Origin of the sequence: Polaromonas sp. (assembly GCF_012927485.1) — a bacterium.
Classification (GTDB): Bacteria; Pseudomonadota; Gammaproteobacteria; order Burkholderiales; family Burkholderiaceae_C; genus Polaromonas.
Genome location: NZ_JABBPC010000029.1, coordinates 1 through 112332, shown reverse-complemented (window position 1 = coordinate 112332; position 112332 = coordinate 1). Strand labels below are relative to the sequence as shown.

110 protein-coding genes, 4 tRNA genes and 6 pseudogenes (1 of these 120 only partly in view) are annotated in these 112332 nt (G+C 56.8%); 47 read left to right on the top strand and 73 right to left on the bottom strand.

Annotation, left to right across the window (positions count from 1 at the left end; all coding sequences use genetic code 11):
- The 5 genes from HHJ16_RS11385 to HHJ16_RS11365 form a co-directional block, all read left to right on the top strand.
- Position 1: a 1-nt sliver of an efflux RND transporter periplasmic adaptor subunit gene (locus HHJ16_RS11385; protein WP_296900611.1), read on the top strand. Its footprint begins 1124 nt before the window's first position; a 1-nt sliver of its 1125-nt coding sequence is all that appears in the window; the start codon falls outside the window, past its left edge; only part of the stop codon is in view: it crosses the left edge, with 1 base visible at position 1.
- Between the two features lie 37 nt (positions 2-38).
- Positions 39-1313: an FAD/NAD(P)-binding oxidoreductase gene (locus tag HHJ16_RS11380; RefSeq protein ID WP_296900609.1), complete on the top strand. Its 1275-nt coding sequence runs from the start codon at positions 39-41 to the stop codon at positions 1311-1313.
- Between the two features lie 4 nt (positions 1314-1317).
- The gene (locus tag HHJ16_RS11375) at positions 1318-4524 is read left to right on the top strand and encodes an efflux RND transporter permease subunit (RefSeq protein ID WP_296900607.1); all 3207 of its coding nucleotides are present in this window, start codon (positions 1318-1320) and stop codon (positions 4522-4524) included.
- A 28-nt stretch (positions 4525-4552) separates the two neighbouring features.
- The gene (locus HHJ16_RS11370) at positions 4553-4759 is read left to right on the top strand and encodes a DUF2892 domain-containing protein (protein WP_296900605.1); all 207 of its coding nucleotides are present in this window, start codon (positions 4553-4555) and stop codon (positions 4757-4759) included.
- A 61-nt stretch (positions 4760-4820) separates the two neighbouring features.
- On the top strand, positions 4821-5279 hold the full coding sequence (locus HHJ16_RS11365) for an OsmC family protein (RefSeq protein WP_296900603.1): 459 nt from the start codon (positions 4821-4823) through the stop codon (positions 5277-5279).
- Positions 5280-5439: 160 nt separating this feature from the next.
- Here the strand turns inward: HHJ16_RS11365 and HHJ16_RS11360 are convergent, their stop codons facing one another.
- The 3 genes from HHJ16_RS11360 to HHJ16_RS11350 form a co-directional block, all read right to left on the bottom strand.
- The gene (locus tag HHJ16_RS11360) at positions 5440-5862 is read right to left on the bottom strand and encodes a response regulator transcription factor (RefSeq protein ID WP_296900601.1); all 423 of its coding nucleotides are present in this window, start codon (positions 5860-5862) and stop codon (positions 5440-5442) included.
- Positions 5863-5873: 11 nt separating this feature from the next.
- Positions 5874-6737 (bottom strand): sensor histidine kinase, encoded by an 864-nt coding sequence (locus HHJ16_RS11355; protein WP_296900599.1) that lies wholly within the window; start codon positions 6735-6737, stop codon positions 5874-5876.
- Between the two features lie 372 nt (positions 6738-7109).
- Positions 7110-7304 (bottom strand): hypothetical protein, encoded by a 195-nt coding sequence (locus HHJ16_RS11350; RefSeq protein WP_296900597.1) that lies wholly within the window; start codon positions 7302-7304, stop codon positions 7110-7112.
- Between HHJ16_RS11350 and HHJ16_RS11345 the strand changes: the two genes are divergently transcribed.
- Positions 7303-7746 carry a universal stress protein gene (locus HHJ16_RS11345; RefSeq protein ID WP_296900595.1) on the top strand — a complete coding sequence of 148 codons (444 nt, stop codon included), beginning with the start codon at positions 7303-7305 and terminating at the stop codon, positions 7744-7746. The genes HHJ16_RS11350 and HHJ16_RS11345 overlap by 2 nt on opposite strands.
- Before the next feature lie 702 nt (positions 7747-8448).
- Here HHJ16_RS11345 and HHJ16_RS11340 read toward each other — a convergent pair.
- Genes HHJ16_RS11340 through HHJ16_RS11330 form a run of 3 tightly spaced genes read right to left on the bottom strand, consistent with a single transcriptional unit; the run spans position 8449 to position 10425 of the window.
- Positions 8449-8697: a type II toxin-antitoxin system MqsA family antitoxin gene (locus tag HHJ16_RS11340; protein ID WP_296900594.1), complete on the bottom strand. Its 249-nt coding sequence runs from the start codon at positions 8695-8697 to the stop codon at positions 8449-8451.
- Entirely contained in the window at positions 8694-9062 is a 369-nt protein-coding gene (locus tag HHJ16_RS11335) for an H-NS histone family protein (protein ID WP_296900592.1), read from the bottom strand. The genes HHJ16_RS11340 and HHJ16_RS11335 overlap by 4 nt, the downstream gene beginning before the upstream one ends.
- 46 nt (positions 9063-9108) lie before the next feature.
- Positions 9109-10425 (bottom strand): hypothetical protein, encoded by a 1317-nt coding sequence (locus tag HHJ16_RS11330; RefSeq protein ID WP_296900590.1) that lies wholly within the window; start codon positions 10423-10425, stop codon positions 9109-9111.
- A 526-nt stretch (positions 10426-10951) separates the two neighbouring features.
- Here HHJ16_RS11330 and HHJ16_RS11325 point away from each other — a divergent pair.
- Positions 10952-11236, top strand: a complete 285-nt coding sequence (locus tag HHJ16_RS11325) for a hypothetical protein (protein ID WP_296900589.1) — start codon at positions 10952-10954, stop codon at positions 11234-11236.
- Positions 11237-11374: 138 nt separating this feature from the next.
- Here the strand turns inward: HHJ16_RS11325 and HHJ16_RS11320 are convergent, their stop codons facing one another.
- The gene (locus HHJ16_RS11320; RefSeq protein WP_296900587.1) at positions 11375-12958 is read right to left on the bottom strand and encodes a MobA/MobL family protein; all 1584 of its coding nucleotides are present in this window, start codon (positions 12956-12958) and stop codon (positions 11375-11377) included.
- Between the two features lie 269 nt (positions 12959-13227).
- Between HHJ16_RS11320 and HHJ16_RS11315 the strand changes: the two genes are divergently transcribed.
- Entirely contained in the window at positions 13228-13503 is a 276-nt protein-coding gene (locus tag HHJ16_RS11315) for a hypothetical protein (protein ID WP_296900585.1), read from the top strand.
- Between the two features lie 202 nt (positions 13504-13705).
- Positions 13706-14548: an HIRAN domain-containing protein gene (locus tag HHJ16_RS11310; RefSeq protein WP_296900583.1), complete on the top strand. Its 843-nt coding sequence runs from the start codon at positions 13706-13708 to the stop codon at positions 14546-14548.
- 77 nt (positions 14549-14625) lie between these two features.
- Here the strand turns inward: HHJ16_RS11310 and HHJ16_RS11305 are convergent, their stop codons facing one another.
- The 11 genes from HHJ16_RS11305 to pip all read right to left on the bottom strand — a co-directional run bounded on the left by HHJ16_RS11305 (position 14626) and on the right by pip (position 24437).
- Positions 14626-15945, bottom strand: coding sequence for a tyrosine-type recombinase/integrase (locus HHJ16_RS11305; RefSeq protein WP_296900581.1), 1320 nt, complete (start codon positions 15943-15945; stop codon positions 14626-14628).
- Positions 15946-16024: 79 nt separating this feature from the next.
- Positions 16025-16101 (bottom strand) — tRNA-Asp (locus HHJ16_RS11300).
- Positions 16102-16178: 77 nt separating this feature from the next.
- Positions 16179-16254 (bottom strand) — tRNA-Glu (locus tag HHJ16_RS11295).
- A gap of 88 nt (positions 16255-16342) precedes the next feature.
- A tRNA-Ala gene (locus HHJ16_RS11290) sits at positions 16343-16418 on the bottom strand.
- Between the two features lie 79 nt (positions 16419-16497).
- A complete protein-coding gene (gene gltX / locus HHJ16_RS11285) occupies positions 16498-17919 on the bottom strand; it encodes a glutamate--tRNA ligase (protein ID WP_296900579.1) in 1422 nt (473 codons plus the stop codon).
- Positions 17916-19142 (bottom strand): O-succinylhomoserine sulfhydrylase, encoded by a 1227-nt coding sequence (locus HHJ16_RS11280; RefSeq protein WP_296900578.1) that lies wholly within the window; start codon positions 19140-19142, stop codon positions 17916-17918. The genes gltX and HHJ16_RS11280 overlap by 4 nt, the downstream gene beginning before the upstream one ends.
- Before the next feature lie 2 nt (positions 19143-19144).
- Complete coding sequence (gene purF, locus HHJ16_RS11275; RefSeq protein WP_296900575.1) at positions 19145-20674, bottom strand: amidophosphoribosyltransferase; 1530 nt, start codon at positions 20672-20674, stop codon at positions 19145-19147.
- Between the two features lie 35 nt (positions 20675-20709).
- Positions 20710-21195 (bottom strand): CvpA family protein, encoded by a 486-nt coding sequence (locus HHJ16_RS11270; protein ID WP_296900574.1) that lies wholly within the window; start codon positions 21193-21195, stop codon positions 20710-20712.
- Between the two features lie 15 nt (positions 21196-21210).
- On the bottom strand, positions 21211-22035 hold the full coding sequence (locus tag HHJ16_RS11265; RefSeq protein WP_296900572.1) for an SPOR domain-containing protein: 825 nt from the start codon (positions 22033-22035) through the stop codon (positions 21211-21213).
- A gap of 54 nt (positions 22036-22089) precedes the next feature.
- Complete coding sequence (gene folC, locus HHJ16_RS11260) at positions 22090-23400, bottom strand: bifunctional tetrahydrofolate synthase/dihydrofolate synthase (RefSeq protein ID WP_296900570.1); 1311 nt, start codon at positions 23398-23400, stop codon at positions 22090-22092.
- Between the two features lie 62 nt (positions 23401-23462).
- Positions 23463-24437: a prolyl aminopeptidase gene (gene pip, locus HHJ16_RS11255; RefSeq protein WP_296900568.1), complete on the bottom strand. Its 975-nt coding sequence runs from the start codon at positions 24435-24437 to the stop codon at positions 23463-23465.
- A gap of 153 nt (positions 24438-24590) precedes the next feature.
- On the opposite strand from pip, the gene HHJ16_RS11250 reads away from it, so the two are divergent.
- On the top strand, positions 24591-24935 hold the full coding sequence (locus HHJ16_RS11250) for an ArsC family reductase (RefSeq protein ID WP_296900566.1): 345 nt from the start codon (positions 24591-24593) through the stop codon (positions 24933-24935).
- Between the two features lie 196 nt (positions 24936-25131).
- Positions 25132-25866, top strand: coding sequence for a glycine zipper 2TM domain-containing protein (locus tag HHJ16_RS11245; protein WP_296900564.1), 735 nt, complete (start codon positions 25132-25134; stop codon positions 25864-25866).
- An 85-nt stretch (positions 25867-25951) separates the two neighbouring features.
- On the opposite strand, the gene HHJ16_RS11240 is transcribed toward HHJ16_RS11245, so the two are convergent.
- A complete protein-coding gene (locus tag HHJ16_RS11240) occupies positions 25952-26725 on the bottom strand; it encodes an anti-sigma factor (protein WP_296900562.1) in 774 nt (257 codons plus the stop codon).
- Positions 26722-27297 carry a sigma-70 family RNA polymerase sigma factor gene (locus HHJ16_RS11235; RefSeq protein WP_296900560.1) on the bottom strand — a complete coding sequence of 192 codons (576 nt, stop codon included), beginning with the start codon at positions 27295-27297 and terminating at the stop codon, positions 26722-26724. The genes HHJ16_RS11240 and HHJ16_RS11235 overlap by 4 nt, the downstream gene beginning before the upstream one ends.
- A gap of 160 nt (positions 27298-27457) precedes the next feature.
- Here HHJ16_RS11235 and HHJ16_RS11230 point away from each other — a divergent pair, with 160 nt between their 5' ends.
- Both HHJ16_RS11230 and argG read left to right on the top strand, forming a co-directional pair.
- Positions 27458-27784: a pyrimidine/purine nucleoside phosphorylase gene (locus HHJ16_RS11230; RefSeq protein ID WP_296900558.1), complete on the top strand. Its 327-nt coding sequence runs from the start codon at positions 27458-27460 to the stop codon at positions 27782-27784.
- A 25-nt stretch (positions 27785-27809) separates the two neighbouring features.
- A complete protein-coding gene (gene argG, locus HHJ16_RS11225; protein ID WP_296900556.1) occupies positions 27810-29150 on the top strand; it encodes an argininosuccinate synthase in 1341 nt (446 codons plus the stop codon).
- Between the two features lie 94 nt (positions 29151-29244).
- Here argG and HHJ16_RS11220 read toward each other — a convergent pair.
- A pseudogene (locus HHJ16_RS11220) lies at positions 29245-29481 on the bottom strand (transposase zinc-binding domain-containing protein); the annotation flags it as partial.
- Between the two features lie 96 nt (positions 29482-29577).
- Positions 29578-29874, bottom strand: a pseudogene (locus tag HHJ16_RS11215) (dihydrolipoyl dehydrogenase); the annotation flags it as partial.
- On the opposite strand from HHJ16_RS11215, the pseudogene HHJ16_RS11210 reads away from it, so the two are divergent.
- Positions 29875-30699: pseudogene (locus tag HHJ16_RS11210) on the top strand (sorbosone dehydrogenase family protein); the annotation flags it as partial.
- Positions 30700-30823: 124 nt separating this feature from the next.
- Here HHJ16_RS11210 and HHJ16_RS11205 read toward each other — a convergent pair.
- Positions 30824-31294: a hypothetical protein gene (locus HHJ16_RS11205; RefSeq protein ID WP_296900554.1), complete on the bottom strand. Its 471-nt coding sequence runs from the start codon at positions 31292-31294 to the stop codon at positions 30824-30826.
- On the opposite strand from HHJ16_RS11205, the gene HHJ16_RS11200 reads away from it, so the two are divergent.
- Positions 31293-31763: a hypothetical protein gene (locus HHJ16_RS11200; protein WP_296900552.1), complete on the top strand. Its 471-nt coding sequence runs from the start codon at positions 31293-31295 to the stop codon at positions 31761-31763. The genes HHJ16_RS11205 and HHJ16_RS11200 overlap by 2 nt on opposite strands.
- 767 nt (positions 31764-32530) lie before the next feature.
- Here HHJ16_RS11200 and HHJ16_RS11195 read toward each other — a convergent pair.
- Complete coding sequence (locus HHJ16_RS11195) at positions 32531-32701, bottom strand: hypothetical protein (protein ID WP_296900550.1); 171 nt, start codon at positions 32699-32701, stop codon at positions 32531-32533.
- A 34-nt stretch (positions 32702-32735) separates the two neighbouring features.
- On the opposite strand from HHJ16_RS11195, the pseudogene gyrB reads away from it, so the two are divergent.
- Positions 32736-33371: pseudogene (gene gyrB / locus HHJ16_RS11190) on the top strand (DNA gyrase subunit B); the annotation flags it as partial.
- A 20-nt stretch (positions 33372-33391) separates the two neighbouring features.
- Here gyrB and HHJ16_RS11185 read toward each other — a convergent pair.
- Positions 33392-34447: an SDR family oxidoreductase gene (locus HHJ16_RS11185; protein WP_296900548.1), complete on the bottom strand. Its 1056-nt coding sequence runs from the start codon at positions 34445-34447 to the stop codon at positions 33392-33394.
- A 152-nt stretch (positions 34448-34599) separates the two neighbouring features.
- Here HHJ16_RS11185 and HHJ16_RS11180 point away from each other — a divergent pair, with 152 nt between their 5' ends.
- Positions 34600-35262: a TetR/AcrR family transcriptional regulator gene (locus tag HHJ16_RS11180; RefSeq protein ID WP_296900546.1), complete on the top strand. Its 663-nt coding sequence runs from the start codon at positions 34600-34602 to the stop codon at positions 35260-35262.
- Positions 35263-35669: 407 nt separating this feature from the next.
- On the opposite strand, the gene murB is transcribed toward HHJ16_RS11180, so the two are convergent.
- Entirely contained in the window at positions 35670-36734 is a 1065-nt protein-coding gene (gene murB / locus HHJ16_RS11175; protein ID WP_296900544.1) for a UDP-N-acetylmuramate dehydrogenase, read from the bottom strand.
- Positions 36735-36786: 52 nt separating this feature from the next.
- On the opposite strand from murB, the gene HHJ16_RS11170 reads away from it, so the two are divergent.
- Both HHJ16_RS11170 and HHJ16_RS11165 read left to right on the top strand, forming a co-directional pair.
- The gene (locus HHJ16_RS11170; RefSeq protein WP_296900542.1) at positions 36787-37272 is read left to right on the top strand and encodes a YajQ family cyclic di-GMP-binding protein; all 486 of its coding nucleotides are present in this window, start codon (positions 36787-36789) and stop codon (positions 37270-37272) included.
- A complete protein-coding gene (locus HHJ16_RS11165; protein ID WP_296900540.1) occupies positions 37273-37956 on the top strand; it encodes a retropepsin-like aspartic protease in 684 nt (227 codons plus the stop codon).
- Positions 37957-38009: 53 nt separating this feature from the next.
- Here the strand turns inward: HHJ16_RS11165 and plsY are convergent, their stop codons facing one another.
- The 3 genes from plsY to HHJ16_RS11150 are packed head-to-tail and all read right to left on the bottom strand — an operon-like array spanning position 38010 to position 40224.
- The gene (plsY, locus tag HHJ16_RS11160; RefSeq protein ID WP_296900538.1) at positions 38010-38648 is read right to left on the bottom strand and encodes a glycerol-3-phosphate 1-O-acyltransferase PlsY; all 639 of its coding nucleotides are present in this window, start codon (positions 38646-38648) and stop codon (positions 38010-38012) included.
- 21 nt (positions 38649-38669) lie between these two features.
- Entirely contained in the window at positions 38670-39161 is a 492-nt protein-coding gene (locus HHJ16_RS11155) for an aminoacyl-tRNA deacylase (protein ID WP_296900536.1), read from the bottom strand.
- 1 nt (position 39162) lies between these two features.
- Positions 39163-40224 (bottom strand): aldo/keto reductase, encoded by a 1062-nt coding sequence (locus HHJ16_RS11150; RefSeq protein WP_296900534.1) that lies wholly within the window; start codon positions 40222-40224, stop codon positions 39163-39165.
- A gap of 222 nt (positions 40225-40446) precedes the next feature.
- Between HHJ16_RS11150 and HHJ16_RS11145 the strand changes: the two genes are divergently transcribed.
- Positions 40447-41112, top strand: a complete 666-nt coding sequence (locus HHJ16_RS11145; protein ID WP_296900533.1) for an OmpA family protein — start codon at positions 40447-40449, stop codon at positions 41110-41112.
- A gap of 83 nt (positions 41113-41195) precedes the next feature.
- Here HHJ16_RS11145 and HHJ16_RS11140 read toward each other — a convergent pair whose 3' ends face one another.
- Entirely contained in the window at positions 41196-42977 is a 1782-nt protein-coding gene (locus tag HHJ16_RS11140; protein ID WP_296900531.1) for an AMP-binding protein, read from the bottom strand.
- 27 nt (positions 42978-43004) lie between these two features.
- On the opposite strand from HHJ16_RS11140, the gene HHJ16_RS11135 reads away from it, so the two are divergent.
- From HHJ16_RS11135 to HHJ16_RS11115, 5 genes are all read left to right on the top strand, one after another.
- A complete protein-coding gene (locus HHJ16_RS11135; protein WP_296900529.1) occupies positions 43005-43940 on the top strand; it encodes an alpha/beta hydrolase in 936 nt (311 codons plus the stop codon).
- Positions 43941-43995: 55 nt separating this feature from the next.
- A protein-coding gene (prfB, locus tag HHJ16_RS11130) for a peptide chain release factor 2 (RefSeq protein WP_296900527.1) occupies positions 43996-45100 on the top strand; the annotation gives its coding sequence in 2 pieces (ribosomal slippage) (positions 43996-44076 and positions 44078-45100; 1104 coding nt in all).
- 61 nt (positions 45101-45161) lie between these two features.
- Positions 45162-47912 (top strand): aminopeptidase N, encoded by a 2751-nt coding sequence (gene pepN, locus HHJ16_RS11125; protein ID WP_293642855.1) that lies wholly within the window; start codon positions 45162-45164, stop codon positions 47910-47912.
- A gap of 43 nt (positions 47913-47955) precedes the next feature.
- Positions 47956-49212, top strand: coding sequence for a 6-phosphofructokinase (locus tag HHJ16_RS11120; RefSeq protein ID WP_293642854.1), 1257 nt, complete (start codon positions 47956-47958; stop codon positions 49210-49212).
- Between the two features lie 108 nt (positions 49213-49320).
- Positions 49321-49396 (top strand) — tRNA-Thr (locus tag HHJ16_RS11115).
- Between the two features lie 122 nt (positions 49397-49518).
- Here HHJ16_RS11115 and HHJ16_RS11110 read toward each other — a convergent pair.
- The 3 genes and pseudogenes from HHJ16_RS11110 to HHJ16_RS11100 form a co-directional block, all read right to left on the bottom strand.
- On the bottom strand, positions 49519-50103 hold the full coding sequence (locus HHJ16_RS11110) for an SEC-C metal-binding domain-containing protein (protein ID WP_293642853.1): 585 nt from the start codon (positions 50101-50103) through the stop codon (positions 49519-49521).
- 20 nt (positions 50104-50123) lie between these two features.
- Positions 50124-50390 (bottom strand): annotated as a pseudogene (locus tag HHJ16_RS11105) (tyrosine-type recombinase/integrase); the annotation flags it as partial.
- A gap of 371 nt (positions 50391-50761) precedes the next feature.
- Positions 50762-50830, bottom strand: a complete 69-nt coding sequence (locus tag HHJ16_RS11100; protein WP_296900792.1) for a DUF4113 domain-containing protein — start codon at positions 50828-50830, stop codon at positions 50762-50764.
- Between the two features lie 417 nt (positions 50831-51247).
- On the opposite strand from HHJ16_RS11100, the gene HHJ16_RS11095 reads away from it, so the two are divergent.
- From HHJ16_RS11095 to HHJ16_RS11060, 8 genes are all read left to right on the top strand, one after another.
- A complete protein-coding gene (locus tag HHJ16_RS11095) occupies positions 51248-52426 on the top strand; it encodes a branched-chain amino acid ABC transporter substrate-binding protein (protein ID WP_293642852.1) in 1179 nt (392 codons plus the stop codon).
- Positions 52427-52498: 72 nt separating this feature from the next.
- On the top strand, positions 52499-53428 hold the full coding sequence (locus HHJ16_RS11090) for a branched-chain amino acid ABC transporter permease (RefSeq protein WP_293642850.1): 930 nt from the start codon (positions 52499-52501) through the stop codon (positions 53426-53428).
- Between the two features lie 4 nt (positions 53429-53432).
- Entirely contained in the window at positions 53433-54599 is a 1167-nt protein-coding gene (locus HHJ16_RS11085; RefSeq protein WP_293642849.1) for a branched-chain amino acid ABC transporter permease, read from the top strand.
- Entirely contained in the window at positions 54599-55381 is a 783-nt protein-coding gene (locus tag HHJ16_RS11080; protein WP_296900790.1) for an ATP-binding cassette domain-containing protein, read from the top strand. The genes HHJ16_RS11085 and HHJ16_RS11080 overlap by 1 nt, the downstream gene beginning before the upstream one ends.
- A complete protein-coding gene (locus HHJ16_RS11075) occupies positions 55378-56085 on the top strand; it encodes an ABC transporter ATP-binding protein (protein ID WP_293642848.1) in 708 nt (235 codons plus the stop codon). Before HHJ16_RS11080 ends, HHJ16_RS11075 begins: the two co-directional genes overlap by 4 nt.
- A gap of 9 nt (positions 56086-56094) precedes the next feature.
- Entirely contained in the window at positions 56095-57375 is a 1281-nt protein-coding gene (locus HHJ16_RS11070; protein ID WP_293642847.1) for an amidase, read from the top strand.
- 20 nt (positions 57376-57395) lie between these two features.
- Entirely contained in the window at positions 57396-58700 is a 1305-nt protein-coding gene (locus tag HHJ16_RS11065) for a M20 family metallo-hydrolase (protein WP_293642846.1), read from the top strand.
- 16 nt (positions 58701-58716) lie between these two features.
- Positions 58717-59310: an XRE family transcriptional regulator gene (locus HHJ16_RS11060; protein WP_293642845.1), complete on the top strand. Its 594-nt coding sequence runs from the start codon at positions 58717-58719 to the stop codon at positions 59308-59310.
- A gap of 14 nt (positions 59311-59324) precedes the next feature.
- Here the strand turns inward: HHJ16_RS11060 and HHJ16_RS11055 are convergent.
- Positions 59325-59540 (bottom strand): annotated as a pseudogene (locus HHJ16_RS11055) (DUF4372 domain-containing protein); the annotation flags it as partial.
- 739 nt (positions 59541-60279) lie between these two features.
- Here HHJ16_RS11055 and HHJ16_RS11050 point away from each other — a divergent pair.
- On the top strand, positions 60280-61848 hold the full coding sequence (locus HHJ16_RS11050; protein WP_293642844.1) for a hypothetical protein: 1569 nt from the start codon (positions 60280-60282) through the stop codon (positions 61846-61848).
- Positions 61849-62236: 388 nt separating this feature from the next.
- On the opposite strand, the gene HHJ16_RS11045 is transcribed toward HHJ16_RS11050, so the two are convergent.
- The 4 genes from HHJ16_RS11045 to HHJ16_RS11030 form a co-directional block, all read right to left on the bottom strand.
- Positions 62237-63439: a Wzz/FepE/Etk N-terminal domain-containing protein gene (locus HHJ16_RS11045; RefSeq protein WP_293642843.1), complete on the bottom strand. Its 1203-nt coding sequence runs from the start codon at positions 63437-63439 to the stop codon at positions 62237-62239.
- Between the two features lie 23 nt (positions 63440-63462).
- Entirely contained in the window at positions 63463-65826 is a 2364-nt protein-coding gene (locus HHJ16_RS11040; RefSeq protein ID WP_293642842.1) for an SLBB domain-containing protein, read from the bottom strand.
- Entirely contained in the window at positions 65827-66558 is a 732-nt protein-coding gene (gene uppS / locus HHJ16_RS11035) for a polyprenyl diphosphate synthase (protein ID WP_296900788.1), read from the bottom strand. It abuts the gene before it with no gap.
- Positions 66559-66776: 218 nt separating this feature from the next.
- Entirely contained in the window at positions 66777-68126 is a 1350-nt protein-coding gene (locus HHJ16_RS11030) for a hemolysin family protein (protein WP_293642841.1), read from the bottom strand.
- A gap of 24 nt (positions 68127-68150) precedes the next feature.
- Here HHJ16_RS11030 and HHJ16_RS11025 point away from each other — a divergent pair, with 24 nt between their 5' ends.
- The gene (locus HHJ16_RS11025) at positions 68151-69011 is read left to right on the top strand and encodes a symmetrical bis(5'-nucleosyl)-tetraphosphatase (protein WP_293642840.1); all 861 of its coding nucleotides are present in this window, start codon (positions 68151-68153) and stop codon (positions 69009-69011) included.
- A 24-nt stretch (positions 69012-69035) separates the two neighbouring features.
- Here the strand turns inward: HHJ16_RS11025 and HHJ16_RS11020 are convergent, their stop codons facing one another.
- The 3 genes from HHJ16_RS11020 to HHJ16_RS11010 all read right to left on the bottom strand — a co-directional run bounded on the left by HHJ16_RS11020 (position 69036) and on the right by HHJ16_RS11010 (position 72241).
- The gene (locus tag HHJ16_RS11020; protein ID WP_293642839.1) at positions 69036-69989 is read right to left on the bottom strand and encodes a YihY/virulence factor BrkB family protein; all 954 of its coding nucleotides are present in this window, start codon (positions 69987-69989) and stop codon (positions 69036-69038) included.
- Between the two features lie 103 nt (positions 69990-70092).
- Complete coding sequence (locus HHJ16_RS11015; protein ID WP_293642838.1) at positions 70093-71562, bottom strand: DEAD/DEAH box helicase; 1470 nt, start codon at positions 71560-71562, stop codon at positions 70093-70095.
- Positions 71563-71866: 304 nt separating this feature from the next.
- Positions 71867-72241, bottom strand: coding sequence for a hypothetical protein (locus HHJ16_RS11010; protein ID WP_293642837.1), 375 nt, complete (start codon positions 72239-72241; stop codon positions 71867-71869).
- A 139-nt stretch (positions 72242-72380) separates the two neighbouring features.
- Between HHJ16_RS11010 and HHJ16_RS11005 the strand changes: the two genes are divergently transcribed.
- Entirely contained in the window at positions 72381-73328 is a 948-nt protein-coding gene (locus HHJ16_RS11005; protein ID WP_293642836.1) for a delta(1)-pyrroline-2-carboxylate reductase family protein, read from the top strand.
- Positions 73329-73533: 205 nt separating this feature from the next.
- Here HHJ16_RS11005 and HHJ16_RS11000 read toward each other — a convergent pair whose 3' ends face one another.
- Positions 73534-73743, bottom strand: a complete 210-nt coding sequence (locus HHJ16_RS11000) for a DUF2788 domain-containing protein (RefSeq protein WP_293642835.1) — start codon at positions 73741-73743, stop codon at positions 73534-73536.
- Positions 73743-74645 (bottom strand): DUF2189 domain-containing protein, encoded by a 903-nt coding sequence (locus HHJ16_RS10995; RefSeq protein ID WP_293642834.1) that lies wholly within the window; start codon positions 74643-74645, stop codon positions 73743-73745. Before HHJ16_RS10995 ends, HHJ16_RS11000 begins: the two co-directional genes overlap by 1 nt.
- A 284-nt stretch (positions 74646-74929) precedes the next feature.
- On the opposite strand from HHJ16_RS10995, the gene HHJ16_RS10990 reads away from it, so the two are divergent.
- Positions 74930-75745 (top strand): DUF2189 domain-containing protein, encoded by an 816-nt coding sequence (locus HHJ16_RS10990; RefSeq protein ID WP_296900786.1) that lies wholly within the window; start codon positions 74930-74932, stop codon positions 75743-75745.
- Positions 75746-75841: 96 nt separating this feature from the next.
- On the opposite strand, the gene HHJ16_RS10985 is transcribed toward HHJ16_RS10990, so the two are convergent.
- From HHJ16_RS10985 to HHJ16_RS10925, 13 genes are all read right to left on the bottom strand, one after another.
- Positions 75842-76879, bottom strand: a complete 1038-nt coding sequence (locus tag HHJ16_RS10985) for a zinc-dependent alcohol dehydrogenase family protein (RefSeq protein WP_293642833.1) — start codon at positions 76877-76879, stop codon at positions 75842-75844.
- Between the two features lie 115 nt (positions 76880-76994).
- Positions 76995-77561 (bottom strand): dCTP deaminase, encoded by a 567-nt coding sequence (gene dcd / locus HHJ16_RS10980; protein WP_293642832.1) that lies wholly within the window; start codon positions 77559-77561, stop codon positions 76995-76997.
- Between the two features lie 84 nt (positions 77562-77645).
- Complete coding sequence (guaD, locus tag HHJ16_RS10975; RefSeq protein ID WP_293642831.1) at positions 77646-78950, bottom strand: guanine deaminase; 1305 nt, start codon at positions 78948-78950, stop codon at positions 77646-77648.
- 39 nt (positions 78951-78989) lie between these two features.
- Positions 78990-79352: a 6-carboxytetrahydropterin synthase gene (locus HHJ16_RS10970; RefSeq protein WP_296900784.1), complete on the bottom strand. Its 363-nt coding sequence runs from the start codon at positions 79350-79352 to the stop codon at positions 78990-78992.
- A 26-nt stretch (positions 79353-79378) separates the two neighbouring features.
- A complete protein-coding gene (gene queE / locus HHJ16_RS10965) occupies positions 79379-80014 on the bottom strand; it encodes a 7-carboxy-7-deazaguanine synthase (RefSeq protein ID WP_293642830.1) in 636 nt (211 codons plus the stop codon).
- Between the two features lie 14 nt (positions 80015-80028).
- Positions 80029-81132 (bottom strand): BMP family ABC transporter substrate-binding protein, encoded by a 1104-nt coding sequence (locus tag HHJ16_RS10960; RefSeq protein WP_293642829.1) that lies wholly within the window; start codon positions 81130-81132, stop codon positions 80029-80031.
- A 73-nt stretch (positions 81133-81205) separates the two neighbouring features.
- On the bottom strand, positions 81206-82480 hold the full coding sequence (locus HHJ16_RS10955) for a YbfB/YjiJ family MFS transporter (RefSeq protein WP_293642827.1): 1275 nt from the start codon (positions 82478-82480) through the stop codon (positions 81206-81208).
- Positions 82481-82487: 7 nt separating this feature from the next.
- Entirely contained in the window at positions 82488-83540 is a 1053-nt protein-coding gene (locus HHJ16_RS10950; RefSeq protein ID WP_293642826.1) for an adenosine deaminase, read from the bottom strand.
- Between the two features lie 104 nt (positions 83541-83644).
- The gene (locus HHJ16_RS10945) at positions 83645-84796 is read right to left on the bottom strand and encodes a BMP family ABC transporter substrate-binding protein (RefSeq protein ID WP_293642825.1); all 1152 of its coding nucleotides are present in this window, start codon (positions 84794-84796) and stop codon (positions 83645-83647) included.
- Positions 84797-84885: 89 nt separating this feature from the next.
- Entirely contained in the window at positions 84886-85806 is a 921-nt protein-coding gene (locus tag HHJ16_RS10940; RefSeq protein ID WP_293642824.1) for an ABC transporter permease, read from the bottom strand.
- Positions 85806-86903 (bottom strand): ABC transporter permease, encoded by a 1098-nt coding sequence (locus HHJ16_RS10935; protein ID WP_293642823.1) that lies wholly within the window; start codon positions 86901-86903, stop codon positions 85806-85808. Before HHJ16_RS10935 ends, HHJ16_RS10940 begins: the two co-directional genes overlap by 1 nt.
- Entirely contained in the window at positions 86890-88461 is a 1572-nt protein-coding gene (locus tag HHJ16_RS10930) for an ABC transporter ATP-binding protein (protein ID WP_293642821.1), read from the bottom strand. Before HHJ16_RS10930 ends, HHJ16_RS10935 begins: the two co-directional genes overlap by 14 nt.
- Before the next feature lie 66 nt (positions 88462-88527).
- Positions 88528-89457 (bottom strand): LysR family transcriptional regulator, encoded by a 930-nt coding sequence (locus tag HHJ16_RS10925; RefSeq protein WP_293642819.1) that lies wholly within the window; start codon positions 89455-89457, stop codon positions 88528-88530.
- Positions 89458-89529: 72 nt separating this feature from the next.
- Here HHJ16_RS10925 and xdhA point away from each other — a divergent pair, with 72 nt between their 5' ends.
- The 7 genes from xdhA to HHJ16_RS10890 all read left to right on the top strand — a co-directional run bounded on the left by xdhA (position 89530) and on the right by HHJ16_RS10890 (position 97939).
- A complete protein-coding gene (xdhA, locus tag HHJ16_RS10920; RefSeq protein ID WP_293642817.1) occupies positions 89530-91110 on the top strand; it encodes a xanthine dehydrogenase small subunit in 1581 nt (526 codons plus the stop codon).
- Positions 91107-93419: a xanthine dehydrogenase molybdopterin binding subunit gene (xdhB, locus tag HHJ16_RS10915; protein ID WP_293642815.1), complete on the top strand. Its 2313-nt coding sequence runs from the start codon at positions 91107-91109 to the stop codon at positions 93417-93419. The genes xdhA and xdhB overlap by 4 nt, the downstream gene beginning before the upstream one ends.
- 300 nt (positions 93420-93719) lie before the next feature.
- Positions 93720-95375 (top strand): cbb3-type cytochrome c oxidase subunit I, encoded by a 1656-nt coding sequence (locus HHJ16_RS10910; protein WP_293642813.1) that lies wholly within the window; start codon positions 93720-93722, stop codon positions 95373-95375.
- Complete coding sequence (locus tag HHJ16_RS10905) at positions 95365-95967, top strand: cbb3-type cytochrome c oxidase subunit II (RefSeq protein WP_293642812.1); 603 nt, start codon at positions 95365-95367, stop codon at positions 95965-95967. Before HHJ16_RS10910 ends, HHJ16_RS10905 begins: the two co-directional genes overlap by 11 nt.
- Positions 95968-95987: 20 nt before the next feature.
- The gene (locus HHJ16_RS10900; RefSeq protein ID WP_293642811.1) at positions 95988-96599 is read left to right on the top strand and encodes a cytochrome c; all 612 of its coding nucleotides are present in this window, start codon (positions 95988-95990) and stop codon (positions 96597-96599) included.
- A gap of 36 nt (positions 96600-96635) precedes the next feature.
- Positions 96636-97289 (top strand): SCO family protein, encoded by a 654-nt coding sequence (locus HHJ16_RS10895; protein ID WP_293642810.1) that lies wholly within the window; start codon positions 96636-96638, stop codon positions 97287-97289.
- The gene (locus tag HHJ16_RS10890) at positions 97286-97939 is read left to right on the top strand and encodes a hypothetical protein (RefSeq protein WP_293642809.1); all 654 of its coding nucleotides are present in this window, start codon (positions 97286-97288) and stop codon (positions 97937-97939) included. The genes HHJ16_RS10895 and HHJ16_RS10890 overlap by 4 nt, the downstream gene beginning before the upstream one ends.
- Here HHJ16_RS10890 and HHJ16_RS10885 read toward each other — a convergent pair.
- From HHJ16_RS10885 to xdhC, 3 genes are all read right to left on the bottom strand, one after another.
- The gene (locus tag HHJ16_RS10885) at positions 97905-99254 is read right to left on the bottom strand and encodes a glycerate kinase (protein ID WP_293642807.1); all 1350 of its coding nucleotides are present in this window, start codon (positions 99252-99254) and stop codon (positions 97905-97907) included. The genes HHJ16_RS10890 and HHJ16_RS10885 overlap by 35 nt on opposite strands.
- A 54-nt stretch (positions 99255-99308) precedes the next feature.
- Positions 99309-100526 (bottom strand): urate hydroxylase PuuD, encoded by a 1218-nt coding sequence (locus tag HHJ16_RS10880; RefSeq protein WP_293642806.1) that lies wholly within the window; start codon positions 100524-100526, stop codon positions 99309-99311.
- Positions 100527-100735: 209 nt separating this feature from the next.
- On the bottom strand, positions 100736-101608 hold the full coding sequence (xdhC, locus tag HHJ16_RS10875) for a xanthine dehydrogenase accessory protein XdhC (protein ID WP_293642805.1): 873 nt from the start codon (positions 101606-101608) through the stop codon (positions 100736-100738).
- A 158-nt stretch (positions 101609-101766) separates the two neighbouring features.
- Between xdhC and HHJ16_RS10870 the strand changes: the two genes are divergently transcribed.
- Positions 101767-102276, top strand: coding sequence for a hypothetical protein (locus tag HHJ16_RS10870; RefSeq protein WP_293642804.1), 510 nt, complete (start codon positions 101767-101769; stop codon positions 102274-102276).
- Positions 102277-102322: 46 nt separating this feature from the next.
- On the opposite strand, the gene uraH is transcribed toward HHJ16_RS10870, so the two are convergent.
- Entirely contained in the window at positions 102323-102676 is a 354-nt protein-coding gene (gene uraH / locus HHJ16_RS10865) for a hydroxyisourate hydrolase (RefSeq protein WP_293642803.1), read from the bottom strand.
- A gap of 266 nt (positions 102677-102942) precedes the next feature.
- On the opposite strand from uraH, the gene puuE reads away from it, so the two are divergent.
- A complete protein-coding gene (puuE, locus tag HHJ16_RS10860; RefSeq protein ID WP_293642801.1) occupies positions 102943-103890 on the top strand; it encodes an allantoinase PuuE in 948 nt (315 codons plus the stop codon).
- A gap of 2 nt (positions 103891-103892) precedes the next feature.
- Positions 103893-105689, top strand: coding sequence for a 2-oxo-4-hydroxy-4-carboxy-5-ureidoimidazoline decarboxylase (gene uraD, locus HHJ16_RS10855; protein WP_293642799.1), 1797 nt, complete (start codon positions 103893-103895; stop codon positions 105687-105689).
- A 46-nt stretch (positions 105690-105735) separates the two neighbouring features.
- On the opposite strand, the gene HHJ16_RS10850 is transcribed toward uraD, so the two are convergent.
- From HHJ16_RS10850 to HHJ16_RS10795, 13 genes are all read right to left on the bottom strand, one after another.
- Positions 105736-105945, bottom strand: a complete 210-nt coding sequence (locus HHJ16_RS10850) for a hypothetical protein (RefSeq protein ID WP_293642797.1) — start codon at positions 105943-105945, stop codon at positions 105736-105738.
- Between the two features lie 29 nt (positions 105946-105974).
- Positions 105975-106208 carry a methyltransferase domain-containing protein gene (locus tag HHJ16_RS16895; protein WP_366557486.1) on the bottom strand — a complete coding sequence of 78 codons (234 nt, stop codon included), beginning with the start codon at positions 106206-106208 and terminating at the stop codon, positions 105975-105977.
- 30 nt (positions 106209-106238) lie between these two features.
- The gene (locus HHJ16_RS10845) at positions 106239-106445 is read right to left on the bottom strand and encodes a hypothetical protein (RefSeq protein ID WP_293642795.1); all 207 of its coding nucleotides are present in this window, start codon (positions 106443-106445) and stop codon (positions 106239-106241) included.
- A gap of 84 nt (positions 106446-106529) precedes the next feature.
- A complete protein-coding gene (locus HHJ16_RS10840) occupies positions 106530-106748 on the bottom strand; it encodes a hypothetical protein (RefSeq protein ID WP_293642794.1) in 219 nt (72 codons plus the stop codon).
- Positions 106749-106762: 14 nt separating this feature from the next.
- Positions 106763-107161: a VOC family protein gene (locus HHJ16_RS10835; RefSeq protein WP_293642792.1), complete on the bottom strand. Its 399-nt coding sequence runs from the start codon at positions 107159-107161 to the stop codon at positions 106763-106765.
- 68 nt (positions 107162-107229) lie between these two features.
- A complete protein-coding gene (locus HHJ16_RS10830) occupies positions 107230-107754 on the bottom strand; it encodes a GNAT family protein (RefSeq protein WP_293642790.1) in 525 nt (174 codons plus the stop codon).
- Between the two features lie 106 nt (positions 107755-107860).
- Complete coding sequence (locus HHJ16_RS10825; RefSeq protein WP_293642788.1) at positions 107861-108184, bottom strand: EthD family reductase; 324 nt, start codon at positions 108182-108184, stop codon at positions 107861-107863.
- A 135-nt stretch (positions 108185-108319) separates the two neighbouring features.
- Positions 108320-108886 carry a hypothetical protein gene (locus tag HHJ16_RS10820; RefSeq protein WP_293642786.1) on the bottom strand — a complete coding sequence of 189 codons (567 nt, stop codon included), beginning with the start codon at positions 108884-108886 and terminating at the stop codon, positions 108320-108322.
- A gap of 70 nt (positions 108887-108956) precedes the next feature.
- Entirely contained in the window at positions 108957-109418 is a 462-nt protein-coding gene (locus HHJ16_RS10815; RefSeq protein ID WP_293642784.1) for a DUF2971 domain-containing protein, read from the bottom strand.
- A gap of 54 nt (positions 109419-109472) precedes the next feature.
- Positions 109473-109823, bottom strand: a complete 351-nt coding sequence (locus HHJ16_RS10810) for a hypothetical protein (protein ID WP_293642782.1) — start codon at positions 109821-109823, stop codon at positions 109473-109475.
- Positions 109824-109935: 112 nt separating this feature from the next.
- Positions 109936-110286, bottom strand: a complete 351-nt coding sequence (locus tag HHJ16_RS10805) for a hypothetical protein (RefSeq protein ID WP_293642781.1) — start codon at positions 110284-110286, stop codon at positions 109936-109938.
- 21 nt (positions 110287-110307) lie between these two features.
- On the bottom strand, positions 110308-110901 hold the full coding sequence (locus HHJ16_RS10800) for a hypothetical protein (protein ID WP_293642780.1): 594 nt from the start codon (positions 110899-110901) through the stop codon (positions 110308-110310).
- 344 nt (positions 110902-111245) lie between these two features.
- Positions 111246-111728 (bottom strand): cupin domain-containing protein, encoded by a 483-nt coding sequence (locus HHJ16_RS10795; protein WP_293642779.1) that lies wholly within the window; start codon positions 111726-111728, stop codon positions 111246-111248.
- Between the last annotated feature and the right edge of the window lie 604 nt (positions 111729-112332).

Below are 112332 nucleotides of genomic sequence, written 5' to 3'. Positions count from 1 at the left end.
GATGACACGCTTTTTTAGGTTCAATATCTGGAGGTAATATGTCTCATATCGTTATCCTAGGTGCAGGCATCGGCGGCATGCCGATGGCCTATGAAATGAAACCACTGCTTCGTTCCGGCGACAGCATCACGGTGGTATCGAACACCGACACGTTCCACTTCGTGCCTTCCAATCCTTGGGTCGCAGTCAACTGGCGTACTCGCGACGCGATTGAATTCAAAGTGGCGCCTTACCTGGAGCGCCAGGGCATTGCGTTCGATGGTGCCGGTGCGAAGCGGGTCCATCCCGAGAAAAATATGGTCGAACTCGGTGATGGCCGGATGATTGACTATGATTTTCTGGTGATCGCTACCGGACCGAAACTCGCTTTTGATGAAATTGAAGGCCTGGGACCTAACGGGTACACACAATCGGTCTGCCATGTAGATCATGCGACGACCGCAGGACAGGCCTGGAGCAAATTCATAGCAGCACCGGGTCCGGTCGTAGTCGGCGCAGCCCAGGGCGCGTCATGCTTTGGTCCCGCCTACGAGTTCGCTTTCATCATGGATACCGATTTGCGCAAGCGCAAGATCCGCGATCGCGTACCGATGACGTATGTCACACCTGAGCCCTATATCGGCCACCTCGGCCTCGCAGGCGTCGGCGACTCCAAAACGATGCTGGAATCGGCGATGCGCGAGCGTCATATAAAGTGGATCTGCAATGCCAAAATCCTCAAGGTAGAAGATGGCAAGATGCTGGTTGCCGAGCATGACGAAAACGGTGCCGTGAAGAAACAACACGAGTTGCCGTTCGCTTATTCAATGGTGCTACCCGCCTTTAAGGGCATCGATGCGGTGTTCGGCATTGAGGGCCTGACCAATCCGCGCGGTTTCATTTTGATCGATGAGCATCAGCGTAATCCAAAGTTTAAAAATGTCTATGCGCTAGGCGTTTGCGTGGCCATACCGCCCGTTGAAATCACACCCGTACCGACCGGCGCACCGAAAACCGGCTACATGATCGAATCGATGGTGACCGCCACTGCCCACAATATCCAAGAAGAATTGCAAGGAAGAGAGCCGAGCGCGAAGGCAACTTGGAACGCGATCTGCCTGGCCGATTTTGGTGATAGTGGGATTGCATTTGTCGCCTTGCCGCAAATTCCACCCCGCAATGTGAGCTGGTTCGCGGAGGGAAAATGGGTCCATCTGGCCAAGATTGCTTTTGAAAAATATTTCATGCGCAAGATGAAAAAGGGCACCTCCGAGCCGATTTACGAAAGGTACGTATTGAAGGCACTTGGCATTTTGAAACTCAAGAGCAAATAAGACTATGGGTATTGCCGGTCGCCTCGCGAAATTCTTTCTACACTCGCAACTCACGCCGCTGATTGCATTGGTGGCAATGCTGCTTGGCTTGTTTGCGGTCCTCGTAACCCCACGCGAGGAAGAGCCGCAGATCAACGTCACCATGGCCAGCGTGATGATTCCTTTTCCCGGTGCATCGGCTAAAGATGTCGAGACATTGGTGGCCACACCAGCGGAACAGGTCATCTCCCAGATTCAAGGGCTCGAGCATGTGTATTCGGTATCCAAGCCGGGGATGGCGATCATCACCGCCCAATTCAAGGTCGGGGTTCCACGCACCGAAGCGCTGGTACGGTTGTACGACACGATTCAATCCAACCGCGACTGGCTTCCGCGTGAATTGAATGTTGGCGAGCCGCTCATCAAACCCAAGGGCATAGACGATGTGCCAGTCGTATCGCTCACGCTCTGGACTAAGGACAGCGATCGCGGCGCGTACGAACTGGAGCGCGTCGCGCACGCCATGGAAGCCGAGTTGAAGCGAGTACCCGGCACCCGCGAAGTCGTGACTTTGGGTGGCCCGGGTCGTTTGGTACGCGTGCTGCTGGACATCGACAAGCTCAATGTCTACCACCTGTCTATCAACGATATTCGCCAGACATTATTGGGTGTCAATGCCGCATTGCCAGCGGGTCAGCTTGCTGCAGCCAACACCACGGTAGAAGTCCAGACTGGTAATTTTTTGGCAAGCGCCAAGGAAGTAGGTCAATTGGTCGTGGGGGTGTCCGATAACAACCCAGTGTCCCTATCCGATGTGGCCCGCATCGTGGATGGCCCGGGACAACCTTCAAAATACGTCTGGTTTGGCGTCGGCAAGGCGGCCGCGACTGAAGTCACCACAATGGGCAGCGAATTTCCGGCGGTGACTATCTCAATCACCAAGAAGCCTGGTGAAAACGCGGTGAAAGTCGCGGAGCAGATTACGAGTCGAGTGGCTGAACTGCGCAACACGATCGTGCCCACCGGCGTGGAGGTCAGCGTAACCCGCAACTACGGCGAAACGGCCAACGACAAAGCGGTAAAGCTGATTCAAAAGCTCATTTTTGCGACATCTGCAGTGGTAGTTCTGGTTTTTTTCGCGTTGGGTATGCGGGAAGCCGCCATTGTCGGTATTGCCGTGGTGCTAACTCTGGCCGCGACCCTGTTTGCATCGTGGGCCTGGGGTTTTACGCTTAACCGGGTCAGCCTGTTCGCTTTGATTTTCTCAATCGGTATCCTGGTCGACGATGCGATCGTCGTCGTCGAGAACATTCACCGGCATCGCGAACTCTATCCGGAAAAATCGCTTTCAGACATTATTCCAGCGGCGGTCGATGAGGTGGGAGGGCCCACTATTTTGGCTACCTTTACTGTCATCGCGGCCTTGCTGCCGATGGCGTTCGTCACCGGGCTGATGGGCCCTTACATGAGCCCGATTCCGATCAATGCCAGCATGGGCATGGTGATTTCGCTGGTGATTGCATTTACCGTGACACCTTGGCTGGCGCGTCGGCTTTCCAAATCACAGACTGGCGATAGCGCGCATGCAACGCAAGTTGACAACAAACTGCACCGCTGGTTCAACCGGCTTCTTCTGCCCTTTCTTTCCGATAAAAACGCCGTCCGAAACCGTCGCTGGTTGTGGGCAGGGATCTTGCTGGCGATCCTGCTATCGGTCAGTCTACCGGTCGCTCAGCTAGTCGTGTTGAAGATGCTGCCTTTCGATAACAAATCGGAGTTCCAGGTAGTACTCGATATGCCCGTCGGCACGCCGGTAGAAAATACCGCGGCGGCGTTGCACGAGATGGGCGCCTATCTGGCGACAATCGATGAAGTCACTGATTTTCAGGGGTATGCGGGCACTGCAGCACCGATCAATTTCAATGGATTGGTGCGGCAATACTATCTGCGTCAGGCACCTGAACTGGGCGACTTGCAAGTGAACTTGGTGGACAAGCACAAGCGCTCTCGCAAAAGCCACGAGATCGCAGGTGCGGTGCGGGCCACACTGGAAGAAATTGCAGCCCGGCATGGCGCCAAAGTCAAGGTCGTGGAAGTGCCCCCGGGCCCGCCGGTAATGTCGCCTCTCGTGGCAGAAATCTACGGTCCCGATGAAGCGGGTCGCCACGCCTTGGCCAAGCAGGTGCGGCAAGCGTTCGGCCAGACACCCGATATCATCGGCATTGACGATTCGATCGAAGATAACGCGCAAAAAGTGGTGCTGCGCGTCGATCAGCGCAAAGCAGCGTTGTTGGGCATTCCGGCTACTGACGTAGTGCAGGCAATGCGGGTCGCGCTTAACGGCGAAGACATCACGTCACTACACGACGGCCAATCAAAATACAGCATCCCGGTGCAACTGATCCTGCCGCCAGAAAAGCAGGCTCGGCTGAATACGCTGCTGACGATGACGGTAAAGTCTGGCAGTGGCGACAACGTGCCACTGTCTGAATTGGTGAAAGTGCAGCCAACCACGCGCGAAAAGACGATTTATCACAAGAACATGCTGCCTGTCACCTACGTGATCGGCGACATGGCGGGGAAACTTGATAGTCCCTTGTACGGAATGTTCGAAGTCCGCAGCAAGCTCGGCAATCTGACCGCCGCGCAAGGGGCGCCGCTAGGTGAATATTTTATTAATCAACCTTCCGATCCTTATCGTCAGTTCTCGCTGAAATGGGACGGCGAGTGGCAGATTACTTATGAGACGTTTCGCGATATGGGGCTGGCCTATGCCGTCGGTTTGGTGCTGGTGTACATCCTCGTGGTGGCGCAGTTCGGGTCGTACCTGACGCCGCTGATCATCATGGCGCCGATCCCGCTCACCATCATCGGAGTGATGCCGGGTCATGCGCTGTTAGGCTCGCAATATACGGCTACGTCGATGATCGGCATGATTGCGTTGGCGGGCATTATTGTGCGCAATTCGATCTTATTGGTGGACTTCATCAACCTGCAAGTTGCGCAGGGCATGCCGTTTGTCGAAGCGGTGATTCATTCTGCATCCGCACGCGCGAAACCAATCGTGCTGACGGGACTGGCGGCGATGATCGGCGCGCTCTTTATTCTGGATGACCCAATTTTCAACGGTTTGGCGATTTCGCTGATCTTCGGTATTTTCGTGTCCACCTTGCTGACTCTGGTGGTGATTCCCGTGCTGTATTACGCCGCGAATCGAAAGAAATTTTCTTAACTTTTACTGATTTTCAAAAGGATTGACTATGACTACTGATCGCATGGTTCGCATGTTTGCAGGAATTTTTATTCTTATTTCTTTGGGATTGGGCGTGCCCGAAAGCCCCCTCTTCCTGACTAAATATTTTTTGTGGTTTACGGTTTTCGTGGGCGCCAATCTTTTGCAGAGCAGCTTTACACAGTTTTGTCCGCTGGAAATTTTATTGAAAAAAGCGGGTGTGCGCGACCGATAAACTGTTGTTCGAGAACTGATGGGTATGACTGACGAACAAAAACTTTTAAAGGAAAATGATCATGGCTGACATGGTAAGCGTCACGGTGACTCAGAAGCAGGACTACCAGTTTCTAGTGGAATTCGGAGACGGGATGCCCGGTTTACTTGCCGACGAGCCAGCACCGCTGGGAAAGGGCGAAGGTCCCGCACCGACCCATATGCTCTTGGCTGCAGTAGCGAACTGCCTGTCGGCAAGCTTGTTTTTCTCGTTGCAGAAGTTTAAGCAGGACGCTGGTGGCATCACGACCAAGGCGACTTGTAGCGTGGAGAGAAATGAAAGCAACCGGCTGCGTATTCAACAGATCGATGTCGAAATTCAGCTTGGAAAAGAAACTGTAAAGCTAACGCATCTAGACCGTGTACTTGGGCAGTTTGAAGATTTCTGCACTGTCACGCAAAGTGTTCAGGCGGGGATTCCCGTCAAGATATCCGTCAAGGATAGCAATGGAGTCCGTCTGGACAGCCCTCACTTGGCCTAAACGCCTCAAATCAAGTCAGCGCCTTGCTTGCCAGCGCAGTACTGCATTCAATTTTGAGCTTGAGAGGCCAACCGCGCCAAGAACCTTCCCCAAAGTGCCAAAATTGCTTTTGATCCAGATAGGCGCGGAAATTCAAATTCGATCAAGACGAAAGCTATGCTTAAGCGAGGAGAGTTCCAGGCGCATGCTCCCCTAAGGCCAACTGCTCTGCTACTTCGGTGCCGATGAACGCACCGCCCCCGCCGACCTTGCGAAGGGCCTGAACCAGGTGCTCCGGCGCGCATTCTTTGGCAAGGTAGCCGCTCGCACCGGACTTCATGGCACACACTGCATACTGAAGCTCTTGGTGCATGCTAAGTACAAGGATGCGCAGGTTAGGCTTCTCGCGGTGCGCGAGCTTGATAAGCTCCATGCCACTGCAACCAGGCATCGACAAGTCCAGCAACAGCACGTCGAAATCGGATTCACGCACGCGCCGCATCACTTCGACTCCGTCAACGGCCTCACCCACCACCTCCATGTCGTTGGCTGAAGCAACGATGCGCTTGAGACCCTCCCTGACCACAGCGTGGTCATCTGCCATCACAATCCTGATCATTGCGGCGCACCTGCGTTCCGTACAGGAATGGAGACTGCGACGCGAGTGCCAAGACCAGGTGCACTGTCTATAGTCGCGAGCCCTTTGAGCAACTGCGCCCGCTCACGTAAGCCCATCAGGCCGAGCGATTGCGGCTTGCGCGGCGAAGCTGTAGAGAAGCCGCGTCCGTTGTCTTGAACCGCCAGCAAGACAGTGTTCAACACCTTGTCGATGACAACAGAAACCTCAGAAGCATCAGCATGTTTCGCGACGTTGGCTAACGACTCTTGGACGATCCGGAACACCGCAGTCGCGTAAGGTTCCTGCAACTCCAGGCCGTCGTCCACAAAGAGCGTGCAAGCCACGCCACAGCGCCGGTTGAAATTGTTTACCAGCCATTGGACCGCAGGCACCAGTCCCAGATCATCCAGCAACATCGGCCGCAGGTCTGCGGCGATGCGGCGGGTGGCGGTGACCGCGCGGTCAAGCGTCGCTAGCATATCGGTCAGCTTGGCGGCCGCAGCCTCGGGCGCAGCGGCGACATTGTCGCGCACCCAGATCGCATCCATCTTCAGCGCTGTCAATGGCTGCGCAAGCTCGTCGTGCAACTCCCGCGCAACGCGGGCTTTTTCTTCTTCACGGATAGCGTTCGCCGCCGCCCCAAAATCCCTGGGTTCGTCTTGAAATTGGATACTTTCCGTTACGTCTGGCCGCATGAAAGTAAAAAGATTCACTTCGCTTTTTGCTGCCTGAGGAATCGGAGTAGCCCGTAAGAACACCTCGTCTATTTTGCCCGTTCCATAGATCTGGCAACCGGTCAACGGAGCCCCAATTCTTATGAATGAACCCGACTTGATGTCAGACTGAATCCCGTTGTTCATAAAATCCCCCTGAATAAGCCATCTTCCGCAGTCACGAGTTTCGTCTTCACCCGCTTTTTCACTGTGCTTGATTTCAACTGCCCGCATTGTTTTGCGTAAAAGATTTTCTTTTTTTATCTACGCCCACACCGTAATGCAAATTGATACATACAGCCATCTGAATATCTCTAAAAATAGCTCAAAAGTACAAATAACAATATTGGTTACACAATGTGACTACCATTGAAATTCCTATAAATTTACAAAATAAAGCCTTTCGTGCGACCCAAAAGGAGGTCCTGAGGATGTGGTCGCTCTGCGGTGGAAGGCCCGCTGACGAGTGAGCCCACCAATTCCGTCCAAGCAATTCACATCATTGATGGTTCGTTTTTGTCACTTCCATAGACGGTTGCTGTTAGGCTCTAGGTCTTTCCACTCAGCATGTTCGGCCAGCACAAAGCCTGCGAACGGCACTTCACATAAAGAATGACTATCAACCAGGGGGGCCAGCCGTTGACGTTGATCAATACCCAAGTAGAAGGCCCGCCCTAAGCTGAAGTCTTCGCTCAAATCCGGAGAACTTTTCATGTACCAACGAATTCTTGTGGCAACTGACGGCTCTGCCCTTTCGAAAAAAGCCGTTAGTAGCGCGATCGACCTCGCTGCTGCCGTCAGTGCCGATTTGGTCGCGCTTTATGTTGTGCCGCGCTACCCTGTGAGCTATTTTGAAGGCGGCATCCCAATTTCTGTCCAGGACATCGCGCGCACCGAGAAGCAATGGAGCGACAAGGGCCAAGCGGTGGTGGATGCGGTGCAGCAGGCGGCACAAGCCGAAGGCGTCAAGTGCCAGGCCATCGTTGCCCAGTCAGATTTGGTAGCGGAGTCGATCATGGCCGCCGCGAAAAAACATAAGTGCGACCTCGTTGTCATGGCCTCGCACGGCCGCAAAGGCATAAAGCGGGTACTACTAGGCAGCGAAACTCAGCACGTACTAACGCACAGCACCGTGCCAGTACTGGTGTTGCGTTGAATATGATTCCAGAATAGCCAACGGAAGACCCAGACAGCTATCTCCCTAGCCACCACCAACCACAGGACCTGGTTGACAGCGTTAAACGATTCGCCTGCCTCGGTTTTCTGACTTGACTGAAATCGGCCTGCTCGAGTTGGCAGAATACGCAAGAAACATATTGCTCAACTCCAGCGATGCTGCCGCTAACCACAAATCGCGATCGCTTTAATCGATGGTGGTACAAATGCGATCTGCGCCCGTACGGATTTTTTGCATCAGGCTTTGCCGTGGTCCCCAACCGGTTGAGACTTTATTAATCCTAGACCGGGAATAAGCACCTGAGGCTGGTCCCGGATTTCGAGCGCCATTTTTATCTAAGGTCGCCCACTCCATCGGGAGCGCAGAGCCATTGGAATGAAGATGCAGAAATAGAAAATACCGTGGCGGGAACAACGGCTATAGGCCAAGATGCGCATTGTGGTGGTCCTTGAATGGCCCACTGCAATGGCTCACGTGAAAATGACCTTGAAAGACAAAAGGCCCGATAAATCGGGCCTTTTGAAGGTTTGGCGGAGCGGACGGGACAGAAATGCCCAACCCAAAAAACCGTTATAAATCAACGCCGTGAGTAGTAGCGATGTTAAAAAACTTGCTACCAGTAGTGCTACTGGTGGCTACGTCTTAACTTTACCGCAATTAGCGTGATTCCAAAAGGGAGAGCTACTCTGGCCTACGTCTCGGAATGTCCTGCATGTCGGGGACAGTACCGCCCAACTCGGCCAAACGAGCACCAACCATCAAGCGAGCTTGCTTCAAAGCTGCACCATAACGGTCGCCGTTTTCGCGGTCAAGGATACATTCACCGCATGAGGGGCAAAAGTCGCCCGTGATTACCAAGGTTACGCCATTGGCGTCCATTTCTAGGGTGTCGCAGGCGAGTTCAGCACCCCCGCATACCGGGCATTTCATGGCGTTACGCGGTACTTCTCGATGTCGCCGCCTGCTTCTTGTATAGCCTTAATCCAGCCGGGACGCGGACCCTTGCCACCACCCCACGTATTGCCTTGGTCATCCTGATATTTAACGATGGCTGCGGTGGACGGTGGGGCCTTTGCTTTTGCATTTGGCTTTGTGGTATTCAATGCAGATACGCCAAAAAGCTCTATGGCTGTAAATCCGTAATTTGTAATTTCTTGTTTTAGCTCTGCGAGCTTTGGCCCACGGTTTGAGTTGCGAAAACTGGCTAATTTCTCATTGGCTTCTGCGAGTGCAGCCATCGCCTTTTTTTGGTCGGCCTCCAATTTTTCCAACTGTGTCGCGCTATTTTCTGCCATTGTGGTCTCCTATGTGGTGGCCGCAATGTATCACATGGGAACGCAATTAGGAAAAGTCCAATTCAAGGTCGCGTGTAATTGGGGCTATAACGGGTGTTAGCATTAACATAGGCACGGGCATAGCCATAGCGGCTGGGAACATGTAGGCATACGTTTTAGCGCGGTATTCCGCAACTGCAAATGTATAGCGCACAAAGTGCCGAGCCGTTAATTCTTCCGTTGCTTCCGGGGCCGCTTTTAGTGCTTCGACAAGGCGGCATACATTTTTTTTCTTAATTAGTTCAATATCTGCTTTGATGGTCTCATCGCACATTCGTAGTGCCATGCGCTTGACGCTACCGGGTCGGGCCGCCTCATTTCTTGCAGCGCGCAAAATAAATGCCAGTCCCGCACGCTCGCTATTTGGACTGGTGGCAATCATGTGGTGGGATTGTGGATACTCAATAAGCTGCACAGGTGTCACGTCGTTCATAGACGCAGCTTCGGGGTTTTTCCAGTCGCTGGGAGACGGTATGCCCAGCTTGTGGGCCAATTGGCCCACGTTCCATCGGTCGCGCCCTTGAATTGCCTTTGCTGTGCGAATCCAATCCTGTCCCGCCTGCTTGTCTCCGCGTGCGCTTTTGTCCAGCAGCTTAAACAACGTTACAAGGTCGCTTTTACTGTCTGTCTTTGTGTCATGGGCAGCAAGCTCTTTTGCAATGTAGCAGGGAGCAAATTCACCATCTTTTTTGATATCTACGCCACGCTTGGAGCAATGCAAGCCAAACTTGCGCAGGGCTGCTTTCCACTTGGCCAAGGCAATTACACCAAGTGCAGCAATATCCGCACCGGGCATATAGGTAAAAAGGTCGTGCATGTGGATGTGCAAGCCATTGGAGCCTATGGGCGACTCCATAGCACGAATTCGGCCAAAACTACCCACTGCTTTAAAATTACGCCGCATGGTATTAGCAAAAACTTCCAAGGCCCTATAAAAGTTGGCAACGAATGCCGACCAATCGGATTGCCGATGATGATGCGCAGTAAGCGTTAAAAGGCCCGTAACGAGACCATGACACTTTACTTCGGGGAGAAAGACGACGTTAATCCAGTCGCGCATATGTGCAGCTTTTGTACCGGAGCAATATGCGCAAAGATGGGCGTTGCCACATTTCGCCACATCGTGCATTTTTGCGGTATAGCCGCCATTATGTGGTTTAACGGCAATGTACGCGATATCGGGATTGCTGCTATTGTGAGCTTTGGTACGGCGGCATAGCTTTAAGCCGTCTCCTAAAATGTTCTTTCGGGTTAAACGATAATCTTGTGTCAACAAGCGCGCCGCTTGATGTTGCTGTATTGAGATTGCATTGAATTTAGGCATGGGTTGAGTCCGTTTCAGTTGCAAAACTGCTGGATTCAGTACCCTATTAAAACTTGCATTTACTTGACTTTGCAGCGTATTTAGCTACAATTGTTAATGAAAGAGATTGATGCGTAGTTGAGTTACCGTCAGTTTCGAGCAGTTCAAGCTTGTTACTTGTCTTGCTCCAAACAAATTACCTTATAAGGGTACAGAAGTCAAGAATAGCCGGGCGCGTCGCAAGATGTTCTCGGCTTTTTCTTTGCTCAACGCATTTATATAGTTTATAGAAATCCCTCCATGCTTTTATTGTATAAAAAAGCACAAAATCCGCATGCTTAGTGGGCTGGCAGAGTGCGAGTTCTACCCGTCTGTATGGCTAATACAATTATTACCTAGCCCCAACCTCTCCCCGGCCCCCTTCGGGGTGCCGACCCTCTCTATCCCCGCGCAAGCGCGGAGACCAAGAGGGTAATTGAGTGATATCACAAAGGTATATAGGCCGTAAGAAATTGACAATTTTGCGAAATAGACCAACCTATGGCGTATGACATACGAAAACAACAACCCATTCAAAGATGCGAATGGAAACCGACTGCCATCTAGGGTCAATGAACTTGAAGCCGCTGGCCTTGACCCCTACTTGCTCATATCAAAGAGCATGGCCAACAAAGCTAAAATCCCTATCGGCGTTGAACCAGTGGCGGCACGGTACAACGGCATGGTAAAGCCCAAACTTTGGTATGCCCTCCACCAAGTTACCGACCCCACAAACGTAGCTTTCATTGCACTGCGCATTTCACAAGGCTGGGAGATAACTCCAATTGAATGAGACCAAGGGTATGGGGCTTGCCCCATGAAAGCGAAGCGGAAGCAATAGGGCTATAAGCTCGCCAAAAAGCTTTGACGCGGCGCGGAGAACTAGCATACCAAAAAGCCCATTGCGCGCCTTGTAAAGCGATTTTAGGACTTATACGGAGAGGGCATCCCCGTAGACTAACCCATACGCTTGTTTTTGAATGTCCAAGTCATTGTTTACTAATTTATTCACAACTTTGGCACAATCGGATTTTGTCAACGAAAGTTGCTTTACTTTATCTGCCCTCATTTGGTCAAAAAGACTTAGCGGCAAAGTAGCGTCATGTTGCTCACACAATGCTTTGTAATGCGTATTTGAACAATACTCATTTGATTGCTGTTGAACTGTTTTGTTGTTTATATATGCTATGTTCTCGTCTATTAAGCTTTGCGCCCCTAAAATGTTAGCATGAAGTTTCAGCAATTCGACTTTATGCTCTTTTTTGGTCGATGGGAGAGACAAGAAGCCAGGAGCTTTCTCATTTAGCGCGTCAAGTTGTCTTCCTCTATAAGCTAATAGGTCTTTGAAGTCTTCGCGCTGCTTGCGGCATACTTCCAGCTCTTCAAACACGGCTCGTAAGCGTAATGCTTTGTCCAAGGTTGTCTCGTGTAGCTTGGGAGCTTTCAGCTCGTCTGCTATTCTTTCATTTTCTGCTTTAATGCGCGGGTCTTGCATATATTCGACCCAATCAATGACTTTTTCTTCTTCTGGTTGAATAGAACCGAATATTTTAATATCTGACTCGAATTTAAGCAAAAGCTCAAACAAAGGCTCGTTCTTTCCGGCTTCGGCCTCGTCTGCAAGCTCGGCTAGTTCCGGATAACTACGAAGTCGCTCATAAACCTGCGCACGGGTAGGAGCTACCGCATGTTCTTTATTAGCCTTTGCGGATGTTGTAGGGGCCTTTTGGCTCGATTCTTCAATTGTGGCTTGTGCCGTTAGCGCTGCAATCTTCGCATCGTTTACTGCAATCTGGTTCTTCGTCTTCGCAATAACGGCCTGCGCTTCTTTTACAGTTTCTCTATTAGCATCGATGTATTGCTTTTGCTTTTTACCGTGCTTAATTGAAATGTGTGTGGTAGGTATATAGTCTTCAATAATGTCAGAAAACTTACCAGCATAAACGTACCAATCGGAACCATTGGCACGCGCATGCGTGTTCACAATTTCGCAAACAGCCTCGCGCATTTTCTTCACTTCACCCGTTTTTGCATCATCAAGGATGCGGGTCTTTTTACCAAATATGCCCTTGGCGTCCACTGTGCGCGTAGTAAATAAAATGTGTGCGTGGTCGTTATTGTTATCAATAGCTGGGCGATGAATTGAGGCCAGGACGGCTACGCCGTACTCATCGCGCAAATGTTGCGCGATGGCGCGGACGCATTCGCTTCGCTCGTGGTCGCTCCATTCCGAAGACAAGGGAACCATAAGTTCTCGCGCAACTGTAGAATTGGCTCGGGTTTCTGCTTTTTCAGCATTGTTAAATAACAATGCGATATCGTCATTCGGAATACCAACGCAAATATTGCCAGTTAACCCATGTTTACCTTTTGGCGTGTAATCGCTTGTTATGCCTAAACGCTCGTCCGTTAGCTTTTCGCAAGCACGGTAAGCAGCAGCCAGGACGCTGCTACGTCCAGCCGAACGCGAAATGGTTTGCAGCGAAGGCGTAAACCATGTGGCTAGGCTAGGCATATCGAATTGCTCCCAGGTTGCAAAGCAACGCCCCCGGTAGGGTGAACGCAAATATACACGTAGTGGATGTTTGCATAAGTGAGCCCTTGCAGGGGGCTACGATGGACGATGACGATATAGCAGGCGAGAACATAAGCGGGTGCGTTGATACATACATAGTAGCAAAAGCAAACACAAAAGCAATAAAGGCCGGGACAAATGAATAGCCCCAGCCTTTATTGACAAATAGCAATGATTTGTTAAGCTGATTTCAGAAAGCGAGACAAATCATGAGCAAAAACCTGAAAGAAAAAATTGCGGTGTTGCAAGCGGAGCAAATGCAGTTAAAAGCAAAGAAGCAGCAATTGCAAAGCCAATACAATAGCAAAGAACGGAAAATCACGGATAGACGGAAATATGTAATCGGTGCGCTTGTGTTGAAAGAAATTGAGATAAATGCGACACTGCGTAATTACGTCGCCAAATTACTATCTAACGCACCAGAGCGCGATAAAAATGCATTTCCTTATTTAGTGTTGGTTGCAGCATCTACCCGAGAAAATTAGAGAACTATTCAGAAGATATTGAAAAAACCCCGTTTTATTAGCAAATCTATCTGAAAGCATGCTGTTAAATTTAGGGTAAAAAATATAGGTTAGGTTCAGCCCCATCAATTTCACAAAAAAAGACTTAGTGTTAATACGCAGGGTCTTTTTTGTTTATGTGTGTATCATTCGAACATTTTAGAAGCGAAAAAGGAATGATGTTATGTCTTGGGTCATTGGTTTAATTCTCATTGCTGTCTTCTATTTCTATTTTTCAAACAAAAAAAAGACTACTACACCAATATCCAAAAACAAGAGTTCAAACGACTCTCAAGGCAGTGGTAAAAGTTTTCTTCCACCTATGCCAAGTGGCTATCAAATTTTCGCTAAAAACCTTCCTGTTGCTGGAATTCAGCACAGAAAAGAGGAGGCATTGAAGTTTGCCAAGTCTAGCAATCCAGTGTTAAGCCTAGAAAGAGAGCTACACAACAAATTTGATTCCAATGCTATTAAATTGATTGGGCTATCAGGCTCAACTCAATATTTCATTGGCTACCTACCAAAAGAGATTTCAGCACAAATTATTGGCACTGGAATGTATGAGAATGTTAAGGCTAGGCTTGGACGAATTTACATAAGCAACAATGACTTTTTAGACATTCAATATCAAGTCATTGGTCCCAAAGCAGATAAGAAACAATTTAATGAGTTTTTGAGTAATCAACTAGCCGATTCATCACAGAAAGATTACTTTAAATTCTTTAGCTTACCTATTCCAAATGGTTTAACTGCTGGACAAGCAGAACAAGCCATATCAGAGCATCAGAAATCTTCTAAAAATGAAGAGCTAGAAGAATGGGAAGGTTATACAAAAATCTTGGAAGAATTTGATGACCAAGATTTTAGGGATGGTTATTATCTAAAAAAAGTCAGCAAAACCATTTTGATGGAAGCCATCAGTCAACTTAAAGCACAAGGTAAAACTTACAAATATTTATCAGACAACATTGACGAAGTTGCTGAACGAATAATAGAGTTGAAGCCTGACTTAAAAAAACAAATTTAGCAACACGCTTTTAGGGTCGCTTGTTTTAGTAGCTGGTTTTTTCACTTGCGGATACTTTCCTTCCTCGGGGCGGTTAACTACATTAGCGCGTCAGGGTCGATAAGGTCGCCAATTGCAATATTGCCCATAGGGTCGAGGGCTTTTTTCACCGTCGCGGCAATCATGTCCAATGCTGGAAAGACGGCAGCGGCAAGGTCATCCACGCTGATAGTTTTTGAATAAACAGCAACGTTTACATTGTCCAGTTCATGCCCGACGAACTGACAACGGTGTTCAAGGTTTACGCCGTTTTGCAAAAGCTCATTGTTCGTGTATTTGCGCAAGCTGTGAAAAACGAGCTTCTCGCGTGTAAGGCGTGCGCTTTCCAAGTTGCGTGCAAGCATCTTCCCGGCAGCATTGCCGCTGCCTTTTCCGTCCCGCTCCTTATATTTAAAGAGCTTGTCGCCGGGTTTTTTCAGTGCGTCGAGCTTTGGAGCAATGTGCGTGTAAATGTACGGGTGTAGCGGCACTTCACGAATCCCCGCCTCCGTTTTGCTGTCCCGAATGGTAATGAAGGAGATGCCTTTGCGGCTGTGCTTAAAGTGTTCTTTCCGCAATGTCGTGATTTCGCCCACACGGCACCCGGTCATGAGCCCCATGAGAACTGCTGTCGTGTAGTCGGATTTTTCGGCAAGGCGTTCGCGAAAAAAGACGCTCCCCAGCAAAAGCACGATTTCATCGGTTTCAAAAGTCGCGTACCCACCGCGCTGCTTCTGTTTTTTAGTAAGCAAATCCCTGTCAGCGGCGGGATTATCTTCCCGCGTGTAACCCTGTTTTTTCGCAAAATTGTAGATAGCTTTGATCACACCCACCTTGCCATCAATTGTTCGCGGGACATTGCCTTTTTGTGCCAAATGCTCCTGCCAGCGGGTTACGTCGCTTGTGCTAATTCGCGTAATGGGAGGGTTTTTCAGGAACTTCTTAAATTCCTCGGTCGCGTTTTTATACGACAAAGCGGTTGCCGGCTTTACATTGCGCAGTAGAAAAAACTTCTCTAACAGTTCACCCAGCTTCAAAGCGGTAGGGTCGTCCTTAAAGGGGGCTGTAACGGCACTTGCAATGGTGTGGGCTTGCATAGTGGCTTGACCACTATGTAGGGCTTTCATGGCCTCCATGGCTTGCATTAGGCGGTTGTGGTCTTCGGGGCTATCCGATTTCAGGATGCCACGGGACAAGTCCAGCTCGTACTTTTCGGGGAGGTCTTTTTTGTGCATTGTCAAACTGGTCAATAGTTCTACTGCACGGATGATAGCTTCGCGTTTGTAGCTGGTGCGAAGCGAACGTTTAACCTGCTTGCCCGCGATACGGGTATGCAAGTAGTAGCTTGAACCAATGAGGTAGATAGGCAAATTGAGCATGTGAATTGCTACCAAATTTGCTACTACCCTGAAAGACAAAAGCCTTGTAAGTCGTTGACTTACAAGGCTTTTTCCATTTTGGCGGAGCGGACGGGACTCGAACCCGCGACCCCCGGCGTGACAGGCCGGTATTCTAACCAACTGAACTACCACTCCTGGTAGATAGCGTTTACTCTTGCGAGCCAAGTGCTAAAAACTTGCGCTTTACCTCGACACATTGCTGTGACGAAATTTGGCGACCCCACGGGGATTCGAACCCCGGTACCTACCGTGAAAGGGTAGTGTCCTAGGCCTCTAGACGATGGGGTCAGAACCTTGGAATTTTTGAAAAAGACTTTTGCTTTTCTACAAAAGTCCTGCCAAACTCTTTCTCATTAAAAATCTTTTCGACAGTCTTTGGTGGAGGTAAACGGGATCGAACCGATGACCTCTTGCATGCCATGCAAGCGCTCTCCCAGCTGAGCTATACCCCCTTCTGCAAGTTTCGTTGCATTTGTCGAGCCTTGAATTATAGCCCGAAAATTAAGTGTTTTTGAAACGTCCGACTGCCATTTAGTCGGCATTCAAGCGGCCGATTACATCACCTCGGGTCATGAGCGCCAGGACGGCGTCCAGTGAAGGCGTTTGCGGCGTTCCCATGACCAGCACGCGAACCGGCATGGCCAGTTGCGGCATTTTCAGTCCGGTTTCTGAAAGCACTTGTTTGATCGCTACACCAATGGCCGCTTTGCTCCACTCGCAGTTACCCAGCGCAACAGCAAGCTTACTGAGCGCCGGGCGGACAGCATCGGTGACGTGGAGGGTGACATCCTCGCTGCTGCCTCGCGCTCCGGTCACGAGCAACTGCAACCAGCCGGCCAACTCGATCAGCGTACTGCAGCGGTCTTTGAACAAGCCGCAGCCCCGCGCAAGCCATGCGGAATCCAGTCCGGCGAGGCCGCGATCCCCCAAGAAGGGAGACACCAGTTCAGCCAGCACTTCATCGGCGGTGGCCTTGAGGTGCTGGGCATTCACCCAGCGCAACTTGACTTCATCGAACTGCGCGGCGCTCTTGCCGAGGTGATCCAGATTGAACCAATCGAGAAATTGCGCGCGACTGAAAATTTCGTCGTCACCATGACTCCATCCCAAGCGCGCCAAGTAGTTCACCATGGCGTCCGGCAAATAACCTTCGGCCGCAAATTGCGTCACTGGCTTGGCGCCGTTGCGCTTGCTCATCTTCTCACCCTGCTCGTTGAGAACGGTCGGTAAATGCGCATAAATAGGGACTTCTTTGCCCAGTGCGCGAAAGATATTGATTTGACGCGGCGTGTTGTTGACATGATCATCGCCACGGATCACGTGCGTGATGGCCATGTCCATGTCGTCTACCACCACGCAAAAATTGTAGGTCGGCGTGCCATCGGGCCGCGCAATGACCAAGTCGTCCAGCTCGTCGTTGCTGATTTCTATGCGGCCCTTGACCTTGTCATCCCACACCACCGAACCGCCTTGCGGATTTTTGAAGCGCAGTACCGGTTGCACACCCTCTGGGACTGGAGGCAGCGTCTTGTCCAACTCAGGCCGCCAGGTGCCGTCGTAACGCGGTTTTTCTTTCGCGGCCATCTGCTTTTCACGCAATGCATCGAGTTCCGCCACACTCATGTAACACGCGTAAACATGGCCGGCCTCTTTCAGTTCGGCCAACACCGCTTTGTAGCGATCCATCCGCTGCATCTGGTAGAACGGGCCTTCGTCGTAATCAAGGCCCAGCCACTGCATGCTTTCGATGATCACATCGACGGCAGCTTGACTCGAACGCTCCAGGTCCGTGTCCTCAATGCGCAAGATGAAATCGCCCCCAGTGGAACGCGCGAAGGCCCACGGATACAAGGCCGAGCGGATATTCCCAAGATGAATAAAACCTGTCGGGGAAGGCGCAAATCGCGTTCTTGTTTTTTGGGGTGCTTGAGAAATCATGGCTTGTAGCGTCATTTAAAACTGTCCAGACCCCGAGCGAGATCGGCTTTCAAATCGTCAATGTATTCAAGGCCCACCGCCACACGAATCAGGCCCTGGCCGATTCCCGCCGCCTGTCGCTGCGCTTCGGTAATCCGACCGTGCGACGTCGTTGCCGGATGGGTCACGGTAGTTTTGGTATCGCCGAGATTGGCAGTGATGCTGCAGACTTCGGTACTGTCGATCACATGGAAAGCGTTTTTCCGGGCGGTTTCAGCGTCAAGACCTATCAGGTCGAACGACACTACCGCGCCGCCGCAGCCCTGCCCATTAAGGGTTTGCTGCTGCATGGCCAGCGCGTGCTGGGGATGCGACTTGAGGCCGGGGTAATACACCCGGGCCACGCCGGGCTGCGCCTCAAGCCAAGTCGCCAGCATCAACGCATTGGCGCTTTGCGCCTGCATGCGGATGGACAGCGTCTCCAAGCCCTTGAGCACCACCCAGGCATTGAACGGCGACAGCGTCATGCCTGCACTGCGCATGACGGGCATCAGTTTTTCGTCGATGAGCTTTTTGGGCCCGCAGATCGCCCCGGCAATTACACGGCCTTGCCCGTCAAGGTATTTCGTGCCCGAATGAATAATCAAATCGGCGCCTAATTTAACGGGCTGCGACAGAGCCGGAGAACAAAAGCAGTTGTCAACCACCAGCAAAGCGCCCGCAGCGTGCGCAATGTCTGCGAGCGCGCGGATGTCGCACACCTCGGTCAGCGGGTTGGTGGGCGTTTCAGCAAATAGCAATTTTGTATTGGGCTTGACGGCTGCCTGCCATTGACCTACGTCGGTTTGCGACACAAAAGTGCTTTCAACACCAAACTTGCCAAACTCGCCGCCAATTAATCGGATGGTGGAGCCGAACACTGATTGAGAGCAAATCACGTGATCGCCGCTTTTCAGCAGTCCCATGCACATCAGCAATATCGCCGCCATGCCGCTGGCAGTGCCAATGCACGCTTCAGTCCCTTCCATCGCGGCCAGGCGCTGTTCCATGCTTGCCACGGTCGGGTTGGTAAATCGGGAATAGATGTAGCCTTCTTCCTCGTTCGCAAACCGTCGCACGGCAGTGGCGGCATCGGGTTGGACAAAGCTGCTCGTCAGATAAAGCGCTTCTGAATTTTCGCCATACTGGCTTTTATCCACGGCCGCACGCACGGCCAGTGTGTCGCGGTGAAGATTGTCAGGTAATTTTTTAGGTATCACGTTCAAGCCTCCTGAGGATTGGGAAGCGCTAGCCGGGACACGTCCACGTCGCCCTCCTCGCCGATCTTCTCTGCGGTATCGGCCCGCTGTGAATTCATCGCGGCAATGGTCTCGGCCGTCACATCTCCGGTGATGTAAACGCCATCAAAACAGGAGGCGTCAAAGCCATCAAGTTTCGGGTTCAGCGAGCCAATGGCGCGCCGCATGCCCTCCACGTCCTGGTAGATCAGCGCATCGCAGCCAATCACCTGACGAATTTCTTCAATGCTGCGGCCATGCGCCACCAGCTCGTCCGGCGTCGGCATGTCGATGCCGTAGACGTTTGGATAGCGCACCGGCGGAGCGGCGCTGGCCAGATAGACCTTGCGTGCGCCTGCTTCGCGGGCCATTTGCACGATCTCTCGGCTGGTGGTGCCGCGTACGATGGAGTCATCGACCAGCAGCACATTGCGACCTTTGAACTCGCTGGCAATCACGTTAAGTTTTTGGCGTACTGATTTTTTGCGGACGCCCTGCCCCGGCATGATGAAGGTGCGGCCCACGTAGCGGTTCTTGACGAAACCTTCGCGGTAGGGAATTCCAAGCAAATGTGCCAGTTGGGTGGCGCTGGGGCGGCTCGATTCGGGGATCGGAATGACTACATCGATTTCATTGGGCGGTACCGTGGAGACCACGCGTTTGGCCAGCGTTTCTCCAAGATTGAGACGGGCCTGATACACCGAAATGCCGTCGAGCACGGAGTCCGGACGCGCCAGGTACACGAACTCGAAAATGCACGGATAGAGCTTGGCATTGTCCGCGCATTGCTCGGCGTATACAGTGCCTTCCAGGTCCACAAATACAGCCTCTCCCGGCGCAATGTCTCGCTCAAACTGGTGCGCGGTACCCTCCAGTGCGACCGACTCGCTGGCCACCATCACCGTGCTGCCGCCTTCATTTTGACCGCGGCCCATACACAGAGGGCGAATACCAAACGGGTCGCGAAAGGCCAACAGCCCGTGACCGGCGATCAGCGCCACGACGGCATACGACCCTTTGACACGCTTGTGCACACGGCGCACCGCTGCGAACACATCGGTCGGCGTCAGGGGCAATCCCCGTGTGGTTTTTTCAAGTTCATGCGCCAGTACGTTAAGCAATACTTCAGAGTCGCTGTCGGTGTTGATGTGGCGGTGGTCGGTATTGAATAGCTCGGTTTTGAGCGCGGCCGCGTTGGTCAGGTTGCCGTTGTGCGACAACACCAAGCCAAACGGGGCGTTGACATAAAACGGCTGCGCTTCGTCTTCGCTGTAGGCGTTGCCAGCCGTTGGATAACGCACTTGGCCAAGCCCGACATTGCCCGGCAACGCGCGCATGTTGCGGGTGCGAAAAACGTCACGCACCATGCCCTTGGCTTTGTGCATGTAGAACTTTCGTCCCTGTTGCGTGACGATGCCGGCGGCGTCCTGGCCACGGTGCTGCAGCAGCAGCAGGCCGTCATAAATGAGTTGGTTGACCGGGGCTTTACTGACGACGCCAACTATTCCGCACATGGTGTTTCAATCATGATTTTTTGACTCGTAAAAAATTAATTCAGATACTTTGAAAACTGTTCGGGGAGCATCGGCTTCAAACCTTTCAGCGTGGTCGTCAGCATGGCCGCGCCTTGAGACGCCTGCCACCAGTTGCTGGCCTTGAGCGCCGTCATGTTTATCACCACGGTAGCGGCCAGCAGCAAAATCACGCCCCGCACCAAGCCGAAAGCGGCCCCCAGCGTCCGGTCTACCGGACGCAACCCCATGGCTTCAACGAGCTTCTTCAGCAAAAAAGCAAGCAAACCCGCCACAAATACGGCGGCAATAAATATCAGCACAAACGCCACTGCATAGCGCACCGGCTCCGAAGCCGACGAGATGGGCAGCAGGGTAGCCACCTGGGGCGCAAACCATTGCGCCACATAAAACGAGGCCGCCCAACCCAACACCGCCAACACCTCGTAAACCAGCCCGCGCCATGCGCCCAACAGCATCGAAAAGAGCAATACCCCCAGCAAAATCCAATCAACCGCTGCCACTAATTTGCGCGCTAATTAAAGGCTAAGAATGGCTGCAGGCAAATCAAGCGCCTTGATCTTGCGCGCGGCCGTTTCAGCGTCGGCCTTGCTGGCAAACGGGCCCACGCGCACTCGAATACGCTTGCCATCCTTGGTTTCGGCAACTTGTGTATAGGTTTTAAGACCCGCTTTTTCCAGCTTGACGCGTACTTCGCGCGCCTTGGCAACATCGGCAAAGGCACCGACCTGCACCACCACACGGCCTGATGCGTCGGCACCCGCGGTTTTTTCTACCGGCGGTGCGGTGTCGTTGAGCAAGGCGCTGGCACGCGCACCGTCGCCACTCGCAGCCGGCGCCTTAGGAGCCGGTTTGGCTTCCACCTTGGCCTCAGCCTTGGTCGGTACTTTAGGTTCAGGCCGGACTTCGGCTTTCACAGCCGGCTTCGACTCTGATTTTGCTTCGTTTTTGATAGCAGATGGCGCCGGTGCGACCGTTACGGAAGACGGTTTTGATGGCAATATCTCTTCTTTGGGTGCGAGACTGGAGGCCGCCGTCACCTTGTCCGCCGGCGCCACTGCAGAAGCTGCATCCGCAGCCATAGGAGCAGCTGGCGCGGGACCAACGAGCGGCTTGACCGTGTTTTTACCGGGAATTTCAATCGGAATATCGACGGCAATGGGCCGTGGCTGCGTATCGAATAACAGCGGAAAACCCAGCACGCCCATCAACACCAAAACGACTGCGCCGATCAGGCGGTGCTTAGCGCGTTTGCGCATGACTTCCACGCTTTCCGGTTGAGCGGCTGAGCCGGCAGTAGGCGCAGAGGTGGAACCGCCCCGACGGAAATTGAAAAGCGACATGGTGTGGTTTGAATCCCTTGACGGTTAACGTGGCTAGTTCGACCTTACCTGACCTCAAGCAGCCAGATGCGGGGCCGATAGACGCGGTACGCCACCCTTCAAAATACCACCCACCGTGTAGAACGAGCCGAACACCACAATTCTATCAGCGGGGTCCGCCGCCTTTACGGCCGCCTGAAGAGCGGCCTCGGGGGTTTTGTAAACGTCTGCAATCACGTCTGGCCGGGGATCGCCCGAAGCCCATTTAGCACGCAAATCCGCACCGCTGGCGGCCCGATCCGTCGGCAGATCCGTGAAATACCACTTGTCAACCAGCGGACCCACTCTTCGAAACATGGCCGCCAGATCTTTGTCCGCCATGGCGCCAAAGACCGCGTGGGTGCACGGAAAATAGCCCATGGCATCAAGATTTTCGGCCAATGCAGCCACCGCATGCGGGTTGTGAGCCACATCCAGCACCAGCGTCGGCTGGCCTGGGATAAGCTGGAAGCGCCCAGGTAACTCGACCATGGACAAACCGTTGCGAACGGCTTGCGCCGTCACGGGCAGGCGATCACGCAAGGCGGTCAGCGCCGCCAGCGCGCCAGAGGCGTTGAAGAGCTGGTTGGCACCGCGCAATGCCGGATAAGCCAGCCCGGCATAACGCCTGCCGCGACCGGCCCAGCTCCACTGCAGCTTGTCACCCGAAAAATTGAAGTCATGGCCAAAACGCCACAGGTCAGCGCCCAGTTCTGCGGCGCGGTCAAGAATGCTTTGGGGCGGTACCGGGTCGCTCACCACTACGGGCTTTCCCGCGCGCATAATTCCGGCTTTTTCCAGGCCGATGCTTTCGCGGTTGTTGCCCAGCAATTCCATATGATCCAGGTCGATGCTGGTGATCACTGCGCAATCCGCATCCAATATATTGACCGCGTCCAGGCGGCCACCCAGTCCGACCTCCAGAATGACGACGTCCAGCGCGGCGTCCGCCAGCAGTTTCAGGATAGCCAGCGTCGTAAATTCAAAGTAGCTCAGGGAAATCTCGTCGCCATTTGCAGACCTTGCGCTTTCCACCCGGGCGAAGCAGGCTATTAAATCAGTAGCACTTACGATATCGCCACGGACGCGGCAACGCTCTTCAAAATCGACCAGATGGGGCGAGGTGTACACCCCGGTACGGAAGCCGGCCTCCAGCAGGATGGCCTCCAACATGGCACAGGTAGAGCCTTTGCCGTTGGTTCCGGCGACTGTGATGATCGGGCAAGCAAACGCCAGGCCCAGCCGCTGCGCCACAACGCCCACGCGCTCCAATCCCATGTCGATGGTTTTGGGATGCAGATGCTCGCAATGAGCCAGCCAGTCAGCCAATGTTTTGAGGTGTTCCATACTGCTTCGGATTGTCGCGCAAGGCGTAATCCCCTTGCCGCCACTTATCAGCGTCAAATCCTTTACCGCGCGAAGCGATCGGTCGCGGCAATCAATTGCTGCAGGATGCCAGGCTCGTTGAACGCGTGGCCCGCATCGGCAATCAGGTGAAAGTCCGCGCCCGGCCAAGCGCGGTGCAGGTCCCAGGCGGTTTTGGCGGGGCAAGGCATGTCATAGCGGCCCTGCACGATGACACCGGGTATTCCAGCCAGCTTGTCTGCATTTCGAATCAGCTGACCTTCGTCCAGCCAGCCCTCATGCACAAAATAGTGGTTTTCGATTCGGGCAAATGCGAGCGCGAAGTCATCGCCACCGTGCTTGGCCGCGGCGGCCGGGTCCGGCAGCAGCGTCAGGGTCTGGCCTTCCCACAAGCTCCATGCGCGGGCGGCGGCTAGCTGCTCGGCCCGGTCGGGACTCACCAGGCGCTTGCGGTAGGCCGCCATCAGGTCGCCTCGCTCGGCCGGCGGAATCGGCGCAAGAAAGTGTTCCCACAGATCCGGAAATAGCCATGAAGCGCCTTCCTGGTAATACCAGAGCAGCTCGGCACGGCGAAGCGTAAAGATACCGCGCAAGATGAGTTCCGACACCTGCGTGGGGTGCGTCTGGGCATACGCCAGGGCCAACGAACTACCCCAGGAACCGCCAAACACCAGCCAGCGTTCGACGCCCAGCAAGGTTCGAAGTCGTTCGATGTCCGCCACAAGATGCCAGGTTGTGTTGTGCTCCAGAGATGCGCTGGGGCGGGACCGCCCGCATCCGCGCTGATCGAACAGCAACACGCAATACCGCGCCGGATCAAACAGTCGACGATGCTCGGGCGAGCAGCCTGAGCCCGGCCCGCCATGTAAAAATACCGCCGGCTTGCCCGCCGGGTTGCCACACAACTCCCAATAGATCGAATGGCCGTCATCCGTTTCGAGCGTGCCGGTACGAAACGGCTCGATGGGTGGATAAAGCGTTGTTTGGGAGGTCGCAACCGGGGTCTTCGGAGAAGTCATAGAACGTCCATGGTGAAAGTCGCCAAGCAGAAGTGTCGTAACTAAAGCCATCGCGGTGGAGTAATTTACCGCTATTTATTTGATAGCTACCAGCGGCCGAATGGCAAACGTGTAAGACCTATTTTGAACTCAAAAACCTGCAAGAATTGCAGCATGATTATTCTTTATGGTATTTCCAATTGCGACACCGTTAAAAAGGCCCGCGCATGGCTGATCGAACACGGACAGACGTATGAATTTCATGACTTCAAAAAGCAAGGCATAGAACCGGAAAAACTGGCGCTGTGGACACAGGCCGTCGGATGGGAAAAGCTGCTCAACCGCAAGGGGACGACCTGGCGCAAGCTTGATGGCGCCGCCCAGGCCGCAGTGATGGACGCAGCCAGCGCGCAGGCGCTGATGCTGACCCATCCCAGCGCCATCAAGCGCCCGGTGGTGGACTGGGGGAATGAGATCAGCGTCGGGTTTGACCCCGCGGCTTGGTCTGCCCGGGTTTGACTTCAATTGCAGTGGGGGCCGGTCTTTTCTTCGCGGGCAGGCTACGGAAAGCTTTACAGTCAATTTACCGAACTACGCGCCGCAAAATGAATCCTATTTATTAAAATCAGGGCTTGCGCTCAAGTCCTGATCTGCGTTGCGGGTGAACCCGCCAAAACGGCTCATCCCAGCCCGTTGCTGAAAAGAGGTTTACATCATGAAAAAAGTATTGGTTAGAACCTTGATCGTCTCTTCGGTTGCCGCCGCAGGCAGTTTGCTGGCTGGGTCCGCGTCGGCCATGGACATTCTTGCGCGGGTCATCTCCAGCACGCCGGTGGTGCAACAAGTTGCCGTGCCACGTCAGGTGTGCAACAACCAGGCCGTGATTACACAGGCGCCCAAATCGGGTGCGGGCGCGCTTATGGGGGCCTTGGCGGGGGGCGCAGCCGGCAACGCGATTGGCAATGGCGGTGGCCGGGCCGCAGCCACCGTGCTCGGCCTGGTGGGTGGCGCGATGATTGGCGACCGCATTGAAGGCGGCAACAGTCAGGTTCAGAACGTGCAGCAATGCACGACGCAGACGTTTTACGAAAATCGACCCAGTCATTACAACGTGGTGTACGAATATTCCGGCACCCAGTACAACGTTCAAATGGCGAACGACCCAGGCTCGTACGTGCGCCTGCAAGTGACTCCGGTAGGCGCTATCACCCCTGCACCGCAAGCTGTTCAGCCGCAGACTTACATCCAGCCCGCCCCAATCCAGCAGCAGATTTATGAGCAACCCATGGTCTCGGCACCGGTGGTGTACCCGGCTTACTACGCGCAGCCTTATTACGCCCAGCCCTATTACGGACCTTCGTACTACTCGCCCTATTACTCGCCGATTGGGCTCTCACTCAATTTTGGTTATAGCCGCGGCGGTTACGCCGGCCATCACCGCTGGCATTGACTTCCACCAGTGCAATAAAAAGGGGCTTTTCAAAGCCCCTTTTCTTATACTCCGCCGCCTGGTAGGCAACGGCCTAGGTGGCTTCCTATTGCACGGTTTGAATCAGCGCCCCTTTGAATAACACCGGTCCGTTAGGCCCGCTTCCCGGCGGCACGCCACCCTTGGATTCCAGGGTGATGGCCAATGTCGGAACTTCCCGGACATCGCGGTCCGCTGCGGTCAGGCGAACCACCGCATCACCACTCAATACGCCCAATGATTTCGGAGCAGCCCCCGGCGGCAAGGCCCACAACTCCAGCGACTTGTCCGTCTGCTCGCGGAAATCGCCCACGCGCTTGAGCAGCAGTTTTTTGCTCTTGGGATCGAACGTCACAAGCATGGATGCCGACGCCTTATCGTCCGCCAGCACGGCGACGTATTGGATGTCAGGCGTGGCAGACAGCTTGGCCGACAGATCTTGAACTTGCCCGCTCAATTGCGTGTTGAGGTTAAGCCCTGTAACGACCGCAATGGCCGCGGCAAAAGCCCCTGCAGCGGTCGCGCCGCGCCACAGCCCTAGGCTGGCCCACCAACCAACCGCAGGCACCGGGGCCGTGCGTGCAGCCTGCATCGCTTTCGCCTGCTTTTCCGCCCTGACAAGGTTTTCAATGCGTTTCCACACGGCCGCACTGGGCGCCGCCTGCGGCTGTAATTCCGCCACTGAGGCCAGTCGACTTTGCCAAATCAGCGCCGCAGCGCGCAACGTGGCGTTGTCACGCGCCAGCGCTTCGAAGCGGCGCCGCGCACCGCCGCGCAAAGTACCCAGCGCGTAGCTCGCTGCAAGTTGTTCCATCAAAGAGACGTTGTTGATTAAATTCATGAGAACCTCGCCATGCAGCCGCGCAATTGTTCCAAGCCGCGACGAATCCAGGTTTTTACAGTACCCAACGGCAATTTGAGTTGCTCGGCCAGTTCGCCATGACTCAAGTCACGCAGATAAGCCAAACTCACCACTTCCCGCTGCTTATTCTCCAGCTGACTCAGGCATTGGTGTAACGCCCGAGCCTGCTCGCTGGCCTGCGTCGTGTCCATCGGGTTGGGAGAGTCCCCCGCCACTGTGTCGGAAATCACGTCGTCCAACTCCTGCATCGCGTCGGCGCGGTCCGAAGTCCGACGGCGCAAAAAATCAAGGCCACGGCTGCGAACCACCAAGCCCATCCAGGCCATCGGGGGCGACAGCGTCGCCTTGTAGTCGCCCGCAATCCGCCAGATGTTCAAAAAGGCTTCTTGCAGCACATCTTCTGCCCATTCGCGGTTAGTGACCACGCGCACTGCAACGCCATAGAGCTTGGACGAGGTCAACTCGTACAACTCCCTGAGGGCCGACTCATCAGCCAAGGCAACACGGTCTAGCAGAGCAATCAATTGAATATCCGGGCTTTCTGGCTTCATGAACGTCATTGTCCAGTATTACCAGATACGCCGTGAATGGAAAGACGGATTCAGGTCGAGCTGGGCCGGACCGCGCGGGTAACCTAAAATCACCGGCTGACGTCAGACCGCTGGTCGCAGCGCGGCCCTTTATCCACTCATCTCCTCCCCACTTCTCCTCATGCTTACCGAAACAATTGACAACATCAGCGTCACTACCAAAGCCAATGTGTACTTTGACGGCAAATGCGTGAGCCACGGCATCACGTTTGCCGACGGCACCCAGAAATCGGTGGGCGTGATTCTTCCGGCCGCCTTGACCTTTACTACGGGCGCGCCAGAAATCATGGAATGCGTGGCGGGTGCCTGCGAATACAAGTTGGTCGGTAGCGAAAGCTGGACGAAATCATCGGCCGGCGAGAAATTCACCGTCCCTGGCAATTCGAAATTTGACATCCGTGTGGCGCCCGGCTTCGAGTCCTATCACTACATCTGCCATTTCGGTTGAACTACAAATAAGCAGGAACCCCTCCATGGCCACTATCCTTCAGCACCTTCCCATTGGCGAGAAAGTCGGCATCGCATTTTCCGGTGGACTCGACACCAGCGCCGCGCTTCACTGGATGAAGCTCAAAGGCGCCCTCCCCTATGCCTACACCGCCAACCTGGGCCAACCCGACGAGCCGGACTATGAGGACATTCCGCGCAAGGCGATGCAATACGGCGCCGAGAAAGCGCGCCTGATTGATTGCCGCAAACAGCTCGCGGCAGAAGGCATCGCAGCGCTGCAATGCGGCGCCTTTCACATCTCGACGGCAGGCGTGACCTACTTCAACACCACACCGCTGGGCCGCGCTGTGACCGGCACCATGCTGGTGGCCGCGATGAAGCAGGATGACGTCAACATCTGGGGCGATGGCAGCACCTACAAGGGCAACGACATCGAACGTTTTTACCGCTACGGCCTACTCACCAACCCCGACCTGAAGATCTACAAACCCTGGCTGGACCAGCTGTTCATCGACGAACTCGGCGGTCGTGCCGAAATGTCGGCTTTCATGACGGCAGCTGGTTTTGGCTACAAGATGTCGGCCGAAAAGGCCTATTCGACCGATTCGAACATGCTCGGCGCCACCCACGAGGCGAAAGACCTGGAGCATTTAAGCAGCGGCATGAAAATCGTCCAGCCCATCATGGATGTGGCGTTCTGGAAAGACGAGGTCGACGTCAAGCGCGAGAAAGTCAGCGTGCGGTTTGAGGAAGGCCGGCCCGTTGCCCTCAATGGCAAAACCTACGACGACCTGGTTGAACTGATCCTGGAGGCCAACCGCATCGGCGGACGCCACGGCCTGGGCATGAGCGACCAGATTGAAAACCGAATCATTGAAGCCAAAAGCCGCGGCATCTACGAAGCGCCCGGCCTGGCACTGCTGTTCATCGCTTATGAGCGCCTGATCACCGGCATCCACAACGAAGACACGATTGAGCAGTACCGCGACAACGGGCGGCGCCTGGGCCGCCTGCTGTACCAGGGCCGCTGGTTCGATTCGCAAGCCCTCATGCTGCGCGAGACCGCGCAACGCTGGATCGCGCGCGCCATCACCGGTGAAGTAACGCTGGAACTGCGCCGGGGTAACGACTATTCGATCCTGAACACCGAGTCGCCCAACCTCACCTACGCGCCCGAGCGCCTCTCCATGGAAAAGGTAGAAGACGCGCCATTCAGTCCGCTCGACCGCATCGGCCAACTCACCATGCGCAACCTCGACATCACCGATACGCGAGCAAAGCTCGGTATCTATGCTCAGAGTGGCTTGTTGTCGCTGAGCAAAGAGGGGGACTTTTTCAAACTCGGTGACGGTAGTAGCAAATAAATCAGTGTTCGCTTGAGCAGCGACTGTTGCTTTGAAGCAGGGGGATCGGGCGGTTTGTGTCTGGCAGCCTGGCGCTCATACGCTTCGCATATTAATATCGGGCCTGCCTGCCAGACACAACCCGCTTTCGAGAATTGACCGTTCCCACCATGTTTACTTGGCTGCATAAAGACACTCCACAACCTTTGCAGGAGAAGGCTACGAAGTAGTCGTGTCCACAGTCGTCACACCGAGCTCTGGCAAAGCCGTGCGCGAAGATGCCGCATTCGAGGTATTTGCGAAACGCTTGGCGGACATGGGGCTTTGGCGTGCGGTAGTCGCCCTGCCCGTTACAGCACTTAAACGCCAACTCACACCAAGCAGCCAGACAGCAAAAAGCCAGAACCGTTGCCAGTTCGGGCTTTCTGTCTTCTGGACTCAGGTAGGCTTACTTGCGCGCAGGCGGCACATCCGTGCAACTGCCGTGTGCCACTTCCACCGCCATGCCGATGGACTCTCCAAGCGTCGGGTGCGGGTGGATGGTCTTGCCGATATCGACCGCATCTGCGCCCATCTCAATCGCCAACGCGATCTCGCCAATCATGTCGCCGGCGTGGGGCCGACCATGCCGCTACTGAGAATCTTGCCGTGGCCGTGCTTCCGGCGAATCATCAAACAGCAGTTTGGTGACACCTTCGTCGCGGCCGCTGACAATGGCGCCGCCGGAGGCGGTCTTTGGAAACACGATCTGTATGTCACCAACAGCGATGCGATGATGCGCTTCCCGTACAAAACCGGCGATACCCAGATCACGGCGCCCGGCTTGAAAGTTGCCGATCTGCCCGCCGGTCCGATTAACCATCACTGGACCAAAAACCTGATTGCCAGCCGCGACGGCAGCAAGCTTTACGCAACGGTCGGCTCGAACAGCAACGTGGCTGAAAACGGCATGGAAAACGAAGTCAAGCGCGCCGCCATCCTCGAAATCGATCCGGCCAGCAGCCGCTCGCGCCTCTTCGCATCGGGCCTGCGCAATCCAAACGGCATGGGCTGGCAACCGCAAAGCGGCGCGCTATGGACCGCCGTCAATGAACGCGACGAGATCGGCAGCGATCTCGTGCCGGACTACATGACGTCGGTGAAGGATGGCGTTTTGTATGGCTGGCCGCACAGCTATTACGCCCAGCATGTCGATACGAGAGTGAAGCCGCCGCGTCCCGACATGGTAGCCAAGGCAATCGTGCCGGACTATGCACTCGGCCCGCATACCGCATCGCTCGGACTGACCTTTTATGAAGGCAAGCTCTTGCCGCAACGTTATGCCGGCGGCGCCTTCATCGGCCAGCACGGGTCATGGAACCGCAAGCCGCGTAGCGGCTACAAAGTGATATTCGTACCGTTCGCCAACGGGCAGCCCGCAAGGATGCCGGAGGACGTACTCACGGGATTTCTCAGCAAGGATGGCGATGCGCTGGGGCGCCCGGTCGGCGCGGCGGTAGGTGGTAAAGGCGCACTGCTGGTAGCCGATGATGTCGGCAACATCATATGGCGCGTGACGCCGGTGAAATAGATAATGACGATGCTTGCCCGTGTCATGTGACCGGTACATCACGCCAAGCCGGTGCAGCGACTATGCAGCGCCGGCTTGGGAATGTTTTTTGCGCACATCATCGTTCGATGCCGCTGCTATGTCCTTAGCCGCGCTGGCAAGTACCTTTTGGATCGACCGTAATACGGATCAATTCATTGCCACCGCCACCGAATACATTGCCGCCGGTGTAGGTCAGGCAGCCTTCGCCCTTGTACAGCACTTCAAGACGTTGCGCGTCAGCACCAAAATAAAACGGTATCCAGCGCTTACCGGTTTCATGGCGTTCAAGATCGTCCGGTGCGCCGATAAGGTCGGACACTTCACGCAGCCGCATGCCGATCTCCAATTTGGCAAACTTGCTGTTTGCGCCGGGCGTGCCGATTATTTCACCGTCATATTCACCATTTTTTGATTTCACGATACGTGTGACGGGTGTAGACGGTTTTGCCTTGGCCGCTACGGTGGCGGCCGGCGCAGGCGTCGATGCAGCAGATTGGTTTTCGGCCTGCTTGGTCGCGCAGCCTGCCATTAATACAGTAATGACCAGAGTGGCCATCGTCGTTTTCTTCACCATGTTATTCCTTGTAATTGTTGAGGTATCGCTGATGATATTAATTGCAGTCCCTGAAGATCAGCAGGCGATCGCGCATTCTATTCTTACCTGTGTTTTTGATAAACAAATTTCGCTCGTGGTCGAAGGCCCGAGTTTGCAAGTTTGTTGCGCCTACGTGACAGCCTTCTTCTTATGCCTTGCACGACAAACACCCGCTCATATCGGCAGTAAGCCACGCAGGGAAACGGCTTCGACATATATTGCCTCAAGCAACGCACCCATTGATTGGGCCGCCAAAGCCATAAACTACACGGCAATCACACTAACGCATGTTGCGGATGAACCGCATGGCCAGCGCGGCAATCACCCAAGCGCCGCCCCAGGCAACCAGCACCCAGAACGCTGCGACAAAGATCCAGCCGAAAACGGTTGGCGCACACCAGCCCCACCCGCACAAACCATTATGCTCAAGCAAGCTCGGGAACCCTGAGCATGTGAAAAAGAGAAACAGATAAATACGGCGGCAGCAATAAATAATTGGTCAGCGAATCGAAATACACAGGCCATATGGCACTCGGCAACATCAGCAGGATATAGGCGGCCACAATAATCGCCCGAAATTTAAGTGTGCGAGGCCTCAGCATGTTGATTCGAATTTACCGATATATTGTTCGCCCGCCACGTCGAAAAACAGTCCTACAAAAAATAACGCCGAAATCGTAGCTTCTCTCCTTTGATATCGAACGCCTGACGCAAGCCGCGCCGCAAAGCAATGGCCGTTTACATCATGCCCGGCGGCCTGCTCTACACGATTGAACGACCGCCACAAGATAAACAACCAGCAACAACGGATAGATGAGCAAAATATCGACCACAGATAGAAATTCCAACCGCATTGAAGCAAGTCTTGCACGAGTTTTGGGCCAGCAAGCGACTCTGGCCTGTACAGTTTGAGGGGTCGCAGCCGCCCAAATGCGGGACCTCGGGGTGCAAGTTGGCTTTGGGCTCGCCGCGCACGCAGCCAACCCCGCAGCGCAGCGCAATCGCCATTTCACTTAGCCACCAATTGACGCGCTGATCGACCTCGTAATCGGGGGCCGGTTGTGCTGCCGGGTCCCAGTCCGGCTCGATCTCGACACCCTCGTCGATCTGTGCTTCACCACAGCCATCCCCCAGCGGTGGCCCGCGTGCCGGGGATATGTGCGGTGGCTCTGGCACTCGAATTTGATGTCGATCAGCGCGTCAACTGGCGAGCGATCAAAACAGCGATTCAGACCCGCTGCGGGACAGGCCTGCGCCGAGCAAGCGCGGCCCACCGCAAATGACAATGCCGTCGGGCGCTTTTTGTGAGTGCACGTCCAGAAGGCTGGAATCGAGAGCCTTTTTACGTGGCCAGATGGTCATCAAATGCGCGATCCTTGGCTTCATGCGGTTGGCTTTCCTATCCGTCTAAAACGGAACTACCATCAATGGAGACACGCTAGTCGAGCTGGAGCGCAAGCACCAGGTGGCGCAAAGCGTGATTGCACGCTTGAAAAATTTCATGGATGCCGAAGCCCTGCGCTCAGTAGCCGATGGCGTCGCCCGGAACCTGAATACCGTGGCCGGCGCTGAAATCTCGGCTGCCGCACTGCAAGCCAAGCTGCCTGATGCCGAAGTGGCGGGCGAGTTTGACGTGCGCACCGACAAACCTATTTTGCGCATCAGCCGGCGCCACCATGGCAACGTCAAGAGGTGTGTGCTCACGCAGGACTTTGTGCATGGCGCCGACTATGCTGCACTGGCCGAAGCAGCCAATACCTTCAAGGGCTTGCTACGCGAAGGTGCCAAAGTGATGCGCGGTGAAGGCGAGCGCCGAAAGGAAGAAAAAGTCGCCGACTTCCGGGAAGCCATGGCTTGGCTGATTGCACACGCTGAACACACCACCTCGCGCCAGCGTTATAAAGGTCTGGGCGAAATGAACCCCTCGCAGCTATGGGAAACCACCATGGACCTGACCGTGCGTCGTCTGCTCAAGGTGCAAATCGACGACGCCATCGAGGCTGACCGCGAATTCATCGAAGCCAACGCACTGCGCGCTGGCAATATCGATATTTAAGCTTGCAGGAAGTCGGACGCCTACTTGACGCTTTTGGCCGGTGTCTTTGGCAACCAGTCATGGCTGCGATACCAGGCGACAGTATCGGCAACCGTTTGCTCAATCGGTCGGAACGTCAGTTTGAGTTCGCGCTCGCTCTTGGAGTGGTTGAAATGGGTGCGACCAGCTTCCTTGAGCATTAGCCGCACGGTGGCCAAGCTGAGCAAAATCGGCTTGCCAGTGATGCGTGCGTAGAGTTCCTGTAGCGCAGCCAAGATGTACAAGAGGGGTAAGGGCAAATCGCGCGTCGGTGTTTTAACGCCAGCGATTTTTCCCAACAAGGGCATCAATTCCCGCATTGTCATGTGGCGGCCGGCTGCCAGGTAACGCTCTCCACGCTGCCCGTGCTTTGCCGCCGAAATTTGTGCCTTCGCCACATCGCGGGCATCGACAACGGAAAAACTACCTGGCACCAGTCCAGGTAATTTTCCAAGCACCACATCGTTGACAAATTGTCCCGAAGAGGTGGGGCCGATATCTGCGGGTCCCCACATCCACCCTGGCAAAACCAGGCTTGCGTGCATGTCCGGGTGTAGCGCTAGAAAGGTCAACACGGCTTGATCGGCCAGTATCTTGCTGCGGTAGTAATCATCGGAATCCGCCAGGTCACGCAGGCAGGTCTCATCGATGGGCATGCCCGGTTCGCCATTCAGCACGGCAATGGATGAGGTCTGGATGAAACACCTGATGCCAGCGCGGTAAGCCTGTTCGATGAGCCGTTGCGTGCCATCCACATTGATGCGTTTGAGCTCTTCCCAATGGCTTCCGCCCTTGTAGTTGTCTCGGAAGAACGCAGCGGTGTGGAACACGACATCGCATCCTTCCAATGCTTTGGAGAAGGCTGACACGTCGCCCATATCGCCCAGCACCAATTCGACGCCCTTCAACCCTGCGAACTGTTGCTGGCCTTTAGTCAGTGAGCGGACGAGTGCTTTGACAGAGAAGCCGTGCGCGATCAGCTCGCGCACAAGGTTGTTGCCGAGCAGTCCGGTAGCGCCAGTCACGAATGCGGACCTCAGATTTTTGACTATTTTCATATCGTGTGAGTTTAAAAGTTCAAGTGATATTTGAATTTAACTCAATCAGTTATAAATATCAAGTGATATCTGAATTCAGCGCGTGATGTCTTAACGCCGGAAATTAGAGCTTATCGTTCAATATCCAGAGTTCGTGTGATATCTTTAAATATATGAGCCAAAAGACAGCAAGAAAGCGCCTGACCCGTGAGGAAAGCCAGGCCCAGACCCGTGAGCGCCTGATCGAAACCGCGCAGCACTTGTTTGTATTGCACGGGTATGGGGCCACGTCGATCCGCGATATCGCGGACAAGGCGGGCTACTCCCAAGGAGCCTTCTACTCGAACTTTTCCAGCAAGGAGGACGTCTTGCTGGAATTTCTGCGACAGCATATGGAAGCGGAAGCGACGCAACTTTCCAATGTCATGGACAGTGACGAGCGAACGCCGGAACAGATGCTTGCAGAACTGGAGGCCTGGGCTTCCACGCTCAATCACGATGCTGATTGGTGCATGCTTTCCATCGAATTGCAGTTGCATGCCAACCGTAGTCAAACGTTTGCTATCGAGTACCAAAAGGTGTGGGACGAACACCGTTCCGAGATCGGCAGCGTGGTGAGTAAACTATTTGCCAAACTCGGTCGCACGCCCCCTGCCGAACCGGATGAACTGGCCGCAGCCTTCATGGCGCTGACACATGGCCTGGCGCTGCAAAGAGTGACCACTCGCCCTGATCCGTCAGGACGGCTAATTATGGTGTTCCTGCACGGGTTGATCGCAAGTGCGGGATTTGTGGACAAAGCACTACCAATGGATGTCAAAGCAGCACACAAATAGTGCAATTCAACAATGGAAGGCATGACGAATCGCAGAACAGATAGGAATTCCAACCGCATTGAGGCAAGTATTGCACGAGGTTTGGCCCGCCGCGCACGCAGCCAACCTAGCAGCGCAGCGCAATCGCCATTTCACTTAGTGTTGCGTCGACCGATTGAATTCAAGCTCCTACCCGCCTTTCGCTGAAATCCCAAACTTGCTACGCAATCCAGCAAAAGCCACTCGCAAAGATTGGGGAATGGTTCCCGCCGATTTCTGGGCGTTTGACAGCATGAGGTGGGGGCCCTGCTCCAATCTCCGCCGGCACAATCAGCCGACTTACAGGCTGAAAACGACCGGCTTGCACTTCGGATGTCATCGCCCCGCTCTAGTGCTTTGCAACAGTCTCCCAGTTACCAAGTAAAGCCCTACACCACCACCGGTTCCGGCTCCAGCATGATTCCAAAACGCTCATACACACTGGTCTGGATGGCCTTGGCCAAGGTCATCACCTCACCGCCGGTCACCGGATTAGCGCCTCCGCCCCGGTTGACGAGCACCAGCGCCTGCTTGTGATAGACGCCGGCATTTCCGATCGACTTTCCCTTCCACCCGCAAGCGTCTATGAGCCAGCCGGCCGCGAGTTTTACGGAGCCGTCGGCCAGGTTGTAATGAACAATTTTGGGCTCACGCTGGATGATGTCTGTGCATTGCTCGGGCGTGACGGTGGGATTTTTGAAAAAGCTGCCGGCGTTGCCAATTAGCTGTGGATCGGGCAGCTTGGCCTTGCGAATCTGGCAAATCCACTCATAAATTTGCAGCGCATTAGGAGCGTCGATATTGGACTGCAGCATCTTTTTCTCGATCTCTGCATATCCCAGCACGGCTTTCCATGGCTTGGGCAGCGAAAAACGTACCCGGGTGATCAACGCCTTGCCCGATAAACCGAAACCTTGGGCGCCTGAACTGCGGGCGGTGCTGGTGTGCTTGAACACCGAATCACGATAGCCAAACGCGCATTGGGCGGCATTGAGCGTGAAGCTCCGCCCGGTTATCAAGTCCACGGCATCCAGCGACTCGAAGCGATCCTGCAGCTCCACCCCATAGGCGCCTATGTTTTGCACTGGCGTCGCCCCGACCGTACCGGGAATTAAGGCCAAATTCTCAAGGCCCTCGTAGCCATTTTCCAAAGTCCAGCTGACCAACTCGTGCCAGTTTTCGCCGGCACCGGCTTCGACAATCCACGCTTTGGCAGTCTCTTCAACCAAGCGCTTTCCCATGATCTCCACCTTGAGAACCAGGGATTTGACGTCGCCTGTCAGGACGATGTTGCTCCCCCCGCCAAGCACAAATTTTGGCGCAGTCTGTAAAGCCGGCTCCTGCAGCACGGCGTCGATATCGGCCGCGTTGGTCACCCGAACCAGGGTAAGGGCCTTGGCCATGATGCCAAAGGTGTTGGAATGCTGGAGTGGAACGTTTTTCTCGACTAACATTATGAGATTGTCTCATTCCTCCACGATTAACATAGACGAAACGATCTCTACCATGCCCTCTTTTGATACTGTTCTTGAAACCGATTTGGTCAAAGTCAAAAACGCCGTCGAAAACACGAGCAAGGAAATCGGAACGCGATTTGACTTCAAGGGAACGCCCGCATCGATTGAACTAAAAGACAAAGACATCACGCTAATTGGCGATGGCGATTTTCAGATTGATCAAATGAGCGACATCTTGCGCAACAAACTCACCAAGGCGGGTGTTGACATTCGATTCCTGGACGTCGGAAAGGTGGAGAAAATAGGCGGGGACAAGGTCAAGCAGGTTTCCAAAGTGCGAGACGGCATTGAAACTGAGCAGTCTAAAAAAATCCAGCAACTTATCAAGGGCAGCAAGTTAAAGGTGCAGGCCTCGATCCAGGAGGGTAAGGTCCGCGTAACGGGCGCCAAGCGGGACGATCTGCAGGCGGCGATGGCCCTGATTCGCGCAGACATCAGCGATCTTCCGCTCAGTTTTGATAATTTTAGGGACTAGGTGATCCCCGCAAAGCTTGCTCTACGCGCGCTGCTTTGGCTAGCGATATTGGCGCTGTTGCAAGGCTTGGCGCAGGCCCAGTCCGTTTCTCTAGCGGGGATGATGGGCAGCAAGGCCCTGCTGGTGGTCAACGGAACCACTCCAAAAACAGTGGCCGTTGGTGAGACCCATCAGGGGGTCAAAGTCATTTCCACCTCGGGCGATCAGGCGGTCATTGAGCAGTTCGGCAAACGTCAAACACTGCGCGTCGGCGAAGCCCCGGTCAGCGTTGTCGGCAATAGCAACGGGGGCAACAGCGGCGGTCTCGGTGCCCGCGGAACGCGCATAGTTCTCAGCGCAAGCAGTGGCGGCCACTTCATAACCGCCGGGCAGATTAACGGCCACGCGGTGCAGTTCATGCTCGATACAGGCGCCACCACCATCGGGATGAGTATGGCGGATGCGGAACGTGCTGGTATCAACTACAAAAACGGCCGCCCGGTACACATGTCAACCTCAAACGGCGACTCTATGGGCTTTCACATCAAGCTCAATTCGGTGCGAATTGGCGATGTCGAGGTCTATGACGTCGATGCGGTGGTAACACCCCAACCGATGCCGTTCCTGCTGCTGGGTAACAGTTTTTTAATGCGCTTTCAAATGAAGCGTGAAAACAACCTGATGACGCTGGACAAGCGGTATTAGTCACCCCCTTGAGGGCGGTCACGTTAGCCCGCTTTGTCCGGCAAGGTGCTCGCCTATTTCCGCACTGGTTTAGAAGCCCCCAATTTTGATTCGGTACCCTTCAACAGTTTGCTAATGTTCTCGCGGTGCCGGTACACCAGCAGCGCGCTGATGGCAAATATCGCGAGCAGGATGCCGGTGTCCACATACCAGGCCGCCCGGTCCCCGAACAGGTAATACAGCGGCGCAAAGACTGCGGCAGCCAACGCCGCCAACGACGAATAACGCGAAAAATACGCCACGATCAGCCAAGTCACCAGCGTTGCCAGTCCCAGTATCCAGCTGAATCCTAGTAACACGCCCGCCGCGGTAGCCACGCCTTTGCCGCCCTTGAAGTGAAAAAATACCGGGTACAAATGTCCCAGAAAAGCCGCCAAGCCAACGGCAGCAACCGTACCGTCGCCCAAACCGTAGTCGCCGCCAAACCATTTAATCAGCACGACGGGAAGCCAGCCCTTAAGCCCATCAAGCAGCAACGTCGCCACCGCTGCGCCCTTGCTGCCTGAGCGCAGCACGTTGGTGGCGCCCGGGTTCTTGCTGCCAAAGCTACGCGGGTCTTTCAGACCCATCACCTTGCTGACGATGACCGCAAAGGATAGGGACCCCAGCAGATAAGCCAGCAGCACAGCGCCAATTGAGTATGCGTAATTCAAATTTTTTCTCCCGTTGGGATGTTATTGGATCAGTGCGCACTGCACCGGTTTTGCACCCAGCAGTGTGACGCAAACCTGCGGATCAAGGGCGATCAAATACCCGCGCCGGCCGCCGTTAATGGCGATTTCAGGTAAGGCCAGAATGCTTTCCTCGATATACACCGGCATGGCTTTGCGTGTCCCAAAAGGCGACGTACCCCCAACCAGGTAGCCGCTGTGGCGATTCGCCACCTCAGGCTTGCAGGGTTCAACGGACTTGGCGCCAATTTGGCGCGCAAGATTTTTGGTCGATACTTTTCGATTGCCGTGCATAAGCACCAGCAAGGGCTTTGCATCCTGGTCCTGCATCACCAGGGTCTTGACAACCATAAAGGGGTCCAGCCCGAGCACCTCGGCGCTGTGCTGGGCGCCTCCATGCTCCAGGTAATCGTAGGGATGCTCGCTGAAAGCCACATGATGGGCCTTTAAAAGTTGCGTCGCAGGAGTTTCCGAAACATGGTCTTTCTTTCCCATACTACAAAGCGGGATCGCGTATTTCCCAGCGAATTTTGTCAATCTCGGTCAGCACTTCTGGAGACAAGCTGGTGCCGAAGGCGTTCAAATCCTCATCAAGTTGCGCCACCGAAGTCACGCCAATAATGGTGCTGGCCACCTGCCACTTTGTGTAGCAAAACGCCAGCGCCAGTTGCGTGGGCGTAAGGCCATGCGCAAGCGCCAAGGCGTTGTAGCGACGGGCGGCCGCCAATGCCTCGGTGCGGCCCCAGCGCTGCTTCTTCATAGAATCGAACTTTGCCATTCGGCCCTGCGGCGCTTCTAGGGCGCTGATGCCGGTAGCATCGTACTTACCGGTCAAAAGGCCAAAACCTAGCGGTGAATAGGCCAGTAGTGAAACGCCCAGTCGGTGCATCGTTTCGTCCAGCCCGTTTTCCACGGTGCGGTTAATCAGGCAGTACGGGTTTTGCACCGTGGCCACCCGCGGCAGGCCGTGCTGCTCCGCCAGTCTGACAAACTCATGGACGCCGTAAGGGGACTCGTTAGACAAGCCGATAGCGCGCACTTTGCCCGCCTTGACAAGGCCGCTCAACGCTTCAAGCTGGTGGTGGATGGACGTCACTGCCTGGTCCTTCTGCGGATCGAAGTAGACCATGCCGAATACTGGCACATGCCGTGCGGGCCAGTGGATCTGGTAGAGATCGATCACGTCGGTCTTCAGGCGCTTCAAGCTGTCGTTGCAAGCGCCGACGATGTCCGTAGCAGTCAGGTCCACGCTGCCATTGCGAATCCAGGGCATCCCGCGAGAAGGCCCGGCCACTTTCGTGGCGAGCACCAATTTGCTGCGAGCGGATGGGTTTTTCGCAAACCAGTTGCCCAAAATAGTTTCGGTGGCACCGAAAGTCTCGGCCCGTGCAGGGACCGAGTACATCTCCGCAGTGTCAAAAAAATTGACGCCGCGTTCGAGCGAGCGGTCCAGAATACTGTGCGCCGTGGTCTCATCGACCTGCTCACCAAAAGTCATGGTGCCCAGGCAAATGGGCGTGACATGCAGATCGCTGGAGCCGAGTTGAACTTTATTCATGAAAATTTTGATTAAAAAAGAAGTGATTACTTGCTGGCCGGAGGTAAAAACCGCCCGAAACGGAGACGAGAAAGCGCTAGTTTAAAGACTTCAAATACCATTCGCTCGCTCTTAACTCGCGAACTTGTCTTACACCTTCTGGCTATTTTGTCACCTACCATTTCCGTTGTGGTGCTTTGCCACCCCTTTTATTAAAACCGATTCATTCCGAGGAGTCCTTCCATGAAAAAACTAACCCTAACGCCGCTAGCCTGTGCCGCGCTAGCCATCGCCACCCTTTCGGGTTGCGCCGACATGAGCGAAAACCAGCAAGGGGCTGCCAAGGGCGCCGGAATTGGCGCAGTCGCTGGCGCGTTGCTGGGAGCCGCCACTGGCGGCTCAAGAGGTGCGGCACAAGGTGCCGTTTTGGGCGGCGCAGTCGGTGCGGGTGGCGGCTACCTGTGGTCCAAGAAAATGCAGGACCAGAAAGTCGCGATGGAACGGGCCACCGCAGGCACCGGCGTTGCAGTGAGTCAAACTGCGGACAACCGGCTGAAGCTGGACATTCCCAGCGATGTGTCCTTTGACGTGGGGCGCGCTGCCATCAAACCCAACTTTGTCCCCGTGCTGAACCATTTCGCGACCAGTCTGAATCAAAACCCAATCACCACGGTCACCATCATTGGCCACACCGACAGCACCGGCTCTGATGCAATCAATAACCCCTTGTCGATTGACCGCGCTGCGGCTGCCCGTGACTACCTGGTAAGTCGTGGCGTCGCGTTTCAGCGCATTGCCACCGATGGTCGCGGTTCGCGCGAACCGGTCGCCGACAACAACACGCAGCAAGGGCGCGACAAAAACCGCCGTGTGGAAATTTACGTCGCCGAGCCGGTGGCCGCGCGTTAAAACGGGCTTTCTTGCCGATCTACAAAAAAGCACTTACGGGTGCTTTTTTTTGCGCCTGTCTGCGCTGCGGCACCTGGAAGCATTCAGTCCTTTTTGAAACGTTCTTCCTCTTGCAAGCGCAATACTCGGCGTTGCACCTTGCCGGTGGTAGTCATGGGTAGCGCATCGATAAATTCGATTTCCTTCGGGTACTCGTAGGGCGCCAACCTGCTTTTCACATGGGCCTGCAATTCCGAGATCATTTTTAGATCGAATTGGGTTTGTTCCCCCATAAAGCAAGCGCGCGCAGCGATCACATCAGGCGTGAGTACGACGTAAGCTTTCACCACCGCGCCGCGTGCTTTGTCGGGTTTGGGGACCACCGCCGCGTTGGCGACCGCCGGGTGCTTAATAAGGCAATTCTCAATTTCACCGGGGCCGATCCGGTAGCCGGCCGCTTTGAAAATATCGTCGGCGCGGCCTTCGTACCACAAGTAGCCGTCCGCATCGCGCCGCGCCAGGTCGCCAGTGCGGCACCAGTTCCCGGTGAATTTGGCTTGCGTAGCCTCGTCTTTCTTCCAGTAACCCAGGAAAAAGATCGGGTCCGGGTCGCCGTGGATATCGAAGCGATTAACGGCTACGTCCCCCGGCACACCCACGCGACACTCATGGCCGTCGTCATCAATCACCGCCACGTTATGGCCTGGGTATCCCTTGCCCATGCTGCCGGGCCTGGCAGGCCAAAACCGGGCGCAATTGCCGACGATGTAGTTCACCTCCGTCTGCCCGAACATCTCGTTCACAGTCACGCCGAGCTGCTCCTGACAATACGCAAACACGCCGTCGCCGACCGCTTCACCCGCACTCATCATGCCTTGCAGCGTGAACTTGAATTGGTCGTGCGGCCGCGGGAAAGCTTTCATCATCGCCTTAAGCGCAGTCGGAAATAAAAACGTGTGCGTCACGCCTTGCTCCGCCATCAGGCTGAACGCGAGTTCAGGACTGAAACGGCCGTTGAAGGCCACAATGGGGCGCCCAAAATAAAGCGTCGGCAGCAGCGAATCCATCAGCCCACCGGTCCAGGCCCAGTCTGCCGGTGACCAAAAAACGGCGTCGGACGTTGCGTTTTCCTTGCCATCAAAGCCAAACCAGTTCTGGCTACAGACGAAACCGGGCAAGTTACCGATCAAGGCGCGGTGCGGCAGGAGCGCTCCCTTGGGTGGCCCGGTAGTGCCGCTGGTGTAGATCAGAATCGCTGCGTCATCGGCTTTGGTCTTGACGGCGACGAAGGCGCGCTGTTGGGCCGCCAGCGCGCTCGCGTAGTCCACATCGCCCTGCCCGCTGGTCGCCCCGACCACAACCAGCGTGTGGAGTGCCGGGCATTGGGCCCGCACCGCGCGCAAGTTTTCAATGGAACTCTCATCGCAAATGGCGATGACCGCTTCGCTGTCCTGCAAGCGGAACTCCAACGCTTCCGGCCCAAACAGCATGGACAAGGGCATCGCAACCGCACCCATCTGAAACACCGCCATGTAGGCCACAGCCGTTTCGAACCGCTGCGGCATCACAATCGCGACCCGGTCGCCGCGTCCCACCCCCAGCGCTGCCAGCACATGACTCAGCGCGTCGGCGGCCTGCTGCAGCGCTGAATAAGTGTGAGAGATACCTTTCGCATCGGTCTGATGAATGCAGACAGCTATTTTTTTAATAGCACTCCGCTCCCTCTCTGCCGCCCGAGCCCAGCGACCGCAGCACACCTCGGCGATGTTGAAGTATTCCTCGACTTGCCAGCGAAAGCCTTCGTGAAGGGCTGCGTAATGGTCGGGCTGAGCAGAACGGTCACTTACTTGCCGCCGGTTTGTGTCCCTGTTTTGACTGCGCTTCACGTCGAGCCTCCTTATGATGAAGCCACAATGTACAAAGAAAAACGTTTTCCACGCAGCGAGTTTGTCCCTATAAGAGGGATTAATTACCACGTCCAAAGCTGGCAAGACGCCGCCGGCGCAAGCTCAAAACTGCCGCCCCTGGTACTTGTGCACGGCTGGATGGATGTGGCAGCTTCCTACCAATTCATGGTGGATGCCTTTTCCAGTGCGTTTGCGCAGGGGCGAAGCATTATTGCGCCCGACTGGCGTGGCTTCGGGCAAACCCGATCCAGCCCCGCTGGCAGTCAACCCGACCATTACTCGTTTCCGGATTACCTGGCCGATCTTGATTTTTTGCTTGACCACTTCGCGCCAAACGAGGCAGTCGACCTGGTCGGTCACAGTATGGGCGGCAACGTGGCCATGCTTTATGCCGGGGTACGGCCCACCCGAATTCGCAGGCTGATCAATCTGGAGGGCTTTGGCATGCCAGCGACTCAGCCAAGCCAGGCACCAGCGCGATACGCCAAATGGATGGATGAGCTTAAAAGCTTGCATCGCGGCGCGCTGACGCTAAAAGCCTACGACGACGTGGCTGGCGTGGGCCGCCGCCTCATGAAAACCAACCCCCGGTTATCGCCCGACAAGGCCAACTGGCTGGCCAGTCATTGGGCGCGCCCCGACGGCGATGGGAAGTGGCGCATCCTGGGGGAACCCGCCCACAAAGTCACCAGCGCGCAACTGTACCGCGTCGACGAATCACTGGAAATTTACCAGCGTATCACCGCGCCCACGCTGTCCATAGAGGCCTCCGACGACTCCATAGCGACCTGGTGGCGGGACAAATACACACTCGCCGAATACCACGAAAGGCTCAAGCAGGTGCCCCAGGTGCAGATCGCCGTGATCCATGATGCAGGCCACATGCTGCATCACGATCAACCCGCCCAGTTGGCGGCCTTGATTGAGGGCTTTCTAAGTTGACGGCTTGCCATGAGAAAATCCATGATTACACCCAATAATTCTGGATTGAACACTCATGGACGCAGAACACATCAACCTCATCGGCAACCAACTCGCGGATCTGAGCAACCGCGTGAATGAACTTCGGGGGTATCTTTGACTACCCTGCCAAAGAACGTAAGTTAAACGAAGTCAACGCCGCGCTGGAAGATCCCAAGGTCTGGGACGACCCCAAGCGCGCGCAGGAACTCGGCCGAGAAAAAAAATCCCTCGAAGATGTGGTGCTCACGCTAGACCGGCTGAGCCAGGAGTTGGCGGACAACATCGAATTGTTCGACATGTCCAAAGAGGACGGCGATGAAGCGGGCATGCTGGCCATTGAGGCCGAAGCCGCGAAAGTCGTCGTCGAAGTCGAGAAGATGGAATTTCGCCGGATGTTCAACAACCCGGCCGACCCGCTGAACGCCTTCCTCGACATCCAGGCCGGCGCCGGCGGCACGGAAGCCTGCGACTGGGCCAGCATGCTGCTGCGCCAGTACCTGAAATACGCCGAGCGTAAAGGCTTCAAAACCCAGGTCGAAGACGAGTCGCCAGGCGACACGGCCGGCATCAAGGGTGCCACCATCAAGATTGAAGGCGAATACGCCTTCGGGCTGTTGCGCACCGAAACCGGCGTGCACCGATTGGTCCGCAAGTCGCCGTTCGATTCTTCAGGCGGACGCCATACGTCGTTCGCATCGGTGTTTGTCTATCCCGAGATTGACGACTCGATCGAGATCGACATTAATCCTTCTGATGTGCGTGTGGACACTTACCGGGCGTCCGGCGCGGGCGGTCAGCACATTAACAAGACCGACTCCGCAGTTCGCCTCACGCACATTCCAACCGGTATCGTGGTGCAGTGTCAGGACGGCCGATCGCAGCACGGCAACCGCGATGTCGCCTGGAAGCGACTGCGTTCACGGCTGTACGACTTCGAGATGCGCAAGCGTCAGGTAGAGCAGCAAAAGCTTGAAGACAGCAAAACGGACGTGGGCTGGGGCCATCAAATTCGCAGCTATGTGCTCGATCAGAGCCGCATTAAAGACTTGCGCACCAACTACGAGACATCGGCCACGCAGAAGGTGCTTGATGGCGACCTCGACCCGTTTATTGAAGCTTCTTTGAAGCAGGGCGTCTGATGATGGCTCAAGCCGTCTGGTCGGATTTTTAGAACGTTTTACGAGTTGTTAGGACAGAACCATGTTGCAAATGCTTGATGATGGTGGATCAGGACAAGGGCCCGCCGTGGTCATCAAACGCGCCGACTACCTCGCGCCCGCTTACTGGATTGACACCGTCGATCTGTGTTTTGACCTGGATCCGGTAAAAACCCGGGTGTTGAACAAAATGAAGCTGCGCCGTAACCCGGACGTGCCAGCGCAGGCCCTGAAGCTCGATGGCGAAGATCTCAACTTGTCCAGAGTGCTGCTCAACGGGCAAGGCACCTCGTTCAAGATGGAGGACAACCAGCTGGTGCTGGAAAACCTGCCGCTGGGCTCCGAGTCTTTCGAGTTGGAAATTTTTACCACCACCTGCCCGTTAAAAAATACCAAGCTGATGGGCTTGTATGTAAGTAACAACTCGTTCTTCACGCAGTGCGAAGCTGAGGGCTTCAGGCGCATTACCTACTTTCTGGACCGCCCGGATGTGATGGCCAGCTACAGTGTGACGCTGCGCGCCGACAAGGCCCAGTACCCGGTCCTGCTGTCCAACGGCAACCTGGTGGCGCAAGGTCCGCTTGAAGATGGCCCCAATGGCGCACGGCATTTTGCCAAATGGGTTGACCCACACAAAAAGCCCAGTTACCTGTTCGCGCTGGTGGCCGGCCAGCTCGTCAGCCGCGAGCAGCGCATCACCTCGCGCGCCGGCAAAGAGCATCTGCTTCAGGTCTATGTGCGACCCGGCGATCTCGATAAAACCGAGCACGCGATGAACTCGCTGATGCACTCGGTGGCCTGGGACGAGGCCCGCTTCGGCCTGAGCCTGGATCTGGAGCGTTTCATGATTGTCGCCACCAGCGACTTCAACATGGGCGCGATGGAGAACAAAGGACTGAACATTTTTAACACCAAGTACGTGCTGGCCAACCAGACCACCGCCACGGACACTGATTTCTCCAATATTGAAAGCGTGGTCGGGCACGAGTATTTTCATAACTGGACCGGCAACCGCATCACCTGCCGCGACTGGTTCCAGCTCAGCCTGAAAGAAGGCCTGACGGTGTTCCGCGACCAGGAGTTCTCGCAGGACCTGTGCGGTGAGGCGTCTGCCCGCGCCGTCAAGCGCATCGAAGACGTGCGAGTGCTGCGCACCGCTCAGTTTCCCGAAGACGCCGGTCCGATGGCGCATCCGGTGCGACCCGACAGCTACATCGAAATCAGTAATTTCTACACCGTCACCATTTACGAAAAAGGCGCGGAGCTGGTGCGCATGATGCAGACCCTGGTCGCGAGCATCAACGACCCGTTGGGTCGGAACGGTTTTGCTAAAGGCATGACTTTGTATTTTGAACGCCACGACGGCCAGGCCGTGACCTGCGACGACTTTGCGCAAGCGATTGCCGACGCCAATCCGTTGTCCGATCTGGCGCGCCTGCTGCCGCAGTTCAAGCGCTGGTACAGCCAGGCCGGCACACCGCGTCTGCACGGCGAAGGTGTTTACGATGCCACCGCCCACACCTACAGCCTGACCTTGTCCCAGCACTGTGCGCCAACACCCGGCCAGCCAGCCAAGGAAGCCTTCGTGATTCCGGTTGGCCTGGGTTTGCTCGGTGCCGATGGCGCCGACCTGCCACTGCAACTGGCCAGCGAATCGGTTCCCGTGGCCGCGCCGCGCACTTTTCTACTGACCCAGGCCAGCGAAACCCTGCACTTTATCAACGTCGATGCCGAACCGGTACCCTCGATACTGCGGGCATTCAGCGCGCCGGTGGTGCTGGAATTTGACTACAGCGACGCACAATTGCTGCACCTGCTGGCCAACGACATCGACCCCTTCAACCGCTGGGAAGCGGGGCAAAGGCTGGCGGTCCAGATTGCCGTTAAATCGATCGCTTCGGTGACTCATTCAGTGGACGCTACGCCGCTAAATGAGGCCTATATCGAAGCCATGCGCAGCGTGCTGCGGCATCCCGCGCTGGACGCCGCTTTCAAGGACCTGGTGCTGACCCTGCCGTCGGAAACCTATCTGGCCGAGCAGCTCGACGTGGTGGACCCGCAGCGCATCCACGCGGTGCGTGAAGCGATGCGCCTGCAATTGGCGACCGTGCTCAAAAGCGATTGGGAAGCGGTCTACGCGGCGCACCACGAAAACGGCGCCTACACCCCTGATCCGCTGTCGTCCGGCCGCCGCGCACTCACCGGCCTGGCGCTGACGCAACTGTGCCTGGCGGCAGTCGCTACGGGTGACCCGCTCTGGCCCGAAAAGACCTTGCAGCGTTTCCAGGACGCCAGCAACATGACTGACCGCTTCAACGCACTGGCCGCACTGGTCTCCAGCGGCCACCCACTGGCGGTACAGGCACTGAAGCGCTTCCATGCGATGTTCAAGGACGAAGCGCTGGTGATCGACAAATGGTTCAGCCTGCAGGCTGGCGCGCCCGACCGTGGCGGCAACATCCTGCCAGCGGTCAAGCAGCTGATGAAACACCCTGACTTCAGCCTGCGCAACCCGAACCGGGCGCGCAGCGTCGTCAGTACTTTCTGCCAGGCCAATCCGGCGGCCTTGCACCGCGGTGACGCGGCCGGATATGTGTTCTGGAGCGAGCGGGTGATGGAACTCGACAGCATCAATCCGCAGGTTGCTGCGCGTCTGGCACGCGCTCTGGATCGCTGGAAGAAACTGGCTGAACCCTATCGCAGCGCGGCACGCGAAGCCATTGCCCGGGTCGCCGCGAAAAGCGATTTGAGCAAGGACACGCATGAGGTGGTAACCCGTGCACTGAGTGATTAATCGACGCAGCCTCTAGCATCAACCGTTTAAGGAAACCAACAGCATGGCCAGAAAAAATGCTTTTTATGCGCAATCGGGCGGCGTCACCGCCGTCATCAATGCATCGGCCTGCGGCGTGATCGAAATCGCGCGCGCGCACAAAGACCAGATCGGCAAGGTCTACGCCGGGCGTAACGGCATCATTGGCGCGCTGACCGAAGACTTGATCGACACCAGCAAGGAATCCAGCGCCGCTATTGCCCTATTGCGCTCCACACCGGCAGGTGCATTCGGCTCCTGCCGTTTCAAACTCAAATCGCTGGAGGCCAACAAACGCGAATACGAGCGCTTGATCGCGGTCTTCAAGGCGCACAACATCGGCTATTTTTTCTACAACGGCGGCGGCGACTCGGCCGACACCTGCTACAAGGTGAGCCAGTTGTCGCAAAGCATGGGCTATCCGCTTCAGGCCATCCATATCCCCAAGACGGTGGACAACGACTTGCCCATCACCGATTGCTGTCCAGGCTTTGGCTCGGTGGCTAAATACGTGGCCGTCTCGACGCTGGAAGCCTCGTTTGATGTGCGCTCCATGGCCAAGACCTCCACCAAGGTTTTTGTTCTTGAAGTCATGGGCCGACACGCGGGCTGGATCGCCGCCGCCGGTGGCTTGGTGGAAGACCACGGTATCCCGGTCGTGGTGCTGTTCCCCGAGATCGTGTTCGACGAAAAAAAATTCCTCGCACGCGTGGAGACACTGGTCAAGTCGCACGGCTACTGCACCGTGGTGGTGTCCGAGGGCTGCCATTACGCCGACGGCAGCTTCCTCGCCGAGCAAGGCACACGCGATGCCTTCGGCCACGCGCAACTGGGCGGTGCCGCGCCAGTGATCGCCAACCTGGTCAAGCAGGCGCTTGGCTATAAATTTCACTGGGCTGTGGCCGACTACCTGCAGCGCTCGGCGCGCCACATCGCGTCCAAGACCGACGTGAAGCAGGCTTACGATCTGGGCAAAAAAGCGGTGCTACTCGCGCTCCAGGGCCACAATGCCGTCATGCCGACGATTGATCGCGTCAGCGATGCTCCCTACAAATACAAGATCGGCATGGCACCGCTGTCCAAGGTAGCCAACGTCGAAAAGTTCATGCCGCGCAACTTCATTACCGAAGACGGCTTCGGCATCACCGCACCCTGCAAGCGCTACCTGCTGCCGCTGATCCAGGGCGAGGACTATCCGAAATACAAGGACGGCCTGCCGGTTTATGCGACGCTGAAGAATCTGCCAGTGGCGAAAAAGCTGCCGCCTTTTGAGCTGCAATAGCCATCGTGGCCAGCAAGCGTATCAGCGCGATAGTCGGCTTCAAAAATAAGGTGGCGCAGATGACCAGCCGCCACGCCAAGTTATAATCGCAGGCTGTATTTCAAAAAAGCCGGTGTAGCTCAGTCGGTAGAGCAGCTCATTCGTAATGAGAAGGTCGGGTGTTCGATTCATCTCTCCGGCACCAAATGAAAAGGGGGTAGGCTTCCATGGTCTATCCCCTTCTTCACGTAGTCAGTACGTAACCGCTGATCAATTATGACTCCAAGTCATCTTTTCTTTTAAGTTCTAACGACAGTTGGGGAAACGTCAATTTAGCAACGCACAACACTTTTTATATTTCAGTCCGCTATTGCATGGGCATGGTTCATTACGACCTGGACTCTTTTTGGCTACAGATGAAAGTGGCGCAGCCTCGGAGCGCGGAGTCTCCACAACAACCTGCTGAATAACTTGACTGATATTGACGACTGTTGATGTCTGAGCGGGCGGCTGCGATTGACTGAGCAGTTGAGCGGTGGCAAGCAACAAGCCCAAAAATCCATACCAGTCTGTACGAGTCTCGGGAAGCAGCTTCGCCAACTTTGAGAGAGCTGGTAATTCTTTCTCTATTCGAGAGGCCACATGTTCTTTTGACTCGGCATTGGCCTTCGCATCACTAAGTATCTGGGTGAGAAGCCTCAGCTCCGAGACCGTCCGCTCAGGCGCGGAGAGTATTTCAATAGTATTGCCTATGAAATTGAACACCCCATCTGGAACGTGACCCCAGCCTCCGCACTTTGGACATGGCCCGGCAGAATTCCCAGAAAAACTCATATCTTTTGAGTTCTCCACAGAAATCCCTGAGTTGAACACTGTCGCACAGGTATCACAAAACGCGGGAATTGATGGCATGGGCAGTCTTTCGCTTTGGTTCAGCATGATGATAAGCGACCTTGATTTCCCGAATAGGAGTCCAAACGACTCGCTGCCAATTGCCGACCTTCTGGCGCAACGTGCGCATACCTCTCGACCATTAATTGAGTTTTCCAACCGCCAAGACGCTGCAATTCATGGGTTGGCGTACCCGCTTCACGGTGCCAGGTGGCGAAGGTGTGCCGCAAGTCATGCCAGCGGAAATCATGGATTCCTGCCCGTAGCAGCGCATTGCGCCAAGCTTTGGTATTCACCTGGACGACCGGCTTTGCCGCCATTCCTCATGAAGAGGCAAGACTCAAATATTGATTCGTTTTTTATTCGGAGCGAATGGACGAAACCTGGATCATGACATCTGCCGAATTTGACAAAGAGTCAGTAACGAATAAGAAGGGCAAAAAACATTGGGCTCCGCTCAAATTTGGTTCAACGGAAAGAAAAGAAATAAACAAACCGGCGCTCCTGAAGAATCCTGCAAGCCGCAGTGGGACAAGTACCTTGCAAAAGATTTCATGTTATTGCCGATGATGCCGCTCCGTTTCAACAATAATTATTTACCTATTCTGAAGTGCATCAATGCAACGCGTGGATCGCCAAGCCTTCATGCGGCTTTGAGCCCGATCATGTTGTTTGCGTCTTAGGCCCTGGCCACGGGCACATCCCCACACCGAGTTGTGTACTGCGGCGTCAAAAGATCCTGCCGCATGGACCAGGTCCGCTCCTTGCCCTGCAGTCCGGCTCTGGCTCCAAGTCGAGCTCCTGCTGATCCACGCTGCCGTCCTGCAAGTCGAACAACATCACGCCAGCCTGGAGTCATACGACAGTCTGCTTTCGGCACCATAGTGGTATGTCTTACCCTTTGAGCACCGCAGGGGTGCGTCGAACCAGCGATTCGCCTGGGGTTGCTCATTGACTTGGACCCTGTCGAATTATCAAAGTAGCCAACGGCTTCTTAAGCATTAAGTTTGGCTCACTCGGGTTTCCCCTCGTGGAAAGCAAGGGCAATGTCTGGCATAAAACATGCATGTCAATATTCAAGTGACTTGAACTGTATTCAAACGATAGTCAATCAGGATCATGTTACTTAATTTGAATTCTTCAATCCACCTGAAAGGAAGCGACTATGCGCAGGCGAAACACGATATTTGCAGGAACGACTTTGTTGGCCACATGTATGAGTCTGGCTCTCGTGGCCAGTCCAGTCATGGCTAAAGAAGTGGTGAAAATCGCCTTTATCGGTCCGTTGACCGGCGGGGTCTCCAATGTTGGCCTGGGAGGACGCAATTCCGCGGACCTGGCAGTGCGCCTGCGTAATCAGGATCCCAAATCCAAATACACCTATGAATTGGTAGCGCAGGACGATGAGTGCAAGCCCAATGTGGGTGTGCAGGTAGCGACCAAGGTGGCCGCAGACAAAAATATCGTGGCCGGCGTCACACACTACTGCTCGGCAGTCGCTATGGCAACGGTGGGCGTGTATAACCGTTTTGGCATGCCGGCTGTGGTGTGGGGTGCGGTTCTGCCCGAGGTCACCTATGGCAACGACTTCAAGGAAGTTCATCGTGTCAACGGCACGATGATCAATCAGAACGAGGTCGCCTACAAGTTCATGGCCGGACTGGGGTACAAAAAATGGGCCATTATTCATGACACAACGGACTACGGCAAAGGACACAACAAATACTTCAGCGAATTCCTGAAAAAAGGCGGCGGTACGGTTCTGGGCACCTTCGGGGTGACGGCTGACCAACAGGATTTCACCACCGAACTGACCAAGATTCGTGAGTTGAATCCAGACGTCATTTACTTCGGCGGACTGACGCCGCTCGGCGTTCGGATTCGGACGCAGATGGCGAAGCTGGGCATCAAGGCTCAATTCCAGGGTACCTCCGGGATAAAGTCTGATGCCTATATTCAGGGTGTCGGCAAGGAACTGGCTGAAGGCTCTCTCTCGTTTATCGAAGGGGCGCCATGGGAGAAGCTACCAGGCGGGCTTTTCTTCACCAGCAAATACGCGCAGCAAAAATACGGCGAATCTGCAGAAGCTTATGGTCCCTTTGCATTTGCCGCTGCCAATCTGATCATGGATGCCGTGGAGAAGGTCGGTCCGGATCGAAAAAAAGTGCGTGATGTTTTGAACAAGACCCGCGATGTCGATACGATTGTTGGCAAGGTGACCTTTGACGATCATCGCCAGAACATCGTGTCGCTTATCACTAAGTACGTGGTGGAAAACGGTGCATGGGTGGTTTGGGAAGATAGCAGCTACGGCAAGGGCAAGCGCAAGCTGGCCGGTTTGTAATTCCCTCAAGATGCCCTCCTGCACGCCCTCGGCGACGCGGGAGGGTAATCCTCAACCGTTTCAGGAAACCTGATGAGTGAAGTTAGTCAATATATCTTCAATGGCTTGATGCTGGGCGTGATTTACGCCATGGTCGCTGTTGGCTTTACCCTGTTTTTCGGGGTTCTGGACGTAATCCAGTTCTCCCACGGTGATACCTTGATGGTGGGTGCCTTTGCCGGGCTGACGGCGTCCATCGTGATGATGAAGATCGGGCTGGATTATCCGGTGCTGCAATTGCTCGCGGTGGTTATTTTTGGGGTCGCCGTCACTGGATTGCTGGGGGCGGGAATTGCCAAGTTCCTGATCCTGCCGCTGCGTCATGCGCCACCGCTCAACACGCTGCTTGCGACGCTGATGCTTGGAACCGTGATGCGCGAGGCGGTTCGTCTGTTCTATCCTGACGGCTCTAACCCGAAACCGTTTCCCGCTTTGCTGCCTACCTCCATGGTGGAACTGGGTGGGCTTTCGCTGCGAATTGACAACCTCATTTTGCTGGCCAGCGGCTTACTCGCCATTGCCGGAGTGCACCTTCTCATCACCCGAACCAAGCTTGGCTTGGCGATTCGTGCTGTAGCGCAAGACGGGGAGACCGCGCGGTTGATGGGTATCAACTTCGAGGCGGTTGTGTTGATTACCTTTGCACTGGGTTCCGGACTAGCTGCGCTCGCCGGTGTGATGAACGGCCTGTACTACTACGAAGTCAATTTCAATGTCGGTTTGCTGCTGGGGGTGATTGGATTTGCTGCGGCCATCCTGGGGGGGCTCGGCAATATCTATGGAGCCATCATTGGCGGATTTCTTTTCGCTGCTCTGCAGGTGATTGGCAGTGCCATGTTGCCAGCACTGATTCCCGGCATTCCCAGCTCTTACAAGGACGTTTTTGCCTTCGCCGTCGTCATTATTTTTATGGCCTGGAAACCGACTGGTCTGATCGCCGAAAAGTCAAGCGAAAGAGTTTAGTGCCATGAAACAAAAAGAAATCATCACCCCCGCGAAATCTGCCTTGATGCTCAGCATCGCCGCGCTTGTCCTGACTACTTATATGTGGTTTTTTCTTCGCGCAGAGAGTCAAATTAGTATTGCCATTTTGCTGGTTGTCGCAATCATGGCCGTGATTTTTAGTCGCCGATTCGGTGTTACCTTGCAGGTCGAGCAGTCGGTCTCACGGCGCCCGGGCCTGTCCCGATGGTTGGCCGTTGGCTGCGGTCTGGTCTTGATCGCGGCTTTCTACAATTCACACTTTGTGCTGCTGATGTTGTGTGGCGTGTTGTTGTACTCCACAGCCTGTCTCGGTCTGACGGTGCAATTCGGATATTCGGGCGTGGCCAACTTTGCCGGGGCCGCCTTTTTCGGCATAGGCAGTTACACCACGGCCGTTCTCGCCACCCACACTGCCATTCCCCACATTCTGGTCATATTGATTTCTGGCGTGAGTGCCGCTGTCATTGGTTCGCTGCTGATCTTGCCCGTATTGCGAACGCGTGGCCACTATGCAGCACTGGTCACCATCGCATTCGGTATCCTGTTCAAGACCTTCATTGAGGTCAACGATGTGCTGGGTGGGCCGCAAGGCCTAAAGGTGCCTGGATTGAACTTGTTCGGCTTTTCGTTGAACGATGGCTTCAGTCTGTTCGGCCTGGAGATCTCGTTTTATGTTCCCTACGCATTGCTCAGTCTTGCCATGTTTGCAGGCGGCTATGCCCTGGTTAATGCACTGGAGCGCTCTTGGGTCGGCCTGAGTATGGACGTGGTCCGAACCGATGAGACGGCGGCGTCAACTTTCGGCCTGCACATCGTTCGCTGGAAGATCATTGCCTTCACCATGGGAAATTTTTTCGCGGGTATCGCTGGCGGTCTTTACGGAATGATCATTGCATTCGTCGCACCCAACAACTTCACTTTTGGAGACTCGCTGCTGATGCTCTCAATTGTCATTTTAGGTGGCTTGGGAAATATTGCCGGCTTGATTCCGGCCGCCATGATTGTGTTGATTCTTCCTGAAAAACTTCAGTTTATTCAGGAGTACCGTTTCCTGTTGTATGCAGCGCTGGTGATCCTGATTCTGCTGTTCCGTCCGCAGGGGTTGTTGCCGCGCAAGACCCGGATTTTTTTCGCTAGGAAGAGTTCATGATGGCCGGTCAATCCTTGATCTCGGTTGACAAGCTAACCATGCGCTTTGGTGGCCTAACGGCGCTCGATGAACTGTCCATGACTGTACATGAGGGCGAAATACTCGGCCTGTTAGGTCCGAATGGCTCTGGAAAGACCACTTTTTTCAATGTATTGACCGGGCTGTACAAAGCCAGCAGCGGCAGTATTTCCCTTGATGGTGAAAACATTCTTGGCAAAACGCCGCAGGAGATTTACCGCAGTGGCGTCGCCCGTACGTTCCAACGCTCCCGTCTTTCGCTGTCTCTTACGGTTTTCGACAATATCGTCATTGGCGATTACCAGCACATGCAGCACGGCCTGATCTTCAATCTGCTGCAGCGAAAGGCGTTTCGGGCCGAGTACGAAGCTTACGTTGAAAAAGTAAAGGCCTTGCTGGAGATCTTCAGTCCTCCGCTGGTCGGGCGGTTGTTCGAGCCGGTCGAGAGCTTCACGATGATCGACCGCCGCCGGATCGAGATTTGTCGTGCGCTGCTGAGTCAGCCGCGCTTGTTGCTCCTGGACGAGCCGTCCGCGGGGATGACACATGATGAAACAGATGAGTTAATGCAGGATATTTTGCAGGTACGGAGAACGCTTGACAAACTGTCTGTCATTCTGATCGAGCATGAAATGAACGTGATCGAAAGAATCACTGACCGCTGTGTCGTCCTGAACTACGGCAAGAAGATCGCCGAAGGAAGCTATGTCGAGATCACAGCCGATCAGTATGTACAGACCGCTTATCTCGGAGAAGCCGCATGAGCAAACTCAGTGTCAAGAATCTCACTACCGGTTATGACAAGGTCAATGTCTTGCATGATGTTTCGATCGAGGTGGAGCCGGGCAAGATAACCTGCATCCTGGGGTCAAACGGGGCAGGCAAGAGCACGCTGATCCGTTCTATTCTCGGCCTGACACCTCCGCGGCAAGGCGAAATCTGGTGGAATGGGCGTAACCTCGCCGGGGAAAAAACGCACAAAATCATCGCCAGCGGCATCGCCTGCATTCCCGAAGGCCGCAAAGTCTTTCCGCGCATGACAGTCGGGGAAAATCTTGCACTCGGCGCCTTTCTGGAGATCTCTTCTGCCCGAATTCGGGAGCGACTGGCGCGAGTCTACGAGATATTCCCCCGTCTGAAGGAGCGGTCGGTGCAGCTTACCGGCACCATGTCCGGGGGGGAGCAGGCCATGGTGTCGATTGGTCGGGGCTTGATGGCCGAACCCAAGTTGCTGTTGATTGATGAACCCTCGCTTGGTTTGTCACCTTTGTATGTGAAAGAAAACTTCAAGGTGATCCAGCAGATCAATGACCTCGGAGTGACGGTTCTGCTGGTAGAGCAGAACGCCCGTCAAACGCTGGCGATCGCGCACTACGGATATGTTCTTTCACAGGGCAAGGTCGTCGCCTCTGGTTCTGCACAAGCCCTGTCTGAGAATGACAACGTGCGTTTGGCTTATTTCGGCTGAGTCGGTGACATGCTAAACATTCTCACACTGTCTGCGAGAGAGCTGGCCGCCAGGGTTTCGCGCAGGGAATTGACGGCTGAAGCCGTGACGCGGGCCTACATCGAACAGATTCAGGCGTGCGAACCCTCGGTCAAGGCATGGCAGTTCTTTGATGCAGACATGGCGCTGCAAAGCGCGCGTGCACTGGACCGCCACAGCAGCAACGCACTGCTACGAGGGGTCCCGGTCGGGGTGAAGGACCTGATGGATACTGCCGACATGCCAACCGCCTATGGTTCGCCTATTTATGCGGCGCAGCGTCCAACGTTCGATGCCGCATGCGTGGCCGCCTGCCGCGATGCCGGGATGGTGGTGCTTGGCAAGACCGTCACCACCGAGTTTGCAACCTTTCAGCCCGGAGTGACATGCAACCCGCGCGCGCGCGCAGACGCGCCCCGCACACCGGGTGGATCTTCCAGCGGTTCCGCCGCCGCGGTGGCTGCGAGCATGGTGCCGCTGGCACTCGGGACTCAGACGGCCGGGTCCATCGTGAGGCCGGCGTCCTACTGTGGCGTGATCGGCTACAAGCCTACTCATGGGACATTGCCACTGGCCGGCGTAAAGCCACTCTCGCCCAGTCTCGACACGGTCGGCGCGTTCGCGCGCTCGGTGGATGATGCCGCATTTTTTGTTGGTGCATTGACGCGGATCAACCTGGACCCGCAACGGCAATCTGCCCTTCGCGTGGGCATTTGCCGTAGCCCTCGCTGGGACCTCGCCTCAGACGATGCACGCCGCGCGCTTGAACATTCAGCACGCCAGTTTGAAAAGGTTGGCGCACAAGTTCATGACCTTGTTCTACCGGTTTCGTGCGATGCGTTGACGCAAGCGCAAATTCAGATCATGGCGTATGAAGCTGCGGCAGCCTTCGCGCCGGAGCGCCAACGGCAAGCGGAAAAGTTCAGCCCGGCCTTTGCGCAGTTCCTGGCATTGGGTCAGTCGCTGCACGGGGGCGACTTCGCCGCCGCGCAGTTGCTGGCGATTGCTGCGCGACGGGCGCTGGATGCCGTCTTCGAGTCGGTCGATGTGCTTCTTGCCCCCAGCGCCGAAGGCGAGGCGCCTGAAGGGCTGGACACCACGGGCAACCCCATTTTCAACCGTCTCTGGACGCTGTTGAGGAATCCTTGTGTGCACGTACCAGTAGGAACGGGAGTGCACGGCATGCCGGTAGGCGTCACGGTCATTGGCACGCGATGGGCTGATGCGCTGACATTGAGCGCAGCGCATACGCTGGAACTCAGTCTGAGCTGAACATGAATAATAAGTTGACTATGACCAACCCAGAACTGCGCGACCAGACGGCGGCCAGCGAAAGCGCGCAGGACCATGTGCAGCATGATCGTCTGCAGTCGGTCATTGCCGAGCTTGCGGCTTTTGGCGGGCGGACGGACGGAGGTGTTTCTCGCGAGACGTTGACCGACAATGACCTCAAGGCTCGCCGCTATTTGATCGATCTAGCCCGTTCGCGTGGGTGCTCGGTAACGATCGATGACTGCGCCAATCTTTTTTTTCGTCGTCCGGGAACATCCAATTTACCGCCCGTACTTACCGGAAGCCATGTCGATACCCAGCCGGTAGGTGGCAAGCTGGACGGGGCCTATGGTGTGCTTGCAGGCTTGGAGGTAATTGCTGCATTGAATGATGCAGGTATTGAGACATTACGACCTGTTGAGGTGGTTGCGTGGACCAACGAAGAGGGTTGCCGCTTTGGTCCGGGTGCCATGGGTTCTAGCGCCTTTGTCGACCCGAGTTGCCTGCCCGCATATCGGAAATCTGTCGATGCCATGGGTGTTAGTTTTGGGGACGCGTTGGACCTGGTCCTGGAGGCTGTACCAGATGTTCCCCGTCGTCCAATGGCTGAACCGATGGCGGCTTGCGTGGAGCTGCATATCGAACAAGGCCCTGTGCTGGAGCGCGCTTTTGTGTCGCTGGGAGTCGTCACAGGCATCCAAAGCGTACGCTGGTACAGCATCCATTTGACTGGCACTGCAGGCCATGCGGGCACCATGCCGATGGGTGAGCGCGTTGATGCCATGACCGCTGCCGTCCGGTTGGCGCAGCAGCTGTACGCCTATCAGGCGGTCGAGGCTGGGGAAAAATTGCGGCTGACGCTGGGCCGATGGCAGGTAAGCCCGAACTCCATCAATACGATTCCCGGTGCCGTGGAGTTCACCGTCGATGTTCGCTGTGTCGATGAACAGGCTTTGGTTCAGTTCGACGCGGCGTTGAATGAGATCGTTCAAGCTCATTCATGGGCAGGGAAGATCGAGGTAAAACCTATTTTTTCGCGTCCCCCGACACATTTTCCTAAGTCAATGCTGGAACTGATTGAACGAGCCTGCACGCGCGCTTGCAGCAGCGCTTCGCTGGCTGCGCCTTTGCGAATGACCTCTGGCGCTTTTCATGACGCTATGTATCTCGCAGAGCATTGCCCGACAGCGATGATTTTTGTTCCGAGCAAGGGGGGGGTCAGTCACAATGCAGCGGAGGAAACCGCACCTCAAGAGCTGTTTTTAGGTGCTCAGGCGCTCGCTTATGCCGTGACATCGCTGGCAAATGCCAGCCACGTCAGGTGAAAAAATTGGGGTGCTCATGAAATCAAATCTCGCTGCTGCACGGAACCAGGAGGATGTTGTCGTCAAACCACCGTCCATGCTGGGCGTCAGGATGAGGCATGCTCGCTTGGTTGCTGGTCTGACCATGACCCAGGTGGCTCAGAAATCGCAATGTTCAGAAAGTCTGATCTCAAAAATAGAAACTGGACAGGCCTCTCCTTCGTTGGCGATGCTGCATCGAATTGCGGTGACGCTGGACACAAACATCGCCACCTTGACGACCGAAGAAGCGCCCAAGGAAGGTCCTATCCTGCTTAATGGCGAGCGCCCCGTGATCAAGGCCGGGGGAATTTCCCTGGAGCGCATAACGCTTCCCAAGCGGGGTGGCCTTTTACAGGCGAATATTCACATTATTCCGCCAGGCGAGGCGAGCGATGGTTTGATAGAACATGTCGGAGAAGAAGTTGGCTTTGTACTGGAGGGCAGCCTTGAACTGATGCTGGGGAGTGAGTGCCACCTGATCCAGGCTGGGGATGCATTTAATTTATCCAGCCAGACACCTCATGGGTACCGCAATGTCGGCAAGGTCACTGCAAGAATTTTTTGGGTGAATACGCCTGCGACTTTCTAGACGTTGGGGGGTGCGGACAATAACTTGGACTGATTGGCGCTGAGGCAGACCTCGATATCGCGCAGGGGTTCGCGCCACGTCAATTGCGCAAAAGCCATCTCACGAAACAAATCGGCGCAGCTCAGCGTGCGCGCACCAGCGTCGCCCCCATATCGATCGATGATGCGGCCGAAGTTCTTCCGAGGCACGTACTCCATGATTTGCGCAGACAGTGTCTTGCCAACGTTCATGCTGCACCCTCGGTTGTTCAAACCGAGAAGCATCGCAAATGTGCAAATTGAAATTCAAATCGTGGACACTCATGAATCTCTTAAAACCCCCGCCGCTATTGGTCTTCAACCGGATTCGAGAGGCTCTCCATGCTCCATTCTTTGCGGGCAATGGTGAAAACATGCGACAGTACGGCCAAGCGGCGCAGTACAGTTGACAGTTCGTATTCTTTCAACCATTAGTCTCGTAACTTGACCACATCAGCGCTGCGAATCGTCGCCATCAAGCTCTCAGCCATCGCCGTCGCCCGCCAGATACGCAAAAACGATCGCTCGCCCGCTACGATCTTCTTGCCATGTGTTATTTCGCTCTCATACCGATCAAGAGTGTCATATAACGTCGTTGCTTCTGCCTCACTCCGACTGAGCCAGATGCCGCGAGAAATTCCGACTCGATCATTTGTGCCCAGGCCTCGGCCTTGGTATTCAAAGTCTTGCTTTGTGCAGGGAATCCTCGTCGACGTATCTGTGCTTCCCGCTGATCGGGACCGCGTTTTCGATAGGTTGCCACTTGTGTATTTTTAATCGAGGAGTGGCATTAATGTGGCAAATATTCAAAATACTTCTCGGAAGCCGCTTTATAATAAAAAACTAGCTTCTCGTAATGAGAAGGTCGGATGCTCGATTCATCTCTCCGGCACCAGACAACAAAACCCCGCCACGTGAAAGCATGGCGGGGTTTTTCATGCAGATTGGCACCATGAACAATGCACTAAGCCCCTCCGTCTGTTTTCGAATGCTGGCAATGGTCAGCGTGTGCGCTGGAGGACTAAGCTGGCCGTTGGCGGGCCTGACGCAGGATCAAAGAGATCCCACTCCCGCACTGTTGCCCACCCCTACGGCTTGGCGCGTCACGTCGGAAAGCTGGTCATTGCCCGGCGCTGAAAAAATGGGTGTGGTGGGTGGCAATCTGCTCTTTGAAGTGAACGACAACGTCAAGCTGGGCGTAGGGTCGTATGGGGCAGTGCGCGGCGAGCGCGGCGGTTTCATTACGCTGGGTGTGACGGGCGAAGTGCAGCAGCGTCTGAGCCCCTTCTGGCTGGCCCACGCCGGGCTGTTCGTCGGCGCGGGTGGCGGTCGTGGCGGCTCCACACTAACGGGTGGGGGTCTAATGGTGCGCAGCGACATCGGCCTGACCTATGAAACGGGTCGCTATGGCAACGTAGGGTTTGGTGTGAGTCACGTCACGTTTCCCTCCGGCGTAATCCGCAGCACCCAGCCTTATTTGATGTATGAATTCCCTTTCCATAGCTTGCTCAATAGTGGTTGGAGCCAAACCCCTGCAGGCGGTACCAGCCAGCCCGGTGCCCTCTCGTCCACAGCGCAAGAATTCTCTGTGGTGTCGCGCAGCTACCAAATCCCGTCGTCCGTGGTGCAGGACGACGGCCAACCCCAACACCGCAGCATGCAGCTATTGGGCGTGGAATGGCTGTCGTATATCGACGATCGCTGGTTTTTGAAGCTGGAATCCGAAGGCGCCATGGGCGGCCAGAGCAACGGCTATATGCAGATCCTGGCGGGCGGCGGCTACCGCTTGCCGTTGACGCGTAGCACGGCGCTCAAGCTCCACGCGGCCGCTGGCCCGGCTGGCGGTGGACGGGTGGACACCGGGGGCGGATTGCTGCTCGATGCCGGCATTGCGCTACAGCAAAACCTGACCCCCCGCACTGCGGTGGAATTGTCGGTCGGCGAAGTGCGCGCGCCATCCAGAAGCTTCAAGGCAAGCAGTGTGGCACTCAAGCTGAACTACCGGTTTGGCCTACCCGCCGTGACTTCGGCAGCCGTACCCTGGGAAACGCTCGGCGGGTTTGACGCAGAGCCGTTGCGCGTGCGCGTGGTCAACCAGACGTACTTCAAGGCCAGCCCCAACTGGCGCAACGGCGACGTCGATCGGTCAGTGAGCAACCTGGGCGTACAGCTCGACTACTTTGTCTCGCCCCACTTGTTTTTGACGGGCCAGGGCTTGGGAGCCTATGCCGGCAAAGCAGGCGCCTATATGACCGGACTGGTCGGACTGGGCGGCCAATGGCCGGTATCTGAGCGCTGGTTTGTGGAGGGAGAAGCGCTGGCAGGCGCGGCAGGCGGAGGCGGTCTGGCGGTGGGAGGTGGCCTGGTCGGCCAAGTCAACGCAGGGGTTGGCTACCGCTTATCGAAATCATTGTCTGTGATGACTACTGTGGGGCGAATTGAAGCGTTGCGCGGTGACTTCAAAGCCAATGTAGTCGGCGTTTCACTGGCTTACCAGTTCACGGGATATGTGCAGAAGTAAAAAGCACCGGCAAACCAGCCGGCCGGCGCCATAAGCCAGGACGCCGAGCAACGCACACTGGGTCACCACCAATGAAACTGGCATAACCTCTGTCAGCTAGGTGGTTGTAGCCGCACGGAGCCGGCCGATTTAGGGGAGGCTGCACGAGTGCGGGTCGGCACAACATTGCGCGCATCCTGGGTCAACGAGGCGCTTTTCCGCAGAACACCGGATCGCCTTTCGTGCGCTCGAATGCGTTGATAAGCGCCAACTCGCTGTAGCCTTGACGGTTGCCCTGCGGCACCGTAAGACTCCGCGCACTGAAGCTGCGCTCGCCCTCTAAATCCGGAGGCTTCGTCTCTGCTATCGCTGCTGAAGCAAGTGCAACCGCATTGGACTCAACCGCAACTCACGCTCGTCCAATGGACTTGAACCACGCAAGGCGCAAACTAGCGAGTTTCTCTATGGATTTCTGGTCTTGCGCAGCGCCCTGCAGCGCATGGCGAACGAAGATAAAGAGCAGCAGGAAAAATCCCACGGCCAGCACCGCGCCCATAACGATCACGGCACGCTTCGGGTTTGATTTCTTCTCAGGTTCCTGAGCCACATCAACCACTTGAATGACCGCTCCTTCCCGGCTTTCGTCCAAGCGGGCCATTTCGTACTGCTTGGAAAACAGCTCGAACAAGGTTTCGTGATATTTGAAGTCGCGAAACTTGGCGATATAGTCGCTCCCGCTGGCACCGCTGGCGGGCTCTTCTTTTTCGGCGCGCGCCACCTGGCTGCGCAGGGCCGCGAGCTCGGTTTGGCCCTGCTTGAAATCGGGCGCCGTCTCGGTAAGGTAGCCACGCATGCTGGCCAGCTTGACTTCTTGCGCGGTAATGGCCGCCTTGAGCTTGGCCAAGCCTTCCACCGCCGCTTGGGGACTGGCTTTTAGCGCGCTACTGTTTACGCCGCTGGCCTTGAGGGCCTGCTCTGCTTTGACCAGATTGTCTTTGGCGGTCGCAAGCTGTTTTTCGAAAAAGAGACGGCGCTGCTGCGCCTCGGTAACGGCCAAACGGTTAAGCAAGCGGCCCAGTTCTTCCACATACGCATTCGCCAGCGTGGCCGCAAATTTTGGGTCTTTGTCGTCTACGTCAATGCTAATGAGTCCGTCTTTGCCGCTACTAACGCGTACGCTCGCCGCCAACGCACTGCGGGCGTCCTGCCGATATTTCTGATCGTAGCGCTCTGCCTGTTTGAAACGATCGATCAGTGCGTCTTGCACACTGCGGCTTTTCAGAAAGGACACATACTGGTCCGCCGGATTCTTTAGGCCACTGGCAGCGCCCGCCAGCCCGCCCAAGGCCCCTAAAGATTGAAGCATCGCGGCGGCCCCGCTTTGCTGCTGCTGCGGCGGCATGAATTTGGTGGTTGCGGTGAAAGTAGGCACGAGGGCAAAGCTTACCCCCAAGGCCAACAAACCTGCGGCCAAGGGAACCAGCACCAAAAGACGTAGATTTTCTGCCACCACCTGCAGCAGATCCAACAGACTGATTTCGTCATCTTGAACCACGACGGAATCTAGCATCGCAAGTTGGGTGTACTCGGTTTGCGTGGTAGCAGCGTTCATAGTCGTCAGTGCGATAGTGTCAGTTACAGCGTCTTGATGGCCTTGATGGCCGCGAGGCCCAAGCCAAAGTTGGAGAAGATTTGCGTCCAATCCTTGAGGGCGCGGGTTGCAAAGTTATAGCGGGACTCGCGGTCCATCTGGGCCGGCACCACCACCGTATCACCAGGCATAACCCGAGTCGACTCGAAACCGCCCCCAAACAGCCCGCTATGATCTCGCCGCGCCATGATGCTGCCGTCGGCCCTCAGCACAAAAGCCTGGTCGGGCTCGGCGTCTTCCGTCAGGCCGGCGGACTTGAGAACGTCGCCCACGGTCTTGCCAGGCTTATGAATAAACACGTTTTCGTTGTTAACGGATCCAAACGCCGACACAAAGCCTGGCACTGCGGGAATGAGGATACGGTCGCCGTCTTCGAGCGGCAAGGGCGGTAATGCAGCCAGGGTTTGAGCCTGTGGATCAAGCTCGAGCGCCAGACGACCGTTGCTTTTGAAGGATTTGAGCCGTTCGATTTGGCTTTTGAGCTGTGCCTGCTGCTGCTGCAGCAGCACTTGGGCCTGGGCCGCGCGGTCGGCACCCAGGTTGGCGGTGACGCTGCTGGATTGTGCCTGGGCCTGGGCCTCCAGCCGACGAATGAGAATGTCGAGATTCTCCTGTTGGCGAGTGCGTACAGATTCACGGTCGAGTTCGGTGCCAAATACATAGGCCTGTGGTGTCAGACCGCCAATGCGGAGCAACAGCTGAGGCAGTGTTTCGCCCGCAGCGGCCTGGTACACGCCGGGAGCGCCTACCTCGCCTTCCACGCGAACCAAGCGGGTCTGGCGGTCTTGCGGCAGGCGCAGGTCGTTCTGACTCAGAATGGTGACCACATCGCCGGGTTGAAGCGGCAGATTGTGTGCCGGGTCATGCTGCAGCACGGCTTTTCCCAAATTGAAGGGGATGAGCTCAGTGGTGAGCGTGTTGCGATCCATACGCTCAATCACGGCGTACTCCCAATTGATTTGGTCAACCATAGCGCGGACACGGTTGGCCACCTTGCCACCGGCCTCACGGCTAACGTCGTCGTTTTGCACCAGCAGATTTTTGCGCTTGTAATAGTCGGAGGTGATCAGAGCATCGCGCTCGGGAATGAGGTCCAGGATCTTCATGCCTTCGAACCAACGGTAGCGCAGCGGCGCAGCCACAGTGCCCTGCAGGGTCACCGCATTGGCAAAAGCCGGGCTGATAGACAGCAAAGTCAGCACGTCGCCATCGCGCAAGGGTTGTTTCAGGCCTTCAGCATCCAGTACCAAGTCTTGTACCTGGCGTGGCGGATTTTTTTCGGGTGCGATGCGCTCAACCAGCGCTTTGCGGGTACTGGCCAGCGCCGGGACACCGCCACTCAAGCTCAGAATGTCGCCCACAGTTGTGTTGATCGTCCCCGCCTTCAGCTCATATATGGCGGCTTGATCCAATGCGCCGGTTATGGCGACGCGCGGACCCACAGGCGGAATCACGATGACATCACCCGCCTGCAGGGGCAGGTCACGCCCTCTATCGCCCTTCGCAATAAAGTCATAAAGGTCGACCGTAGAAATGGTTTTGCCTGCGCGCTTAAGCTGGATATTGCGCATGGAACCATTGGTTGTGGGGCCTCCGCTGGCAAACAGAGCGTTCACCAGCGTGCTCAGGCTGGACAGACTGTAAGTTCCGGGTTGCTGAGCTTGCCCCACTACGTACACCTGAATGCTCCGCAGACGCCCCAAGTTGGCGTTAACGCTGAAGTTGGTAAAGACTTTATTCAGTTGGCTACGCAGCACAGACTCCAGGTCACGAACCGGCACGCCAGCCAGCGTAAAAACGCCTACTTTGGGCAAGGTGATCTGACCATTGCGATCAATCGTGTGGCTGCCGCTGTAATCCACGGCACCCCATACCTGCACCCGCACCTCGTCGCCTGGGCCTAAAACGTATTCGGCTGGTGCCGGCAGTGTCGCGTCTGGCGCATAGGTCTGAGACAGCTCAAACAATTCGCTGCCATACACGGGCAGCAGACGGCCAGTGGCTTCCTGCACAAAGTGTTGGAACTGGCTGGGTAAGGCCGCACGCATTGTTGGTCGCACATGGGGGGAGGCTTCTGGGACGGTTTTTTCAGTGCCCGCTTTGGCCTCTCCTGAGAGAGGAGTCTGAGTCATCATCAGGCTGGCCGGCGCTTGGGAAAGCGGCGCTGAAAGGCCTGACGGGGCCGCCGTGTTGGCTGCGGACTGGGCCGGTGCTTGTGCGGCGCTTGCACCTGTGAAGGTCACGCCGGTCTGGGCCTGCGTAGCAAGCGCCACGCTGAGTAACAACAGAAGGAGCGAGTACCTGGGAAATAATTTATAAAACATGTAAAGCTGAAAAGTGATGGGCATTTAACTTGCGATTCGCTGACTGGCACCCCCAAAACGACGGTCCCGCGCAGAGAACCAGTCGATGGCTTCATCGAGACCCTGCGGCGTGAAATCAGGCCACAAAGTGTCGGTAAAAAACAGTTCGGTATAGGCCATCTGCCACAGCAGAAAATTACTGAGGCGGGACTCGCCGCCAGTCCGGATCATCAGTTCAGCGTCTGGAGCGTAGGCCATACTCAAGTAAGGATTCAAGCCGCCCTCGCCAAGCGCATCGACAGATTGATTTGGGTTGGCCGCCTGCCATGCCTGTACGGCAGATACCATATCCCAGCGCCCTCCGTAATTGACCGCAATGGTCAGGGTGATACGCTTGTTGTTAGCCGTTTTTTCTTGCGCTTCACTGATGAGCTTTTGCAGCCGGGCATCAAAACGCCGGGGATCGCCCACTACCTTCAGGCGCACCCCGTTGGCGTTCATGTCGTCCACTTCTTTTTCAAGGTAATGAACCAGAAGCCCCAGCAGACTTGACACCTCTTCAGGGGGCCGTTGCCAATTTTCGGAGCTAAAAGCAAAAAGCGTCAGGTAAGCTATTCCCCGCTCCGCGCAAGCCTGTACGATGCTGCGCACGCGCCGCGCGCCACTGGCATGACCAACAGCCTGGGGCATGAATCTCTTCTTTGCCCAACGACGGTTGCCATCCATGATGATGGCAACGTGCTGAGGAACCGGATTAGGAACAGGAAATTGGACAATTGACAAGTAACAGCACCATGTTGAGGTAAGCGACGTCAAGAAAAGTAACAAAAGAACAAAAAAGTCCTCCGCAGAGGACTGTTTGCATAGTTTATTTTGATTTTATGACGATAACGTTAATTTTTTGTCGTTTTCCGTGAATTTACTTTGATGAGCAATATTTCAAAATTTTTTCGAGAACTAATCCTCAGATGGGAGGAAAAAAGCTTGGTTCGAATTTAAGCCGGTTTGACATCCGTACGAGGTTTATCTTCAGTCGCAAGAATCTTGTCGATACGCTTGCCATCCACATCAACCACTTCGAAGACCCACCCCGCGCAGCCGATGCGCTCACCGGTGGAAGGCAACCGTCCCGAGACCGCCATTAACAGGCCTGCGGCCGTGTTGTAGCGGCCTCGGCCTTCGCCCGGCAGCTCTTTTATTTCCAGCCGCGCCTTGAGTTCGGACACGGGCATGACGCCGTCGATCAACCAACTACCGTCGGCGCGCCGGGTCGCCCAGGCATCCGCCTGCGCGCCTGGCTGCAGTTCGCCCGTGATGGCTTCCAGCATGTCAATCGGCGTCATCAGTCCCTGCACCACGCCGTATTCATCTACTACAAACACGATCCGGGTGGACTTGGCGCGCAACTGCTCAAGCAGTTCCATGCCCGTGAGGGTTTCCGGCACAAACACGGCGGGCACGGCATAGGCGTCAATGCGGTCGGCCACCGAAGGCATTGACTCTGAATTGGTGCCCACCACCGTTGCCGGGTTGATCTGCCCTCGCAAGGCGAGCAGCTTGGCCACATTGACCACGCCCACCACGTCGTCGAGGCTACCCCGGCACACCGGATACCAGGAGTGGCCGGTCGCGCCGGCCTTGTCGATGGCTTGGGCCAGCGTGTCGGATGCATCAATCCATTCGATGTCGGAGCGCGGCAGCATTAACGATGTCAACAAACGGTCGTCAAGCAAAAACACGTTTTGCACCATCCGGTGCTCCTGCTCTTCAATCAGGCCGGCGTCGACGCCTTCTTCGAGACTGGCGGCAATCTCTTCTTCGGTCACCGCCCGTCCGGCCGTAACATCCACGCGCAACAGTTTGAGCACGGCATGCGTGCTGATGGAAAGCAGTTTGACAAAAGGCTTGGCACCACTGGCCACCCACATCATGGGCCGTGAAACCAGTCGCGCGACTGTCTCAGGGTAGAGCTGCCCGACGCGCTTGGGTACCAGCTCACCAAACACAATCGTGACAAAGGTGATCACTGTCACCACAACCGCTGTAGCGGAAATATCGGCAGCACGATGCGGTGCGCCAAAGTTTTGTATCCATACTGACAGGCTGCCGCTAAAAGCCGCCTCGCCAATAATACCGTTCAGCATGCCAATAGAAGTGATTCCCACCTGCACCGACGATAAAAACTGCGTGGGGTTGTCCAGCAGGACCAAGGCCGCTTGCGCGCCTTTATCCCCCGATTCGGCCATCGCCGTCAGCCGGGCTTTTCGGCTGGAAGCCAGGGCCATCTCCGACAAGGCAAACACCGCGTTAAGCAGCGTCAAAAAAATAATCAGCAATAAATCCATACATCCACAGGCAAAATAAACACCATGTCACTTTACTGTATCGGCGACCTGCAAGGTTGCAATGCACCATTCCAGCGCCTTCTGGAGAAGGTGGATTTCTCGCCAAGCCGGGACACCGTATACCTGCTGGGCGACTTGGTTAACCGGGGACCGGACTCGCTGGGCGTGCTGCGCAGCCTGATGGCGCTGGGCGACGCGGCACAATGTCTGCTCGGCAATCACGACCTGCACTTGCTGGCACTGTCGCAGGGCGTACGCAAACTGGGCCGCAACGATACCGTGCAAGCGGTGTTGCAAGCCGCCGACAGCCAGGCCCTGCTTGACTGGCTGCGACATCGGTCGCTGGCCATTCATCGCCACGGCTGGTTGATGGTGCATGCGGGTGTACTGCCGCAGTGGAGTGCGGTGCAAACCCTTACCCTGGCTGCCGAGGTGGAGCAGATGCTGCGAGGCCCGGATATAAAAGATTTCTTGAGCGGCATGTATGGCAATTTGCCCGCCAAATGGAACGACCGTCTAAAAGGGGCCGATCGACTGCGGGTCATTGTGAACGCGCTTACACGCTTGCGATTTTGTACCCAGGACGGTGCCATGGAGTTCACTAGTAGCGAGGGTGCCAGCGGCGCTCCAGAGGGCTATGTGCCGTGGTTTGAAGTTCCTGGCCGACTGACCGAAGCAACCCCTATGGCTTTCGGGCACTGGTCCACCCTGACGACAGACGCGCCAGGCCTCCCCCGTTTGCGCCACAACAGCTTGCCGCTGGACACCGGCTGCGTCTGGGGCGGCTGCTTGACAGCCGCTAAATTGGGCGCTGCAGCGGGCGAGTTTGAACTGATCACGGTACCCTGCGAAAGATTTAAAAAACCGGGAAAGACCCCAAATTGATTGGCTGAAAAGTCGCAAAACCAATTACGACAGTTGCGTCGAGGTAGCCTGGTTCGGCAAAACGGAAACGGGAGCGGTACCGGCTGCGCGGGCGATGGCTTCATCGGACCAGGCTCGCGCTACGCTAGCCGACAGCAAGAGCACGGCGGACGAAAAGTAAGTCCACATCAAGATGACAACCAAAGATCCCGCGGCCCCGTAGGCAGACACCACCGCTGCAGTGGACAGGTAAATGGCCATCAGGTATTTGCCCACCTCAAACAAAATAGCACCCGCGGCTGAGCCCATTACCAGATAGCGCAGGGCTGGTTTGGGACCCGAACTCATTTTCATGAGGGCCACAAAAAGCGCGACGCAAAATCCGAACGACACGACCTCATTAATAACCCAGGCGATTTTTTCGAACGCCAAATAGCTGCCCGCCCAACCCGACAGAAGGCCCAAAAATGTAGAAATGGCCAGGGAAACCAGCAGCAGAAACCCGAAGGCCAAGATATAAGCGATGCCGCGCAGACGTAAAGAGGCGCTGTACCACCACTTCTGCAAGGGCACCTCACCACTGCCTTGCCGCCACAGGCGCTCGAAGGCATCCTGCAACTCGGCAAATACGCCGGTAGCCCCCGAGAGCAGCAACAAGAACGCAAACAGCGAAGCCGCAATGCCCTCCGAAGGTTTTTGCGCACTCGACAACGCTTGCTGAACTACCTGAGCCCCTTGGGCGCCGATCACGCCACGAATCTCGGAAACCAGACTGGTTTCAATGTAGTTGCGGTCGAGCCACCAACCCAGGACGGCCACCAGCAAAATGAGAAGAGGCGCCAGACTCAGAATGCCGTAAAACGACATGGCGGCGCTCATACGCAAGCCGTCTGCCCGGATCCAGCAGTCGACGGCGCGCCGCAACGGATGGTAAACGCGCAGCACCGCGGAAACCACTGGCGCTAGCGAAGCCTTGATACGCTGAACGAAAATCTCCATCATGGCGACACGTTAAGTGGACTGCAGAAAGACCGTCACCAGACTGCCACTCCAATGACCGTAGGTGCGCGCCGACGGCTTCCGATGCGCGAAAGCTCTGGCCTCAGTTGCTGGTTTTGAACAACGCAGCAACTTTTTTCTTGGTCTTGATGTTGGCAGACATCGCACTGCGCGCAGGATTATCTTTGGCCGCTGACTCCCAAGCCGGCTGCGAGTTTGTGGAGGCGTTAGCCTCATAAGGCTGGTCAAAAAACGGATCGCGGGGCGCTGCAGGCTGGCGGTACGGCGTATATTCGCGACGCTCTCGACGTTCAGGCCGCTCACGAAGCGGCGGCCGCGATTCCAGCGCGACGCCGTCTTCGCCCTCCCCGTCACGGTACATACGGCGGCCATCGTTGATACGGCCCTGCTCGCTGATGCGGGGACGGTCTTCGTCAAACTCGAGCGGCTCGAGTTCTATTTTGGTGCTCAAGAGCTTTTCAATGTCGGTAACCAGGCGGGTATCGCTGCTGGCGACGAAGCTCACCGCCAGCCCCGATGCACCGGCCCGTCCAGTACGGCCGATACGGTGTACATAGTCTTCTGCATTAAAGGGGACGTCGAAGTTGAACACCGCCGGGACATCCTTGATGTCCAGTCCGCGGGCAGCCACGTCGGTACAGACCAGCAGATCCACTTCACCTTTTTTGAACGCCTCAAGTGCCTTCAAACGTTCGTCCTGGCTCTTGTCGCCGTGCAGCGCTGTCGTCTTGAGGCCCTCACGTTCCAGGGAACGGGCCAGACGTGCGCAGCCCAGTTTGCTATTGACGAAAACAAACGCCTGCTTCATGCCGCGCTGGCGCAGAATTTGGTGCAGGGCGCGGCGCTTGTCGTCCGCATTGACGGCGTAGAAATGCTGCTCGACCGTGGAAGCCGCCGCGTTGGAACGTGCCACTTCAATGGTCACCGGATCCTGCAGGTAGCTGGACGCCAGCCGTTTGATTTCGGGTGAGAAGGTCGCTGAAAACAACAGCGTGATGCGCTGCTTGGGCAGGTAGCTGAGAATGCGCTGCAGATCGGGCAAAAAGCCGATGTCAAGCATCCGATCGGCCTCGTCGAGCACCACATACTCCACCTGGTTCAACACGGTATTCTTGGCTTCGATGTGGTCTAGCAGGCGGCCCGGCGTGGCCACCAGCACTTCAACGCCCTTTTTCAGTTCCAGCGTTTGCGGCTTCATGTCCATACCCCCAAACACGACCGCACTGTTCAGGTTGGTGTACTTGGCGTACAGCTTGACCTGTTCCGCAACCTGGACTGCCAGTTCGCGGGTAGGCAGCAGTACCAGGGCTCGTACCGGATGACGCGCCGGTGAAGTCGAGGCGTTCTCGTGCTTCATCATGCGCTGCAGCAAGGGCAGCGCGAAAGCCGCCGTTTTTCCGGTGCCGGTTTGCGCGGCGCCCATCACGTCTTTGCCTTGCAGAACCACAGGGATGGCCTGTTCCTGAATGGGGGTCATGGTTTCGTAGCCCATTTCGGCTACGGCGCGGGCCAGCGGTTCCGCCAGCGATAAGTTCGAAAAAGAAGAGGTCATTTAGCTTTATATTGTCGCACTTTGGGTGAAATAACCCTTTTCGCCGCTCAAGGAGGCCAGCAACAGGTCGCTTGGCCGGTAGGCATGACGACTCGACAGCGCTAATTTGCTATTAAATAAATAGCTACCGGCAACTGTCTCATATGGGCCAAATCCGGTTTTCTTACCAGTTGCTGGTTTCAAGGGTGTGGCGTTGCCGGTCTCGGGGGTTGGGTTCGACGGCTAACACCGGCAAACCGTGCGCGGGTCGAAAGCGTGATTAACTGATTGACGTGGAGGAACTCCCACTGCACTGCGCGCAACCCTATTGACGAGTACCCAGCGACATGGGCAGGAGGCCGGGCGTCTGGCGGGCCGACAAGGTCCCGTTGTCGATCTCTTTAGCGTCGGCCACCGCCTGCGGGGCCGACTTGTCGTTGCTGTTCAGGGAGGCGTTGATAACGGCGATCGCCTGCTGGATACAAATCCGCTGCGCCGCACCCATGCGGCTTTCGTTGCACTGAGCGATGGCAACCCTTTCTGAGGCGTGTTGGACAACACGTATTTGCGCGCGTTGAACCTGGCCGTTCACCACAAGCGCCATGGAAACAAGCAAGCACAGAAACAGCACGCCAGCGGCCGCGCCGAGAAGCGCGTTCCGCGGTATCTCGTGAATTTTTCGAAAATAATCTGAGCGCATTGAATAGTCCTAGTTGTCGGCCTTCCAATGCTAGGGTGGCCCTGCTAAACACCATGAGGTGCTTTGCCCGAAAATTCGTAGGAGAAACACGCTTCCCGCAAAACGCGCACCGGCCGGCCTGTGCGCCTACCATCACCGCATGACCCTCCCCTCCTCGACGCCGATCCTCTCCACCTTGCTAGACCCGGCTCAGACTGCAGCCCGCCTGCCTTACACACGCCTGGTGACGGAGCTTGCGCGGCTACTTGCGGATGCCTCGGTTCAGGTTCCTCCGCGCCTGGTGCAGCCCTTACCCGGCGGCGGCAGCCTGTTTGTCATGCCCGCCCTGGATAGCCTGACCGCCATCGTCAAACTCATCACCTTTACACCGGACAATGCAGACAGAGGCCTGCCTACGATTCAAGGCGACGTGGCGGTGTTTGACGTGGTCACTGGCCAACGCAAACTGGTGCTCGATGGACCCACCGTCACGGCGCGGCGCACTGCCGCCGTATCGTTGCTGGCGGCACAACGGCTGGCACCCTGCACGCACGGGCCGCTGCTGATTGTGGGTGCGGGCGTTCAAGGCAAAGCCCATCTGGACGCGTTTGCCGAGGGTTTACCTATCAAGGAAGTCGTTATTGCATCGCGCAGCCTGTCAAGCGCGCAAAGGCTCGCAGAGTATGCGCAGTCGCTGGGCTTGCGGGCCCGGGTAGCGGCAGACGCCAATGCTGCGCTCGCGGACTGTCCGCTGACTGTGACCTGCACCCCGGCGCACGGCGTGGTGCTGAGTGCCTTACCGCGCAACGACGCCTTTATCGCCGCTGTAGGCGCGTTCACGCCACACATGGTGGAACTGAGCCCGGAACTGTGTCGTCACTTTGCAGTGCACGGCACCGTGGTGGTGGACACGGCAGATGCCGCACACGAAGCGGGCGATTTGTTGCAGGCCGGCCTTGAGGTCGCCCGCTTTGCGAGCCTGGCTGACGTGCTGCACGCCGAAACCTTCGCGGTAGCGGGTCCGGTGCTGTTCAAGAGCTGTGGTTGGGCGGGATGGGATTTGGCGGCGGCCAGGACGGCGTTGACCGACCCGTCCAAGGGAAAGTAAAGCGGCTCAAGGTTTTTTCGTGCCGTCTGGTTCTGACCGGTGCGCCCGCACACCCTACGAGGCTTGCCAGGCAAAAACTGCTTTCCCTCTGAACTCGTTTTTCATCCGGTTTATTCTTCCAAAAAGTTGCTTACGCCCGGTACGACTGTCTAGCGCGGTTTGAGGGTGTTGAAAGAAAACTCACACGGCAACCAAGCGGTCTTCGCTATCTCTCGAAATACCACTGAATAAAGTACTTGGCGATAAAACCCACCATGCCGAAGCCCAGTCCGAGGAAGAGGACAAAGGTACCGAATTTTCCAGCTTTGGACTCCCACGCCAACTGGCCGATGATGAACAGCATGTAGAGCATGAAGGCCCCCAAGCCGAAGGTCAGCCCAAAGGTGGATATCTGTTGTTCTGAGAAGCCGAACATCAGATGACTTCTTCCGGCGGCAGGCGTTCTGGCAACGCACTGGCATCCACCAGATCGCGGTAAGCGTGCCAGCTGGCATGGCCAAGCAAGGGCAGCACAACGATCAGGCTGATCAGCAGTGTGCCCAAGCTCAGCAACGTCAGGCACATGATCAGCGCGGCCCAAAAGGCCAGCGGCGCCGGATTCATCAGCACCGCCTGCCAGCTTGACAGCACGGCCTGCAGCACATCGATGCGCCGGTCGAGCAGCAGCGGCATCGTGATCACGCTCGATGCAAACACGGGCGCGGCCATGAGGCCACCCAAGGCAAGCCACAGTTCAAACAGATAGTGGTGGGACTCCAGCACCACATGGTGCAAGAAGTCCAGCGGGGTGTTGATGGGTTGCGGTGTCAACAGCGTGATGAGCGCCGCCGAAGTGAGTACCCAGCCGGTGCCGGCCAGTGCCAGCAGTAGTCCGAAACGTACCAGACTCCAGTAGCCGCCGCGCACCCGGTAGCGTGAATCCTGCCAGCGAGTCCATGTTTTACCAACGAGTTCCCGATTGACGGGCTCGCCACGTTCAAGCGCGCGGCTGATGGCGTACAGGCTGGTCGCCAGGAGCGGTGCCACCACCAAAAAGCCGGAGAACGCGCCGGCCAGCAGCCAGAAACGGTCATAGGCCAGCAGCCCGAGCAAGCCGCCAAAGGCAGCCAATACCACGCCGTGCAAGAGGCTTAGCCAACCACCCCGCAACAGATCCTGCGCACCGCGCACCAGCCAATGCAGTGGCTGGACTAACCCTATCTTGCGGATGATGGGCAGAGGCAGATAGCGTCCGGGCGGCGGCGAAGGAGAGGTAGGGTTTATGGGATTCACGATGGGCGCAAGCATACCGCCCTGGCCGATTGCGCAGACTGACACTTCTCAATTCCGGTAAACGGCCGATCCGTTGAAAGCTTGTCGGACCGTTTGGGGCTGCCCGTCAATCAGTGCATAGCCCGTTCCTCGCTTGCTCCATGAGTGTTTCCCTGTGTGGACAAGAACAGCAGGGTTGGTTAGGCTGACTGTTGATGATTGACAGTGATCCTTCCTTCCTGGTCAGCCCAACCCTCCGGGAGCCACACTTCATGACGTTCTCCACACCCCCTGCGGATTCCAGCGCACACCCGGCCTCGGCGAATCCCGCCGCTGACGCGCTGCCCGTCATGGCCGCGCCCTATGTCCTGCCGCCGCCCGTGGGTCCGCAGGCGCTGATGATTCCGCTCGGACTGGGGCAACCCTTTCGCTGGCTGGCACGCGGGTGGACCGACCTGACGGAGCATTTTGGAATTGGCATCTTCTATGGCGGGTGCTTCTGGATCATGGCCATCGCTCTAGCGGCGGTGTTTCGCAGCAAGCCCGAATACACGCTGTCGATTGCCTCAGGCTGCCTGCTGGTGGGGCCGTTTCTGGCCATGGGTCTGTACGAGGTGAGTCGCCGTAAAGAGCAGGGTCTCGCGTCCAAACTCACCACCTCACTGACCTGTTGGAACGCGCACATCCGCAGCATGAGCATGCTGGTGTTGGTGCTCATCGCGCTGGAGCTGCTGTGGGGCCGTGCCTCGCTGGTGGTCTTTGCGGTGTTCTTTAACACGGGCATGCCCTCCACCACGGGCGTAATAAGCGCAGTCTTCAATCCCGGCAACTGGGAGTTCGTGCTCGTCTACCTCGCTGTCGGCGGCTTCTTTGCCGGGCTGGTCTTTTCCACGGCAGTGGTGTCCATCCCCATGATTCTGGACCGCGATACGGACGCCGTTTCGGCCGCGATCACCAGCATCCGGGTGGTATTCGCGAACCCCGGCGTGATGCTGCTGTGGGGCGTGCTGATCACAGCCCTCGTCGCGGTGGCGCTATTGCCATGGGGTCTGGGCCTGATCTTCGTTGGCCCCTTGCTTGGTCATGCCAGCTGGCACGCCTACCGGGGTTCGGTGCGCTGGCAGCTGCAGGACAACGAGGGGGCGATCATCGAGGTCAGCGCGTAGAAGAACTGCGAGCTAACCCCCGTGTAGCCCGCTCATCGCCCGCTGCAGGAGGACAGCTACTGTTGGAGATGCCGCCGCCCCAAAGCTTTTCGACGCCTACACGCTGATGATGACCTTGAGCGCCTGCGTCTCCGCCGCGCGGCCAAAGGTGTCATACGCCTCAAGAATCTGATCGAGCTTGAACCGATGCGTGATGAGGCGAGTGGGGTCGATTTTTTTGGACTGCACGGTCTTTAGCAACATCGGCGTTGTGACCGTATCCACCAGACGCGTCGTGATTGCGACGTTTTGCGACCACAGCCGTTCGAGGTGAAGGTCTACCTTTTGACCATGCACGCCAATATTGGCGATGACGCCTCCGGCCGCCACCAGATCCTGACACAACAGGAAGGTTGCAGGCACGCCAACGGCTTCAATGGCGGTATCAACCCCGCGCTTGCCGGTCAAGGCCATCACCTTCTCTGCCGCCTTGCCATCCCCGCTGTTAATCGTCTGGGTAGCGCCAAACTTCCGCGCCACCGCCAGGCGACTGTCGTCCAGATCGATCACGATGAGCTCCGAGGGAGAATAAAGCTGAGCAGTGAGCAAAGTGGCCAGCCCGATGGGACCGGCGCCGACGATGGCCACGGTCGAGCCCGGCGCCACCTTGCCATTGAGTACACCGCACTCAAAGCCGGTCGGCAAAATGTCGCTCAGCATCACCAGCGCTTCCTCGTCGGCGCCTTCCGGAATCGGGTAAAGGCTGGTGTCAGCGTGCGGGGTGCGGACATACTCGGCCTGCGTGCCATCGATGGTATTGCCGAGGATCCAGCCCCCGGTCGTGCAATGGGAAAACATGCCGCGCCGGCAGTACTCACACTTGCTGCAAGAGGAGATGCACGAAATCAAAACGCGGTCGCCCGGGCGGAAGGCCGTGACGGCAGAGCCCACGGAATCGATGATGCCGACGCCCTCGTGCCCAAGAATACGGCCCGGCGCGCAGGTCGCTACGTCGCCTTTGAGAATATGCAGGTCCGTGCCGCAAATAGTTGTTTTCACCATTTTTACAATGGCGTCGCTCGGTGCCTGGATCTCGGGCTTCGGACGGTCTTCCATCGCCTTCAGACCCGGTCCCTGGTAAACAAATGCCTTCATCAAGCTCTCCTTAAGAAAATTGCTCGGCGACTCCGATGGTCCAGCTTGCGGAGCCAGGCCGCAACTGAGGTCGCAGTCTCGCGCGGCCGTTGGTGTTCTGGATCTGGTGAGCTCGTCAAGCCTTGGGCAACGTCACGCCGACCTGCCCCTGGTATTTCCCACCGCGGTCTTTGTAGCTGGTCTCGCAAACTTCGTCGCTCTCAAAAAACAACACTTGCGCGCAGCCTTCGCCGGCATAAATCTTGGCGGGCAGCGGTGTGGTGTTTGAAAATTCCAGCGTGACATAGCCTTCCCATTCAGGCTCGAACGGGGTGACATTGACGATGATGCCGCAGCGGGCGTAGGTGCTTTTTCCCAGACAGATGGTGAGGACGTTGCGCGGAATGCGAAAGTACTCCAGAGTGCGGGCAAGCGCAAAGCTATTGGGCGGGATGATGCAGCTGTCGCCGTGGAAATCGACAAAGCTTTTTTCGTCGAAGTTCTTCGGATCCACCACCGTGCTGTGAATGTTGGTGAACACCTTGAACTCGGGGGCGCACCGAATGTCGTAGCCGTAGCTCGAGGTGCCGTAGCTAATGATCTTGTGGCCGTCGCGTTCGCGTATCTGACCCGGCTCGAAGGGTTCGATCATGCCCGTCGATTCCGCCATGCGGCGTATCCATTTATCGCTCTTTATGCTCATTCGGAAGGCTCCTTGCTTTGCCGGTGATTGTAGGCAAGCCGCATCAGCAGCTCCAGAAAAACTGCATCCATCATTTCGGTACTTTTACCAGGCCGCCTCAGTAGCCTGCGAGATCACGGTTTTTTCGACGAGACGGTCGTCGCCCAACACGATCATTGCAAACAGCAGCTCGTCCAGACTGGCAGCCTGTGCGGTTTTGCGGGCCATCAGCGGCGTGGCTTGCGGATTGAGCACAATAAAGTCGGCTTCGCAACCGGGCTGGAGGTTGCCCACCACGCCCTCCAAGCCCAGCGCCCGCGCCGCGCCACCCGTGTGCTGCCACCACAGCTGCTGGGGCTTCAGCGACACGCCGGACTTGCTCTGCCCTTCCCTGCCCACGTAATAAGCCGCCAACATGGTGTGAAACGGGCTGAAGGAGGTGCCACCGCCCACGTCACTGGCCAAACCGTATTGAAAGCCGGCTCGGTCGGCCCCGGCGTAGTCAAAAAAACCGCTGCCCAGAAACAGGTTGCTGGTCGGGCTCACGGCTGCGGCGGCACCCGTTGTGCGCATCAGGGCGCGGTCTTCATCGTCGATATGAATGCAGTGCGCATATACCGCGCGGGGCCGCAAAAGCCCGAAGCGCTCGTACACGTTCAGGTAGCTGCGGACTTGCGGATGCAACTCGCGTACCCAGGCGATTTCACCCAGGTTTTCCGCCACGTGGGATTGAATCCACACGTCGGGGTAGCGGGCAGCCAGCTCACCTGCGCCGCGGAGCTGGGCCTCACTGCAGCTGGGCACAAAACGCGGCGTGATGGCGTAGCCCAAGCGGTCCACGCCATGCCAGCGATTGATCAGTGTTTCGGTGTCGATCAGGCTTTGCTCGGTTTCATCGCGCACGCCGTCGGGCGAGTTCTGGTCCATCAGGCATTTGCCCGTGATCAGCCGCAGCGAGTGCTTTTGCGCCTCGGTAAACAATGCGTTGACCGACGCTGGATGCGAAGTCGCAAAAGTGAGCGCTGTCGTGACCCCGTTGCGCAACAGTTCTGCGATAAAAAAAGTTGCGGCTTGTGCGCTATAACCAGGATCTACAAAGCGTTTTTCATGTGGAAAAGTGTAGTTTTCGAGCCAGGGTAACAGCCCTTCCGCAGGGGAGCCGATCACGTCGACCTGGGGGTAGTGAATGTGCATGTCCACAAAGCCCGGGGCAATGATGCGGCCAGGCCAATGCGCTGTCGGAACATCCGCGTACTGCGACGCTAATTGACTGTAGGCGCCCACCGCCCGCACCACCTGACGACCTTCGGCGTCGGGTCCGACCACCAGCAGCCCGTCGGTTTCAAGAATAGCGCGCTTCGCTTGGGCGGGCCCGACAAAGTACAGGACAGAGGCGCGATAGGCTTTCATGGCATTGAGGGTACCTCAGGCCCTGGGCGAACGCCGAAATTACTTGCTCAGCCGACACGCATCGCCAATAGAGGTTCGCCAAACCCGTACCGAGGTCAGCGCCGACAAACGAGGCGCCAGCTTTTGAAAGATGAATTGGCACAGGTTTTCAAGCGTCGGTGGCCCAAGGTCGGCAATGTCGTTGAGCATGTGGTGATCCAGTTGCTCGCGCAGCGCCGCAACCTCACGCCGTACCAGACCCAAATCCATCACCATGCCGGTGCGGGGATCCGGTTGCCCGGTAAGAAACACCTCCGCGTTGTAGGTGTGCCCATGCACCCGCTTACTACTTTCGGTTTCAATCGCCCGATCCAGCGTGTGCGCGGCATCAAAAAAGAAAGTCTGGCTGATTTCGCACGTCATTAGGTCGCTATTCATCGCTTGGGAGTTCATCGGATACCCGTCATTTTGTGAGTCTGCACACTGAGCCGCCAAGCGGGCCGTTCCAGGCACGTGCGGATGCACGCCTGCGTGTTGTCCGCCCGCTCGGAGTTGTCCATCGGCTGCAAGTAGCGGTGCGTGAAACGGGCCATCTCAAGCGCCGTCAAGTCCAGCTGCGGCTGCGGCCATACGACCTTGAGCTCATCGCCGGCGCGCTGCATCCAGGGCGCGCCCGCCTTGGGGCTGACGCATAGCCAGTCGATGCCCTCCGGCGCAACCATCGTGCCGTTGGTCTCGACTGCAATCTGAAAGCCACGTTCGTGCAGGGCTGTAATCAGGTCAGCATCGACCTGCAGCAGCGGCTCACCACCGGTCATGACCACAAAGCGATGGTGCGGGTACGTTGCGGGCCACTGGGCTTCGATCTGTCGCGCCAGCGCGTCGGCATCCGGAAACTTTCCGCCCAGCGTGCCGTCGGTGCCGACAAAATCCGTGTCGCAGAACTGGCAGACTGCAGTGGCGCGGTCCTGCTCCCGGCCAGACCAGAGGTTGCATCCGGAAAACCGGCAAAAAACAGCGGGTCTGCCCGCGTTCGCGCCCTCGCCTTGCAAGGTGTAAAAAATCTCTTTAACGTGGTAGCTCATCGTGTGATCCAGGACTAATTATTCAATCTGCCTTGAACGCCCTGCACCAGGAAATTCATACCTTGAATCTGCTCGTCGGTCAACGTTTTACCCGCTGCCAGAACTTCGTGGCCTTCGTTGTCCATCAACGCTGTGCGCGCTTTGAAGGGCTGCAGCTTGCCTGCCGCGATGTCGCGCTGGCGCGCCAGCACCTCGTCCACGACCTTTTTGGGGACCTTGGGGCCAAAGCTGTCGACGCGGATCATGCCTTCCTTGACACCGCCCCAAAGCGCGGCGCTCTTCCAATTTCCGTCAAGCACCGCTTGCGCTCTGCGGGTGTAATAGCTGCCCCAATGATGGGTAACCGCTACCACCTGCGCGTCGGGCGCAAATTTGCGCATGTCGGAGTGATAGGCAATGGCCAACTTCCCGCGCTCCTGGGCAGCGCTCATCACGGCCGTGGAACCGGTATGAAACGCAATGACTTCAACCCCCTGGTTAAACAAGGTCATCGCGGCTTCGCGCTCACGCGGCGGGTCGAACCAGGCGCCTAGCCAGACCACTTTGACCACCGCCTTGGGGTTGACCGAACGCATGCCCAGCGTGAAAGCGTTGATGCCCTGAATCACCTCGGGAATCGGAAAGCCCGCCACATAACCGGCGCTGCTGGCCATGCGACCGGCCGCGATACCCGACAGGTAACGGCCTTCGTAATAGCGCGCATTGGCGATCGACACGTTGGACGCAGTTTTGTAGCCGGTAATGGATTCGAACTTCACACCGGGAAAATCTTTGGCCACTTTGAGCGTGGGTTCCATGTAGCCAAAGCTCGGCGTAAAAATCAGCTGGTTACCCTGGCTGGCCAGATCGCGAATCACGCGCTCCGCATCGGCGCCTTCCGCGACGTTTTCCACATAACTGGTGCTGACCCGACTTCCGAGTGCCGCCTCGATCGCCTTGCGTCCCTCCTCGTGCTGGCGTACCCAGCCGGCTTCGGTGATGGGTGCCACGTAGACGAAAGCTATTTTGAGGGGGCTCTTCGGGTGCACCGAGGATTGGCAAAAAGCGGGCGCAACGAAAAAGGAAAAACAGGCGGCCACGAGCGTCGGAATGACAGTGGTCACGAGGTTTTTATACATGGTAGTCCTCTACATGGCCCCGGTAAAACAAAACCACTTGCGCGCCGAGGCAGCACGCGAGTCTTGTTCTATTTTAACGGCTCTTGACCGGATGGGTTTTGACCATCCACGCATACAAGCCAGCGCCAATTAACAGCATGCCAGCTGCGATTTCCAGCGACAGCGTGAACCCCTCCCGCTGGCTGCTGGTATGCCTAAGCAACACAGCCACCAGCGGCGGGCCCAGAATTTGCCCGATACCGTAAGTGGCGGTGAGCAGGCCCATAAAACTGGCCGCCGTGTCTGGACGCAGGCGGCGGATCTCCTGCATCGCAAAAAAAGTAATGGCGGTAAAGGGCACCCCCAACATCAAGCTGCCTATTGCAAATCCGGCCAGGCTCGGACTCCAGAGGCTGGCCGCAATGCCGAGCGCCTGAAGCAAATAGCACCCCGCCAGCAGAACACGAAAATCACGGCCGGGTGGAAGACGTGTGGCAAGCAAGGCGCCGACCATAACGCCTATGCCAAAGATCGGCCAGAACAGGTCCAACCAGGCAGAGCCGGGTAAGGCAGACCGCGCAATCACGGGTAAGAAGGTTGCCGTAATGATGTAACCGAAGCCCGCCAATCCGTACGCCACGGTTAACAGCGTCATCTCGGTGTGGTCGTGATGCACCGATGCGCCGTCGATTTCAGCGGTACCGGCGACAACCCGGGGAACGCGGGCAGCCAGGCGCTCGTCGCCACCGCGCAAAATGGGCCACACAAGCCCAGTGAGCACAAAAGCCAGCGCGCCAAAAATCAGCCATCCCGTGGCCGCCGTCCAGTGCCAGGCCACCATGCCGCTCGCGAACAGGCCACTCACCACGATGCCCGCCCCCGGACCGGCATAAATGACACCGCCCATAGCGGGCACGCCGAGCCTTGCGAGCCTGGACAGACACCAGCCCGACGTAAACACAAACACCACTGCGCTGGTCACTCCGGCGGCAAAGCGAAGCGCGGGCCACGCCGCAGGAAAGTGCCCGGCCATGGCCAGCGTCAAAACGCCGGTGGCGACCAGCCCGGCGCGCACCAGCGAGGAATAGGCCAGCAAGGGGAGCCAGCGGAACCTGGCCCACAGCCACGGTTGCAGCGTGCACAACAGGGCGCCCAGCAGGTAGCCCAGGTAATTGGCGCTGGCGAGCCAGCTCGCAGACGGCAAATCGACCACACCGTCGTTCAACATCATCGGCAGCAGCGGCGTGAAGGCGAAGCGGCCCAGGCCCATGGCGACGGCTAACGCCACCAATCCGGCCAGTGCGATGGACCAGGGGCCGGGCAATTCCGATGCCGGGTTGGCTGTTGCGCCTAGGGGGGGGTTTGTCATCGGCGCTTTAGTGAAATGTTTCGAAGGTTTCGTTCAGACGGTCCACATGGCGCTGCTTGGCTGAGGCGTCGATGAAACTGGCCTCGAAGCTGTTGTGCGCCAGCGTGTAGGCGTGCTGGGTAGTGAGTCCGATTGCGGCAAAGGTCTGCGTGAAAGTCTCATTCATGTAACCACCGAAATAGGCCGGGTCGTCAGAGTTGACGGTTGCCACCAGCCCCGCTTCGAGTAACGTGCGCAGGTTGTGATCCGCCAGGGTGGGAAACACGCAAAGCTTGAGATTGGACAAGGGGCACACCGTCAGTGCGATCCGGTCGCCGGCCAAGCGCCGCATCAAGGCGGCATCCTTGCTCGATTGCACCCCGTGGTCGACCCGCTCCACCTTGAGCAGGTCCAGAGCGGTCCAGACATAGGCGGGAGGGCCTTCTTCGCCGGCATGCGCCACCAGATGGAAACCCAAGGCACGGCAGCGCGCGAACACGCGTGCAAATTTTTCGGGCGGATTGCCGAGCTCGCCCGAATCGAGCCCGACACCAATCAATTTATCCCGGTAAGGCAACGCCTGCTCCAGTGTTTCAAATGCATCTTCTTCACTCAGGTGCCGTAAAAAACAAAGAATCAAAGAGGCACTGATGCCCAGCTCGACCTTGGCATCCACACAGGCTCGGTAGATGCCATTGATCACGGTGTCCATGCTGATGCCCCGGGCGGTGTGCGTCTGGGGGTCGAAAAATAGCTCGGCATGAACCACGTTGTCTTGCGCCGCCCGCAGCAGGTAGGCTCGCGTCATGTCGTAGAAGTCCTGCTCTTTTATCAGCACACTGGCACCGGCGTAATAAATATCCAGGAAACTCTGCAGGTTGCTGAAAGCGTAGGCGCGGCGTAGTTCCTCCACGCTGGCAAAGGGCAGCGCCACACCATTGCGCTTTGCCAGCGCAAAAATTAGTTCCGGTTCCAGCGAGCCTTCAATGTGAATGTGCAACTCCGCCTTCGGCATGCACTTCAGCAGTTCTGGCAAGCGGTCTGCGACCACCGTCTTGACAACAAATTTTGGCAAGCTCATCTCGACTCCAAAAAAGGGAAAGCTGCCCGCAGGCAGCTCACCATGTTAGCGAATCACACGGACTGTGAGAACGCTCCTGCCTAAGGCGCGAAGCGCGGCGCTGATCAGTTACCAGGAACCTTGCCTTCCACGCCCTTGACGTAGGTTTTCAGGCCGCCCAGAAACTTGTCGTCGGCTACCGTATCCTTGGCGACCAGGACTTTGCCGGTGTTGTCCATGATCGGACCTTTCCAGATCGCAAAGCTTCCGTCCTTCAACCCGGCCTTGACTTCATCGATGCGTTTCTTGGTTTCGTCGGGCACATCCGCAGCAATAGACACCAAATCAATGGCACCTTCTTTCACGCCCCACCAGGAACCCGTACCGCCTGTCCACTTGCCTTCCAGCGCTTCACCCACGGTCTTGATGTAGTACGGCCCCCAATTGATCACGGCCGAGGCCAGATGAGCTTTCGGGCCATAGGCGGTCATGTCGGAATCCCAACCAAAGGCGCGCTTACCCATTTTTTCGGCGGTCTGCAGCACGGCGGAGGAGTCGGTGTTCTGAAACAGGACATCGGCACCGCCATTAATCAGTGCGGTGGCGGCTTCCGTTTCTTTGGGTGGGTTGAACCACTCGTTGACCCAAACTACTTTGGTTGTAATTTTGGGATTGACCGACTGGGCGCCGAGTGTGAAGCTGTTGATGTTGCGCACGACTTCAGGAATCGGAACCGAACCGACCACGCCCAGCATGCCCGACTTGCTCATCCTGCCCGCCACGACGCCGGCCATATAGGCACCTTCGTAAGTCCGGCTGTCATAGGTGCGCATATTGGCTGCGGTTTTATAGCCGGTGGCGTGCTCGAACTTGACATCTTTCGTGTCGCCGGCGACCTTGAGCATGGGCTCCATGTAACCGAAGGTGGTGCCGAAGATGAGCTTGTTGCCTTGCTGAGCCATGTCGCGAATCACCCGCTCGGCGTCGGCAGACTCGGGAACTTTTTCAACGAAGCTGGTGACGACCTTGTCGCCAAAGGCTTTTTCAACCGCCTTGCGGCCGTTGTCGTGCGCGAAGGTCCAGCCGCCATCACCCACCGGGCCGACATATGCAAATGCAACCTTCAGGGGTTCGACCTTGGCGGGCGCCGCTGCCGCAGGCGCAGCGGCGGGCGCCAGCGCGGGCTCTTCCTTTTTGCCGCATCCCATCAGCGTCGCTGCGGCTACCGTAGAGAGTGCCGCCAGCTTGAGCAGGGCGCGTTTTTGCAGGTCGGTCATGTTATCTCGCTTTCGGTTAAGGAGCCAGGAAATTAATTTATTTAAAGAAACTACTGAGAGACAAAACGCCCAATTATGCGGCTGAAAGATCAGGCGTCGGGGTAAAAAGGCTTGCCGATCGAGCTCGGCATGTTCACCCTTATCCACAGGGGGTTGCGCGAAATCAGCACCAGCACCACGATGGTGGACAGGTAGGGCAGCATCGTCAAGAACTGGCTAGGGACATCGACCCCCAAGCCCTGCAGGTGAAACTGGAGCATGGTCACGCCGCCAAAGAGGTAAGCCCCCAGCAAAACCCGGGCCGGGCGCCAAGTGCCGAACGTGGTGAGCGCCAGCGCAATCCAGCCTTTGCCGGCGATCATCCCTTCTACCCACAGCGGCGTGTAAACCACCGACACATAAGCCCCCGCAAGCCCACACAGCGCCCCACCAGCCACCACGGCAGCCAGACGAATCCGCCGGACCGGGTATCCCAGGGCATGCGCCGACTCAGGGCTTTCTCCCACACAACGCAGCACCAGCCCCGCCCGCGTGCGGTACAAAAACCAGATCAGGCCGCCTGTCAACGCCATCGCAACATAGACCATCGGGTGCTGGCGGAATAAGGCCGGACCGAAAAACGGAAGATCTTTAAGCACCGGAATTGAATAGCTCGCCTGCTCGGGCAGTTTTTCGCGCACGTAATTGATGCCTGCAAAGGCCGAAAAACCAGCCCCAAAAAGGCTCAGCGCCAGCCCGGTGGCGTACTGGTTTGTGTTCAGCCATATCACCAGCACACCAAAGCCGGCCGCCAGTAAAGCCCCTGCTGCCATGCCGGCGGCAAAGCCCAGCCAGCTGTTGCCGGTGTGAACCACCGTCGCAAAGCCGGCAATGGCGGCGCAAAGCATCATGCCTTCGGCACCCAGATTCACAATGCCCGCTTTTTCATTGATCAGCAGGCCCAGCGCCGCAATCGCCAGGACGGTACCCGCGTTCAGCGTGGAGGCGACCAACAAGGCCGTGGAATCCATCAGCGCGCCCCCTCAGCTAATTTGGAGGTGGCGGTAAAAATGGAGGGTGAAAATTTGAAACGGTAGGCAATCAGCGTGTCGCAAGCCAGCAGATTAAAGAGCAGCAGACCCTGAAACACCCCGGTCAGCGATTTAGGCAGGCCCAAGCGCGACTGTGCCAGTTCGCCGCCAATGTAGAACATGCTCATCAGCAGCGCTGAGAACACCACGCCCACGGGATGCAAGCGTCCCACAAATGCCACGATGATGGCCGCAAAGCCATAACCGGCGGGCACATAAGGCGTGAGCTGACCGATTGGGCCCGCCACCTCCAGCGCACCCGCCAAGCCCGCCGCACCGCCGGATATCAGCAGCGCCACCCACAAAGCGCGGCGCGAGGAAATCCCGGCATAACGCGCCGCAGCGGGTGCCAAGCCACTGACCTCCTGGGTGAATCCCGCGTAAGTGCGAAACAGATAGAGCCACAAACCGGCCACACCCATCAGCGCCAACAGGATACCGATGTTGATGCGCGAACCTTGCATCAAGCGTGGAATTTGCGCCACAGCCTCAAAGGTTTTCGTTTGCGGAAAGTTGTACCCGTTCGGGTCCTTCCAGGGGCCAAACACCAGATAGTTCAGCACCATGTCGGCTACATAGACCAGCATCAGGCTCACCAGGATTTCATTGGCATTGAAGCGGTCCCGCAGCCAGGCGGTGAGGCCGGCCCACAGCATACCGCCGAGCACGCCGGCCACCAGAACCATCGGCATGATCCACGCCCCGGTGGTTTTGTCGGCCAATAAAGCGACGCCGCCTGCCGCCACGGCGCCAATGACGTATTGTCCTTCCGCGCCGATGTTCCAGACGTTGGAGCGAAAACACACGGCCAGCCCCAGCGCGATGATGAGCAGCGGCGTGGCCTTGACCATCAACTCGCTCAGGGCATAGGGTGATTTGATGGGCTCCCAGAAGAACACCTGCAGCCCTCTGACGGGATCTTTGCCGAGCGCCATGAACAGCAGCACACCAATCACCACGGTGATCAGCAGCGCCAGAATCGGCGACGCGTAGGTCCAGAACGACGACGCCTGGGGCCGTAATTCAAATTGCGGCATGGCGTGCCTCCCCTTGATTTTCAGGCTGCGCCCACAAGCCACTCATCCACTGCCCCACCAACGCCACCGTCGCCTGCGCGCGCGGCATGGAAGGCGACAGCTGTCCCTTGGCCATCACATACAGCCGGTCGCAGATTTCAAAGAGTTCGTCGAGTTCTTCACTCACCACCAAGACGGCGCAGCCGGCATCGCGCAACTTCAAAAGCTCCCCACGGATCTGGGTCGCCGCGCCCACGTCCACGCCCCAGGTGGGCTGCGAGACGATCAACAGAGTCGGGTTGGCATCGATTTCGCGACCCATGATGAATTTTTGTAAATTGCCGCCTGACAAGGACTTGGCAACGGCCTGCGGACCGCCTGCCTTGACGTTGTAACGCGCAATGATGCGCTGTGCCTGGGCCTGCAACTGACCGCGCTTGAGCCATCCGCCGACACCCACCGCCTCTTTGCGCGTCAGCATCAGATTGCGGGCCAGCGACAAGGACGGTACCGCGCCTCGGCCCAGCCGTTCTTCAGGCACAAAATGCAGCCCAAGCGCGCGGCGCCGATCAGGACCTAGCCTGCCCGCATTGCGGCCCTTCACGGTAATCGCCTCGGCCGCTGCCCGGATGTCTTCGCCTGAAAGCGCGTACAGCAACTCCCTCTGGCCGTTGCCAGACACGCCGGCAATGCCCACCACTTCACCGGCGCGCACCTGCAGATTAATTTGCTGCAGGTCTACGCCAAACTGCTCGTCCTTGGCGAGTTCCAATTGCTTGACGTCCAGCACGATGTCGCCCGTTTTAACCGCGCGGTGCTGCAGCGCCGGCGGCTCCGCGCCGATCATCAGGCGACTGAGCGAGGCGTTGGATTCCAGGCGCGGATCGCATTCGCCCGATACGCGCCCGCCGCGCAAAACCGTGCAGGCCGTGCACAAAGCGCGAATTTCATGCAGCTTGTGGCTGATGTACAAAATACTGCAGCCCTGTGCCGCCAATTGGCGCAGCGTGACAAACAGGTTCTCCACCGCTTGCGGCGTCAGCACCGATGTGGGCTCATCCAGAATCAAAAGTTTGGGGCGGGTGAGCAGCGCCCGCACGATCTCGACGCGCTGCCGCTCGCCCACGCTCAGCGTGTGCACGGGCCGGGTCGGGTCGAGCTGCAAGCCATAGGCCTGGGTGGTTTGCGTAATGCGCTCAGACACTTCCGCCAGACCAAGGTGTTTATCCAGTCCGAGCCAGACATTTTCAGCCACCGTCAAGGTATCGAAGAGGCTGAAATGCTGAAAAACCATACTGATGCCCAAGGCGCGCGCCTCGTGTGGATTGCGCACCATGACGGACTGGCCGTCCATGGCCAAATGGCCGGCGTCGGGTTTGACGGCGCCATAGATGATTTTCATCAGCGTGGACTTACCGGCCCCGTTTTCGCCGAGCACGGCATGGATTTCGCCGGGCAGTACGGCCAGCGCAATGTCGCTATTGGCGACCACACCCGGGTAATGCTTGGTAATACCGGAAAGCTGCAGCCTCGGCGGGATTTCTGCAGGGCTTTTGGTGAGGGGTGGCGAAATAGTCATTGACTCGGGAGACTTGATATTTTAATTTTTAGGCTTTCGCCACCTGTTGACAGGGTGTGACCAGTGCTATTTTCGAAGCGCAGAAGCCACCAACTTAACCTGCTCACGCAGCCACTTGGCGGCCTTGGAGGCGTGCGTTCGTTCATGCCAGAGCTGGTAATACATCATGCGGGGAAACTCGATTGGACAAGGCAGTATTTTCACCGGTAGCAATTCCACGAATCGTTCGCAGTAGTGGCGACCGGTGGTCATCACTAGCAAACTTGAGGCCACCATGGACGGCATCAGGCCAAAGTGCGGACAGCGCACGGTGATGTTGCGCACCAGCCCCAAGTGGTCGAGGTGCTCGTCAATCACGCCTTTGGCGCCCAGATGCATCGCCGAAGGGGCAATGTGCTCGGATTCCAGCCACGCCGCGCGGTCCCATCCGCGCCGCACAGCCGGGTGCTCTTTGGCCACCAGGCACACCACCTCGTCCCCAAACAATCGGCCCATATGCAAGTCGCCGGGCGGCGAAGCCCAATTGCCGATCACGATGTCCACCTGCCCCTGAGCGAGTTGGCTGCGGTAGTCCGACTCGGCCGACAGGGGATGGATTTCGATCTGGGCGTGCGGCGCCTCGGCCTTGAGTTTCGCCACCAGTTGCGGCAGAAAAAAGGGGTCCAGATAATCGCTGGCAGCCAGGCGGAAGGTGATCGTCGAGGTGGCCGCTTCGAACTCCTTGGCATCACTAAACAGCAGACCGGCAGCGCGAAGGATGCTGGCCGAAGGTTCAATCATTCGCAGGCCTGCGTCGGTGGGCACCATACCTGCGCCTGTGCGCACCAAAATCGGGTCGCCAGCGAGCCCGCGCAGGCGTTTCAGCGCCGCGCTGACAGCGGGTTGATACATTCCCAGACGAATGGCGGCGCGTGATACGCTGCGCTCGGTCAGCACAGTGTTTAAGACCCTAATGAGATGGAGGTCTATCTTGTCGAAAAGCGCTTGGTCTTTCATACCTTTTCACGAATGCTGTTTATATGCGCTTTTGTATGCTGAACCCGGCAGGACGGTCTTACGCTCAGGCGCATGGCTAGCGTGGTTGTCCAATTGACTGTCCAGAATTCTGTAAAAAACATCCAGTTTATCCGGCGGGGTGAAGTAATAACTGTGGGCAATGTACCACCCACCCGCACCCTGCTAGAGGTGCTGCGCGAGGACTTGGCCTGCACCGGCACCAAAGAGGGCTGCGGTGAAGGCGATTGCGGTGCCTGCACCGTAGTGCTGGGTGAAGTGGAAAGCGGTGGCATTCGTTATCGGGCCGTCAACAGCTGCATCCGCCTGGCGCATTCCATCGACGGAATGGCGCTGTGGACGGTGGAAGATCTGGCCGCTGAGGACGGCACGCTGCATCCCGCGCAGGAAGCCATGTTGCAGTGCCATGGCTCGCAATGCGGCTTTTGCACGCCTGGTTTTGTCATGAGCCTGTTCGGCATGTACCAGAACCATGTGTGCAAAGGCGAGACGGTCACGCGAGCGATGGCGCAGGAAGAATTGTCTGGCAACCTGTGCCGCTGCACCGGCTACCGGCCTATCCTGCAGGCGGCCCAAACCATGGGCATGTTGCCACCTGTGAAAGTTGATGAAACCGCTTTGCTACAAAAATTGCAGCAGCTTGCGACCGACCGTTGCGGGAAAGAGGTCGATTCGGCTTATCAACTACCGCAAACGCTCGATGCACTGCTCACCGCGCGCACCGCTTACCCGGACGCGCAAATTGTGGCTGGCTGCACCGATGTGGGTCTGTGGGTGACCAAGCTGCACCAGCAGTTTGCCAAGGTGATTGATGTCACCAAAGTCGCGCAATTGCGCTGTATTGAGTACGACCCCCGGCACCTAGCTATTGGCGCAGCAGTGACCCTCACGGATGCGTTTGCGGCGATGGTTCAAGCGCGGCCTCAGCTGCGCGTTTTTGCAGCCCGGTTTGCGGGTTTGCCGGTACGGAACTCGGGCACGCTAGGCGGCAATGTGGCCAACGGCTCGCCGATTGGCGACTCCATGCCGCTGCTGATTGCACTGCGGGCCAGCGTAATCCTGATGAGCCTGCGCGGCCGTCGCGAGATGCCCTTGGAGGCGCTTTACACCGGCTACCGGAGCACCGTGATGGCGGCGGATGAGGTGCTGGCCTGGATCAGGGTGCCCACACCCGGCCCCCTGGAAGCACTGAAGGTCTACAAGATCTCCAAGCGCTACGACGACGATATTTCTGCAGTCTGCCTGGCCTTGAATCTGCACATTGAACACGGCAGCGTTACATCTGCCTCCATTGGTGCGGGCGGCGTGGCAGCGACGCCGGTCCGGGCGGCGAAAACTGAAGCGGCGCTGATCGGCCAGCCCTGGACCGAGGCAACCATTCAAAAAGCGATGCGCCAGCTGCGTGCGGAGTTTTCACCGATCTCGGACATGCGGGCTTCCGGCGCTTACCGAACGCAAGTGCTAGGCAATCTGCTGCAGCGCTACTGGCTCGAAAGCCAGGGGATGCAACAGATCAATCTGGAGGCATTTCAGATCGAAGAGAACCCTGCAAGCACCACAGCTCACATCCATTCCTTGCCCGACGAAGAAATGCGTGCCTCTCTGAAGGCCGAAGGTCAAGGGCCATCCGCATGAACGCCCCCGAAAAAATGCCTGAGCGCACCGCCGCCAAGCCTGCAGCCGGCGTCTCCCACTTTCATGAGAGTGCTCGCGCCCAAGTTGCGGGCGGCGCGACCTATGTGGACGACATCCCCGAAATCCGAGGCACACTGTATGCCGCACCGATTCTTTCCACGGTGGCTCATGGCCGACTGCTGGGTGTAGACGCCACGGTCGCGCTGACCATGCCCGGCGTGCGTGATGTGATTCTGGCTCGCGACATTCCCGGTGACCCGGTGCTCGGCACTTCGGTACACGACGAGCCGGTGTTTGCGCAGGACATCGTGCAGCACATCGGCCAGGTAGTCGGCGTAGTGGTCGCCGATTCGGTGATGCAGGCACGCCGCGCCGCACGCAAAATGACGTGCCATATCGAAGCCTACCCTGCTATTTTGAATCTGCACGACGCCCTGAATGCGCAAAGCTATGTCTTGCCGCCCGTCTTTATTTCCCGCGGCGACGCCGGCGCGGCGTTGAAGCAAGCAATTCATAGCCTGCGCGGCACACTGGAGGTCGGCGGGCAGGAACATTTTTACCTTGAAGGCCAGGTCGCGTACGTGGTGCCACAGGAGCAACACCAGTGGCTTATCTATTCCAGCACACAACACCCCGGCGAGGTGCAGCATTGGGTCGCGCATGCGCTGGGCATTGACCAGCATGCGGTGCGCGTCGAGTGCCGGCGAATGGGCGGTGGCTTTGGCGGCAAGGAAACCCAGGCGGGTCACATGGCGGTGTGGTCCGCGATTGCCGCGTACAAACTCAAGTGCCCGATCAAGTTGCGGCTGGATCGCGATGACGACTTCATGATTACCGGCAAGCGCCACCCTTTCGCCTACGAGTACACGGCGGGGTTTGACGACACAGGCCGCCTGACCGGCCTCAAGCTGATGATGGCCGCCAACTGCGGCTTCAGCGCCGACTTGTCGGGCCCAGTGGCGGATCGCGCGGTATTCCACGCCGACAACGCTTACTTTTTGCAGGATGTCGAGATTGCGTCCTACCGCTGCAAAACCAATACCCAAAGCAATACGGCGTTTCGCGGCTTTGGCGGGCCGCAGGGCGTCATCGTCATTGAAACCATTCTGGGCGACATCGCCCGGCATCTGGGATTGGACCCGCTGGCGGTTCGCAGGCGCAACCTGTATGGTGTCGATGAGCGGGACGTCACCCACTACGGCATGAAAGTTGAGGACAACATCCTTGAACCCTTGCTATCCAGACTAGAAGAGACCTCGCAATACCAGCAACGGCGAAAGACGATTTTTGACTGGAATGCGCGCAGCCCTGTCATCAAGCGCGGGATCGCCATCACGCCAGTGAAGTTTGGTATTTCGTTCACCGCCACCGTGTTTAACCAGGCGGGTGCGCTGGTGCATGTGTATCTCGATGGCAGCGTGCAGGTCAACCATGGCGGTACCGAGATGGGTCAGGGTCTCAACACCAAAGTGGCGCAAATTGTGGCCGACGAACTCGGCATTGCGTTTGATCAGGTACTGAGCACCGCCAGCGACACCAGCAAGATTCCCAACGCCTCGGCCACGGCCGCATCGGCCGGCACCGACCTCAACGCCAGAGCCGCGCAGTTCGCCGCGCGCAAGGTAAAAGACAACCTGGCGCAGTTTGTGGCGAAGCTGGACGGTTGCGGCGCGGCCGCCGTCCGCTTCGAGGGGGGCCAGATCATCACGCCCCTAACCGCCCGGGGGTTTACCGACGTCGTCCGCCAAGCCCATGCGCACCGCATTCAGCTTTGGAGCGACGGCTTTTACCGCACTCCAAAAATCCACTACGACAAAGCCACGCTGAGCGGCCGCCCGTTCTACTACTTTGCTTACGGCGCAGCCTGTACCGAAGTGGCACTGGACACCCTGACCGGCGAAAGCCGCGTACTTCAGGTGGACATCCTGCATGACGTGGGGACCAGCATCAACCCGGCGATCGATATGGGGCAGATCGAAGGCGGTTTCGTGCAGGGCATGGGCTGGCTGACGACCGAACAGCTGGTGTGGAGTGACAAGGGGCAACTCACCACTCACGCGCCCAGCACCTACAAGATTCCCACCAGCGGGGACATCCCCGAACACTTCAAGATTGACCTGTGGCCGGAGCCGAACCGTGAAGACAACGTGTTTGGTAGCAAAGCCGTTGGCGAGCCGCCGCTGATGCTGGCGATCAGCGTCTACGAGGCTCTTAAAGAAGCTATTGGGGCTGCGCGCCCGGGCCTGGGCGTCATGCTCACCGCGCCAGCCACCCCGGAAAACGTGTTGAACGCGCTAGGCCGGGCCTGACGCACAGCCGCCAATCACGGCCTACGGCTGGCCGGGCGATTGGCCTACGTCTGAATTGGTAGTTTCGCATCCTGTGCAGGACGCGCCTGGGTCAAGATCACAAAGCCCCACAGAATCCTGCACCAACAAATGGCGCCCAGCCACCGGTGTTGCCTGGTGGGTATTTCCAAACGGAGAAATCATGAAAACCGAGCGACTCAACAGCGGCCGGACAAGGCCTGCCTCACCCTACCCTGTACGTCACCGCCGCCCTGCCGGAGCGACCAAGAAGTTCGCTCAGCTTTTTGCAGGAGTCTTCTAATGGACAGCGCTATTTTGAGTTTGCTGGGTGCATTCTTGCTGTCGATTATTGGTCTGTTCGTTTTTATCTGGTCACTGCGCAAAGGCCTCCTGGTTGAAAACCCTCAAGCGGCTTCAGTAATTTTTGCGCGTGGCGAGATCGGGAAAGTGGATGATCCGGCGCTCGAGGGAGCAGCGCAGGACTCGATGCAGCAGGCGGCAAAAAAGGACGGACCTCCGACACACACCGCCGACTCTGGCGAACTGGAAGATCGCATTACGTCGGACCGGTCGACTGCCTTTCCGGTATTCATGTTCATTGCCTTCGCGTGCATGTGGCTGTTGGTGGGCTCGCTGGCCGGCTTGATATCGTCCATCAAGCTGCACGAGCCCGACTGGCTGGTTAACCAGGCATGGTTGACCTTTGGCCGCATGCGCACCGTCCATTTGACCGCCGTGCTGTACGGCTGGATCACCAATGCCGCGCTGGGTACGATTTTGTGGTTGATGCCGCGCTTGCTGCGCACCCGGCTGCATGGTGCGATCTGGGCGATGCTGGGCGGCGCGTTAATCAACATGGGCATCGCTGGCGGTATCGGCGCCATTGCTTCGGGATGGAACGATGGGATGGAATACCTGGAGATTCCCTGGGAAATCGCCATCTTCATCTTCGTCGGCTTTGCCCTTGTCATTCTCCCTGTGCTGTTTACACTCGCCAACCGCAAGGTAGCGCATCTGTATGTCAGCGTCTGGTACATGGTGGCCGCAATGCTGTGGATCGCGTTGCTGTTCCTTGTCGGCAAGCTGCCGGGTGTTCATACCGGCGTGCAGCAGGCCACCACCAACTGGTGGTATGGGCACAACGTACTCGGCCTTTGGTTCACCCCGGTCAGTGTGGGGGCGATCTACTACTTCTTGCCAAAGATCATTGGCCGACCGATACGTTCCTACAACCTCGCCTTACTCGGTTTCTGGACGCTGGCATTTTTTTCTGGCCAAGTGGGTGGCCATCACCTGATTGGCGGCCCGGGTCCCGGCTGGCTGACGACGCTGTCGATCGTGCAAAGCGTCATGATGGTGATCCCGGTGATCGCGTTCAGTATCAACATAGGAGCCACCATGCAGGGGCGCATGCATCTGGCACGCTACTCGCCGACGCTCAGGTTCATGATGTTCGGCGGGTTTATGTACATGGCGTCGTCATTGCAGGGTTCCGTTGAGGCCCTTCGCAGCGTCAACCAAGTGACCCACTTTACGCACTTCACAGTGGCGCATGCCCATCTTGGCGCCTATGCTTTCGTCACGATGGTGCTTTTCGGCGCCATCTATTTCATGATGCCAAGAGTCTTGAACTGGGAGTGGCCTTACCCCCGGCTGATCACGCTTCATTTCTGGTTGGCGACGATCGGCGTCTCTATCTATTTCATCGGACTGACGATCGGTGGCTGGCTGCAAGGCGTCGCCATGCTGGACGGGGCCAGGCCGTTCATAGATTCGGTCACGCTGACCTTGCCTTACCTGAAGGCGCGTTCGGTGGGCGGTAGCTTGATGGTGCTCGGCCACTTTGTTTTCGTCGGGCATTTTCTGGCGATGGCGCTGCGCTTTGGACCCAACCGCGCGGGCGCCGCCCTTTTCTGGCCCAACAAAAAAGAATTGGAGTTGGTTCATGGACAATGAAGTCAAATTGGCCTCCGGGGCCATGGTGGCTTTGGGTCTGGCCACCGCCGCGCTGGTGGTCATGCCCTATTTAGAGGTACGCGACATCAAGCCCCCGCCAGGGCTCAAGGCGTACACCAGCGCCCAGCAGCGTGGGCGCGCGGTGTATGTGGCCAACGGTTGCGTTTATTGCCACAGCCAGCAGCCGCGCGATCGTAATTTCGGTCCTGACTTTTCCCGCGGCTGGGGCCGTGCGTCTGTACCGGGCGACTATTACTACGACAAACCGCATCTACTGGGCAGCATGCGCACCGGGCCAGATTTATTCAACATCGGCGCGCGCCAGCCGAGTCAAGACTGGCACCTTGGCCATCTCTACCAGCCGCGTGCTTACACGCCCGGCTCCATCATGCCGTCTTATGCCTATCTGTTTGCCGTCAAAGATGCCAAAGAGGCGGAAAGCGAAGGCGAGCAAGCACTGAATCTTCCCCCTGCCTACGCGCCAAACGTAGGCCAAGTGGTGGTACCCACACCCCAGGCGCTCGACTTGGTGAAATACCTTCAGGGTATGAACCACACTTACCCGGTGCTGCCGCCTGTCCCCAAACCATAAGCCAAACGCAAGGTGGACCTATGTTTAACGAACCACAATTGCCGCGCCGCGCACAAGAACGCGAAGAAGCGGAACCGTCGGAGCGAAGCCAGCCGATTCCAGCGATATTTCTGGTCCTCGCTTTTGCGGTAGTTCTGTGGGGCGTCGGCTACATCATGTTTTCGGAGTCTTTCGGCCGGGCTGATCTGGGGGATCGACGCACCCTCGGCGATCTAGCTGGTCCTGTAGCGGGTGCCGGGGCCGGCGCGGTGGCCAGTGGCAAGCAACTATTCACGGCCAACTGCGTGGCCTGTCATCAAGTAACCGGCAAAGGCCTGCCGGGCGTATTTCCTCCCCTGGACGGCTCCGAGTGGGTCGCCGGCGATGAGCGCACCATTGCGAACATCCTGCTGCATGGCATTAACGGAGAAATAACAGTGATGGGAAATACTTACAAGGGAGCGATGCCGCCCTTTCCGCAACTCAATGACGCCGAGCTGGCAGCAGTAGTCAGCTACGTGCGCGGCGAGTGGTCAAACAAGGCCAGCGCCCTGAAGCCGAGCCTGTTTGAAACTGAACGCAAGGCCAGCAAACGTACAACGCCGTTTAACGGCGGCGCAGAACTCAAGGAACTGACGGTGAAGGGTTCGTGATTGGAATTTTCCGGAGAAATCGGAGCACCGCGCCGGATGCTCCGTACCGCCTTTTTAAGCGCCCTCCTTGCGATAGCGGGCTATGCCTGCGCGGGCTGGCTAACACACGACTTTCAAATCTGGACCGCGGAAGGCGCGCGGCGCCTTGAAGTAGCGCTTGAACCGGTCGTTACCCCCGCGGTCCGAATTGACGGGCCCGACATCGGTTTACAGCCGCTGTCGCAATGGCTGGGCGATGGACATTCGGTCACCATTGTCGACTTCGTCTATACGCGTTGCCAAACGGTCTGTCTTGCACTGGGCAGCGTTTACCAACAAATGCAGGCAACCCTTCAATCAACCAATAAAAGCCACGTCTTGATCGAAGGTGCGCAAGGTAAGGTAAAGCTCTTGTCGATCAGCTTTGATGGCGCGCATGACACCCCGCAGGCTTTACAAGACTATGCCCTGCGCCTGCACGCTGATCCGGCTCTCTGGCGTTTTGTCCGGGTCCAAGACCGCCAGGAAATGCAACGCCTGTTAGCGGATTTTCAGGTGGTGGTGATTCCTGATGGGCGCGGCGACTTTGAACACAACGCCGCTTTGCTGGTGGTGGATCAGCAGGGTCGCCTTGTCCGCATCTTCGACTACGCCGAGCAACAGCTGGCACTTGACTACGCCCAGTATTTGGCGGGCGCCGCCTGGCCATGAGCGAGGCGTTGCAGAGGTCGAGCCGACTGCTCGCCGGTACTGCACTGGCGCTGTTGGTCCTGCTGGCCTTGCCCGCTGCGAGGCAGGCGCTAGAAGCCAGCATGACTCTGCATATGCTGGTTCAGTACCCCCTTCTGGCTTTGGCGGGTTTTCTGCTCGCGGCTGCGTTGCCAAGGCACTGGATGGCGCATCTGAATCATTGGAATTCGTATGGAATCAGCGGTCTGTTCATGACCGCCCTGCTGCTCGCCATCCTGATGATTCCCCGTTCACTGGATCTCGCGTTGGTCGTTGCTGGGGTTGAACTTGCCAAGTGGCTGGCGTTGCTGCTTTGCGGGGCTGCATTGCAGATGTCCTGGCGGCCGGCAGGCCTGCTGGTGCAGGGTTTCTTTCTGGGAAATGTGTTGCCGATGATGGCGGTCGTGGGCAGCCTGTACCAGAACTCCCCGGTTCGCGTTTGCAACGCCTATTTACTGGACGATCAGGTGCGCCTGGGGCAGCTGCTGATCGGGATTTCGGCGGCTGTCGCCCTGTTGTGGTCTGTCAGGCTGGTTCGCACCCTGATGCAAAGAGAGGCCGCCGCCCTATTGCCAGACACTTTGGTCGATGGCGCCGTTACGCCAGAATCAGCAACGCACGGAAATCGTTGACATTGGTGTGCGTCGGCCCGGTGATGACCAGATCGCCGAGGGGGGCAAAAAAACCGTAGGCATCATTGCGGTCCATGTACTGGTCTATCTTCATGCCAGCCGCTTGCGCCCGTTGCAGCGTATCTGGTGCGACATAGGCGCCCGCGTTGTCTTCCACACCATCGATGCCGTCGGTATCCGCCGCCAGCGCATACACGCCGACCTGTCCTTGCAGGGCCAGCGCCAGCCCCATACAAAACTCACCGGCACGGCCACCGCGTCCCCTGGGCACGCCTTCGAGCTGTTTTTTAAGGGTCACCGTGGTCTCGCCGCCGCTCAATATCACACAGGGCTTCTGAAAAGGTTGGCCCCTGAGCGCTACGGCGCGGGCCAGTGCCGCATGCACCTTGCCGACTTCGCGTGACTCGCCTTCCATCTCATCACTCAGGATGTAGGCGGCAAATCCCGCAGCGCGGGCAGCTTCGGCAGCAGCCTCCAGGCTCCGCTGCGGCGTGGCAATCAGGTGCAGTTCATGGCCCTTGAAAACCGCGTCACCCGGCTTTGGAGTTTCCAGCGCGCCACTTTCAAGCTTCGCCAATACGGCATCCGGCACGTCGATGCGGTAGCGCTTAAGAACGGCCAGCGCGTCGGCGCAACTGCTGGCATCAGGCACCGTCGGCCCGCTGGCAATGGTGGAGGGGTCGTCGCCGGGCACGTCGCTGATGGTCAGCGTGACGACACGCGCCGGGGCGCAGGCTGCCGCCAAGCGTCCCCCTTTGATGCGGGAGAGGTGTTTGCGCACGCAGTTCATCTCGGCGATGTTGGCGCCGCTGGCGAGCAGCGCCTCGTTGATACGCCGCTTTTCTTCCAGGCTCAAGCCGTCCGCCGGCAAAGTCAATAAAGCCGAACCGCCGCCGGATATCAGGCACAGCACGAGATCGTCTTTCGTCAGCCCTTGCGTCAGCGCCATGATGCGCTGAGCGGCGGCCAAACCGGCCGCATCGGGTACCGGATGCGCCGCTTCGAGAATCTCGATTCGCGGCTTCAAGCCTTCGGGACGCGGCGGAATATGGTGATAGCGAGTCACCACCAACCCTTCGAGGGGCGCGTCCGCAGGCCACAAAGCCTCCACCGCCTGCGCCATGGAACCACCCGCCTTGCCAGCGCCAATCACAATTGTGCGGCCGCCGCTTTCGCGGCTCGGCGGCTTCGGCAAATAAGCGGCGGTGTTTGCCAGCGGCAACGCCCGCGCCACCGCGGCTTGAAACAGCGCTTCGAGAAACTGGCGCGGTTGCGTAACGGCGCTGGAAACAGAGTGAAACGTGGGCGTGGTCATGAAGGTCTCCAGTCCGGATTGTGACGCGGTAACCGAGCGGTCAGGTAGCGCGTGTCAATCGGTCTTCGCCCCGGTCTCAAACCACTGCCGCAAGAGTTGCCGCTCGGCCTCGGTAATGCCTGTCGCATTATTCATGGGCATAACTTTGGTCACTACCGCCTGCAGATACACACCCTGCGCGTGCTGCTTGAGCTGCTCGGGTGAATCGAGCCGAACGTTTTTCATCTGCACCTCGGCGCCATGGCAAAGGTAGCAGCGCTGCGCCAGCACCTTCTTCACTGCGTCATAACCCACTGGGATGGTCGCGCTTGTTGAGCGGGCCCCCTCAGCGATGGAATCAGTCGCAACCGGCCTCATCCAGACCATCGCGCCGATGATCGCCGAAACGCCCGCCAGTGCATAAGGCCATGGATGGCGATTGCGGCCCAACTTGTAGCCGTGACGCGCTACAAAAAACTGACGGATGGCCGCGCCCGCCAGCATCATCAAGACCAGCACCAGCCAGTTCCGCGCATGGCTGTAGGTAAAACTGTAATGGTTACTCAGCATGGCAAAAAGCACCGGCAGCGTGAAGTAAGTGTTGTGCACGCTGCGCTGCTTGCCACGCCGGCCGTGGAGGGGGTCCACCGGTTGACCGGCTTTGATGGCGGCGACGACTTTTCTCTGGCTCGGAATAATCCAGAAAAATACGTTGGCACTCATGGCGGTGGCCATCATGGCGCCAACCAGCAAAAAGGCCGCGCGACCGGCAAACCACTCACAGGCTAAATACGATGCCGCCCCCACCAGCACCAGCACCAGCGCCCCGACGACCGCATCGCCATGCTTGCGCTGGCCGAAGACCCGGCAGATGCCGTCGTACAGCAGCCAGAACACCACGAAGAAAGACAGCGCAACCACAATCGCGGCGAAGGGCGACCAGCTCATTAGGGACTTGTCAATCAAATAGGCGCTGGCGTTCCAGAGATAGGACACGGTGAGAAGTGCAAAGCCCGATAACCAGGTGCTGTAACTTTCCCAGTAAAACCAGTGCAGGTTCGCCGGCATGGTCGGGGGTTTGACCGCAAATTTGACGGGATGATAAAAACCGCCGCCATGCACCGCCCAAAGCTCACCGCTGACGCCCTGCTGCTTCAAGTCCTCGTCCACGGGTGGCGTTAGGCTTGAATCCAGAAAGACAAAGTAAAACGAGGAACCGATCCAGGCGATGGCGGTGATGACATGCGTCCAGCGCAGCAACAAGCTGGTCCAATCGAGAACATAGTTTTCCATCGGCTATAAACCGCAGTTGAACGCAGCGGAGGGCGCCGTCATGGGATGCGATGCCGGAGCGCGACAAGCTCGCTTTCCCAAAGACTTCTGAATCGGTCGAGCGCTTGCACTGAAGAAAGCGCTTATTTCAAGACCGGGAGATTGGATAGTCATGATGCCTACGTTGATAACACGGGTGGCCGCCCAGGGTGTGCAGACAAACCCTCAGCCTAAACCGCCCGCGCCAGTGACTCATGCCCTTGCACGTTGATCGTCTGCAAGAGCTGCGCCGCCACGGCCACCGCAATTACTTCGGGCTCTTTACCCGCAATACCGGCCACGCCAATCGGACACGTGACCTGCTCCAGCTCGCCGGGCGTAAAGCCCCTTGACTCCAAACGACGCCTGAACGCCGCCCATTTGGTTTTACTCCCGATCAGTCCGATGTAGGGCAAGTCCGCTCTTTCCCGCTGCCGCTGCAGGCAGGCCACCAGCACATCAAGATCTTCGGCATGGCTGAAGCTCATGATGAGCACCCGCGACTGCGCCATCAAGCCAGGAACGGCGGACTGTACTGGATCGGAAGGCTCGTATAGCACGCGCGGCGGCACGCTCGGGGGAAACACGCCCTCTCGGCTGTCAATCCAGGTGAGTGAAAACGGCAGCGGCGCCAGCACCTGCACCAGCGCTTGGCCGACATGGCCGCCACCAAACAGCGCGACCGGCACCCGCGCACCCGCCAAGCGGACTGCCAGCGACGGTATATCGATGGCGCAGACCCGCTCGAATCGAAGCTGCACCACGCCGCCACAGCACTGACCGAGGGCCGGCCCCAGCGCATAGCGGACCGGCGCCTGTTCCCACTCGCCTTCGCCCGGCTCCGCACTGCGCAACAGTCGCGCCCGTGCTTGCGCGATGGCGTCGAATTCCAGATGGCCGCCGCCAATCGTTCCGACCACGGCGTCGGGGAAAACGGCCATCCACGTCCCGGTTTCGCGGGGAACGGAACCTTGGGTCGATTCCACCCGCACCAGCAGCGCCGACTGACGGGCTAATCGGCTCAAAAAAAAGTCAGTGTAGGGGCTTGCGTGAATCGGAACCATTGGTGACTTATTGGCAGAATCGAGTGTTGAAATAATAGGCAAAGTTGTACCAAAAGGCAATAAACTCGGGGGACGATCCGGTTCAGATCGAAACGCCACCTTAGCATCAAGTGAACCATAGCCAGCGTCTGAATAACTGGAAATAAAGGAGAGACAACATGCCTGACACCCCCCCTCGCCGCTACTGGCTGCTGGCACTGCTTTCCGCAGCCGCGGCTGCCGTTGTAAGCGCTTGCAAAACCGCTCCGCAGGCGCTTTCTACCCAGCCGATTTCTGGCGCCTCTACCGTTGTCGGTCCCATCGCTGGCTCGAAGGGCTCGGCGAGGAGTTCTGCGGCAACCTCGGCCCGCGCTTACCGCGAAGACGGCGCAACCCATCTTTACGGTCTTAATGTGGAGCGCATTTACAAAGGAAAAATGCCGCCCTTGCTTTACGCTGTTGGCGTGCTGAACGTGGAGATCGACCGGACTGGCCGAGTGACTCATCTGGACTGGCTGCGAGCGCCGCGCCATGCGCCTGAAGTGATGGCTGAAATTGAGCGCACGGTGAACGACGCCTCGCCCTTTCCGGCGCCCACCCGGTTAGGCAAGGTGGTCTACACCGACACCTGGCTGTGGCACAAAAGCGGCCAGTTCCAGCTCGATACATTGACGGAAGGCCAGAGTTAGCACCTCGCGTTTGTCGCCGCCTGCCGGGCAAGGGCTGGGGCACCCTTCAGCTGCCTCGATAGGTCGAATAACTCCAGGGGCTCATCAACAGGGGCACGTGGTAGTGCTGGCGGATGTCGGCCACTCCGAAATCAAGCGTCACCTGATCCAGAAAAGGCGGCTCGGGCAGGACCACGCCCTTCATCCTGAAGTAGCCCGCCACATCGAACACCAGCCGATAGGTGCCCACCTGCAAAGAAGCGCTGTCGTAAAGCAGCCCGTCCGGGCTTCGACCGTCCTCGTTGAGAAGAAAGCTTTTGACCAGCACGGCTTGGTGGTCTTGGGTGGTGTAAAGCGTCACCCTCATTCCGCTGGCCGGCGTGCCATGCATGGTGTCCAGTACGTGCGTGCTCAAACCCATGGCATTCCTTCAATGTTGCTGCTCACTGCAAAAAATCGGCTTGCCAAAAGTGTATACAGTTTTGGCTTTGTAGCGATGATGATTCCACAGCCTGGCCCACCGGCTGCGCCCTTGTCGAAGCCTGCGCTCCGCGAAAAATAGAGAACGCGCTATGCACCGGATGAACGAGCATTCGCGGCCTGTCGAGCAAAACCTCAGCCGGGATCGCGTGATGCCTCGCAGCGACACTTCGATGGCCCTATCATGCGCAGGATGAGAACAGCGATATGACCTTCGACGCAACGGCACCCTACCCGCGCGACCTCATCGGCTACGGCCGCAACCCGCCCCATGCCCAGTGGCCTGGCAAGGCGCGCATCGCCCTGCAGTTTGTGCTGAACTACGAAGAAGGCGGGGAAAACGCCGTACTCCATGGAGATGCAGGCTCCGAACAATTCCTTTCGGAAATGTTCAACCCACCCAGTTTCAACGACCGCCACCTGAGCATGGAAAGTATCTACGAATACGGCTCCCGGGTCGGCGTGTGGCGCATCCTGCGTGAATTCGAAAAGCGCCAGTTGCCGCTGACGGTGTTCGGCGTCGGGATGGCCTTGCAGCGACATCCCGAAGTGACCGCGGCATTTGTCGAACTGGGACACGAAATCGCCTGCCACGGATGGCGCTGGATCAGCTACCAGACGATTGACGAAGCCACCGAACGCGAGCACATGCGACTCGGTCTGGATGCCATCGAGCGGCTCACCGGCACGCGCCCGTTGGGTTGGTACACCGGCCGCGACAGCCCACGCACACGGCGGCTGGTGGCGGATGACGGCCGCCTCGCGTACGACAGCGACTACTACGGCGACGACCTGCCGTTCTGGGTGAAGGTGGCCCGGACCGATGGCATTGCAGTGCCGCGCCTGGTGGTGCCCTACGCGCTGGACACCAACGACATGCGCTTTTCAATGCCGCAAGGCTTTGCACAAGCCGATGATTTTTTTACCTATTTGCGGGACAGCTTTGATGTGCTCTACGCCGAAGGCGCGGAACGGCCCAAGATGCTCAGTATTGGCATGCATTGCCGCTTGCTGGGGCGCCCCGGCCGCATCGTGGCGCTGCAGCGCTTTCTGGATCACGTGCAAAAGCACGACCAGGTCTGGATATGCCGCCGCATCGATATTGCGCGGCATTGGCAGCACGCCCATCCTTATGAAGAGAAGCAGGAAAACTAAAGATGTCCATAACGCTTGAACAGATCAATGCAGCGCCACGCGCTCAGGCACTGCAACTGCTGAACGGTCTTTATGAGCACTCCCCCTGGGTTGTTGAGAAGGCGCTGGACGCGCGACCTTTCCTGTCGCTGGCGCACCTGAAGCAGGTGATGACACGCGTCCTGAAAGACGCCGACAAAGCTGCGCAAACCCGCGTCATCCAAGCCCATCCAGAACTGGCTGGAAAAGCCGCAGTTAACCAAAACCTCACGATGGAGTCAGCCAGTGAGCAAAGTCAAGTCGGGCTTTCGCAGTGCACCCAAGAAGAACTCGCCACCCTTCAGCAACTCAACAAGGACTACACCGCCAAATTCGGCTTTCCGTTTATCCTCGCGGTGCGCGGCCCGCGCGGCAGCGGCCTGACCAAGCGCCAGATCATTGAGACATTCATGCGGCGCTTGCAAAATCACCCCGACTTTGAACTGCAGGAAGGCCTGCGCAATGTCCACCGAGTGGTGGAGTTGCGACTCAATGACAAGTTTGCGAGCCAACCGGTCCTGGGTAACGAAGTTTGGGACTGGCACGAACAGTTGGCGCACTACAGCGACCCCGACTGCATTGACAAAGGCCAGCTCACGGTCACCTATCTCACCGAAGCACACCTCGCCTGCGCGCAGTTCATCTCACGCACCTTGCGCGAATGCGGATTTGACGAAGTGAGTATCGATTCCGTCGGCAATGTAGTGGGAATTTACAAAGCCGCCGTCTCCAGTCAGGCGACCGCCAGAACCCTGCTGACGGGTAGCCACTACGACACCGTGCGCAATGGCGGCAAATACGATGGCCGCCTCGGGATTTTTGTCCCGGTGGCCTGTGTCCGCGAATTGCACCGCCAGGGCGAGCGCCTGCCGTTCAACGTTGAAGTGGTCGCTTTCGCCGAGGAAGAAGGTCAGCGCTACAAAGCCACCTTTCTTGGCTCTGGTGCGCTGATCGGCGACTTTAATCCCGAATGGCTCAACCAGAAAGATGCAGACGGTATAACCATGCGCGTGGCCATGCAGCAGGCCGGACTGAACATCGCGGGCATCGCCAGCATCAAACGCCGCGCCACCGACTATCTTGGCTTTGTCGAAGTTCACATCGAGCAGGGGCCAGCCCTCAACGAGCTGGATAGTCCGCTGGGGATCGTGACTGCCATCAACGGAAGCGCGCGATACCTGGGTGAAATCCTGGGGGTTGCGAGCCACGCCGGCACGACGCCCATGAACCGCCGCCGCGACGCCGCCACCGCGGCAGCTGAGCTGGCGCTTTATGTGGAAAAACGGGCGGCGCAGGATGTCGGCTCAGTGGGCACCGTCGGCATGTTGCAGGTCCCGAACGGATCGATCAACGTGGTGCCGGGACGCTGCCTTTTTTCACTCGATCTGCGGGCACCTGCGGATACTCAGCGCGACACACTCTGCCACGACGTGCTGGCCCAACTCGAATTGATTTGCCAGCGTCGCGGTGTGCATTACACCCTGGAGCTGACCGAGCGCGCAGACGCGGCCCCCAGTGCGCCCGAATGGCAAAAGCGCTGGGAGCGGGCGGTCGGCGCATTGGGCTTGCAGCTGCACCAAATGCCCAGCGGCGCGGGGCACGACGCCATGAAAATGCACAAGATAATGCCGCAGGCGATGCTGTTCGTACGCGGCGAGAATTCCGGCATCAGTCACAATCCATTGGAGAGCACGACCAGCGACGACATGCAGCTCGCTATCAACGCGTTCCAGCATCTCCTTGCTCATCTGGCTTCGGAAATGCGTGTTTCTGAAAGCTAACGTTCGAATTCAGCCGCGCCGGTAAAGCGTCGGCTGGAATGCGTTGTCAGGCAGCATTGCTTGACGCACGCTTGGAAAACCAGGCATGAATCAACCCCGACTGATAGAAGCTCACAGGCTCGTCAAAGCCGCCAGACTTGATGATAGATGCGACCTGTGCAGGAGGAAGGATTGCGACATCTTTGGCGTAAGCTGCGCAAATTTGCTCTAACCCTGAAGCGGGGATACCTGCTGCCAACATCATGTTCAGCCACATGTTGAGAAGGGCATCGTATTCGCTCGAGCCTACTGCTGACGCCAAGTCCGAACTCGCCAGAATTCCCCAGGGCAAAGCCCTACTGCAATGGTTCGGAAAAAGTCGGTGCGAGCTTCTGATTCCAGAATGAACTGGGATACCAGAAAGCAGGTTGCTGCATCGAACGCATCCTGGCTAGGCAGCGACTCCAGGTATCCTTCATGGAAAGAGCAACGAGAAATAATTCCTTCCTTCTCCGCCTTGTTGCGACAAACATCAAGCATGGCGCCAGAGGGTTCTACTGCTACAAAAGTCTATTGAGGAAATCGCTTTGCGAGATAGCTCATTTCTTCGCCGGTGCCAACTCCGATACTTAGAATCCGCGCATTGGCGGGGAGTTCGGCAAATACCCCCTCCAAGAGGAAATGCAATGCCTCCCAAATGGGCGCCGTTTTTGCCCATCGCTCGTCATCACTTGAAGCTTGCTGATCGAAGATGGCTTTGATTTCACCGTTACGCATGGTAGTTTCCTATTGGTGCCGCTGAACGCTGGAGTCAAGCGGCGGCGAAGCCGGCCGCCTTGAACGATTGCTTAGGCCTCACCATTACGGTACTTGGCGAGGAACAGCACAACCATGCTTGTACGCCCAATAAGCGGCGATTGAGGCTGCTACCAACCCTGTAGCACTGGCCCAACCAAGTGCGCTAAGGTACGACGGGTTGTTGCCGTGCCGAAACCATTCCAGAAGTGCCAGCACTGCGCATGCAATCGCGAACACGATGGTGAAGCGTCGCAACCAGAATTTGAAAAGAACCATGGGCATGGACTTCCTTTTTTTTAGACCACACACCCCGCGACCATGCCGATGTCCTGGCCATACGAAACCTCGAGAGTATGCCCATCTGGATCTCCAATTAGCGCCCAGTATCCAACAGGTGGCTCCATTTGCTCCGCTTCGCGGACCAAGCAACCGTTCTGGTTTGCCAGCTGGCATAAACAATCAACCTCTTGTCGGGAGGAAACGCCGACACCAAGGTGCGCCATTGGAAAAAGCGGTTTGATCTCACCGGCGGTCTCGATGAGCACGACGGCGAACGGCCTTGTGCGATCGCTAACCCATACAACACCCGGCCGGCTGTGTACGACGCTCATGTTTGCGTACTGCGCATAGAACGCGATGCTCGCCTTGAGCGAGGACACAGGTAATGCGATGTGAGTGAGCCCAATATCTGTCATGTGCGGCCTAACGTTTGAATTAACCAGCTGGCGCGGCATTATCGCGCCAGCCCGTGTTGAATGATGGATTATGCTTTTTTTGTGAGCGCGTAAATAACACAGTCGGTAAACTGATCGTCCTTGAATACGCTCCGTTTTGTAACGCTTTCCCGAATGAAACCCACCTTTTCAAGGACGCGCATTGATGCAGGATTCCAAGCAAACACGGACGCTTCAAGCCTTTGAAATAATGAACTAGAAAATGCGTGAGCAACCATTGCACGAGCAGCCGCAGTAGCAATGCCTTTGCCCCAATACGTTTCGCCAAGCCAATAACCAAACTGGCCTGTGTGGCGAGCAATGCCTTCATCAGCGATGACGCCAATGCCACCAACGGCAGCGCCTTCAAGGTCAATGGCGAAATGAATGATTGGGGTAGCTTGGTTGGCAGTGGTTATCCAGAAATCAGCATCAGCCTCGGTGTAGGGATGTGGAAAAGCATCTGTTAAGTTTCGCCAGACCTTTCTGTTATTTGCGTTGCGAACCAAGGCTGGTTTATCTTCCTTCTCCCATGCGCGAAGACTGCAACCTGCGATATTTGTGTCGATATGCATACGGATTCCGATTCGAGATGCCTAACGTAAAGGTAAGGGGCGCGCCGCTTTTGACGCGTCCCGCTTGACCGCAATGTTAGGTCTCCACTCCATGTACGGCGAATAGCTACCGAGAAATGAGCACTTCGTTGATCTGAATAACAGGCTCGATGTCTGTGTAGTTTGGCATGTCATCTTGGAGCGCTGCTTCATGGGGTGTGAAAGCAGCCATAAAGTTTTCAACCGAGTCAAATTGGTAGTGACACATAGCGACGTATGCCGCGTCTGTCCCGGGCATTCCGCCTCCGAGTCCGTGCTCTACAGAGACTCCCTTGAAGCCCGGATGAGCGCTTAAAAGTTTGATGGACAGGGGCATGTGGGTTTCGACGTAGTAGGAAACGTTAAACCGTGAACCTTTATTGTTCGGATACAGCATGCTGATTTTGATCATTGATGTCTCGCAGATAGTGATGAAATGGATGTTGGTAAAGGTGGAAATAGAGAGGCCCAACGTAAAGCTCACCGGCGCGGCGCGACTTTATCGCGCAACGTCCAGAGAGCGAAGTGAACAAGGTTAAGCGCCATGTTAGCCATCGGTCCGATACCGTTTCGCAAGTTCGGTGAGCTGGCGTTTGATGGAGGTTGTTCTATCTCCAATTTCTCGGGCGGCGGCGTGCGATTTGTCCAGGCCTGAAATACTCGGCGTAGCTTTCTCTCCCAAGCTAGTTAACCGGAGCAAGTTCTTAAAGTTTCCCCAGAAAATGTTCATTTGGCCGTAGATTTTCTCGACATCTTCGGCCAGCGACGTTTCGTACAGGCCTGCAATGGCGCGCAGTTCATCGACTTCCTGGCACAGACTCAAATATCGTTGGTCGTATTCAAGATCTTTCATATCAGCGCGCCAAATAATGTCGAGAGTTGTGGGGGAAAACTCTCGGCCAATAATGCTCAACTGTCGATGAGCGGTTGCGAGTCGGTCAAGTGCGAGTACCCTTTCCTTTTCGGCTTTTTCGCTTTCTCGTTTCCCCCTTTCGAGGGCGTACTGAAACTGCTGATTGTTCTGTTGGGTACGGGACTGAACAAACGAAGTTAGCGCAACACCAAACAGGGCTGACGAAGCGGCAACAATTGATGTGAAGATGGAAGTTTCCATAGATGGCTAACGTTTGACCTGAGGGATGCCCAAAAGGCGCAGCCTTTTGGGCATCCCCTGGATGGAAGGGTTAGATGGCCTCATCGCTAATGCGCAACAGGAAATGGGAACTATCGGGCCTTGCGCGTTGCACGCGGATATGACCGAGCGAACCATTTGCGCGGATAGCTGCGGCTACAGCCTCGACGCTCTTGACGGCAATTCGAGCGCCAAGGATCACTGCCTTTAGGGCGCTCGGCGGAAAGGGGAAGAGATGAACCGAAAATAGGTCTCCGGGGTTAACGACCGCAGCCTCTTGAAGTGGGCGAATGATCCGCCACTCTCGCTCGTATGACCAGTGACCACTCTTGACCAAGAAGAAGTCGACGCCTTCAAACTCAACGAGGGTCGCACTTGGCCTTGCTTCCCGATACAACACACGGCGCAAATGCCTGAACTCATCTTGTGGCCCCTTCTCTTCATGAAAGTACGGATGCTGCGCGTCGAAGGCGAGTACAAAGCCAGCATGGCTCGCGCCATAGTGCGACCACATGAGCAGGCTATCGGGGACTTCAGAGAGGCATAGCGCGCCTAGGAGTTCATCGAACTACTTGGTCATCAGGCTTCGAAGCATGGGCGTTAGCCCGTGCGTGGCCCGAATGAGTTCCGGCTCCTTGGACTTCATCTGTTGCACGAGTTGTTGTTCCCACAACTCATATGAAACCATGGCGCGGGCTTCAGCAGGTAGCTGGTCATACGCGCTCCTAGTTTCCTGCGGCAAGATTGCCTTGAGCGATTCGCGCGCGCGCGCTTCAGTGGTCAGTGAAGTTACCTCCGGCTGGCCTTCGAATGGATCGTTGAACGCTCCGAGCGGGCTATAGCGAAGCAGGCAGTTCTGAAGCACATTGATTCGATCCGGACCGAAGTATTTGTAGAGGGTGGGCGGTAAGGACTCCATGCGCATAGCGATCTAACGTAGAGTTAACCGGCGCGGCGCCGCCTTATTGCGCCGCGTCCAGAGAGCGAAGCGAACGAGGTTGAGCGCCGGGTTCGGAGAGGTGTTTTATATTTCATTGTGAGCCAGGGCGAACGGGGACCAATTGTGGTTTTTTTCCTCCCCATAGTCTGTTGCAAAGATATGGAGAGTTTTGACCGTAACAGTTATTTGGTCGATAGCTGCTTGTATCAAGAGAGTAGGCCTTGTTTTGCATGCAACGTTCAGCTGAAACAACTTCGCTTTCGTTGAGGTCATTGGCAAGCGTAGTATTTTTGTAACCACATGACTCCATGTCCTTTCTAACTTCAGTGGGCTTCACCCCACTTTTACTCCATGCCTCGAAAACGTATTTTGGCGGAGAGGAATCGAGAGAAGCGCAACCAGTAAATAAAGCAACAAAAACGAAGGCAGCAATTTTGAACAAGGGAAATCTCCTAACGTAAAATTAAGGGGCTGCCGCGTCTTTTGCGGCAGTCCCGCTTGAATGCAAGGTTAGGCTTTGTTTTTCCTTGAATGCATCGGCTGCTTCCAAATACTGCCGCGAAGCCTTTAACCTATCGAGATAACGGATTTTTCTCTTTGAATTCCTTGCGATAGTGTAATTAGTGAGGCTACCACGTGAGCCGCAGTGCATCCTACATGTTGAATTCTCATTGGTGCTGTCGATGTCCGTAAGTACCAATTCGTTTTTAGTTGCGTAAATTTTCAAGGTACAGGATGGATCGCCTTGTCTAAGCTTTTCAGGTTCGTGGTAAATAAACGCATCATTTTCATATTCAGCAATTCCCCAGATTCCACATAAGTGTCCATTGCCAAATTCAAGAGAAGCGCGAACGTAAATATGTGAGTCATCGAACGGCACGATTTCGACAATGTCTTCGGCTTGCCAAGTTTCAGATCCATTATATGTGCCGCCCATGAAGCGGTATTTATAAACACCTTTGAGGTCATTTATGAGTGTGGCTGCCCGCATATCACCAGCCTCAGAAAGAATTGGCAGAAGTAAACAAATCAAAATGAAGAAACGAAATATTTTCATATGATGAGCCTAACGTAGAGCTAACCGGCGCTGCGCGGCTTTATCGTGCAGCGTCAAGCGACTGAAACGAGCGAGGTTGAGCGCGAGAAAGAAAACCCCAGTCAACCGCCCACGCGAGCAAGCCTGCAAGGCGCATAAACAGGCGACCTACAGAAGCAGCACGCAGAGAGCCAATAAGCACGGGCGTTGCAGCCCGATGCCTGTCGAGGAAGCCGAAATGAAAAGCAAGAAATCCCGTGAACACTGTGAGGGCTTACGTTCAAGGTCAGGTGTGCGGCGCAGCTTCATCGCGCAGCGTCCCCTGCACCGCAGTGTTAGCCTTCATTTGATGTTTTGCGCCTACCTCACACATACGGCGTGCCATCTTTGTGAACGAACTTCCACTTTCCCTCAACGAGCAAGGCTTTGAGGTCATCATCGGGATAGCTTCCTTCGTCTCCCGGTGTTCTGTCGCCAACTTCGAGGTACGCAACTTCCTCTGCGGTTTCATTTACCAGGCGGTGTCCATTGCTCGTACCCGCCTTAAAACCTGCGCACATTCCGGGAGAGAGCTGAGTTCTACCTTCGTCGGTGTGTAGCGTTGGCTGACCTTGGAGGATATAGATAAACTCGTCTTGCTTGGTGTGAGCATGACGAAGGGCCGAGACTGCATTGGGAGCCAAACGCGTGAGGTTTACACCAAAATTGGCGAGGCCAAAGAGATCGCCAAGTGGGCGCTTCTCCCTACCCGCCATCCGCGATGCGAACGGCTCAGGGTACATAGAGGGCTTGGTTCGCGCGGGTACCTCAGATGTGGTGATGGCGGTTGGCTTTGCTATTTCTGACATGACAACCTCGCAGGACGGAAATATGAGGGCTAACGTAGAGCTAACCGGCGCGGCGCGGCTTTATCGCGCAGCGTCCAGCTACTGAAAGAAGCGAGATTGAGCGCCGGGTTAGCCCTTGGGTTGAACGGGAGCGCTGTTTTCTCGGTGTGAATGATAGCCGCCAACGGTGAAACGGGAAAGGATGCCAAACGCAAACCTCGCGACGCGGCCAGGCCACGCAGCGCCAAACGTGGCAAAGAGCGAGGTTGAGCCGGCACCGAAGCGTGACAACACCGTGCCCCACCCAAGCCAGAAGACGCGATGCCACCGCCGAGCGTTGCGTACGAGAAAGAAAACCAAAGCTAGCCGCCGACAAGAGCAAGCCTGAAACGCCCATGAACGGGCGGCCTACAGAAGCGGCACGCGGAGAGCCCATAAACACAGGCGTTGCAGCCCGATGCCTGTTGAGGAAGCCGAAATGATAAGCAGGAAAATACATGAACACCGTAAGGGCTCACGTTGAATCGCCCCGTATTTTGAGGAGGCTCAAATCTCTGAGAGGATTGAGCCATGAAGAAGTCAAACAAGTTTTCACCCGAGGTTCGCGAACGCGCAGTGCGCATGG

Coding starts and splice junctions, on each gene's coding strand:
- HHJ16_RS11380 (WP_296900609.1), top strand. CDS start 39: ATGTCTCATATCGTTATCCTAGGTGCAGGCATCGGCGGCATGCCGATG.
- HHJ16_RS11375 (WP_296900607.1), top strand. CDS start 1,318: ATGGGTATTGCCGGTCGCCTCGCGAAATTCTTTCTACACTCGCAACTC.
- HHJ16_RS11370 (WP_296900605.1), top strand. CDS start 4,553: ATGACTACTGATCGCATGGTTCGCATGTTTGCAGGAATTTTTATTCTT.
- HHJ16_RS11365 (WP_296900603.1), top strand. CDS start 4,821: ATGGCTGACATGGTAAGCGTCACGGTGACTCAGAAGCAGGACTACCAG.
- HHJ16_RS11360 (WP_296900601.1), bottom strand. CDS start 5,862: ATGGCAGATGACCACGCTGTGGTCAGGGAGGGTCTCAAGCGCATCGTT.
- HHJ16_RS11355 (WP_296900599.1), bottom strand. CDS start 6,737: ATGAACAACGGGATTCAGTCTGACATCAAGTCGGGTTCATTCATAAGA.
- HHJ16_RS11345 (WP_296900595.1), top strand. CDS start 7,303: ATGTACCAACGAATTCTTGTGGCAACTGACGGCTCTGCCCTTTCGAAA.
- HHJ16_RS11350 (WP_296900597.1), bottom strand. CDS start 7,304: ATGAAAAGTTCTCCGGATTTGAGCGAAGACTTCAGCTTAGGGCGGGCC.
- HHJ16_RS11340 (WP_296900594.1), bottom strand. CDS start 8,697: ATGAAATGCCCGGTATGCGGGGGTGCTGAACTCGCCTGCGACACCCTA.
- HHJ16_RS11335 (WP_296900592.1), bottom strand. CDS start 9,062: ATGGCAGAAAATAGCGCGACACAGTTGGAAAAATTGGAGGCCGACCAA.
- HHJ16_RS11330 (WP_296900590.1), bottom strand. CDS start 10,425: ATGCCTAAATTCAATGCAATCTCAATACAGCAACATCAAGCGGCGCGC.
- HHJ16_RS11325 (WP_296900589.1), top strand. CDS start 10,952: ATGACATACGAAAACAACAACCCATTCAAAGATGCGAATGGAAACCGA.
- HHJ16_RS11320 (WP_296900587.1), bottom strand. CDS start 12,958: ATGCCTAGCCTAGCCACATGGTTTACGCCTTCGCTGCAAACCATTTCG.
- HHJ16_RS11315 (WP_296900585.1), top strand. CDS start 13,228: ATGAGCAAAAACCTGAAAGAAAAAATTGCGGTGTTGCAAGCGGAGCAA.
- HHJ16_RS11310 (WP_296900583.1), top strand. CDS start 13,706: ATGTCTTGGGTCATTGGTTTAATTCTCATTGCTGTCTTCTATTTCTAT.
- HHJ16_RS11305 (WP_296900581.1), bottom strand. CDS start 15,945: ATGCTCAATTTGCCTATCTACCTCATTGGTTCAAGCTACTACTTGCAT.
- gltX (WP_296900579.1), bottom strand. CDS start 17,919: ATGACGCTACAAGCCATGATTTCTCAAGCACCCCAAAAAACAAGAACG.
- purF (WP_296900575.1), bottom strand. CDS start 20,674: ATGTGCGGAATAGTTGGCGTCGTCAGTAAAGCCCCGGTCAACCAACTC.
- HHJ16_RS11265 (WP_296900572.1), bottom strand. CDS start 22,035: ATGTCGCTTTTCAATTTCCGTCGGGGCGGTTCCACCTCTGCGCCTACT.
- folC (WP_296900570.1), bottom strand. CDS start 23,400: ATGGAACACCTCAAAACATTGGCTGACTGGCTGGCTCATTGCGAGCAT.
- pip (WP_296900568.1), bottom strand. CDS start 24,437: ATGACTTCTCCGAAGACCCCGGTTGCGACCTCCCAAACAACGCTTTAT.
- HHJ16_RS11250 (WP_296900566.1), top strand. CDS start 24,591: ATGATTATTCTTTATGGTATTTCCAATTGCGACACCGTTAAAAAGGCC.
- HHJ16_RS11245 (WP_296900564.1), top strand. CDS start 25,132: ATGAAAAAAGTATTGGTTAGAACCTTGATCGTCTCTTCGGTTGCCGCC.
- HHJ16_RS11240 (WP_296900562.1), bottom strand. CDS start 26,725: ATGAATTTAATCAACAACGTCTCTTTGATGGAACAACTTGCAGCGAGC.
- HHJ16_RS11235 (WP_296900560.1), bottom strand. CDS start 27,297: ATGAAGCCAGAAAGCCCGGATATTCAATTGATTGCTCTGCTAGACCGT.
- HHJ16_RS11230 (WP_296900558.1), top strand. CDS start 27,458: ATGCTTACCGAAACAATTGACAACATCAGCGTCACTACCAAAGCCAAT.
- argG (WP_296900556.1), top strand. CDS start 27,810: ATGGCCACTATCCTTCAGCACCTTCCCATTGGCGAGAAAGTCGGCATC.
- HHJ16_RS11200 (WP_296900552.1), top strand. CDS start 31,293: ATGTTATTCCTTGTAATTGTTGAGGTATCGCTGATGATATTAATTGCA.
- HHJ16_RS11205 (WP_296900554.1), bottom strand. CDS start 31,294: ATGGTGAAGAAAACGACGATGGCCACTCTGGTCATTACTGTATTAATG.
- HHJ16_RS11195 (WP_296900550.1), bottom strand. CDS start 32,701: ATGAAGCCAAGGATCGCGCATTTGATGACCATCTGGCCACGTAAAAAG.
- HHJ16_RS11185 (WP_296900548.1), bottom strand. CDS start 34,447: ATGAAAATAGTCAAAAATCTGAGGTCCGCATTCGTGACTGGCGCTACC.
- HHJ16_RS11180 (WP_296900546.1), top strand. CDS start 34,600: ATGAGCCAAAAGACAGCAAGAAAGCGCCTGACCCGTGAGGAAAGCCAG.
- murB (WP_296900544.1), bottom strand. CDS start 36,734: ATGTTAGTCGAGAAAAACGTTCCACTCCAGCATTCCAACACCTTTGGC.
- HHJ16_RS11170 (WP_296900542.1), top strand. CDS start 36,787: ATGCCCTCTTTTGATACTGTTCTTGAAACCGATTTGGTCAAAGTCAAA.
- HHJ16_RS11155 (WP_296900536.1), bottom strand. CDS start 39,161: ATGGGAAAGAAAGACCATGTTTCGGAAACTCCTGCGACGCAACTTTTA.
- HHJ16_RS11150 (WP_296900534.1), bottom strand. CDS start 40,224: ATGAATAAAGTTCAACTCGGCTCCAGCGATCTGCATGTCACGCCCATT.
- HHJ16_RS11145 (WP_296900533.1), top strand. CDS start 40,447: ATGAAAAAACTAACCCTAACGCCGCTAGCCTGTGCCGCGCTAGCCATC.
- HHJ16_RS11135 (WP_296900529.1), top strand. CDS start 43,005: ATGTACAAAGAAAAACGTTTTCCACGCAGCGAGTTTGTCCCTATAAGA.
- pepN (WP_293642855.1), top strand. CDS start 45,162: ATGTTGCAAATGCTTGATGATGGTGGATCAGGACAAGGGCCCGCCGTG.
- HHJ16_RS11120 (WP_293642854.1), top strand. CDS start 47,956: ATGGCCAGAAAAAATGCTTTTTATGCGCAATCGGGCGGCGTCACCGCC.
- HHJ16_RS11110 (WP_293642853.1), bottom strand. CDS start 50,103: ATGCCATCAATTCCCGCGTTTTGTGATACCTGTGCGACAGTGTTCAAC.
- HHJ16_RS11095 (WP_293642852.1), top strand. CDS start 51,248: ATGCGCAGGCGAAACACGATATTTGCAGGAACGACTTTGTTGGCCACA.
- HHJ16_RS11090 (WP_293642850.1), top strand. CDS start 52,499: ATGAGTGAAGTTAGTCAATATATCTTCAATGGCTTGATGCTGGGCGTG.
- HHJ16_RS11085 (WP_293642849.1), top strand. CDS start 53,433: ATGAAACAAAAAGAAATCATCACCCCCGCGAAATCTGCCTTGATGCTC.
- HHJ16_RS11080 (WP_296900790.1), top strand. CDS start 54,599: ATGGCCGGTCAATCCTTGATCTCGGTTGACAAGCTAACCATGCGCTTT.
- HHJ16_RS11075 (WP_293642848.1), top strand. CDS start 55,378: ATGAGCAAACTCAGTGTCAAGAATCTCACTACCGGTTATGACAAGGTC.
- HHJ16_RS11070 (WP_293642847.1), top strand. CDS start 56,095: ATGCTAAACATTCTCACACTGTCTGCGAGAGAGCTGGCCGCCAGGGTT.
- HHJ16_RS11065 (WP_293642846.1), top strand. CDS start 57,396: ATGACCAACCCAGAACTGCGCGACCAGACGGCGGCCAGCGAAAGCGCG.
- HHJ16_RS11060 (WP_293642845.1), top strand. CDS start 58,717: ATGAAATCAAATCTCGCTGCTGCACGGAACCAGGAGGATGTTGTCGTC.
- HHJ16_RS11050 (WP_293642844.1), top strand. CDS start 60,280: ATGAACAATGCACTAAGCCCCTCCGTCTGTTTTCGAATGCTGGCAATG.
- HHJ16_RS11045 (WP_293642843.1), bottom strand. CDS start 63,439: ATGAACGCTGCTACCACGCAAACCGAGTACACCCAACTTGCGATGCTA.
- HHJ16_RS11040 (WP_293642842.1), bottom strand. CDS start 65,826: ATGCCCATCACTTTTCAGCTTTACATGTTTTATAAATTATTTCCCAGG.
- HHJ16_RS11030 (WP_293642841.1), bottom strand. CDS start 68,126: ATGGATTTATTGCTGATTATTTTTTTGACGCTGCTTAACGCGGTGTTT.
- HHJ16_RS11025 (WP_293642840.1), top strand. CDS start 68,151: ATGTCACTTTACTGTATCGGCGACCTGCAAGGTTGCAATGCACCATTC.
- HHJ16_RS11020 (WP_293642839.1), bottom strand. CDS start 69,989: ATGGAGATTTTCGTTCAGCGTATCAAGGCTTCGCTAGCGCCAGTGGTT.
- HHJ16_RS11015 (WP_293642838.1), bottom strand. CDS start 71,562: ATGACCTCTTCTTTTTCGAACTTATCGCTGGCGGAACCGCTGGCCCGC.
- HHJ16_RS11010 (WP_293642837.1), bottom strand. CDS start 72,241: ATGCGCTCAGATTATTTTCGAAAAATTCACGAGATACCGCGGAACGCG.
- HHJ16_RS11005 (WP_293642836.1), top strand. CDS start 72,381: ATGACCCTCCCCTCCTCGACGCCGATCCTCTCCACCTTGCTAGACCCG.
- HHJ16_RS11000 (WP_293642835.1), bottom strand. CDS start 73,743: ATGTTCGGCTTCTCAGAACAACAGATATCCACCTTTGGGCTGACCTTC.
- HHJ16_RS10990 (WP_296900786.1), top strand. CDS start 74,930: ATGGCCGCGCCCTATGTCCTGCCGCCGCCCGTGGGTCCGCAGGCGCTG.
- HHJ16_RS10985 (WP_293642833.1), bottom strand. CDS start 76,879: ATGAAGGCATTTGTTTACCAGGGACCGGGTCTGAAGGCGATGGAAGAC.
- dcd (WP_293642832.1), bottom strand. CDS start 77,561: ATGAGCATAAAGAGCGATAAATGGATACGCCGCATGGCGGAATCGACG.
- guaD (WP_293642831.1), bottom strand. CDS start 78,950: ATGAAAGCCTATCGCGCCTCTGTCCTGTACTTTGTCGGGCCCGCCCAA.
- HHJ16_RS10970 (WP_296900784.1), bottom strand. CDS start 79,352: ATGACGTGCGAAATCAGCCAGACTTTCTTTTTTGATGCCGCGCACACG.
- queE (WP_293642830.1), bottom strand. CDS start 80,014: ATGAGCTACCACGTTAAAGAGATTTTTTACACCTTGCAAGGCGAGGGC.
- HHJ16_RS10960 (WP_293642829.1), bottom strand. CDS start 81,132: ATGTATAAAAACCTCGTGACCACTGTCATTCCGACGCTCGTGGCCGCC.
- HHJ16_RS10955 (WP_293642827.1), bottom strand. CDS start 82,480: ATGACAAACCCCCCCCTAGGCGCAACAGCCAACCCGGCATCGGAATTG.
- HHJ16_RS10950 (WP_293642826.1), bottom strand. CDS start 83,540: ATGAGCTTGCCAAAATTTGTTGTCAAGACGGTGGTCGCAGACCGCTTG.
- HHJ16_RS10945 (WP_293642825.1), bottom strand. CDS start 84,796: ATGACCGACCTGCAAAAACGCGCCCTGCTCAAGCTGGCGGCACTCTCT.
- HHJ16_RS10940 (WP_293642824.1), bottom strand. CDS start 85,806: ATGGATTCCACGGCCTTGTTGGTCGCCTCCACGCTGAACGCGGGTACC.
- HHJ16_RS10935 (WP_293642823.1), bottom strand. CDS start 86,903: ATGCCGCAATTTGAATTACGGCCCCAGGCGTCGTCGTTCTGGACCTAC.
- HHJ16_RS10930 (WP_293642821.1), bottom strand. CDS start 88,461: ATGACTATTTCGCCACCCCTCACCAAAAGCCCTGCAGAAATCCCGCCG.
- HHJ16_RS10925 (WP_293642819.1), bottom strand. CDS start 89,457: ATGAAAGACCAAGCGCTTTTCGACAAGATAGACCTCCATCTCATTAGG.
- xdhA (WP_293642817.1), top strand. CDS start 89,530: ATGGCTAGCGTGGTTGTCCAATTGACTGTCCAGAATTCTGTAAAAAAC.
- xdhB (WP_293642815.1), top strand. CDS start 91,107: ATGAACGCCCCCGAAAAAATGCCTGAGCGCACCGCCGCCAAGCCTGCA.
- HHJ16_RS10910 (WP_293642813.1), top strand. CDS start 93,720: ATGGACAGCGCTATTTTGAGTTTGCTGGGTGCATTCTTGCTGTCGATT.
- HHJ16_RS10905 (WP_293642812.1), top strand. CDS start 95,365: ATGGACAATGAAGTCAAATTGGCCTCCGGGGCCATGGTGGCTTTGGGT.
- HHJ16_RS10900 (WP_293642811.1), top strand. CDS start 95,988: ATGTTTAACGAACCACAATTGCCGCGCCGCGCACAAGAACGCGAAGAA.
- HHJ16_RS10895 (WP_293642810.1), top strand. CDS start 96,636: ATGCTCCGTACCGCCTTTTTAAGCGCCCTCCTTGCGATAGCGGGCTAT.
- HHJ16_RS10890 (WP_293642809.1), top strand. CDS start 97,286: ATGAGCGAGGCGTTGCAGAGGTCGAGCCGACTGCTCGCCGGTACTGCA.
- HHJ16_RS10885 (WP_293642807.1), bottom strand. CDS start 99,254: ATGACCACGCCCACGTTTCACTCTGTTTCCAGCGCCGTTACGCAACCG.
- HHJ16_RS10880 (WP_293642806.1), bottom strand. CDS start 100,526: ATGGAAAACTATGTTCTCGATTGGACCAGCTTGTTGCTGCGCTGGACG.
- xdhC (WP_293642805.1), bottom strand. CDS start 101,608: ATGGTTCCGATTCACGCAAGCCCCTACACTGACTTTTTTTTGAGCCGA.
- HHJ16_RS10870 (WP_293642804.1), top strand. CDS start 101,767: ATGCCTGACACCCCCCCTCGCCGCTACTGGCTGCTGGCACTGCTTTCC.
- uraH (WP_293642803.1), bottom strand. CDS start 102,676: ATGGGTTTGAGCACGCACGTACTGGACACCATGCATGGCACGCCGGCC.
- puuE (WP_293642801.1), top strand. CDS start 102,943: ATGACCTTCGACGCAACGGCACCCTACCCGCGCGACCTCATCGGCTAC.
- uraD (WP_293642799.1), top strand. CDS start 103,893: ATGTCCATAACGCTTGAACAGATCAATGCAGCGCCACGCGCTCAGGCA.
- HHJ16_RS10850 (WP_293642797.1), bottom strand. CDS start 105,945: ATGTGGCTGAACATGATGTTGGCAGCAGGTATCCCCGCTTCAGGGTTA.
- HHJ16_RS16895 (WP_366557486.1), bottom strand. CDS start 106,208: ATGCTTGATGTTTGTCGCAACAAGGCGGAGAAGGAAGGAATTATTTCT.
- HHJ16_RS10845 (WP_293642795.1), bottom strand. CDS start 106,445: ATGCGTAACGGTGAAATCAAAGCCATCTTCGATCAGCAAGCTTCAAGT.
- HHJ16_RS10840 (WP_293642794.1), bottom strand. CDS start 106,748: ATGCCCATGGTTCTTTTCAAATTCTGGTTGCGACGCTTCACCATCGTG.
- HHJ16_RS10835 (WP_293642792.1), bottom strand. CDS start 107,161: ATGACAGATATTGGGCTCACTCACATCGCATTACCTGTGTCCTCGCTC.
- HHJ16_RS10830 (WP_293642790.1), bottom strand. CDS start 107,754: ATGCATATCGACACAAATATCGCAGGTTGCAGTCTTCGCGCATGGGAG.
- HHJ16_RS10825 (WP_293642788.1), bottom strand. CDS start 108,184: ATGATCAAAATCAGCATGCTGTATCCGAACAATAAAGGTTCACGGTTT.
- HHJ16_RS10820 (WP_293642786.1), bottom strand. CDS start 108,886: ATGGAAACTTCCATCTTCACATCAATTGTTGCCGCTTCGTCAGCCCTG.
- HHJ16_RS10815 (WP_293642784.1), bottom strand. CDS start 109,418: ATGTGGTCGCACTATGGCGCGAGCCATGCTGGCTTTGTACTCGCCTTC.
- HHJ16_RS10810 (WP_293642782.1), bottom strand. CDS start 109,823: ATGGAGTCCTTACCGCCCACCCTCTACAAATACTTCGGTCCGGATCGA.
- HHJ16_RS10800 (WP_293642780.1), bottom strand. CDS start 110,901: ATGAAAATATTTCGTTTCTTCATTTTGATTTGTTTACTTCTGCCAATT.
- HHJ16_RS10795 (WP_293642779.1), bottom strand. CDS start 111,728: ATGTCAGAAATAGCAAAGCCAACCGCCATCACCACATCTGAGGTACCC.